The sequence below is a fragment of the Rhodosalinus halophilus genome (assembly GCF_003298775.1).
Taxonomy (GTDB): Bacteria; Pseudomonadota; Alphaproteobacteria; order Rhodobacterales; family Rhodobacteraceae; genus Rhodosalinus; species Rhodosalinus halophilus.
The window spans coordinates 108,213-216,264 of the sequence record NZ_QNTQ01000005.1 but is presented as its reverse complement, the minus strand read 5'-3'; the positions used below and the strand labels follow the sequence as shown (position 1 = coordinate 216,264).

Below are 108,052 nucleotides of genomic sequence, written 5' to 3'. Positions count from 1 at the left end.
CCTGTCCCTGCAATGCGGCGTGTCTCCCTTTTCGCCAGTCATGGCACAATCCCGGTCAGTCTGTCGCGGTTCCTGTTTGAAACCGGGCGCCGCCAGTGGTGTTGGGGGGTCATGTTCGCTGCGCTCGATACGATCATCCTTCTTGCGCTCTTCGCCGGCGCCACGGTCGTCATCCTGACCGGCGGCACCCGGCTGACCGGCATGGCCGACCGGATCGCGGACCGCACCGGCCTGGGCGAGGCGCTGGTGGGCGGCGTGCTGCTCGGCGCGGCGACGTCGCTCTCGGGGTCGATCGTCTCGCTCACCTCGGCGCTGGACGGGCGCGCCTCGCTCGCCTTCTCCAACGGCATCGGCGGGATCGCGGCGCAGACGGCCTTCCTCGCCATGGCCGATCTGCTGCATCGCCGCGCCAATCTCGAACACGCCGCGGCCGAACTCGCGAACGTTTTCCAAGGCACGCTGCTGATGCTGCTGCTGTCGCTGCCGCTCGCGGCCTGGGCGCTGCCGGAGGTCGCGCTCTTTGCGGTCCATCCGGCCTCCGTCGTGCTCTTCGGCGTCTATCTGCTCGGCGTCTATGCCTCGCATCAGGTGCGCGAGAAGCCGATGTGGCGTCCCGTCCGCACGCATGAGACCGAACCTGACGAACCGGATGAACCGGAGGCGCGCGACCGGTCCACCGCGATGCTCCTGCTGCGCTTCGCGCTGCTGATGCTGATCATGGGCGCCGCCGGCTGGCTCATCGCCAAGGTGGCCGGCGTCCTGGTGGACCGGCTGGGGCTGTCGGCCTCGGTCATGGGCGCGCTCGCGACGGCGGTCGTCACCTCGCTGCCCGAACTCGTGACCACGCTCGCGGCGGTGCGCCGCGGCGCGCTGCAACTCGCCGTCGGCGGCATCATCGGCGGCAACACCTTCGACACGCTCTTCCTGACGATCTCCGATGTCGGATATCGCGAGGGCTCGCTCTACCACGCCATCGGGCGCGACGACCTGTTCTGGCTGGTGGTGGGCCTGATGCTGACGGCGGTCCTGACGCTGGGCCAGCTCTACAGGCAGCGGCACGGCCCCGCCGGCATCGGGATCGAGAGTTTCGCGATCCTCGGCATCTACGCGCTGGCGATCCTCGCGCAGACCCTGCTGTAGGCGGGCGATCAGGCCTTGGCCATCTCGCGCGGGTCGTGCATCCCCTCCTTCACGCCGAAATACACGAGCGCCACGTTCACCGGCCATGCCGCGACGAGACCAAGTGTGAGCGAGGTCATCATGGCCGTCCAGAACAGCACGTCGCCCAGCCCCGCGTCGCCCGAAAGCCAGAGATCGACGCCGATGGCCACCACCTCCATCACCACGATGGAGGCGGTCTCGCTCACCAGCGAGTCGCGCATCGCCCGGCCGAAGGGCACGCCATCGTGCATCAGCGGCCCGAGGGTCAGGACGATTCCGAAAGTGAAGGCGAAGGCGAAGGTGACGAGGGCCGTCGGCATGGTGCCCAGCGCGAGGATGCCCACCGCCAGGATCAGGCCCACGATCTCGCCGAGCCCGCAGCCGGAGTAGCAATGGGCGGTCGAACGCCACCCACGCCGCCAGATGGTGTCGCGCGGGATCTGCTTGCGCCCCGTGGTCCAGTAGATCAGCAGCCCGACCGGGCCCGAATAGAGCACCGTCAGCGCCCAGACGACCTTCATCAGGGGGCCGATCTCGGGATTGTTGCGGCGGAAGTCCCGGATCAGGATGGCGACGCTGACGAGCGAGAGGGCCAGCCACACGATCAGGACCGCGGGTTGCGAGAGAAATATAGCGAGGGTCTGGCGCATGCGGGTCTCCTGAGCCTTGATAGGGCGGAACCGGAGCCGAGGCGGTGCGGTTCCCGCGTCGCGGCACGATGGCGCCGAGGCACGAGCTTGCGCCTGCGAAGGAGACCACGCAATGGGGCGACCCGGCGCCGAAGCGGCGGATGACGGGAGAAACACGGCGGTCGGTGGCGCGGTGCAGGAGATCCTCCACAGGCTCTGCGCCGCGGCGCAGAGCGATCCCGTCACCCTCGGCGACGTGGTCGCGGCGTTCGGCCGCCGCTCGTTCCTGCCTGTGCTGATGGTGCCCGCGCTCCTTGTCGTCTCGCCGCTCTCCGGGGTGCCCTTCTTCTCGTCGGTCTGCGGGCTCTCCATCGCGCTTGTCTCGGCCCAGATGCTCTGGCCGGGGCAGGAGTGTCTCTGGCTTCCGGGGAAGCTCACACGCCGCCGGCTGAGCGGGCCGAGGGCGCGCGCCGGAATCGCGCGGCTGGCCGGGCTGGCGCGCTGGCTGGACAGGCACGCGCGTCCGCGCTGGCGCGTTCTGCTGCGGCGGCCGGGCCGGCACCTCGTCGAAGCCGCCTGCCTGGCCTGCGGCCTGGCGATGCCCTTTCTCGAGGTCGTTCCCTTCTCTTCCTCCATCCTCGGATTCGCGGTGCTGCTCATGGCGACCGGCCTGCTCGCCCGCGACGGGCTCTTCGCCCTTCTGGGGCTGGCGGTGACGCTCTCCGGGCCGCTGGCGGCGCTCGCGGCCTTCGACGCGGTGTTCCGGCCGGGCTGAGGCGGTGCGCCCGCGGCGGGCACGGGCGCGCGGCGTTTGACAGACGCGGGCCGCCCCGCGACAATGGATTACGTGGCGTCACCCGCGTCGCGGCAGTCTTGGAGGGACGAGATGAAAAAGATCCTGACCGCGGCGCTTGCAGCGCCTTTGGCGATGGCGGCGGCGCCGGCCGTCGCGGAATACCCCGAGAAGCCCGTCGAATTCGTCGTGCCCTGGCCGCCCGGCGACCTCGAGGACATCCTGACGCGGATGATCGCCGAGGACTTCCAGGAGACTTACGGCGTGCCTGCCGCGGTGCTGAACAAGCCGGGCGGTGGCGGCGGACCCTTCCCCGGCGCGGTCGAGGTGGCGATGGCGCCGCCCGACGGCTACACGATCGGCTCCTTCGTGATCGGCGTGCCGGTGATCGGCCCGCAGATCGGGATCCCCGCGCTCGATCCCGACCCCTTCGACCCGCTGGGCATCTTCCTGACCTATCCCTTCGTGATCGCCGCCTCCGGCGACGCCCCCTACGCGGACATGGCCGCGCTGGCGCGGCACGCGCAGGACAACGACGTGGTGCTCGGCCATTTCGGCGGCGCGGCGCTGCCGACACGGGTCACCAAGGCGCTCGCGCGCGAGATGGGCTTCGCCTATTCCTCGGACTCCGCCTTCGACGCGCTCGACTGCAACACGCTCGCCAGCGGCGACGCCGACGTCATAAACACGACCTTGCAGCTGATCCTGCCCTGCCTGGACGAGGTCACCATGCTCGCAGCGATGACCAGCGAGCGCATCGCGATCCTGCCCGAGACGCCGACCATCGGAGAGCTCGCGCCGGAACTGGACATCTCGACCTGGAACGGCCTCTTCGTGCATGAGGACACCCCGCAGGACGTCCGCGACAAGATCATCGCCGTCGCGCGGCAGACGATCGCCAGCGATCGTGCGCAGCAGGTGGCCGAGGAGACGGGCGCGCTCGTCTACTGGATGGACGCCGAGGCGAGCGAGGCGCAGATCGCGGCGGATATCGAGACGCTGGAGCGGATCGACGCCTTGCTCGCCGACTGAGCTGAGGACGCCTCAGCGAAGGGAGGCCGCATACCGCCGCGTGAAGCGGGCGTAGCCCTGTTCGGTCTCCTTCAGATGCGGCCGCGCGATCCGGTGGAGGTCGGGCAGCTTGTGGAAGGGGACGGAGGGCCAGGCGTGGTGTTCGGCGTGATAGGGCATGTTCCAGGCGAGAAACCGCACCAGCCCGGTGGTGAACGTGGTGCGCGTGTTGGCGAACATGTCGGCCACGGCCGGGCAGCGTCCGTGCTCGGCCAGAAGGTAGAGCCGCAGGGCCGGGAAGCCGAGCGCCAGCGGCAATAGCCAGGCCGTGAAGAGCCAGGGCGCGACTGTCGCCATCAGCGCGGCGGCCAAAGCGTAGGCCGCCAGCATGACCCGCGCCTCCCGGCGCAGCCGCGGGTGCACGCTGCGCGGCAGGTATTCCGCCTCGATCCGGCCGAAGGCGTTGGTCCACAGCACCGCCGCCTTGTCCCGCCAGTAGCCGATCGTCGAGAGATGCCAGAGGAAGGCCGGCCAGCTCCCGGGCTTCTCCGCTGCGCGTTCGGGGTCGCGGTCGGGATCGTTGGTGTGGCGGTGATGCGCGAGGTGGAAATAGCGGAACCAGGCGAAGGGCTGCACGATCAACACGCCGGCGATGCGGCCCACCCAGTCGTTGAGCCGATCGTCGGCGAAGGGCGTCTTGTGCGTCGTCTCGTGCTGCAGCGTGAAGAGAAACGCGAGCAGCACGCCCTGCACCGGCAGGATGAGCGGCCAGCCCGGCACGCGCGCCGCGATTGCCGCCCCGAGCAGCAGAATCGCGCCGCCGTGCACCCCCAGGCGGCGCAGGCCCGGCCCGCTCGAGCGGGCCGTCAGGCGCGCGCGATCGGCCTGCGGAATCGTCGCGAGCAAGCCTCGATGATTCATGCCGCGCCTCGTCCAGCCACCTGCGTCACCATAGCGCGCCGCGCCGGCCCGTCCAACGCGCGCGGTGCGGCAACGTCACGGGTCGACAACCGTGGACGACCAGCTAACTCGAGGTGGCAGCTTGACGAAGGAGGGACAGGATGGACGGCAGCACCCAGCTCGAGCAGGAGCTTCCGCCGGAACTGGCGGCGCGGCGCGAGGCGGCGCTCGCCTCGCTGCGGCAGAAGGCGGTGAAGCGCGAGGCCGGCGGCTACGCCGTGATGGCCGGCATCATGAGCCTCGGCCCGGCGACGCAGGGCGGCGGGCGGCTCGGCAAGACCGTGCACTATGCGCGGCTGTTTCTCATCGCCTTCGCGATGCTCGCGCCCAATTACCTGATCTGGCGCCTGCTTCTCTGAGCGGCGCCCCGTGCCCCGGTCCTTGCGGCCGGGGCCGCTCGGCCCGAGACGGGCAGCCGTGTCTCTGTCGGTGCCAAAACAAGGGGTATTGGTGGAGCCTACCGGGATCGAACCGGTGACCTCTTGCATGCCATGCAAGCGCTCTCCCAGCTGAGCTAAGGCCCCTTTGGTGCCGCGTGTCCTAGACGCAGCGCCGGAGAGGATCAAGCGGAAAATGCGGCGCCCGCGCGCCACGGAAAACCGCCCGGCATCACCCCTCGTCGTCGTCCGAGGATACGTCGGCGATGTCGTCCAGCGAGACGTTGCTGTCCTCGTCGTCTTCGAGAACATCGTCCTCCAGATCCACATCGACCGAGTCGTCCTCGATCACCGCGCTGTCCCCTTCGGAGGACTTGCTGCTCGCCTTCGTGCTCTCTTCGGCGGCGGAAGAGATCATGCGGCTGCGGCCGGTCTCGATATCGACGATCTCGCCCGTATAGGGGCTGACCACCGGATCGCGGTTCAGATCGTAGAAACGCTTGCCTGTGGTCGGGCAGAGCCGCTTCGTGCCCCATTCTTCCTTGGGCATGGTCATCCTCATCTCGTGTTCGCTCTTGCCGGCGACTCGGCGCTCCTGACATAAGGGCGCAACCCTTGTCAAAGCCTTTGCCGACGCGGCCGGAGATTGCGCATATGGGCCAACGCGTCCTGCCCGGCAACCCCCCTATCGCCGTCACGCTGCGCCGCTCGCCGCGCGCGCGGCGGATCAGCCTGCGGGTCTCGGCGCTGGACGGCAGAATCACCCTGACCCTGCCGCGCGGCGTGTCGGAGGCCGAGGGGCTCGCCTTCGCCCGCTCCAAGGCGGAATGGCTGCGGGCGCAACTCGACAGGCCAGGCGCCGTAGAAGTGGCGCATGGCGTGGCGCTGCCGGTGGAGGGGGAGCCGCATGACGTCTCCCCGGGGACGGGCCGGGCGGTGCGGCGCGAGGGCGGCCGCCTTCTGGTGCCGGGGCCTGCGGCGCAGGCGGGCGCGCGCGTGCAAGGCTGGCTAAAGGCCCTTGCACGCGAGCGCCTGGCGGCGGCTGCCGACCGGCACGCGGCGGCGCTCGGGCGGCCCTATTCGCGGCTCACCCTGCGCGACACGCGCTCGCGCTGGGGTTCCTGCTCGCAGGCGGGCGCGCTGAGTTTCTCATGGCGGCTGGCGATGGCGCCGCCCGAGGTGCTCGACTACGTGGCGGCGCACGAGGTGGCGCATTTGGCCGAGATGAATCATTCGCGCGCCTTCTGGGAGGTGGTTCGCCGGCTCTACGGCCCTTACGAAGCGGAACGGCGCTGGCTGCGCGAGCACGGGACGGCGCTGCACCGCTACCGTTTCGCGGCGATGCTCGCGTGATTGACGGCCGCGCGATTTGTGATCACACATAGGACATGCTGCTCAATCCCCGCCCCTCCGAGGCCGTGCCCGCCGCGCATGACCGGGTCTACCGGGGCCTGCGCGCACGCGTCATGCACGGGCAGATCGAACCGGGCGAGGCGCTCACGCTGCGCGGTATCGGCCGCGAGTTCGGCGTCTCGATGACGCCGGCGCGCGAGGCGCTGCGCCGGCTGGTGGCCGAGGGCGCGCTGTCGATGTCGAGTTCGGGTCGCGTCACCACGCCCGAGCTCTCCAACGAGCGGATCGAGGAGCTGGCCGCGCTGCGGGCGCTGCTCGAGGTGGAACTCGCCAGCCGCGCCATGCCGCGCGCGCACATGGCGCTGATCGACCGGCTGCAGACGATCAACGCGAGCGTCGGCGAGGCGGCGCAGCGGCAGGACGCCGTGGCCTACATTCGCGCCAACCTCGAGTTTCACCGCACGCTCTACCTGCGGGCGCAGGCCCCGGCGATGCTGGCGATGGCCGAGACGGTCTGGCTTCAGATGGGTCCGACCATGCGGCGCCTCTACACCCGGCTGAAGCGGCGCGAGCCGCCGCATTATCACCGGCTGATCATCGCCGCCCTCAAGGCCGGCGACGAGCCGGGCCTGCGGCTGGCCGTGCGCTCGGACGTGACGCAGGGCCTCAAGATGCTCGCAGGCTGATGGGCCACGTCGAGACGGCCTCGCTGGTGCCCGTGCTGCTCGCGCTGGGCGGGTTGTTCCTGGCGGGGCTTCTGGCGGATGCCGTCGGCCGGCGCACGGCGCTGCCGAGGGTCACGCTGCTGCTGGCCTGCGGGATCGCGGCAGGCGGCGGCGGCCTCGACCTCATCCCGCAGGCCGCGCAGGACTGGTACGGATTCCTCTCCGTCACGGCGCTGACGATGGTGGCCTTCCTTCTGGGCGGCGCGCTCGACGCGCGCACGCTGGCGGCGCACGGGCGCGCGATCCTGGCGGTCTCGCTCGCCATCGTGGGCATCACGCTCCTGCTCGTCGCGGCAGGTCTCTGGGCGCTTGGCCTCGATCCCGCGACGGCGCTGGTGCTGGGGGCCATCGCGACCGCGACCGCGCCCGCCGCGACGGAGGACGCCATCCGCCAGAGCGGCTGCCGCGGCGGCTTCGTCGACACCCTGCGCGGGATCGTCGCGATCGACGATGCCTGGGGCATGGTCGCCTTCGCCCTCGCCGTGGTCGTGGCGCAGGCGCTGCTCGGGGCGAACGGCGGGCACATGCTGGCCGAGGCGGCCTGGGAGATCGGCGGGGCGCTGGCGCTGGGTGGCGCGATCGGGCTGCCGGCCGCGGCGCTGACCGGGCGCCTCTCGCCCGGCGAGCCGCTGCAGACCGAGGCGCTGGGCCTCGTCTTCCTGACCGCGGGGCTCGCCATCTGGCTCGAGGTCTCCTTCCTGCTCGCCGGGATGACGGTAGGCGCGGTGATCGTGAACCGCGCGCGGCATCACGAGCGCGCCTTTCACGAGATCGAGCACATCCAGTGGCCCTTCATGCTGCTGTTCTTCATCCTCGCGGGGGCTTCTCTGGACCCCGAGAGCCTCGTCGCCCTGGGCGCGCTGGGGGCGGGCTATGCCGCGCTGCGCATCGCGGCGCGGCTTGGCGGCGGCTGGCTGGGCGCGCGCCTGGGCGGGGCGCCCGCGCGCGAACGCTGGCTCTACGGTCCGGCATTGCTGCCGCAGGCGGGGGTAGCGGTGGGCATGGCGCTGGTCGCGGCGCAGGAGTTTCCGGAGCGGGCGGAGATGATCCTGACGCTGACCATCGGGACGACGGTGTTCTTCGAGCTGATCGGTCCCGCCGCCACGATCCTCGCCGTGCGGCGGGCTACGCGTGCGGGCGACTAGGCTAGTCGCGGTCGGCGTCGGGCAGGATGCGTCGCAGAAGCTCTGCGAGCGCCTGGCGTTCGTCGGCCCCGAGCGGGGCAGTAAGCGCGGCGTTCGTCTCCGCGACGATGGTTTGCAGCTCCGGCGCGCGGGCGCGCGCGGCTTCGGTCGGATGCACGCCCTTCGCGCGACGCGAGCGCGGGTCGGGGCGGCGCTCGACGAGGCCCGCCGTCTCCAGGGAATCGAGCGCCCGGCTGATCGCATAGGCCGGCTGTCCGAAGCGCGCGCCGATCTCGGCCTGGCTGGCGCCCGGCCGCTCGAGCACGGCGACGAGCACCGCGAACTGCAGCACGCTCAACCCGAGCGGTTCGAGCCGCGCGGCCATCTCGCGTTCCGCGGCCGCGGCAACGCGCTGGACAAGCCAGCCGATGCTGGATCTTCGCGTCGCGCCGAACCCCGTGTCGCTCATTCGCAGAGCCTAGTCGCAAAATAGTGCATTTGCAAATATTGCAATTTCAATAGATTCAGCCACCCGCTATCATTTGGCCGACTCGACCAGGACACGCACGGAAGCTCCGGCAATGACCCGATACCATCCAGCCCTCGTCGCGCTGCATTGGCTGCTCGCGCTGATGATCCTGGGCGCCCTGATCGGCGGCGCCTTCAGCCTCGATCCCATCCCCGAAGAGTCACCGGACAAGATCGGCGTGCTGCGGCTGCACATGATCTTCGGCCTCGCGATCCTCGCGCTTATGGTGGTGCGCCTGATCGTCCGGCTGCGCACGCCGCACCCCGAGCCCGCCGACATCGGAAACGAGGCGCTGAACCAGGTCGCGCCCTGGCTGCACTGGCTGTTCTACGCGCTGGTCTTCGGGCTCGCCGCTTCGGGGATCGCGATGGCGCTCGAGGCGGATCTCGGCGCGATCGTCTTCGGCGGCGCGCCCGGACCCGTTCCGGAGCTCGACACGCTCACGCCGCGGGCCGGGCACGGACTTTTCGCGCTCGCTCTGGCGCTGCTGATCGCCGGCCACGTCGGTGCGGCGCTTTATCACCAGCTGGTGCGGCGCGACCGGCTCATGCGGCGGATGAGCTTCCGCCGGGACTGACCTGCGCTCAGGCGGCGAGGCCCTTCGTCCCCATGTCGAGGAACTTCTGCCGGCGATCCGCGCGCAGCTTGTCGCGCGACTGCCCGCCGAGCTCGCCGAGCATGGCGCCCAGGGCCTCTCCGACCGCGCCGATGGTCGCCTCCGCATCGCGGTGGGCGCCGCCCAGCGGTTCGGGCACGATCCGGTCGATGACGCCCAGCTTCTTGAGATCCTGCGCGGTGAGCCGCAGCGCCTCGGCGGCCTCGCGCATCTTCTCGGCGTCCTTCCACAGGATCGAGGCGCAGCCCTCGGGCGAGATCACCGAATAGATCGAATGCTCCAGCATCGCCACGCGGTTCGCCGTGGCGAAGGCGACCGCTCCGCCGGAGCCCCCCTCGCCGATGATGACCGAAACCAGCGGCACGCCGAGGCCGAGGCAGGTCTCGGTCGAGCGCGCGATCGCCTCTGACTGGCCGCGTTCTTCGGCGCCCTTGCCCGGATAGGCGCCCGGCGTATCCACCAGCGTGATCACCGGCAGGCCGAAGCGGTCGGCCATCTGCATCAGCCGGATCGCCTTGCGGTAGCCTTCGGGGCGCGCCATGCCGAAATTGCGCTCGAGCCGGGTCTGGGTGTCGTGTCCCTTCTCGTGGCCGATCACCATGACGGGGCGGTCGTCGAAGCGCGCCAGCCCGCCGATCACCGCCTGATCCTCGGCGAAGTTGCGGTCCCCGGCGAGCGGCGTGAACTCGGAAAAGAGCGCCTCGACGTAGTCGATGCAGTGCGGCCGCTGCGGGTGCCGCGCGACCTGCGTCTTCCGCCAGGGCGTGAGATCCTTGTAGAGCTGGGCGAGCATCGCGGCGGCCTTGCCGTCGAGCGCGGCGGCCTCCTCCTCGAGGTCCACGCCCTCGCCCGATCGCGCCATGGCGCGGAGTTCCTCGGCCTTGCCCTCGAGCTCGGCCAGCGGCTTTTCGAAGTCGAGATAGATCGTCATGGGCCGCCCGTCCTTGCCTCGCGGGTATATGACGGCGGCCCGTCGCGGATGCAACAGGGGCTCATCGGCCCTGACGGGCCTCTTCGCCCTTATCCCGCGAGCGCGGGCCAGAGCGAGGCGAGCAGAAGCGCCGCCATCGTCAGGTTGAAGGCCCGCAACCGGCCGGGCGCGTGCAGCCAGCGGCCGAGATGCACGCCCATCACCGCCCAGAGGCTCACCGAGGGCAGGTTCACCGCGCCGAAGATCGCCGCGACCGCCAGCACCGCGCCGAGGCCGCGGTCGGGCGCGTAGAGCGTCACCGCCGTGAGCGCCATGGTCCAGGCCTTTGGGTTCACCCACTGGAAGGCCGCGGCCTGCAGGAAGGTGAAAGGGCGCCCGCGCGGGCCCCCGGCCTCGGGCGGGGCCGCGCGGGCGATCCGCCAGGCGAGCCACCCCAGATAGAGCGCGCCCGCCGCGGTGAGCAGGCTCTGCGCGGCGGGCCAGGCATCGAAGAGCCGCATGACTCCCAGCCCGACGAGCGTCACCATCACCACGAAGCCCGCGCTGATGCCCAGCATGTGCGGAAGCGTGCGCCTGAGCCCGAAATTCGCCCCCGAGGCCATCAGCATCAGGTTGTTCGGCCCCGGCGTGATCGAGGCGACGAGCGCGAAGCCCGTGAGGGCGAGAAGCAGGTCGCTTGTCATGCCTGCAGCATCGCGCCTGGCGCAGGGCCGGAGATTGCGAATTGTTGTGCCATGGTCGCGCGTGCGCAATAAATCCGGATCATGGACGCCGTCGACGATCACATATTGCACGTCCTGTCCCGTGAGGGTCGGATCAGCAATCTGGCGCTGGCCGAGCGGGTGGGCCTCTCGCCCTCGGCCTGCCTGCGCCGCGTCGCGGCGCTGGAGAAGGCGGGCGTGATCCGCGGCTATCGCGCGGTGCTGGATCCGGCGAAGCTGGGCGTCGGCTTTCTCGCCTATGTCACGGTGGGTCTCGGACGGCACACCAAGGACGCGCAGGAGGCTTTCGAGCGCGCGGTGGCCGCCAGTCCCGAAGTCCGCGAGTGCCACAACATCACCGGCGATCGGGAATACCTGTTGCGGGTCGAGGCCGCCGATCTCGCGGCCTACAAGCGCTTTCACACCGAGGTGCTGGGCACGCTGCCGCAGGTGCAGTCGATCACCAGCTACGTGGTGATCGGCTCGCCCAAGGACATGCGCGGCTGAGCCCGTCCGCCGCCCCGATCGCGGCGCATTGCAGGGCGCGTCGCGCGGCAGTAGCCTCGGGACCGAAGGAGGCGCCGATGACCACGCTGGACTGGCACGCTGATCGCAGCGCGCTCTCCAATCTCGCGCGGCTCGACCGCGCCCCCGAGAGCGGGGGCATCGACCTCGCCTTCGTGCGCCGCGACCGGCAGGCGCGGGTCCGCGCGGAGATGGCGGCGCGCGGGATCGGGGCGCTGATCCTGTCGGATCCCGTCAACATCCGCTACGCTACCGGCACGCGGAACATGCAGATCTTCACCGCGCGCAACGCGCCCGCGCGCTATCTCGTGCTGACGGCGCATCGCGCGATCCTTTTCGAGTTCACCGGCTGCGAGCACCTCGCGGAGGGCTTCGAGACGGTGGACGAGGTCCGGCCCGCGCGCACGGCGAGCTACGTGGCCGCAGGCCCCGAGATCGCCGCGCGCGAGAAGAGCTGGGCGGCCGAGATCGCGGAACTGCTCCGTGAACTGGGCGCGCATGACGGCCCCGTGGGCGTCGAGCGCTTCAATGCCGGGGCTGCGCTCGCCCTGCGCGACGAGGGGCTCGAGATCGTGGACGCGCAGGAACCCGTCGAACGCGCCCGCGCCATCAAGTCGCCCGAAGAGCTGAAATGCGTGCGTGCCTCGTTGCGGGCCACCGAAGACGGCGTGGCAGCCCTGCGCGCCGCGATCCGCCCCGGACAGACCGAGGCGGAACTCTGGTCGGTGCTCCATCAGGCCGTGATCGCCAGAAACGGCGACTACATCGAGACGCGGCTGCTCAACGCGGGCCCGCGCACCAACCCCTGGTTTCAGGAAACATCCGACAGCGTGATCGGCCCCAACGAGCTCATCGCGCTGGATACCGACGTGGTGGGGTGCCACGGCTACTATTCCGATTTCTCGCGCACCTTCCATGCGGGACCGGACGCGCCCACGCCGGCGCAGCGCGAGCTCTACCGGACCGCCTACGAGCAGGTGCATCACAACATCGGCATCCTGCGCCCCGGAATGAGTTTCCGCGACTATGCCGAGGCCGCCTGGGACATCCCCGCGAAATACCACGCCAACCGCTACTACCTTTCCGCGCACGGCTGCGGGATGACGGGCGAATACCCCTATCTCTACCACCGCGGCGATTTTCCCGACGCGGGCTACGACGGCGAGATCCTGCCGGGCATGACGCTCTGTGTCGAAAGCTACATCGGCGAGGAGGGCGGCGCGGAAGGCGTGAAGCTCGAGCAGCAGGTGCTGATCACCGAAACGGGCGTGGAGGTGCTCTCGAAGTTTCCGTTCGAGGAGGATCTCCTGCGCTGAAACGAAGAAGGGCGGCCCCTGGGGCCGCCCGTTCCGAAGCCGGTGCGATGCGCCCTTACCGGGCCGCGATCATTTCGGCCTGCTTCACGATCACCTCGGCCTGCTTGATCGAGGCGATGTCGATCAGCTTGCCCTTGTAGGTCACCGCGCCCTTTCCTTCCGCCTTGGCCTGATCCATCGCGGCGATGATGGCGCGGGCGTCCTCGACGGCGGCGTCCGAGGGGGTGAAGACCTCGTTCGAGAGCGCCACCTGGCTGGGGTGGATCGCCCATTTGCCGACGCAGCCCAGTGTGGCGGAGCGCAGCGCCTGCGCCTTGAAGCCGTCGGGGTCGGAGAAATCGCCGAAGGGGCCGTCCACCGGCAGCAGGCCGTGGGTGCGGCAGGCGGCGACGATGGCGACGATGGGATAGTGCCAGGGGTCGGCGTAGTGGACCTGCCGCTCGCCCTCGGCCTCCTTCGGCGAGAGCATGTAGTAGTTGGACTGCGTGCCGCCGATATGCGTCGTCGCCATCCCCATGTAGGCGGCGTAGTCGGCGGGACCGAGGTGCAGCGACTCCATCCGCGGGCTCGCCGCGGCGATCTCCTCGACATGCGCGAGGCCCGCCGCCGTCTCGATGATCGCCTCGAAGCCGATGCGCTTGTCCTTGGCCGTGGCAGCCTCGACCGCCGAGACCAGCGCATCGACGGCATAGATGTCGCCGGCGCAGCCCGCCTTGGGGATCATGATCGCGTCGAGCCGGCCCTTCGTGCCTTCCAGCAGGTCCACGACATCGCGATACCAGTAGGGCGTGTCGAGCCCGTTGATCCGCACCGAAAGCGTCTTCTTGCCCCAGTCCACGTCGTTGATCGCGGCCACGACGTTCTTGCGCGCCGCGTCCTTGTCGTCTGGCGCGACCGAGTCCTCGAGGTCGAGGTTGATGACGTCCGCGTCGCTTGCGGCCATCTTCTCGAAGAGCTCCGGCCGTGAGCCGGGGCCGAAGAGCTGGCAGCGGTTGGGGCGCGCAGGGGGGCTGGGCGGGATGGTGAAGCTCATGCGGGTGTCCCTCGTCTGACCTCGATGCGAAAGGCTCGCCGAGCGGGCTAGTGGATCGGCCCCCTGCGCGCAAGAGAGTTTCGCGCGGCGGCACAGCAGGGCATCATTCTGGCGCGGGCGCGCCCTCCCCAACCGGGCGACGGTCTCTCCTATCTGCACGTCATGCGACGGATCGTGCTGGCGAACTGGGCGCTCTTTCTGGGGATCGGCCTGCTTCTGGTGGCGAACGGGCTTCTGCTCACGCTGCTGACCGTGCGCGCCAACGAACTGGGCTTCTCCGCCACCGCGATCGGCGTGATGCAGGCGGGCTACCCGGCGGGTGCGCTGGCGGGCACCCTCCTCGCGCCGCGGCTGATCGAACGCGCGGGGCATGTGCGCGCCTTCGCCGCGCTCGCCGCGATCTGCTCCATCACCGCCATTGTCCATCTGCTGACCGAGGACGTGGCGACCTGGACCGCCATGCGCGTTCTGGCCGGCGTGTGCTTTCCGGGCCTCTACGTCATCACCGAGAGCTGGCTCAACGCGCAGGCGGCGAACCGCGAGCGCGCGCAGGTGCTCTCGGTCTATTTCCTGCTCCAGTCGGGCGGCACGGCGGCCGGGGCGGCGCTGGTCGGCTGGCCCGGCGCTGGTCAGGCGGTCCTTTTCGGCCTCGTGTCGATCCTCGTGTCGCTCTCGGTCGTGCCGCTGCTGCTGTCGCGCGTCGTCGTGCCGCGGCACGACCGGGCCGAGCCGATGCCGCTGACGCGGCTCTACCGCATATCGCCCATGGCGATTTCCGGTGCGGTGCTCAATGGCGCGGCGATGGGGGTGCTCTTCATCACCGCGCCGCTCTACATGCTGGAGCTCGGCGTGGATCGGGCGGTGGCCGCGACGCTGGTCTCGGCGATGACCCTGGTGGGCGCGGCCGCGCAATACCCGGTGGGCTGGATCTCCGACCGGATCGACCGGCGCTGGGTGGTGCTGGCGCTGTCGGCGGCGGGCGCGGCTTTCGCCGCCGCCGCCGTGCCGACGGGACCCTCGGCGGCGCTGCTGCTTCTTTCGGCCGCGGCGGCGGTCTGCGTGCCGACCTATTCGGTCTGCCTCGCCCATGCCAACGACCAGCTCAAGCCGTCGCAGATCGTGCCGGCGGGTGGCGCGATGGCCTTTTCGCTGAACCTGGGACTGCTGGGCGGGGCCTTCGCCGGGCCTGCGGCAGTGGACCTCGCGGGGCCGGCGGGCTTCCCGGCGCTGCTCATGGCGCTCTTCGCCGGCACCGCGGCGGTGGCGGCGGCCCGGCGCGCGGTCACTGCGGCGCCGGCCGAGACCGGCCAGGCGCAGCGCGTCGGCGGCTTCGGCGGCCCGCAGACGAGCTATCTGCAGACCGAGGCGGCCATCGAAGCCGAAGAGCGCCGCGACGCCCGATGATGCCGCGTTCACGGGTCGAGGCGGGAGAATCTTGCGCATCCCGCCCCAGCCACCGAAGCTTTGCGATGCATTTCCCGCAGCGTCCGTTAGGATCGGCCGCAACGACGGAGGCCGCGATGATCGAGACACCCTATCTGCTCTTTCTGGGCGACGCGCCCGACCCGCTCGCCGCGAAGGTGGCGCAGGGGATCAGGGACTGGCGTCCCGACAACGCCGTGGGCCAGTACCGGATGGAGGGCTGCAAGGCCGACCTCGGCCTGCCGGACATGACGCTGGCCGAGGCGAAGGCCGCCGGCGCGAAGACCCTGGTCATCGGCGTGGCGAATCGCGGCGGCGTGATCTCGGCGGCCTGGAAGAAGGTGCTCGTGGCCGCGCTGGAGGAGGGCTTCGACCTCGCCTCGGGCCTGCACAACCTGCTGCGCGACGAGGAGGATCTCTCGGCGGTGGCGCGGGCGACCGGCCGGGTGCTGCACGACGTGCGCGTGCCTTCCGTGAAATACCCGATTGCCGACGGCAAGCCGCGCGCCGGCAAGCGCCTGCTGGCCGTCGGCACCGACTGTTCGGTGGGCAAGATGTACACCACGCTCGCCATGGATGCTGAGATGAAGAACCGGGGCATGAAGTCCAGCTTCCGCGCCACGGGTCAGACGGGCATCCTGATCACCGGCGACGGCGTGCCGCTCGATGCCGTTGTGGCGGACTTCATGGCCGGCTCCATCGAATGGCTGACGCCCGAGAACGACCCGGATCACTGGGACGTTATCGAGGGGCAGGGGAGCCTCTTTCACATTTCCTATTCGGGTGTGACGCTGGCGCTGATCCACGGCGGCGCGCCGGATGCGCTGGTGCTCTGCCACGAGCCCACGCGCCCGCATCTGCGCGGCCTGCCGGATCACCCGGTGCCGAGCCTCGAGGCGCTGCGCGACCTCTCGCTGACCATGGCGCGGGTGGCGAATGATCGCGCCGAAGTGGTGGGCGTCTCGGTCAACACGCAGCATCTGTCGGAGGACGAGGCCAGGAGCTACTGCGCCGAGGTCGAGGCGCGGATGGGTCTGCCGACGGTCGATCCCTTCCGCCACGGTGCCGGCCGGCTGGTGGACGCGCTCGCGGGTCTCTGAACCGCTCTTCAGTCGGGGGGGTGGCAGACCGCGGGCCTCGCGAGCAGCGCGGCGCGCAAGGGCTCGGGCAGGGGGGCGGAGCGCATCCGCCCCTCGGCATCGCGCGCGGTCCATACCCGCACCTCCTCGCCCTCGACCGCCACCTCGCCGTGCAGCCGCAGAACATGCCGCACGCCGAAGCTCGACCGCGTGAGCCAGGCCGCATGGCTGGTGATCGCGCAGCTGTCGCCGTAGGTCACCGGCCGCAGGAAGCGCGCCGTCGTCTCGACCAGCGGAATGCCGGCCGCCTGATACGCCGCGAGGAAATCGCGCTTGTTCATCCCGGCGGCGGCTTCCAGCAGACGCGCCGTGCAGTCGTCGAAGACCTCCATGAAGCGGGGGTTGAACACGATGCCCGCGGGGTCGCAGTGCCCCCAGGCCACGCGCCAGTCCACGGTGTTGAAGAACTGCCCCTCGACCCGGTCCTTGCCGTCGCTCATCGCTGCCTCCCTTCGTGCGCCCGCCGCACAAGAGGCGGTTCGCGGCCCGATGTCCAGCCGCGGCTCAGGCGGCGGGGCGGAACGCGCGGCCCGCGCGGGCCACGCGCATCCAGCCGGGATCGGGGAAATGCGCGGGGATCAGCCAGCGGCCGCTGTCGGCCAGCTCCTCCAGCAGCCGCAGGCGGCTCGCCCGCGCCGCTTCGGCGTCCGAGCAGAAGGCGCTCACCCAGTCGGGGCGTGCGAGCTGCACCGGCGAATGGATCGCGTCGCCGGCGAAGACCGCGCCCGCGCCGTGGTCGGCGTGAATGCACATGTGCCCCGGGGTGTGGCCCGGCGTTGTCTCGAGCGTCAGGCCACGCGCCAGCTCCCAGCCATCCTCGACAAGGTCCATCCGGCCCGCCGCCATCACCGGCAGCACGCTGTCGGCGAAGGCGCCGTGCGCGTCGGCGGCGCCGTCCCAGTGGCGGTATTCCGTGCGCCCGCAGACGTAACGCGCGCCGGGGAAGGTCGGCACCCAGCGCCCGTCCTCGCGCACCGTGTTCCAGCCCACGTGGTCGGCGTGCAGATGGGTGCACATCACCACGTCCACGTCGTCGGGGCGCAGCCCTTCCGCCGCCAGCGCCGCGATAAGCGCGCCGCTGCGGCGCCGGTGCCACTCGGGGCGCGCGGGGCGATCCTTGTCGTCGCCGACGCAGGTGTCGATCAGGATCACCCGCCCCTCGAGCCGCAGAAGCCACGCGCGCATGGCCATGTGCAGGATGCCGTCCGAGAGCACCTCCGGCCCGATCCAGTCGATCCCGTCGAGCGCGGCAGGGTCCGCGCCCGGCATGATCTCGGAAAGCGGAATGTCGAAGCGTGCGAGGTCCGTGAGCCCGGAAACCTCCAGCGCGCCGAGCGTGAGCCTCTGGGTCATCGCGTCCTCACATGATCTTCGGCTTGTCGACAGGCGCGTCGCGCGCGGCCTCCGGCCCGTCCCAGAGCCGGCCGATGAAGCGCGCGCCCGTCACCCCGTTCGAGGCGTCGGAAGCGAGCCAGAGGATCGCCTCGCGCATCACCGCAGGGGACAACAGGTTGCCGTCGGCGCCCTTCTTGTCCGCCGAGGGGGGGAGAAGGTCGGTGTCGGCGGCACCACCGGGCAGCAGCACGTTGACGTCCACGCCCGTGCCGTCGAGGTCCTGCGCCCAGACGCGCGAGGCGGCCTCGAGAAAGGCCTTCGACGGCCCGTAGGGCGAATAGCCCCGGCGCACCATGGTCTGGTCGGAGGTCGAGACGTTGACGATCTTGCCGAAACCCTGCGCGATCATGTGCGGCACGGCCGCCCGCGCCATCAGAAATGGGCCATTCACGTTGGTCTCCACGATCGCGCGCCAGGCGTCCGCCTCGGCCTCCCAGAACTTCGTGGGCGTCGTGTTGAAGGTCTCCGAGATCAGGCGCATGCCGCGGCCCGCGTTGTTCACCAGCACGTCGATGCGCCCGAAGCGACCGACGCAGGCGGCGACCGCGGCCTCCGCCGCCTGCGGGTTGGCCACGTCGAAGGCATGGGCCAGCACGTTGTCGGCGCCGGTCAGCGTGGCCAGCTCCTCCGCCGTGCGGTCGAGCTCCGGCGTGGCGGAGGCCCCGGTGATGCAGAGCCGCGCGCCCGCCTCGGCCAGCGCCAGCGCCATCTCTCGGCCCAGTCCGCGCGATCCCCCGGTGATCAGGACCACGCGGCCCTTCAGCGATGCGTCGCTCATGGCATGTATCCCCCGCCGTTCACCCAGAGCACCTGTCCCGTCATGAAGGCGCTGTCCGGCCCCAGCAGGAACAGGATGGGGCCCACCACGTCGGCGGGTTGCGCGAGCCGGCCCAAAGGCGTCATCCGCGCATAGGCGTCGACGTCGAGCGAGGTGGGCGCGTCCTCGTCCGAGCGCCCCGTGCCGCCGCGCAGAAAGGCCGTGTCCACCGCCGCGGGCCCCACCGCGTTGACGCGCACCTCCGGCGCGGCCTCCAGCGCCAGCGTCTTGGTCAGATGCACCATCGCGGCCTTGTTGGCGCCGTAAAGGCCGTAGCCCGGCCGAACGTGCGCCGCGAGGCCGGAGACCACGTTGACCATCGCGCCGCGCGCGGCGCGCAGGCCGGGCAGGGCGGCGCGCGCGGCGAGATAGGCGCCGCGGAAATTGCCGGCCATGACCTCGTCGAATTCCTCCGCCGTCGTTTCCTCCAGCGGCGTCACCCCGGTGTGAAAGCCGGCAAGGTTCACGAAGCCCTCCATCGGCCCGACCTGCGCCATTGCGGCGGCAAGCCCGTCGGCGTCCGTCACGTCCACGGGCAGCGCGCGCATGCCCTGGGCCACCGGGTGCCGGTCGAGCGAGTGGGGCAGGTCCAGCACCGTGACCACCCAGCCCTCGTCCAGCGCGCGTGCGGCGAGTGCCCGCCCGATGCCACCCGCGCCACCCAGCAGCGCGATCCGCTTCCCGTCAGAGGTCATGCGCCTTTCCTCTTGTCCGGACAAATCTCCTGTATAGGATATCAGGACAAGACGAATGACAAGCGGCGGGACACGCCGCGCGCAGCAACAGAGAGGATCGGACAATGACGGCATTCTTCCGGAACGGGGCCTTCGGCGTGATCGCGGCGCTGGCGTTCGCCGCGCCGGCCGCCGCGCAGACCGTGGCGCTGGGCACCACGCAGGGCGGTGCGACCGGCCAGATCGGCACCGCGATCTCCAACGTGGTCTCGGCGGCCGGCGAGGTGCAGGTGCGCCCGCAGGTCTCGGCCAATACCTCGCAGTACATCCCGCTGGTCAACGCCGGGCGGCTCGAGTTCGGCATCGCGAACTACCCGCAGACCTGGTACGCGATCGACGGCTCGGGCATGTCCGACCAGCCCAATCCCGACCTGCGCATCGTGGCCACGCTCTTTCCCTTTCAGGCCGGCATCGTGGCGGCCGAGGATCAGGGGATCGAGGGGATGGAGGACATCGCCGGCAAGAACGTGCCGCGCTTCCCCGACGGCTCGCTGGGCGACTACATCATCCGCATGGCCCTGGCCGCCGGCGGGCTGACCTACGACGACGTGACGGAGGTGCCGATCGCCAACTTCCCCCGCATGTACGACGCGATCAAGCAGGGGCAGACCGACATTTCGATCGCCACCATCGGCTCGCAGCCGACCTACGACCTCGAGGCGGCGCTGGGCGACATCCAGTTCATCCCCTTCTCCGAGGACGCGGCGGAGGTGATCCAGGAGGTGCTGCCCGGCACCTACCTGCGCGAGATCGAGGCCAGCGAGGAGCTGCCTGGCCTCGACGCGCCCACCCGCGTCTTCGCCTACGACTACCTGCTCTTCGCGCACAAGGACGTGCCCGACGACATCGTGACCGCCGTGGCGAAGGCCATGCATGAGAGCGAGGAGGCGCTGAAGGCCACCAGCCCGCTCTGGTCCGAATATGATCCGGGTGCGCTCGGCAAGGAGATCGGGCTGGAGTATCACCCGGCGGCGGCGGACTTCTACGCCTCGGTCGGGGCGAGCTGACCGCGCGGCGCGCGTGACCCCCGCCGTCGCCCGCAGCCACGCGGCGCTCTGCGCCGCGCTGGCGCTTCTGCCTGTCGTCTGGGCGCTCGACCTGCCGCAGATGGCGGGCATGCTGCTTTACCCCGAGCAGGTGGCGGGCGTGCTCTTCGGGCTGGGCGCGGCGGGAGTGTTCCTGAAGGGCCTGGGCGAGCGGACCGGCGCGGCGCGGGCGCTCGATGCGCTGCTGCTGCTCGCCTCGGTTTGGGTGGCCGCGCACATCTACCTGCGCTTTCCGGTGCTGTCGGAGGGCGCCTTCTTTCACCCCGAGGAGTCGCTCGCGCTGGGTATCGGCGTCGCCGTCGTGGGAATCGAGGCGCTGCGCCGCGTCGCGGGCTGGAGCCTGATCGCGATCCTGGCGCTCCTGGTGCTCTACGCGCTCTTCTCCGACATGGCGCCGGGGCGGCTGGAGGGGCGGCCGATCCCGCCCGCCGACATCCTGCGCTTCATCGGCACCGATTCGAATTCCACCCTTGGCGCACCCCTGCAGGTGGCGGCCTTCATCGTGGTGCTGTTCATCCTCTTCGGGCGGCTTCTGGTGGTCACGGGCGGGGCGGAGGTGCTGACCGACGCCGCGCGCAGGCTTGCGGGCGAGCGGCGCGGGGCCACGGCCAAGATGGCGGTGATCGCCTCGGGTTTCATGGGCTCGATCTCGGGCTCGGCGGTGTCGAACGTCATGTCCACCGGCGTCATCACCATCCCCGCCATGCGGCGCGCGGGCTTTCCCCCGCAGAAGGCCGGCGCGATCGAGGCGGTGGCCTCCACCGGCGGGCAGATCATGCCGCCGGTGATGGGGGCGGCGGCCTTCCTGATGGCGGAGTTCCTGCGCCTGCCCTACCAGGCGATCATCCTCGCGGCGCTCATCCCCGCCGCGCTCTACTTCTATTCCGTCTACCTGCAGATCTCGCTCGTCGCCGAGCGGGACGCGCTTGGGACGGGCGACGAGAGCGCGGCGAAGCTCTGGGGCGAGATCCTGCCGCATACCGTGATCGTGCTGGCGCCCATGGCGATGCTGCTGGTCGGGCTCTTCGCCTTCAACATGCCGGCGGGCAAGGCCGTGGTCTGGGCCAGCGGGGTGCTGATCGTCGTGGGGCTTCTGGATCTCGGTCGGCGCGGGCGCATCGGCTTCGGCGACATCGCCCGCGCGGTGGTCGAGACGGGCGCCGCCTCGACCCAGATCCTGCTGATCTGCGCGGTGGCCGGCATGATCATCGGGCTGCTGTCCTCCTCGGGGCTGTCCTTCGGTCTGACCTTCGTGCTGCTGGAGCTGGGCAAGGGCTCGCTCCTGCTGCTCCTGCTGCTGACGGCGGGGGTGTCGATCATCCTTGGCATGGGGCTGCCCACCACCGGCGTCTACCTGCTGCTCGCCACGCTCGCCGCGCCGCCGCTGGTGCAGCTTGGCATCGGCGGGATCGAGGCGCATTTCTTCGTCCTCTACTTCGGCCTTCTGTCGATGATCTCGCCGCCCGTGGCGCTTGCCTCCTTCGCCGCCGCCTCGGTCGCGGGCGGCCCGGCGATGCGCACGGCGGTGGAGTCGGTGCGCTTCGGCTGGATCGCCTTCATCCTGCCCTTCGTCTTCGTCTATCAACCGGGGCTGCTGATGCAGGGGACCTGGGCGGAGATTCTCGTCATCACCGCGAGCACGCTGGTCGCGATCCCGCTGGTGACCGCCGCGCTCGCCGGCTACGGGCGGCGGCGGCTCGCCCCGGTCGAGCGCGGGATCGCCGGCGCGCTCGGCGTCTTGGCGATCCTGCCGCATACGACCACGGTCCTGACGGTGGCGACCGCCGCCGCCTCGCTCGCCGGGGCCGCGCTGATCGCCGCGCATGTGATGGCGCACCGGGGCACGGCCTCGGCGGCAGCAGAGTAGGGGCCTGGGTCGAGCCGCTACGTCGGCAGATGCAGCGCGATCAGCGCCTGCCGCCCTCCGGCGAGCGCCGAAAGCGCGCCGTCCATCGCCGCCGGGATCTCGTCGAGACTGCGGACGTCCCAGGCCTCGGCCCCGTGCGCGCGGGCGATGGCGGCGTGGTCGAGCGAGGGGGAGAGATCGGCCAGGAACATGCCGTCCTCCGCCGCCGAGGCGCCCTGCGGATACATCGCGAGCGTCGAGTTGCGCACCGCCCCCCAGCGGCGGTTGTTGAAGATCACCGCCAGCACCGGCAGCCCATGCACCTCTGCCGCCCAGTGGCAGGCGGAGGGGTTGTTGAACATGTAGGCACCGTCGCCCAGCATCGCGACGACCGGGCCGGTAAGACCCCCCTTCTTCATCCCCAGCGCCGCGCCGAAGCCCCAGCCAAGCCCGCCCGCGGGGCTGAGACCGTGCACCGAACCGGGCCGGGTGAACCGCCCCTGCGGGATCTGGAAGGTGTATTCGTTGGTGACGGTTGCATCCGCCGGCAGGCATTCCGCGAGCGCGCGGCTGGCCGAGGCGGCGGTGAGTTCCGGCCCGGCGCCCGCCGCGTCCAGCGCCGCAATGCGCCTGGCGCGCAGGTCGGCAAGCCGCGAGCGCCGCGCCTCGACCCGCGGGGCGGCGTCGCCCACCGGCCCCGCGGCCTCCATGAGCGCGCGCAGCACCGCCGCGGGAGCCGCCTGAATCGCGCCCTCGGCCGGAAAGCTCCGCATCGGGTAGCCGAGGTAGAGCGGATCGAGCCCGATCTCCCAATGCGTCACCTCCGCCGCGGGCGCGGCGACCTTCGGGATCCAGGGCACGTCGCAGGCCACGGTCAGGATCAGGTCGGCGGCCCCCAGCAACTCCCCCGGTTCGTGGCCCAGATGCATGGGGTGGTCGGAAGGAAAGCACATGCTGCGGGCGTTGAAGGGGACCACGGGCAGCGCCCAGCGCGCCGCCAGGTCCTCCAGCGCCGCCACCGCCGCCGGGTCGCGGCCAAGGTTCTGCGTGACCAGCAGCGGCAGATCGGCCCGGCGCAGCGCGCCGGCCAGCCGGTCCACGGCGTCAGGATCCGGGGCAGGGGGCGCGACCGGGGTGGGCCGCCGGCGCGGGCGCGACGGCACCTCCTCCGCCAGCACCTCGCGCGGCAGCGAGAGATAGACGGGACCGGGCGGCGGGGCCTGCGCGGCCTCCAGCGCGCGGGCGAGCGCCGCCTCGGCCTGATCGCCGCGGCGCAACTCGTAGTCCCATTTCACCGCCTCGCGCAGCTGGCTCGCCTGATCGAACATCTCCTGCGCCCAGTGGATGAAGCGCGAGCGGCTGCCGGGCGGCTCGGGGTCCTCGCTGACCGGCGTGCGCCCGGCGGTCAGCAGCATCGGCACCTGGTCGCGCGCGGCGTTCATCGCGCCCGCGACCATGTTGGAGGTGCCGACCGAGACATGCACCATCACCGCCTGCGGCGTCCCGGTGACCAGCGCGTGACCATGCGCCATCGCCACGGCGAGGTTCTCGTGCGGGCAGACCAGCGCCTCGGGCAGGTCCCAGCCGCGCTGCGGGGCGCGCCCGTAGGCTTCGGCGATGGAGGGAAAATCGGTGCCGGAGGTGGCGTAGATCACCTCGACGCCGAAATCGGCCATGGCCGAGAGATAGGTCTCGGCGGCGATGAGGGGGGGACCGTCAGTCATGGAAAAAGACGGGACCGCGGCGCGCGCCGCGGTCCCCGATGCGTCAGCTTGCGGTGTCGTCGCAGGGATCGGCCGGGTGGCTGTCCATCAGCTTCCACTCGCCGTTCTCGATGGTGATGACATAGCCGGGCAGCTCCGCGTCACCACCGGCGAAGCACAGGTTCTCGCCCAGCACGCCCGAGAAGGTGACGTCTTTCAGCCCCTCGCGGATAGCCAGGCGCTCTTCCTCCAGCTTCGCGGGATCGCCGGTGATGCCCTGTTCCTCCATCACCTTGGCGAAGAGATGGACGGCATCGTAGCTCTGCGCGTCGGAGTGATGCGCGCCCAGCTTGCGGATGCCCATCTCGGCCGTGGCCTCGATGAACCTGGCGTCGAACTCGGCCGCCTCGGGCGAGCTGTCCTTGTGGAAGCCGGCCATGAAGGTCGTGCCCTCGGCCAGATCGCCGAAAAGCTCCAGGATGTTGGGGTCGGAGAAGACCTGGCTGCCGATCATCCGGCCGTCGAAGCCCTGCCGCTTGAGCTCGCGGATGGTCTTGGCCGCGTTCTCGGGCAGACCCGCGACCGCCACGAGGTCGGGGTCCGTCTGCACCACGGGCGCGATCTGCGGGGCGAGGTCGAAGCTCTTGTAGGTGATCGCCACCGGCTCGCCGTGCGGGATGCCGTAGGCCTCGAGCAGGGCAGGGTAGAGCTGCGTGCCCACCACGTTGGCGATCCGCTCGTCCGAGACATAGACGATCTCGGCCGAGGCGCGCGGGATGTCCATCTTCTCCAGCGTCTCGAGCAGACGGGTGAACTGCTTGCCCTCGTCCTCGGTGATCCGCCAGGCCCATTCCTTGCCGTCGGTCAGCCCCGGCGCGGAGGAGGCGTTGGACATCATCACCAGCTTCTCGCGCTCGGCCACGTTGAAGGCCACCGCCGCCTCGCCGGTCGAGAAGGGGCCGATGATCGCCAGCACGCCCTCGTCCTTGGCCAGCGTGCGCGCCCCCAAGGCCGCCTGCTTGGGGTCCGAGGCGCTGTCGAAGCGCACGATCTCGAGCGGCTTGCCGTTCACGCCGCCCGCGGCGTTGATCTCTTCCACCGCGATGTCGATGGCGGCGATCGAGGGCTCGCCCGGCCCCTTCAGCGGGCCGGAGCGCGGCACGATATGGCCGAGCTTGAGCGTCTCCTGCGCCGCGGCCACGCCGGCCCAGGAGATCGCCGCCGCGCAGGCGGCAAGGAGCGTCGTCTTCATCCTCATGTCACAGCCTCCACTGTTGGGTTCTTGTCATTGTCCCTCATGCCGCGTCTTCGGCATTGCCGAGGTAGGCCTCGACGAGGCTCGCGTCGGCGGCCAGCTCTTCCGCGGTGCCTTCGGCGCGCAGCGCGCCCAGTTCCAGAACGTAGCCGCGCGAGGCGACCTCGAGTGCCATCTGAGTGTTCTGCTCGACCAGCAGGATCGACAGGCCCTGCGCGTTGAGCTCCGCGATCAGGTCGAACAGCTGGTCCACCACGATGGGCGACAGGCCCAGCGAGGGCTCGTCCAGCATCATCAGCTTCGGCCGCGCCAGCAGCGCGCGGCCCACCGCCAGCATCTGCTGCTCGCCGCCCGACAGGACCGAGGCCGGGGCGTGCCGCCGCGCCTCGAGGTTGGGGAAGCGGTCGAAGATCTCCTCGGCGTCGCGCGCGACCTCCGCGCCCGACCGGGTGTAGGCGCCCATCAGCAGGTTTTCCTCGACCGAGAGCGAGACGAAGATCTGCCGCCCCTCGGGCACCAGCACCAGCCCGTCGCGCACCCGCTGCGAGGCGCCGCGCCCGGTGATGTCGCGGCCATTGAATTGGATCGTGCCGCCGGTGGGCTTCTCCGCCCCCGCGATGGCCTTCAGCAGCGAGGACTTGCCGGCGCCGTTGGCCCCCAGCACGGTCACGATCTCGCCCTCACCGACGGTCAGGCTCACGCCCTTGACCGCGTGCGTCGCGCCATAGCGCAGGTCGAGGCCCGCCACCTCAAGCAGCATTGGTGGCCCCCTTCCTGCGGTGGCCGAGATAGGCCTCGAGCACCGCCTCGTCCTCGCGCACGCCGGCGGCCGTGCCGTCATAGATCAGGCGGCCGAAGTTCATCACGGTGACATGTTCGCAGAGGCTGTTGACGAAGGGCATGTCGTGCTCGACCACCAGAAGGGTGACACCCCGCGCGCTCACCTCCATCAGGAAGTCGCGCAGCGCCGCCGTCTCGGTCGGATTGAGGCCCGCCGCCGGCTCGTCGAGCAGCAGAAGCTCGGGCTCGGCCATCAGGGCGCGCACCACCTCGATCTTCTTGCGGATGCCGTAGGGCAGGTTGGCCACCACCTGCCCCGGATAGGCATCGAGCCCGAAGGCGTCGAGCAGGTCGAGTGCCGCGCGCCGCTCGCGCGCCTGGGGCAGAAGGCCCACCGGCTTGAGCTGGCCCAGCAGCCCCTGCCGCGCGTGCTGGCCCAGCATCACGTTCTCGACCACAGACAGGTGAGGCATCAGGCGGATGTTCTGAAAGCTGCGCGCCATGCCCATCGCGATCCGCCTGCGCGAGGGCACGCCGGCCAGGTCGCGGCCGTTCAGCTTCACGGTGCCTTCGTCGGGCGGAAAGACGCCCGAGATCACGTTGAAGAGCGTCGTCTTGCCCGCACCGTTCGGCCCGATCAGTGCGTGCCGCGCACCGCGCGCGACGTGAAAGCTCACGTCCTGCAGCACCACGACCCCGCCGAAGTGCTTGCCCACGCCGTCGAGCTCGAGGATCGGATCAGGCATCGCGCGCCCGCGGGCTGAGCCGCGCCCGGATCCGATCCACCGCGTCGCGGGTCACGATCCCCTCGGGGCGCAGGATCATCATCGCGACGATCAGCACGCCGAAGATCAGGAAGCGCCAGTCCTCGCCCATCCGGAGCGCCTCGGGGATCAGGGTGAAGAAGCCCGCGCCCACCAGCGGCCCCCAGGCCGTCTGCGTGCCCCCGATCAGCACGTAGAGCAGCACGAAGATCGACAGCAGCGCGTTGAAATACTGCACCTCGACGAAGCCGAAGTAATAGGCGTAGAGCGCGCCCGAGAGCCCCGTGATCGCGCCGCCCAGGGCGAAGGCCGCGACCTGCACCGCGCGGTTGTTCACCCCCATAAGGTCGGCCACCGGCTCGTCGTCGTGCACCGCACGCATGGCAAGGCCCATCGGCGTGGACATCAGGTAGAAGACGAAGAGGATGACGCCCAGCGTGGCCCAGATGATCGCCCCCGTCTCGATGTAGTCCGACATGATCAGGCCCATCGACCCGCCCAGGTAGTTGGAGTTCAGCACGATCCCGACCACCACCTGCGCGAAGGCGAAGGTGGCGAGCACCATGTAGACGCCCCGGGTTCTCAGGATCGGAAAGGCGATCAGGAAGCCGATCAGCCCGCCGATCACGGTGGCCGCCGCGATGGCCGCCCAGATGCCCAGCCCGAATTCCAGCGACAGGATCGCTGCGCCGTAGGCCCCGATGGCCTGGAAGCCCGCGCCGCCCAGGTTCAGCTGCCCCGCCGCGGCGGTCACGAAGATGCCGTAGGCAAAGATCACGTTGATCCCCAGGATCGCGATGACACCCGACAGGTATCCCGACATCAGAACTTGCCCTTGCCGATGGCGTTGTGCCCGAAAAGCCCCTTGGGGCGGATCAGCAGGATCACCAGCAGCAGGCCCCAGATCGTCACCTGCGCCGAGGTCGCGCCGAAGAAGTAGATCGAGAAGGTCTCGGTCAGCCCCACAATCAGCCCGCCCGCGACCGCGCCCCAGACCGAGCCCAGCCCGCCCAGCACCATGCCGGCGATGGCCTTGGTGCCCACCTGCTCGCCCATGAAGGGCGAGACCTCGCCGTAGTTGACCGCGAAAAGCGCGCCGGCCAGCCCGCAGAGAAGGCCCGTCATGATGAAGACGATGGGCACGATGCGGTTGACCTCGACCCCCATGAGCACGGCGGTGTCGGGCTTTTCGGCCGTGGCGCGCAGGGCGCGGCCCAGCTTGCTCCGCGCAAGCAGCACCGACAGCCCGGCCACGATAGCCAGCGACACGATCAGCCCCACGACCTGCGGGATCGAGATGACGAGGCCCGCGACGCGCCAGTTCAGATCGCCGAAGGGGGTGTGAAAGCCGCGCGGGTCCGAGCCGTGCGCGATCAGGATCATGTATTCGAAGATCAGCAGGAACCCCAGCGACGAGACCAGCGGGATCGCATGCTCGGTGGCGTCGCCGTGTTTCGCCTTGAAGTAGCGATAGGTGAAGCGCTCGACGATCAGCGAGGCGACGATGGCGCAGAGGATGCCGATGGCCAGCGAGGGGATCCAGCCCAGCGGTTCGGACATGCCGAAGGGCAGCCCGTAGAAGGACACCGACCAGCCGATCATGCCGGCGAGCATGAAGAGCGTCGGAATCGTGAAGTTGAGGAAATTCAGGATGCCGATGGTCAGCGTGAAGGCCACCGCCACCGCCACGTAGATGCCGCCCAGCATCAGCCCGTTCAGCACCTGCTGCACGATCAGCATGTCGCCTGCACCTTGCGCATTCTGACCTCCCCGCGGCGCTCTGCCGCTTGTCGTTGCCTGCATCGTTCACATCGCCCGCCAACTTGTCCAGACAATTTTTCCTTTGACACCGCCGGGCCGGAAAATACGATCGCCCGCGATGCAGGCATGATCAGGGCGGAGGCAGGGGGCGATGGCGCAAGGCGACGAACAGGTGATCGTGGTGGGGGCGGGGCCCGTGGGCCTCGTGGCGACGGTGTCGCTGCTGAGCCGGGGGATTCCGGTGACGCTGCTCGAGGCGACCTCTGACCTCGCCGAGGATCTGCGCGCCTCGACCTTCCATCCGCCGACGCTCGACATGCTCGACCGTTTCGGCGTGACCGAGCAGCTGATCGCGCAGGGGCTGATCTGCCCGCACTGGCAGTTCCGCGACCGCAAGGAAGGGGTGATCGCCACCTTCGACCTCGGCCTGCTGGAGGGAGAGACCAACCACCCCTACCGCCTGCAGTGCGAGCAGTGGAAGCTGACCCGCGCGCTCCGCGCGCTGGTGGACGACCACCCCGACGCCGACCTCGTCACCGACATCCGCGCCGACGAGATCGCGCAGGACGAGGATGGCGTGACCGTGGGCGCGGTGCGCGAGGACGGCAGCCGCGAGAGCTTCCGCGGGCGCTTCCTGATCGGGGCGGACGGCGCGCGGTCGGTCGTGCGCAAGGCGCTGGGCGTCAACTTCGAGGGGATGACGATCCCCGAGATCTTCCTCTCGCTCTCGACCCATTTCCGCTACGACCAGGCGATCCCGGATCTCGCCAATATCGCCTATGTCTCGGACCCCGAGGAATGGCTGGTGCTCCTGCGGACGCCCAGCCTGTGGCGCGTGCTGCTGCCCACCGACCCGTCGCAGACCGACGCGGAAATCCTCGACCCCGAGCACGTCGAGGCGCGGCTGCAGGCGGTGCTGCCCAAGCCCGGTCGCTACGACGTGGTGCACAAGACCGCCTACCGCGTGCACGAGCGGGTGGCCGAGGCCTACGTGCAGGGCCGCATCTTCCTCGCCGGGGACGCCGCGCATCTCAACAACCCGCTGGGCGGCATGGGGATGAACGGCGGCATCCACGACGCGATGAACCTGACCGAGAAGCTGGAGGCCGTCTGGCACGGCGCGGAGCTTGCCGCGATGGGCCGCTACGAGCGCCAGCGCCGCAAGGTCGCGCTGGAGACCGTGCAGGCGCAGGCGCTCAGGAACCGGCAGATCCTCAACACCACCGATCCCGAGGAGCGCCGCCGCTTCCACGACGAGCTGCGCGCGACGGTGGCGGACCCCGCCCGGCACAAGGCCTATGTCATGCGCTCCTCGATGATCCAGTCGCTGCGCGATCTCGAAGAGGTGGCCTGAGCGCCTGCGCGGGTATCGGGGTTTGCCATCGGCGGATCGTGCGGTTATCGCACGGTAGCCACCAGGAGGCGGCGCCTTTCGGGACGGGGGTGATGGGGCAGGAACGCAGGACCGCGCGGTATCAGGAGATCCTGGACACGCTGCGCGGGCGCATCGGTCGCGGCGAGTATCCCGTGGGTGGCAGCCTGCCGTCGGAGGCGGAGCTCTGCCGCGAGTTCGGAGCCAGCCGCTTCACCGTGCGCGAGGCGCTGCGACGGCTGCAGAACGAGGGGCTGGTCGCGCGACGGCAGGGCGCAGGCAGCACCGTGATCCGGCAGAGCGCGCGCGGCGCCTTCGTGCAGAGCTACGGCACCATCGACCAGATCCTGCAGTTCGCGCGCGACACCGACTATCGGCTGATCTCCTGCACCGAGGAGCGGATCGACGCGGAGCTGGCGGCGCGCATCGGCGGGACGGAGGGCGAGGTCTGGACCTGCCTGCGGGGCCTTCGCCTGCAGCGCGACACCGGCGAGGCGCTGGCGCTCATCGAAAGCTACGTGCCGCCCGCGCTGCGCGCCCATGCGGCGGAGATGGAGGCGCTGAAGCCGCCCTTCTACCCCTTCCTCGAGGAGGCCACCGGCGAGCGCGTGACCGAGATGGTGCAGGAGGTCGCGGCGGGCGAGATGCCGGCCCCCGTGGCGCGCGCGCTTGGCTTCGAGGAGGGGGCGATCACGCTCTGCATCCTGCGCCGCTACGAGACCGCGCAGCGGGTGCTCATCGCCTCGTTCAACTGGCATCCCGGCCGGGATCGTTTCGTCTATCGCTCGCGTCTGACCCATGCGGGGCCGCCCGAAGGCTGAGGGGAAAGGGGGGCTGTCTGCCCCCCTCTGCCGCTGACGCGGCATTCACCCCCCGAGGATATTTCTTCCCAAGAAGAAGGACCGGGCCCTTGTCGCGCGGGCCGCGGGACGCAGGGTGCCCGCCGGGGCAGGCGGTCTCTCAGATGTGCGCGGCGTGGTGCTGAAGGTACCACTCTGCGATTTCCGCGCGGGTGGTCCACCAGACATCGTCGAACTGGCGCGCGTAGTCGAGGAACTGGGTGAGCGCGCGCATCCGGAAGGGTTGCCCGATGACATGCGGGTGCAGCCCGATGCACAAGTGCCGTGCGCTGGTCGCCGCCTCCCTGTAGAGCCAGTCGAACTGTTCGCGGAAGACCGCGAAGCCGCCGTCGGCGTCCTTGCCCTGTCGCATGAAGACGGTGAAGTCGTTGACCTCGGAGGTATAGGGGATCGAGACGATCGGGGTGCCCGAGCGGGTCTGCACCAGGTAGGGCTGGTCGTCGTTCAGCAGGTCGCAGGTGAAGATCAGCCCTTCTTCCGCGATGAGGTCGACCGTGGCGGGCGTGCAGCGCAGGCTGGAGGAGAGCCAGCCCTTCGGGTCCCGGCCCGTCGTCTCGCGGTAGACGCGGAGGGTCTCGCGGATCACCGCGCGCTCGGCCTCCTCGTCGTCCTGGTAGTCGGTGAGCAGCTCGTTCTGCTCGTAGTTGTGGGGGACGATCTCCCACCCCTTCTCGACGGCGTAGTCCACGACCTGTCTGCGTTCGAGCGCCATCTTGGCGTTCATCGTGCAGGAGGGCGGCACGCCGGCGGCCTCGAAGGCGTCGAACATGCGCCAGACGCCCACGCGCTGGCCGTATTCGCGCCAGGTCCAGTTGGGGTTGTCGTAGGTGCGGCCCGTCAGCGTGCCGCCGACGATGCCGGGGCCGCCGGGATAGATCACGCGGTCGGTGTCCTTCACCGGGTCCCAGTATTCGAAGTTGATCGTCAGGATCACGGCAAGGCGCTTGCCGCCCGGCCATTCCAGGCGCTTGCGGTGGGGCAGGGGGACGAAATCGTAGTGCATGGGCGGCGCTCCTATTCCGCGGCGCGGTCGGCCGGGTCGGCCCAGCGGCGGTCGAAGTCCCAGACGTCCTCGAAGCCCAGGGTGCGGCAGAAGGCGTCGAAGTCGTGGAGCGGCTGCTCGGTGACGATGCCGCGGGATTTCAGTTCCGCGTAGCCGCGTCGCAGCGCCTCGCCCGCGGCGAGAAAGCCCAGCCCCGGATGGATGGCCAGCGCGAAGCCGATCTCGCGCAGCTCTTCGGCGGGCAGCACGGGCGTGCGGCCGCCGGCGACCATGTTGGCCACCAGCGGCCGGTCGATCTCGGCCGCGATGCGCCTGAGTTCCCCCTCGTTCTCGGGGCTTTCGACGAAGATCAGGTCGGCGCCCGCCTCGGCGTAGGCCGCGGCGCGGCGCAGCGCCTCGTCGAGGCCCAGCGCGGTGCGGCTGTCGGTGCGGGCGATGACGAGGAAATCCTCCGAGTCGCGGGCTTCGAGCGCGACCCTGATCTTGTCCACCATCTCGTCGGCCGCGATCACGCGCCGGCCGTCGGTGTGGCCGCATTTCTTGGGGAATTCCTGATCCTCGATCTGGATGCCCGTGACGCCCGCGCGCTCGTAGCCGCGCACGGTGTGGCGCACGTTCAGAAGACCGCCGTAGCCGGTGTCTGCATCCGCGATCACCGGGGTGGTCGTGCCCTCGACGATCGCGGAGACGCGCGAGAGCATGTCGGTGTAGGTGGCAAGCCCGGCGTCCGGGAGGCCCAGGTGCGAGGCCGCGACGCCGTAGCCCGTGACGTAGAGCGCGTCGAAGCCCGCCCGGTCGGCGATCAGCGCCGAGATCATGTCGTAGACGCCCGGCGCGAGGACGAAGCCCCCCGAGCCGAAAATCCTGCGCAGCCTCGGGTCGGCCATCACTGTCCTCGCATCGCCTGAAAACTTGTCCAGACAAGTAGCCGGAGGCAGGCGGGAGGTCAAGCGCCGGCGATTTGTCCGGACAAGTATTGACAAACCGGCTCGTGCGTTTCCTACTCGCCGCGAAGGCAGCAGGAGGACCGGGGCGATGTCGAAGGATGCGCTGGGATGGCGGTGCAAGTTCGCGGTGGTGGCGCCCTCGACCAACACCATCGTGCAGCCGGACATGGACGATCTGCGCGTGGAGGGCGTGACCAATCACTACGGGCGCATCTACGTCCCCAACATGAAGGTGACCGACGACGAGAGCTTTGTCGAACTGGTCGAGGCGATCGGGCGCACGCTCTACGAGGCCGTTGACCGCTGCATGACCTGCGAGCCGGACTACCTGATCATGGGCATGTCGGCGCTGATGTTCTGGGACGGGCGCGAGGCCAGCGAGAAGCGGATGCAGGCGCTGTCGGAACATTGCGGCGTCGGCGTCTCGGCCGGCAGCTTCGCCTGCGAGGCGGCGCTCAACCTCTACGGCGTGAAGCGGATCGCAGTGATCTCGCCCTATTTCCCGGTGTCCGACAGGAACGTTACCCGCTTCTTCCAGGACTGCGGCTTCGAGGTGGCGAAGTTCCGCGGGCTGAAGTGCCCATCGCCGGTGGCCATCGCCCATGTCCAGCCGGAGGAGTTGCGGCGGGTGGTGCAGGAGATGGACGACGACAGCATAGAGGCCTTCGTGCAGGTGGGCACCAACCTCTCGATGGTGAAGCTCTGCAACGACATGGCGGAAGAGCTGGGCAAGCCGATGATCCCGATCAACGCGGCGACCTATTGGCATGCGCTGCGCGCCAACGGAATCATGGACCAGTTTCCGGGCCACGGGCCTCTTTTCGAGCATCACTGAAGGGGGCTGGGCCATGTTCGACCTTCCGATCACGCCCGCGCCGCGCGTGCAGGGGCTTGTCGCCGGCAAGGCGTCGCCGGGCGGCGGGCCGGAGCTGCCGGTCTACTACCCCGGCACGGGCGCGCAGGTCTCGGTCCTGGTGGAGGACGGACCCGAGGCGGTGGCCGCGGCGGTGGAGGCCGCGCGGCGGGCCTTCGACAACGGGCCCTGGCCGAAACTCTCGACCGACGCGCGGATCGCGGTGCTGGAGCGCTGCCGCGAGGCGATCCTTGCCAATGTGGACGAGCTCGCGCGGCTGGAATGCGTGGCGACGGGCCTGTTGATGCGCGAGCTGCGCGCGATGCACATGAAGCGCGCGGCCTACAACTTCCGCTTCTTCGCCGACTACATCAGCCAGACGGCGGGGCAGCGATACGACCAGACCGCGGGGTTCCTGACCACGGTGGCGCGCGACCCGGTGGGGGTGGCGGCGCTGATCGCGCCCTGGAATGCGCCCGTGGCGCTGGCGACGATGAAGATCGCGGCGGCGCTGGCCTTCGGCAACACCGCCGTTCTGAAACCCTCGGAGCAGACGCCGCTGGCGCTCGCCCGTGTGGTGGAGCTCTTGCAGGAGGTGCTGCCGGAGGGGGTGCTGAACCTCGTCAACGGACGCGGGCCGGTCACAGGCGCGGCGCTGGTCGAGCATCCGGGCGTGGACCTCATCAGCTTCACCGGCGGCACCCAGACGGGGCGGCAGATCATGTCGGTCGCGGGCCGCAACCTGGTGCCCTGCACCATGGAGCTGGGCGGGAAATCCGCCAACGTGGTCTTCGCCAGCGCCGATCTGGACCGCGCGCTCGACGGTGCGCTCATCGGCATCTTCGCCAACAACGGGCAGCAGTGCCTCGCCGGCTCCCGCATCCTCGTGGAGCGGCCCGTCTTCGAGGAGTTCACCGGCCGCTTCGCCGAGCGCGCGGCGGCGATGCGGGTGGGTGATCCGATGGACGAGGCGACGGAGCTTGGCCCGTTGGCCTCGATGCCGCACATGAACCGGGTGCTGGGCTTCGCCGAGACGGCGCGGGCCGAGGGCTGCCGGTTCCTGACCGGCGGCGCGCGGCGCGAGGACCTGGGGGAGGGCTATTACGTCGCGCCCACGGCCGTCGTCGCGCCGTCCAACGCCGCGAAGGTCGCACAGGAGGAGATCTTCGGCCCCTTCGCGACCTTCCTGCCCTTCGACACGCCGGAAGAGGCCATCGCGATCGCCAATGACTCCGCCTACGGGCTGGTGGCCTACGTGTGGTCAGATCACCTGCCCACCGTGATGACCATGACCGAGGCGCTGCGCGCCGGCGTCGTCTGGGTCAACACGCCGATGATGCGCGAGCTGCGCGCGCCCTTCGGCGGCTACAAGGCCTCCGGCGTGGGGCGCGAGGGCGGGGCAGCCTGCGAGGCGTTCTACACCGAGGAACGCACGGTCACGATCCCCAAGACGCCCGCGCCGCTGCCGTCTCTGGGCGCCTGAGCGGGCCCGCGGAACACGGACCGTCGCGGGCACGTTGCGCCGGAAGACCGGGGCGGCGCCGGCCGCCCTGCCGACGGCGCAAGCGAAACGGAGGCCCGCCATGGAGATCACCGACCTCAAATCCCTTTATGTTTCCGAACTGCAGGAGGCCCGCTCCTGCGAGGCGCAGATCGCCGACGCCTTCGAGGCGCTGGGCGCCAAGGCGAGCGATCCCGCGCTCAAGGAGCTCCTGCACGCCGAGGTGCCCGAGGCCGCGGGCCACCGTGACCGCGTGGGCGAACTGGTCGCCGCGCACGGCGAGGAGCCGGTCGCGCATGACGATCAAACCATGCGCACCCTGCTCGCCGAGGCGGACCGCTGGGCGCGCATGATCGGCGACGACGGCGCGCGCGACGCGGCTCTGATCGCCTCGGCGCAGCGCGTGCAGCACTACGAGATCGCGCTCTACGGATCGCTCGCCGCCTGGGCCAAGCAGCTCGGGATGAGCGACCTCGACACGCTTCTGAAGATTCTCGACGAGGAGAGGGCGGCGGACGAGCGCCTCACCGAGATCGCCAAGAGCGCGGTGAACACGCAAGCTGTCGCCTGACAGCGGCAGGACACCGTCGCCTCCGCTTCGGCCCCAACCGGCCTGCGCCGCTGCGGCCCGATCGCAGCGGCGCGCATTGACCCGCGTCAAGGCCCGCGCCGCGCATTGATGTTGGTGTTCACCTGGCGGCGAACAGGCCCCGCCGCAGCGGACGGAGGACAGCATGACAGAACAGGAGAGGCCTGCGGCCGCCGGGCTCCCGCACGATCGGCTCCGGCGGCGCTACGATCCCGGCGCGCTTTCGTTCCGCACGACGGCCGAGCTCGACGGGCTCGCGGAGTTGGTGGGTCAGGACCGGGCGCTCGACGCGATCCGCCTCGCGGCATCCATCCCGCATTCCGATTTCAACCTGTTCGTTCTTGGGCCGCAGGGCAGCGGGCGGCATTCGGCAGTGCGGCGGCTGCTCTCGCAGCGGGCGGAGGAACGCGCCGCCCCGGACGACTGGGCCTATGTCAACAACTTCGACACCCCCCACAAGCCGGTCGCCCTGCGCCTGCCTGCTGGCCAGGCGCATCCGCTCCGGCGGGCCATGCAGGGGCTGGTGGACGATCTCGCCAGCGACATCCCGGCGCTCTTCGAATCGGACGAGTATCAGACGCAGCGGCGCGCGATCGACGAATCCTATGCCGAGCGGCACGAGTCCGCGATGCAGGCGTTCGCCGAGAAGGCGCGCGCGCAGAACATCGCGCTGCTGCGCACGCCGATGGGCTTCATGCTCTCGGCGGTGAAGGACGGCGAACTGGTCAAGCCCGACGACTACCAGAAGCTTCCCGAGGACGAGCGCGAGGAGATCGACCGCAAGATCGCCGCGCTTCAGGAAGAGCTCTCGGAAGTCCTGCGCGAGGCCCCGCGGATCGAGAAGCGCCACCGCGAGGAGGTCGAGGCGCTCAACGCCTCGATGGCCGAACGCGCCGTCGATGCGCGCGTGGCCGAGGTGACGGCGGAGTTCGGCCATCTCGAGGCCATCCGGCGGTTTCTCGACGCGGTGCGCGCCGACATCGTCGAGAACGCGGAACTCTTCCTCAAGGCTGCGGCGCAGGCCAACGAGGGGCCGTTTCCCGGCGCGGTACGCCGCGCGCACCGCGAATCGGTCTTCGACCGCTACGCCGTCAACGTGATGGTCGGGCAGGAGGCCGACGCCACGGCGCCCTTCGTGGAAGAGGCGCTGCCGACCTACGACCGGCTCGTGGGCCGGATCGAGCACGTCTCGCAGATGGGCTCGCTGGTGACGAACTTCACCATGATCCGGCCCGGCGCGCTGCACCGGGCCAACGGCGGATACCTGCTGCTGGACGCGCGGCGGGTGCTCTCGGAGCCCTACGCCTGGGACGGACTCAAGCGCTGCCTGAAGAGCGGAGAAATCACCATCACCTCGCTCGCGGAGCGGCTGAGCCTGATGTCCACCACCTCGCTCGAACCCGATCCGATTCCGCTGGACATCCGGGTGGCGCTCGTGGGCGAGCGGCTGATGCACGCGCTGCTCGTGGCCTTCGACCCGGATTTCTCGCAGCTCTTCAAGCTGCAGGCCGATTTCGAGGATGCCGTCGACACCGGCGACGAGGCGGTGGACGCCTTCGCCCGGCTGGTCGCGGGCCATGTGCGCGAGGCCGGGCTGCGGCCGCTCACGGCCGAGGCGGTCGCGCGGCTCATGGAAGAGGCCGCGCGCCTCGCCGGCGACACCGAGAAGCTCTCGCTTCGGCTCGAGGCGCTGTCCGATCTCGTGCGCGAGGCGGACCACTACGCCGGCGACCGCGGCGCCGAGGAGACCGGGGCCGAAGACATCGCCCGCGCGGTGGATGAGGCGGAACGCCGCGCAGGCCGGTTGCGCGACCGGATGCAGGAGGCGATCCGCCGCGGGACGGTGCTGATCGACACCGAAGGCGGCGAAGTGGGCCAGGTGAATGGGCTCTCGGTCATCTCGCTCGGCGGCTTCGCCTTCGGCAGACCCTCGCGGATCACGGCACGGGCGCGCATGGGCACCGGCAAGCTGGTGGATATCGAGCGCGAGGTGGAGCTTGGCGGGCCGCTGCACTCCAAGGGTGTGATGATCCTCTCGGGCTACCTGACCTCGAACTACGCGCTCGACGCGCCCTTCTCGCTGCATGCGAGCCTCGTCTTCGAGCAGAGCTACGGCGGCGTCGAGGGCGACAGCGCCTCCTCGGCGGAGCTCTACGCCCTGCTGTCCGCGCTGTCCGACCTGCCGATCGACCAGGGCTTCGCCGTCACCGGCTCGGTCAATCAGCGCGGCGAGGTGCAGGCGATCGGCGGGGTGAACGAAAAGATCGAGGGCTTTTTCGAGACATGCCGCGCGCGCGGGCTGACGGGAACGCAGGGCGTGCTGATCCCGGAGTCGAACGTCCCCCACCTGATGCTGCGCGACGAGGTGGTGGAGGCGGTGCGCGCGGAGCGGTTCCGCGTCATCCCGGTGCGCACCATCGACGAGGGGATCGAGATCCTGACGGGCGTGCCGGCAGGCGCGCGGGATGCCGACGGGCATTACCCCGAGGACAGCGTCAACGGACGCGTCGAGGCGCGGTTGCGGGCCTTCGCCGAGGCGCGGCGCGCCTATGCCGCGCGGCCCGGAACGCAGGGGGCGGAGCGATGACGACCGCGTTCAGGCTGACCGTCTGCGCCGGCAGCTTCGAGGACGCCCGCCGCGCGCTGGCGCTGCTCGAACGCATGACCGACCTGCCACTTGCCGAGATCGCGGGCGTGCTGCTGGAGGATCCGCGCCATGCCGAGGCGGCGGCGCTCCCGCATCAGCGCCTCGTGACCTTCGGCGGCGGGCTGACGACGGCGCCCAGCCCGGCCGCGCTCGCGCAGCGGGCAGCCCGGGACGCGGCGGCTTTCCGCACCGATCTCGAGCGGCTGGCGGCCGCGCGGCGGGCGGCCTGGCGCTTCGAGCGTCGCTCCGGCGCGCTGGCCGCGGCGCTTGCGGATGCCGAAGAGATGATCCTGCTGGCGCATGCCGGCGCGCTGCGGCCCTCGCGGCGGGTGGTCCTGATCGCGCCGCCCGGCGGGGCCGGGGCGGGCTGGCCATTGGCCGAGGCCCTTGCCCGCGCCATGGGCGGGCATGTCGAGGAACTTCCCGCGCCCGAAGACGCGGAGGGGCGCGAGGCGCTCGTCGCACGAGTCGGCCGCATGAGCGCGGCCGCGCTCGTCGTGGCGCGCAGTCCCGACGCGCCCTGGCCGGCCGAGGCGCTCGAGCCGCTGGTCGAGGCGGCGCGCTGCCCCGTGCTTCTGACCGGCACCGGCTGAGGCGCTGGCGTCGGGACGCGCCGCGCTCTACAGCGTGCCGGACGGTCACGGCAGGACGGGCGTTCGGCATGGAGGACGGTTTGCTGCTCGCGTTCCTCGCCTTCGCGGCTGGGGGCGTGCTCAAGGGCGCCATCGGCGCGGGCGTTCCCGTGATCGTGGTGCCGATCATGGCGCTCTATCACGGCGTGCCCTTCGCCGTGGCGGTCTTCGCGCTGCCGTCCCTTCTCTCGAACGGCTGGCAGGCGTGGCGCTATCGCGCGCATCTCCTGCCGGCGCGCTTTCTTCTTCTGCTCACTGCGGGCGCCGGTCTCGGGGCCGCAGTGGGATCGGTGATCCTGGCGGCGCTGCCCCCGGAGGTCTTGATGGGGGTCGTGGCGGCGACGACGCTGCTCTATGTCGCCTTCCGGCTCGCGCGGCCGGACTGGGTGCTGGACCGCAGGCTCGCGGACCGGCTGGTGCTGCCCGCCGGGTTCACGGCCGGTATCATGCAGGGTGCGGCGGGCATCTCGGCGCCGGTTTCCATCACCTTCATCAACGCCATGCGCCTGCCCCGCGAGGCCTTCATCGCCACGATCTCGGTCTTCTTCCTGTCGATGTCGGCGGTGCAGATTCCGGCGCTGTGGAGTCTCGGCATCCTCACGCCCGACCGGCTGGGGCTGAGCCTCGCCGCCTGCGTTCCGCTCTTCGCCGGCATGCCGCTCGGCAACCGGCTCGCCCGCTTCATGGCGCGCGAGACCTTCGACCGGATCGTGATGGCGCTGCTGGTCGTCATCGCGGCGCGGCTCGCCTGGGCGGCCTTCGCCTGACCCCGAAAAACGAAGGCCCCGGCACGGGTGAGGTGCCAGGGCCGGAAAACCGCTACTGCCCGTCAGGGCGCAGGGGTTCAGCTTCGCTGCCGTTCAGAGCAGCCCTTCGCGCTGCGCCTTCTTGCGCGCCAGCTTGCGAGCGCGGCGGATGGCCTCGGCCTTCTCGCGCGCGCGCTTCTCGGACGGCTTCTCGAAATGTTGCCGAAGCTTCATCTCGCGAAACACGCCCTCGCGCTGGAGCTTCTTCTTCAGCGCGCGGAGCGCCTGATCGACATTGTTGTCGCGAACGCTGACCTGCATGTAGGGGTCACCACCTTTCCGTCTGAAGTTTGGCTTCCTGTCGAAGGCCGCTGGTTAACAGGGTTTTGGGCCTATGTCCAGCCAGGGGGGCACGATGACGCCGATGATATACGGGGCCTACGGGTTCACCGGACGGCTGATCGCCGAAGAGGCGGTCCGCCGCGGCCTGCGCCCGGTCCTCGCGGGGCGCGACGCCGACAAGCTCGCCGCGCTGGCCGACCGGCTGGGCCTGCCGCACCGGGCCGTGGCGCTCGACGATCCGGCCGGCCTGCGCGCGGCGCTCGAGGGGTGCGGCGCGGTAATCCACGCCGCCGGCCCCTTCGCCGACACCTCCGCGCCGATGGCCGACGCCTGCATCGCGACCCGGACCCATTACCTCGACATCACGGGCGAGCCCGGCGTCTTCGCCGCCTTGCGCGCGCTCGGCCCGCGGGCCGAGGCCGCGGGTGTCGCGCTCCTGCCCGGCTGCGGCTTCGACGTGGTGCCGACCGATGGCCTTGCGGCGATGGTCGCACGGCGCTGCCGCGGGGCGCAGCGGCTCACGCTGGCCTTCGCGGGGATCGACACGCCCTCTCGGGGCACGCTGCGCACGGCGGCGCGCAACCTCGATGCGTCCGCGCTGGTGCGCAGGGCCGGTCGGATCGAACGGCGCAGAGGCGGTCTTTCGGCGACGCTGGATTTCGGCGACGGCCCGACGCGTGTGGTCGCCACGACCTGGGGCGACCTGGAAACCGCCTGGGACAGCACGGGCATCCCGGACATCGAGGTGTTCATGGCGCCTGCACCGGGCACCGCGGCGCTCTTTCGTCTTCCCGGCCCGCTGCGGCGTCTCGTCGCGCGCGCGGCGCTCTCGGAGCGCGGGCTCGCCCGCAGGCCCGAGGGGCCGGACGCCCGGACGCGGCGGACGGCGCGCGCCCGGGTCTATGCACGCGCCGAGGGGCCGGGCGGCGTCGCCGAACAACGGCTGGAGGTCTGCGAGCCCTATGCCTTCACGGCGCGCTCGGCGGTGGAGATCGCGTGCCGCGTCGTCGCGGGCGCCGCTCGGCCTGGCTACCGAACGCCCTCTCAGGCGTTCGGTGAGGGGCTGGTGCTGGACATTGCCGGCACGCGCCTGCTTGAATGATCCGGGTTGGCCCGGGCCGCTCGGATGCCTGGCTACACGACGGAACAGCGCGAGGAGAGAGCCGATGCCCGCCGAGACTTCGCCACCCACCGACCGCGAGGCGCTGCTCGACGCGGCGCTGATGCATGTCCCCTTCGACGGCTGGTCCGAGGCCGCCTTTCGCGCGGCGGTGCGGGACACCGGCATTGACCCGACGCTGGCCCGCGCGCTCTTTCCACGGGGCGCCGTCGATCTGGCCGTCGCCTTCCACAAGCGGGGCGACGCGCGCATGGCCGAACGGCTGGGGCGCGCCGACCTGCTGGGGATGCGCACGCGCGAGCGGATCGCCTTCGCGGTGCGCGTGCGCCTCGAGGTCGCCGGCGACAAGGAGGCCGTGCGCCGGGGCGTCACGCTCTTTTCGCTGCCGCCCTACGCGCCCGAGGGCGCCCGGCTGATCTGGGAGACGGCCGACGCGATCTGGACGGCGCTCGGCGACACCGACCGCGACTTCAACTTCTACACCAAGCGCGCGACGCTGGCGGGAGTCTATTCCTCGACGGTGCTCTACTGGCTGGGCGACGACACGCCGGATTCCTCGGCCACCTGGGCCTTCCTCGACCGGCGGATCGAGGACGTGATGCGCTTCGAGAAGGTGAAGGCCAACCCCGTGATCAAGAGGGTTTTCGCGGGGCCGGAATGGGTGCTAAGCCGCATGCGCGCGCCCCGCGCGCGCGACGCCACCGACATGCCGGGCCGCTGGTCCCGCCCGTCACCGCAGGAGTGAGCCCATGAGCGAGAGCACCATGCGCGCCGTCGAGATCTCCGAGCCCGGCGGCCCCGAGGTGCTGCGCGCCACCGAGCGCGCGATCCCCGAACCGGCTCACGGTCAGGTGCTGATCCGCGTCGCCTACGCGGGCGTGAACCGCCCCGACGCGCTGCAGCGCGCGGGCGCCTACGCGCCGCCGCCGGGGGCGTCCGACCTGCCGGGGCTGGAGGCCGCGGGCGAGATCGCGGCCGTGGGTCCGGGCGTGGACGGTTGGGCCGTGGGCGACCGGGTTTGCGCGCTGCTGCCCGGCGGCGGCTATGCCGACTACGCGGTGACGCCGGCCGCGCACTGTCTGCCCGTGCCGCAGGGGCTGGGGCTGAAGGAGGCCGCCTGCCTGCCGGAGACCTTCTTCACCGTCTGGTCCAACGTCTTCATGCGCGGGGGGCTCGAGGCGGGCGAGCGGTTCCTCGTGCACGGCGGCAGCTCGGGGATCGGCACCACCGCGATCCAGCTGGCCCACGCCTTCGGGGCGCGGGTCTTCACGACGGCGGGCTCCGACGAGAAATGCGTCGCCTGCCTGCAGCTTGGCGCGGAGCGGGCCATCAACTACCGCGCCGAGGATTTCGTCGAGGTGCTGAAGGCCGAGGGCGGGGCGAACCTGATCCTCGACATGGTGGGCGGCGACTACATCGCGCGCAACCTCAAGGCGCTGGCCGAGGAGGGGCGGCTGGTTCAGATCGCCTTCCTGCAGGGGGCGAAGGCCGAGATCAACTTCGCCCCCCTGATGCTGAAGCGGCAGACGATCACCGGCTCCACGCTGCGCCCGCAGTCCGATCTTGCCAAGGCGCGCATCGCCGAGGGGCTGCGCGCGCAGGTCTGGCCGCTGCTCGACGCGGGTCGGGTCGCGCCGGTCATGGACTCCGAGTTCGCGCTCGAGGATGCGGCCGAGGCGCATGCTCGGATGGAGAGCTCGGCGCATATCGGCAAGATCGTGCTGCGCGCCGCGGGCGGATGAGCGGCGCGGAGGAGGGGGCGCCGCCGGCGCGGCGCACGCCGCTCGACCTGCTGCACGACTGGGCGGTGCGCGACAGCTTCGAGACGTTCCGCGACCGCATGGCGCGCGCCATGCTCTTTCCCAAGAAGGCCGATCTGCGCCGCTGGGCCTGCGCGCGGGCGCGCGAACGGCACGGGGCGGGCGGACTCTACGCCGAATTCGGCGTCTGGCGCGGGCATGGCGTGAACCTTTTCGCCCGGGTGCTGAAAGGGACCGGCGTCACGGTCTGGGGCTTCGACAGCTTCGAGGGGCTGGAAGAGGACTGGACCGGCCACCCGCGCGGTGGCCAGGCGGGGCGGTTCTCGACCGGCGGCGCGCTGCCGGAGGTTCGCCCCAACGTCCGGCTCGTCAAGGGCCGGGTGCAGGACACCGTGCCGGGGTGGCTGGCCGAGCGCGAGGGCCCGGTCGCCTTCGCCCATCTCGACCTCGACACCTACACCCCCACCCGCTTCGTTCTCGAGGCGCTGCGCCCGAGGCTCGTGACGGGCAGCGTTCTGGTCTTCGACGAACTCTACGGCTACCCGGGCTGGCGCGAACACGAATACCGGGCGCTGGTCGAGGTGCTGGGCGAAGAGGGCTGCGACTTCCTCGCCTTCTCGGAGCAGGCGGTCGCGCTCGAGATCGCGGAGCCGCGCTGACGGCCGCGCGCGCGCCTCAGCGCACGGGGTCGAGGAGCGCGTCGTCGAGCCGGCAATCCTCGATCACGTCGCGGCCGCAGGGAACGGGCGCGAGCCCGTCGCGGGAGAGGCACAGGCGCGCCTCCTGGATCCGGCCGGCCTTGCAGGTGATCGTCAGCATGTCTGGCGCGAGTCCCGGGTTGGCCTTCAGAAAGGCCTCTTCGACCACCCGCGCCGGCAGGCGGACGGGGTCGGTCAGCCGGCGAAAGACCGCCGGCTTGTCGAGGGCGGAGAAGGCGCGGCGCGACAGGGCGAAATAGGCCTCGGACGAAAGGCCCGAGCAGCTGCCGTGCTTCTTCCACTGGTGCCAGGCAAGGCCCGCGCTGCCCATGACGTCGGCCATCGCGCGCGTCTCGGCGCGCGTCGGGGAGCTCGCCGAGGTGGGGCAGTAGCTCGGCCAGCCGCGGTGATACTGCGGCCAGAGGCCGTGCAGGATCCAGCCCGTATCCGCGGCCGGGTCGCATTGCGCTGCGTCGCGCGCGTCGCCCTCGAGCGCGCACCACGTGGGCGACCAGGACAGCGCGAGCACCCAGTAGTCGAAGGCGCCCGCGCGCTCGCCCTCCGCCGAGGCGGGGGAGACGGAGAGCAGCAGGATCGCGAGCCAGCGCATTCGGGCCTTTCCTTCGCGGCGCGGCTTCACTATATCGGCTGCGAGTTCCCCGACAACTCGAAGCGCCCCGGCCCGGGGCAGCCCGACCCCCGGGCGGCGGGGAAGACGTATCGAGGAGAGACTTTTCATGGCGAGATTGCTGCATCCCAAGGCGACCGCGGTCTGGCTGGTGGACAACACGACGCTGACCTTCAAGCAGATCGCCGATTTCACCGGCATGCACGAACTCGAGATCCAGGGCATCGCCGACGGCGACGTGGCCGCCGGGGTGAAGGGCTTCGACCCGGTCGCCAACAACCAGCTCGATCCCGAGGAGATCCGCAAGGGCGAGGAAAACCGCCTCTACAGGATGAAGATCAAGGCGAACCCGGCCGCGCGGGACGAGGAAAAGCGCCGCGGCCCGCGTTACACGCCGCTCTCCAAGCGCCAGGATCGGCCGGCGGCGATCCTGTGGCTGGTCAAGTTCCATCCCGAGCTCACCGACAGCCAGATCGCCAAGCTCGTGGGCACCACCAAGCCCACCATCCAGTCGATCCGGGACCGCACCCACTGGAACATTTCCAACATCCAGCCGATCGACCCGGTGGCGCTGGGCCTCTGCCGCCAGTCCGAGCTCGACGCGGCGGTGCAGAAGGCCGCGGAGCGCAAGGCGCGCGAAGGGGCGGTGATGTCCGACGACGAGCGGCGCAGGCTGGTCTCGACCGAGCAGAGCCTCGGGATGGAAGCGGAGCCGCGCATGCCGACCGCGATCGAGGGTCTCGAAAGCTTCACGCTGTCCGGCGGCGCCGAGGAGGAAGCGGAACCCGAGGGCGAGACCGAGGAGGAGTATCGCGACGCCGAGAGCTTCTTCAACCTGCCGGCCGACGGTGAAGACGACGAGGACGAGGACGACGGGCGCAGCTGATCGCTGCTGAGCCCGGATCTCGGGCGGAAAGGTGCGGATGCGGGTCGCGGTGATCGGGGCAGGGCTGATCGGAGGCGCGGCGGCGCGGCACCTCGCCACGGCCGGACATGCGGTCACGCTGATCGGCCCCAACGAGCCCGCCGACAAGCGGGCGCACCGTGGCGTCTTCGCCAGCCATTACGACGAGGGGCGGATCACGCGCCGGCTCGACCCCGCCGAGTTCTGGAGCCGGGTGAGCCGCGCCAGCATCGACCGCTATGCAGAGATCGAGGCCGCGAGCGGCGTGTCGTTCCACAGCCCTGTGGGCGCGATGCTGGCCGGCCCGGAGAGGGGCGCCGCCATCCGCAGCACGGCGGCGGTGCAGGCGGCGGCCGGTTTCGAGGCAGAGACGCTGCGCGCGCCGGACCTGGCGCGCAGCTTCCCGTATTTCGCCTTTCCCGACACCACGCTGGCGCTTCACGAAATGGGCGGCGCGGGGCACATCAGCCCCCGTCGGCTGGCCGTTGCCCAGCGCACTGCGGCGCTCCGTGCCGGGGCGCGCCATGTCTCGGCGGAGGCGACGGGCATCGAGAAAACTGCGGGCGGCATCCGCATCGCCACAGGGGCGGGCGAGGTCGAGGCGGACCGTGTTCTGGTGGCCACGGGTGGCTTCACCGATGGCCTGCTGCCCGGGCTGCTGCCGCTGTCGGTCTACGCCCGCACCGTCGCGCGGTTCGAGGTTGACAAGGAAGAGGCCGCGCGGCTTGACGGCATGCCCGCGCTGATCTGGCTCGAGAACGGGGGCGAGGCGCCCTATCTCCTGCCGCCGATCCGCTATCCGGACGGGCGCATCTACCTGAAGCTAGGGGGCGACCCGGAGGACGTGGCGCTGCATGGCGCGACGGAGATCGGCGACTGGTTCCGCTCCGGCGGCTCGGCCGAGGTGGGGGCCCGGCTCGAGGCGATGGTGCGCGACCGGATGCCCGGGCTGGCGATCCGGCGCGTGGTGACCGACGCCTGCGTGACCACCTACACGCCTGCCGACCGCCCGGCGATCGGGCGGGTCTCGGCGCGCGTCGCCGTCGCGGTCGCGGGCTGCGGCCGGGGCGCGAAGTGCTCGGACGAACTGGGGCGCCTGGGGGCGCTTGCCGTTCTGGGAGAGGCGCTGCCGGACTGGGCCGAGGTGCAGGATGTCGCGCCGCGTGGCGGCGAGGTGTCGGATTGACGCCGGGGCAATTTCGTACCTAAGCTCGCCAGCAAGCGCCTGCAGAGGAGGCAGCCGGATGGGCTATGGCATCGGTCCGATATTCAACCATCACAAGTTCCGCTGTGGATATACGCTGGTCGGCAGCGACGGCGAACAGTTCCGTCCGCCGGTGATGTTCAAGGAGCTCGGGGTCTCCTGGCAGCGCGACTTCGTGATGTCCGGCAATCAGAAGCAGATCGTCAAGTTTCTTCGGAATCTTGGCGACATTCCGGTCACGGTGCCGAAGGGACAGAAGTTCATCTACGTCATCATCCGCCAGAAGGCGGCCAAGATTCGCGATGAATTCAGCAAGGCTTTCGGCGGAGCCTTTGCCTTCGGCGGTGTGTCCGGTGCCGGATCGATGATCGTATCCAATATCGGCGAGATCGCGCGTTACGGCGTGAATCCCGAGCAATTGGCGGATGGCGCGTCCAAGATGCTCAACACGCTCGTGAAGGAGAGCACGTCGCTGGTCAACAACATGCAGATCGGCGACACGGCGTTCGACGAATGGACGTCACGCGCGCGCGGTCCGCATGCGATCATCAGGCTCTCGGCGGCGAAAGGCGGCTGGTCTTCCCACGACGATTCTGTTCTGGTCTTGCCGGTCAAGGGGATGTTCGAGGACAAGATACAATTGACCGCCGCCAATCTCGGCCGGATCATTTCGACGCTTTCGTACTGAGCCCCTTCGCCGCGCTCAGAGCGGCTTTCGCGCGTTGAGCGCGGCGGTGATGGTGCCGTCGTCGAGAAAGTCGAGCTCGCCGCCGATCGGCACGCCCTGGGCCAGCGAGGTGAGCGCCACGCGCTCTTCCAGCCGGTCGGCGATGTAATGCGCGGTCGTCTGGCCATCGACCGTCGCCGGCAGGGCGAGGATCACCTCGCGCACCGCTTCTTCGTCTATCCGTGCGACCAGCTGCGGAATGCGCAGCTCTTCGGGGCCGATCGCGTCGAGAGCCGAGAGCGTGCCGCCAAGGACATGATACCGCCCGCTGAACACGCTCGCGCGCTCCATCGCCCAGAGATCGGCCACCGTCTCGACCACGCAGATCTGTCCGTTGGCGCGGCGTGGATCGGTGCAGATCGGGCAGAGATCGGCGGTGCCGATGTTGCCGCAGTTGGTGCATTCGCGCGCGGTGTCGGCCACGAGTTGCATCTGCCGCGCCAGCGGCGCGAGCTGGGCGTCGCGGCGCGCCACGAGATGCAGAACGGCCCGGCGGGCCGAGCGCGGCCCGAGCCCCGGCAGCTTCGCCATCATCTCGATCAGGCGTTCGATTTCACTGGGCTGGGTCATGGCCCGTGGCCGGGCGCGCCGCTCAGAACGGCAGCTTCATGTCGGCGGGCAGGCCCATCTCTTCGGTGAGCTTCTGCATCTCCTTCTGCGCCGCGTCCTGCGCCTTGGCCTGGGCCTCCTTGATCCCGGCGAGGATCAGATCCTCGACCACCTCCTTGTCGTCGCCGGAGAAGATCGAGGGGTCGATGTCGAGCGAGGTGAGCTCGCCCTTGAGCGTGCAGACCGCCGTGACCAGGCCGCCGCCGGCCTCGCCGGTCACGGTCATGGCCTTCATCTCTTCCTGAAGGTTCGCCATGCGCTCCTGCATTTCCTTGGCGGCCTTCATCATCTTGGCCATGTCGCCCATCTGGCCCAGTCCCTTGAACATCTGCGGCTCTCCCGGTGGTGGGTTGCGTTCAATCCTTGATATGTGCGCGCCCGCGGCCGGACAAGGTCAGACGACGCGCACGGTCGCCGGTCCGTCCGCCTCGGTCGCGGAGCAGCAGATGCTCTTGAGCACCCGGGGCTCGGCGTAATCCCAGGGGCGACCGCGGTGCAGCACCGCCCGTTCGTCCCAGATCAGCACGTCGCCGGGCCGCCAGTGATGGGAATAGACGTGCTCCGGCTGCGCGCAGACGGCCATCGCCTCGTCTATGAGCGTCTGGCCCTCCTCGAGGCCCATGCCTTCGACCGCGAAGGCGTGACTGGCGATATAGAGCGCTTCTTCTCCGGTCACGGGGTTGGGCCAGATCGCGCGCCAGGGCCGGTCGGGCCAGCGCGTCATCTCGGGCAGCGCGGCGAGTTCGGCCGCGATGCGCCCGCGCGAGTGCGACAGGCGGTGCCAGAGAATGGCGTCGCGCAGGCGGTCCTTCATCGCGTCCGGCATCCCGGCCCAGCCCGCGCGGGTCGAGGCGAGCTCTGTCTCGCCGCCCTCGGTCGGGACCACGCGCGCGGTCAGGATGTTCACCAGAGCGGGCACCGGCAGGAAGGTCGAATCGGTGTGCCAGAGCATGTTGGCCTGAAGGTTCAGGACATGCAGGCTCTCCGCGTCGGCGACGCCGTCGCCCTCGGCGTTGGAGACCTCGGGAATCTCGAAGGGCAGGTCGCGGCCCGCCGCCATCGCCCCGCGGTTCTCCAGCGGGCCGAAGAGGCGTGCCAAGCGCAGATGCGCCGCATCGTCGAGCGACTGGGCCGGGAAGAGCAGCGCCGAATGCGTCTCGAAGGCCTCGCGGATCTCGGGGTATAGCCGCTCGGCGGTCGCCTCGCGCAGGTCCACGTCGTGGACGATCAGGCCGAAATCGGGGTGAATGGGCTCGGTGCGCATCGGCTCTCCACCCGCGCGGGGCGTCACTCCTCCTCGAAGGGATCCCATTCGTCCTCGACCTCCGGCAGCGCCTCGGTCGAGGCGGCGTCCTCCGCGCTGGTCAGGGGGCGGATCGCGGCGACCTTCGCCTGGGGAAAGGCGGTCAGGACGGCCTGCATCAGCGGGTGGCTGTTGAGCAGCTGATCGCGGGCCTCGGCCAGTGTGGGGCCGCCGCCCTCGTTCACGACGGTCACCGACCAGCGCGCGCCCGTCCAGTCCTTGAGCTTCCTGGCGAGCTCCGGAATCAGGCCCTCCGGTGCATCCGGCGTGAGTTCGACCTCGATCCGTCCCGGGCGATAGGCGGCCGGACGCAGGCAGCGTTCGACATCGTAGAGCAGCTTGAGCTCGCCCTGCGCGCGGACGAGCTCGGCCACGTCCTCGAAGCGCGGGTAGGCCCAGAGCGTGTCGGGGGCCGCGTCCTGCGCCGGCCGGAGCGCGGCACGGGGCCCGCCCTGCGGCGCGCCCGGCGCGCGGGCCTGACTGTAGGCCGGTGCCCCTGCGCCCTGCGGCGCGGGGCCGGCAGAGGGCCCTGGTGGCCCGGCGGGCGGGGGGTGGTCCTGCAACTTGCGCAGCAGCTCCTCGGGCGAAGGGAGTTCGGCGACATGCGTGAGCCGGATCACGGCCATCTCGGCCGCCATCATGGGGTTGGGGGCGATCGCCACCTCCTCGAGCGCCTTGAGCAGCATCTGCCACATGCGCGTGAGCGCCCGCATCGGCAGACGCCCGGCCAGATCCTGACCGCGGCGGCGTTCTTCGGGCGCCACGGTGGGATCCTCGGCGGCGCCCGGCGTGACCTTCACCACGCTGATCCAGTGAGTGATCTCGGCCAGGTCGCGCAGCACCGCGACCGGGTCCGCGCCTTCGGCATACTGCGCCGAGAGCTCCTCGAGCGCCTCGGCCGCCGCGCCCTGCATGATCCGCTCGAAGAGGTCGAGCACGCGGCCCCGGTCCGCGAGGCCCAGCATCGCGCGCACCTGCTCGGCGCTGGTCGCGCCCTCGCCGTGCCCGATCGCCTGGTCGAGCAGCGAGGTCGCGTCGCGCGCCGATCCCTCCGCCGCGCGCGCGATGAGCGCGAGCGCCCCGTCCTCGATCTCGGCGCCCTCGGCTTCGGCGATGCGGCGCAGCATGCCGATCATCGTCTCGGGCTCGATGCGGCGGAGGTCGAACCGCTGACAGCGCGAGAGCACCGTGACCGGCACCTTGCGGATCTCGGTGGTGGCGAAGATGAACTTGACGTGCTCGGGCGGCTCCTCGAGCGTCTTGAGCAGCGCGTTGAAGGCCGAGGTGCTGAGCATGTGCACCTCGTCGATGATGTAGACCTTGTAGCGCGCGCTGGCCGCCCGGTAGCGCACGCTGTCGATGATCTCGCGGACGTCGCCCACCCCGGTGTTCGAGGCCGCGTCCATCTCGAGCACGTCGACGTGCCGGCCCTCCGAGATGGCGGTGCAATGCTCGCAGACGCCGCAGGGCTCGGTGGTGGGCCCGCCCGTGCCGTCCGCCCCGATGCAGTTGAGCCCCTTGGCGATGATCCGGGCGGTGGTCGTCTTTCCGGTGCCGCGGATGCCCGTCATGATGAAGGCCTGCGCGATCCGGTCGGCCCTGAAGGCGTTCTTCAGGGTGCGCACCATCGCGTCCTGGCCGACGAGATCGGCGAAGGTCTCGGGGCGGTATTTCCGTGCGAGAACCTGATAGCCGCCGGTCTGCGTGTCGCTCATGCCGTGCCGCCCCTGCGGGATTCGAATGCCGGCCAAGTCTAGGCCGCTGCAGCGCGAAGTTCCACCGTGGCCCGCCCCTCAGATCATCCAGAGAATCGGAACCGTGCCGAGCGCAGCCAGGGTCACGGCGCCGGCCAGCGCCAGGATGCGCCGGACGGGTTGCACCGTCGCGCGCTCGTTGTCGAGTCGCCGCCGGGTGCGCCGGGCCTCCTGCGCGGCGCTTACCGTCATGCCCGCCGCCGCGAGCGCGAAGACGGTCGCGATGGCCCGCGGTGCCCAGGAGGGCTCCACGTCGCGGAACACCGCATGCAGACCGATGGCGACGGCGACCGAGGTCAGCGCGGTCCGCAGCCAGCCGGCGAACGTCCGTTCATTGGCCAGAAGCGTGCGGTCCCGCGCCACATCGGTGCGGAATTCGGCGGCCTCGGTGCGCTCTTCGGCCAGTTCGACACGATCGCTCATGGGGCAGATGTGGCCCCACGATCGCGCGTCACAAGAAGCAGGGAAGGTGAGAGGTTGGAAAGCGACCCAAGCGGGGCTCGTTACGGCTGCTTCCTTCCGGACCTGACCGGGTTGGCGAGGCGCTTGCCCGCACCAACCTCTCGCATTGCAATGTAAAGATGGTGCCCGCCCGCTGCAAGGGGCGCCCGGTGGCGGACTGCGCTTCGCCGTCTCGGCGTCCTCTCCTGTCGCTCAAAGGTGCAGGCGCAGGCGGAGGAAGCCTTCGGGGCTGGTCCCGGCCGCTTCGGGCGAAAAGGCGGCGATCTCCTCGAGAATGTCGCGCGCCTCGGGCGCGGTGTCGAGGATTGCGGTGGTGCCGGGCATCGGCGCGAAGGTGAAGGCAGGCGCCGGGTCCGGGTCGAGGGGGGCCTGCGCCACCAGCGTGTCGAGCGTGTCGCGGCTGGCGATCGGGGGCAGCGGGATGAGCTCGCCCGGATCCTCCGCCGCGGCGAGGCGGTGGGTGTTCGTCGCGAGCACGAAGCGCGCATCTGGTGCGATCTCGCTCCCCGCGAACGTCAGCCGGCGCACGCGGGCGGGATCCTCCGCCGGTCGGGAGAGATCGAATTCCGCCTGCACGCCCGCGATCATGTCGAGCAGATAGCTACGCGCGCCATCGGCAAGCAGCGGCGCGTCCTGCGCTCCCGGCTCGATGCGCGAGAACACGGACGCGGTTCGCGCCATCCAGCGGCGCAACGCCGCGCCGGTGATCGAGACCGCGCGGAGTTCGTTGGCGAAGGGGTAAAGCTCGTTCAGATGACGCGCCAGAAGCCTGCCCGCCGGAATGTCGGTGTAGCTCGTCGGCCCTGCGCGCCCGCCCGCGCGGAAGGGCGCCGCTGCGGAGAGGACGGGAACGCCTTCAAGCCGAGTTCCCTGCAACGCGGCCAGGACGCAAAGTCGCTGCGCCTCCGCCACGGCGCGGACGGCGGGTGCGTGGCCCAACGCCGCGAAATGGGTATGTAGCCTGGTGCGGCTTCGCCCCGCAACTCGCCGGATACGGGCGAGTGCGGCCTCCTGTGCCGGGGCCAGCCGCGCGGCGAGGCGGCATCGCGATTCGCGCGGCCCTGCCGCGTCCTGACCGGCCGCCGGCACGAGGCGGCTGTGCCCATCCGCGACGCGCCAGCCTTTCGGGCCGCGCACGAGCTTCAGGTCGATCACGCCGAGCGCATCGCCCAGGGGCGGCGGCATGACAGTAGGGCGGCCGTGCAACCGCCCGGCGACCGGGTCGATGCCTGCCCCGTATCCGTGATCGGGGCCGGGAAAGGCCAGATGCGTGTGCCCGGCGACCAGCGCATCGACGCCGTCGAGCGCGGCGATCTGAAGCGCTGCATTCTCTGCCATGGGACCGGTCGCCGCCGGATCTATGCCGGCGTGCACGAGTGCGACGACCACCTCGGCGCCGCACGCGCGCAATTCGGGGAGCAGTCGGCGGGCGGCGCTCGCCATGTCCTCGACGCGCAGCCTTCCGTCCAGCTGATGGGCGTTCCAGCGCGCCAGGCCCGGCGTCGTCAGTCCCAGCACGCCCACCTGGAGGGGCCAGTCCGTCCCGGCGCCGTCGCGCAGGCGGCGGTCGAGCACGGCGAAGGGCGGCAGGAAGTCCTCGCCGCCGGCCCGGGCGACGTTGCCCAGCACGATTGGGCAGCGTGCCAGCCCGGCGAAGCGGCGCGCGGCCTCCGGTCCGAAGTCGAAGTCGTGGTTGCCCAGCGTCGCCGCATCGTAGCCGAGCGCTGCGAAGGCCTCCGCGACCGGCATGGCACCGACTCCGTCGGTTCCCGCCTCGCCCAGCGGCGTGCCCTGCAGCACGTCGCCGTTGTCGAAGAGCAGCGTCGCCCCCGGACCGCGACGCAGCGTCTCGATGCGGGGGGCGAGCGCGACCAGACCGCGCTGCGGCGTCGGCCGGTCGGCGCGGTAGTCATGGCCCAGAAGCTGCCCATGCAGATCGCTCGTGGCGAGGAGGCGCAGGTGCGCTTCGCGCGCACGCAGCCGGGGAAATGGGGACTCGTCGATCGGCAAGTGTGACCGGGTCGGCGCGTGGTGCTGGTTGGCGTTGCGGCGGGCCGGGGCGGCCGCCACCGGAAACGCTATCGGCGGGCGCCGAGGCTCACAATCGGGAGTTGTCCCTCTTGTCGCCGGGGCCCCTCCGGCTGAGTCCTTTTTGCCACTGGTGCCCGTCCGCCGCCCGTGCCAAGCCTCTCCGGAAAGGGGGCAGAGGATGCGGCTGGCGGAGACGGTGACATTCGGCGGCTCGGCGCTGGACCGGGCGGATGCGCTGCGCGGCGACCCGGCCGCGCTCGCGCAGGTGCAGGCCGACGCCCGGGCGCGCGCCTTGGCGCTGTGGCGCGGCAAGCCGCTTTTCGCCGGTGACATGCGCGATCGGCTGGCACGGCTCCCGCTCACCCATCCGGCGCTCGCCGAGGCGGAGCCGCCGCTGCTGCTGGGCTGCGAGGACGGGGCGCCGGTCTTCGCATCCGACCTTTCCGCGTGGGAACCTGCGGAGGGGGCTCCAGAGACCCTCGGCGCCTTTCTCGACCCCAGCGAGCAACGCCATCCGGCGATGCCCGCGGATCACGTCTTCGGCGAATTGCGCGCGCGGATGGTGGCGCTTTCGCCCCGCGACGCGGAACTCGCGGCGACGGCCCGCGCGCTCCTGGGGTGGCATCGGACGCATCGCTTCTGCGCGCGTTGCGGCGCGCAAAGCACGCCCGAGCGCGCGGGCTGGGTGCGCCGCTGTCCGGCCTGCGGCGCCTGTCATTTCCCGCGAACGGATCCGGTGGTCATCATGCTCGTCACCCGCGGCGAGCGCGTTCTCCTCGGGCGCTCGCCGGGCTGGCCCGAGCGCATGTTTTCCCTGCTCGCGGGATTCGTCGAGCCGGGCGAGACCGTGGAGGCGGCGGTGCGCCGCGAGGTCGCCGAGGAGGCGGGAATCGCTGTGGGGCGCGTGGGGTACCTGGCGAGCCAGCCCTGGCCCTTCCCGGCCTCGCTGATGCTGGGTTGCCACGGCGAGGCGCTCAGCGACGCGATCACGCTGGACCCGGCCGAGCTCGAGGACGCGGTCTGGGTCGGTCGCAGCGAGATGCTGGAGGTCTTCGCCGGCGCGCATCCCCGCATCCGCGCGCCGCGTCCCGGTGCCATCGCGAGCTTTCTGCTGCGCCACTGGGTGGCCGACCGGCTGGCCTGAGCCCGCCTCAGCCCTCCAGCCGATGGGGATGGGCCGGATAGACACCCAGGATCGTCAGCGAATCCGTGAAGTAGTCGAGCTCTTCCAGCGCGAGCTTCACCGGAGGATCCTCGGGGTGGCCCTCGATATCGGCGTAGAACTGTACCACCTGGAAGTTGCCGCCGACCATGTAGCTTTCCAGCTTGGTCATGTTGACGCCGTTCGTGGCGAAGCCGCCGAGGGCCTTGTAGAGCCCGGCCGGAATCGAGCGCAGGCGGAACACCAGCGTGGTCATCATGCCGTGATCGCCGCGCCGCGACAGGTCGGGCTCGCGCGACATGACGAGGAAGCGCGTCGTGTTGGTGCTCTGGTCCTCGATGTGCCGCGCGAGGATCTCGAGGCCGTAGATCTCGGCCGCGAGGTCGCCGGCGAGCGCGGCGAGCGACGGATCGCCGGCTTCGGCGACATGGCGCGCCGATCCGGCGGTGTCCGCACCGGTGACTCGCTGGATTCCGTGCGCGCGCAGGAAGTTGCGGCACTGTCCCAGCAGCATGGTGTGGCTCATCGCGCGGTCGATCCGCTCGAGCGGCGTGCCCGGCAGCGCGAGCAGGTTGATGTGCACGCGGACGAAGGCCTCGTCGACGATGTGCAGCCCCGAGGCGGGCAGCAGGGCATGGATGTCCGCGACGCGTCCGAAGGTGGAGTTCTCGACCGGCAGCATGGCGAGTTCCGCGCTGCCGTCGCGCACGGCCTCGATCGCGTCCTCGAAGGTCCGGCAGGCCAGCGCCTCCATCTCGGGGCGCGCGTCGTGGCAGGCCTGATGCGAGTAGGCGCCGGGTTCGCCCTGGAACGCGATGCGTGCGGTCATGATTGCTTCCGTCTGTTGCGCTTGGGGCGCGGCGATTTGGTCGCGCCCTCTACACCTTGCGCCCCATGGGGGGAACCCTATAGATACCCGCGCGACGGAACGCGGGAGATGGACAGCGACCCATGCTAGACACGATGACGTTCACCAAGGTTCTCGGCGGCTTCTGCGGGGCGCTGCTTGTCTTTCTCCTCGGCAAATGGGCCGCCGAGTCGATCTATCACGTCGGCGGGCCGCATGGCGAGCATGCGGCGGCCTATGTGATAGAGACCGGTGATGAGGAAGGGGGCGCCACCGACGAAGCTCCGGCCGAGCCCGAGGTGCCCTTCGTCCAACTCGTCGCGCAGGCCGACGCATCGGAAGGCGAGAGCCTGTTCCGCCAGTGCAGCGCCTGCCACGCGATCGAGGAAGAGCGCAACGGTGTCGGCCCGCATCTGAACGGTCTGATCGGGCGGCAGATCGCGTCGGTCGAGGGGTTCCGCTATTCCGGTGCGCTGCCGGACGGCGAGTGGACCTGGGAGAACCTCGATCCCTGGCTCGAGGCCCCGAGCGACTGGGCCCCCGGCACCTCGATGGCCTACGGCGGCCTCGAGGATGACGAGGATCGCGCCAATCTGATCGCCTATCTCTACAGCTACACCGACGGGGCCGAGCTTCCCTCTGCCGAGCAGGCCGCAGCCGCCGCGCCGGCGGAAGAGCCCGCTGCAGAAGAGGCCGCGACCGAGGAAGCGGCCACGCAAGAGGCCGCAGCCGAGGAGGCCGTCGCCGAAGCGGAAGAGCCGGCCGCGGAAGCGCCGGCAACCGAAGAAGCGGCCGCCGAAGACGCCGCGCCCGCGGAGGACACGGCGGCTGCCGGCATGTCCGAATTCGCGCAGGCCGTGGCGAACGGCGACCTCGAGAACGGTGCGAGCGTGTGGCGTCAGTGCCAGGCCTGTCACGTCGCCGATCAGGAGCAGAATCGCGTGGGTCCGCACCTCGTGGGTATCATCGGCCGCGAGATCGGGTCTGTCGAAAGCTTCCGCTATTCCGGCGCGCTGCCGGAAGTGGGCCGCTGGACCGTGGATGAACTCGATCCCTGGCTCGAGAACCCGCGCGACTATGCGCCGGGCACGTCGATGGCCTACGCCGGCGTGAAGGACATGCAGGACCGGGCCGACCTCGTGGCATGGCTGCGCGAGAACGCGGGCGTCACTCAGGCCGCGGCGACCGAGGAAGCCGCCGCCCCGGCCGAAGACGCGGCCACCGAAGAAGCCACCGAGCAGGCCGCTGCGGAAGACGCGGCAGCTTCGGAAGAGACCGCGGCGGCAGATGCGGCCACCGGGGACGGGCAGGCCACCGAAGAGACCGCTGCGGCGGACGCGGCCGCCGAGGACGGGCAGGCCACCGAAGAGACCGCTGCGGCCGAAAGCGAAACGCAGGGCGGTGAGCAGGCCGGCATGTCCGAGTTCGCCCAGGCCGTGGCCGCCGCCGACCCGGCCGACGGACAGCGCGTCTGGCGCCAGTGTCAGGCCTGCCACGTCGCCGATCAGGAGCAGAACCGGGTGGGTCCGCACCTCGTGGGCATCGTAGGCCGCGAGATCGGCTCGGTCGAAGGCTTCCGCTACTCCGGCGCGTTGCCCGAAGGCACCTGGACCGTGGACGAGCTGAACCCCTGGCTCGAGAACCCGCGCGACTACGCTTCGGGCACGTCGATGGCCTACGCCGGCGTGAAGGACATGGAAGATCGTGCCGCGCTGGTCGCCTGGCTTCAGGAAAACGCCAACTGATCCCCACCTCGGGGGACTGCTGCCGCCGCGCTTTCGCAGGCGCGGCGGCGTTCCTTTTCGGGAAGGCGCGCGCTGAACGCCGGAACGCGCCCGCCGGTTCACGCATTCGCAACTTGAACCCTTGCGATCTGGCAATCTAGCTTGGCTGCACCATGTTCTGACGAACAGGACACGCATCCGGCAGCCGGAGGATCCGCAACATGCCCGCATCCGAGCCCCTCGCGCGCGCCCTTCGCCCTTTCCGCGCCGGCGCCCTCGCCGCGGCCCTGATCGGCCCCGCGGCCGCCGCCGCGCAGGAGACGCCGCAGTTCACGCCGGAGCCCAGCGAGGCCGCGCTCGCCCAGGGCAGCGACGAGATCGTGGTCAGCCACGGCTACAACTTCTTCGGCGAACTCAGCTATCCGCCGGACTTCGAGCATTTCGATTACGTGAACCCCGACGCGCCCAAGGGCGGCGAAATCTCCCTCTGGGCGCCGGGCACCTTCGATTCGATGAACCCCTATTCGCGGCAGGGCCGGGCCGGGCGCTACTCCTGGATGATGTACGAGTCGCTTCTGGGCGAGATGCCGGCCTCGGGCGCCGGCCTGCCCGCCGACCAGATCGGCGAATCCTACGGCCTGCTCGCCTGGAAGGTGGAATGGGATCCCGGCAAGACCTGGGTGATCTTCCACATGCGTCCCGAGGCGCGGTTTTCCGACGGAACGCCGGTGACGGCGCATGACGTGGTGTTTTCGCACAACCTGCTGCTGGAGCAGGGGCTGCCGAGCTATGCGCAGGCGGTCAGCCGCCGCGTCCTGACCGCCGAGGCGCTCGACGACCACACCGTGAAGTTCACCTTCGCCGAGGGCATCTCGCGCCGGTCGCTGATCGACCAGGTGGGCGGCGTGCCGGTCTGGTCGAAGGCGTGGTACGAGGAGACGGGCGCGCGGCTCGACGAGCCGAGACTCGACCCGGCAGTTGGCTCTGGTCCTTACGTCCTCGAAAGCCTCGACGTGAACCGCAACATCGTTTACCGCCGCAACCCCGACTACTGGGGCTGGCATCTGCCGATCAATCAGGGGCGGCACAACTTCGACCGTATCCGGATCGAGTATTTCGCCGACGACAACGCCGCCTTCGAGGCCTTCAAGGCCGGCGTCTACACCTTCCGGGCAGAGGGCAACTCGCGCACCTGGGCCACGGGCTACGACTTTCCCGCGGTGGACAACGGGTGGGTGCAACTCGACGAACTGCCGGACGGGACACCGCCGACGCCCACGGGCATCGTCTTCAACCTCGGCAAGGAGCTCCTGCAGGACAAGCGCGTGCGCGAGGCGATCGCGCTGGCCTACAACTTCGAGTGGACCAACGCCTCGCTGCAGTACGGGCTGTTCGAGCAGCGCCATTCCTTCGTGCAGGACACGCCGCTTCAGGCGGAGGGGCCGCCCGAGGGCGCCGAGCTCGAGTTTTTCCAATCGCTGGAAGGCGTCGAGATTCCCGAGGCCGTGCTAGAGGAGCCCGCGCGCCGCGCGCATTCCTCCAGCGAGGAGCGGCTGAACGACCGGCGCAACCTGCGCCGCGCCATGCGCCTTCTGGACGAGGCCGGCTGGCAGGTGGGCGACGACGGGGTGCGCCGCAACGGCGAGGGCGAAGTGCTGAGCCTCGACTTTCCGATTTCCTCGTCCTCCTCTGCGACGCTCGAGTCGGTGGTCGAGACCTTTGCCCAGAACCTCGAGCTCATGGGCATCGACATCAACGTGCAGCGCATCGACCCCTCGCAGTACACGCTGCGCTCGCGCGAGCGGGACTACGACCTGATCTTCGACAACTACCGGGCCTTCCTTCAGGCGGGCACGGGTCTGATGCAGATGTACGGCTCGCGCGAGGCGGAGTTCAGCCTGTTCAATCCCGCAGGGCTCGCGAGCCCGCTGGTCGACGCGGTGATCGAGGCGGCCTTGCAGACCGAAAGCCGCGAGGAGGAGGCCGCGGCGCTGATGGCGCTCGACCGGGTGCTGCGGCACGAGTTCTTCATGGTGCCGGTGTGGTACAACGACAGCCACTGGGTCGCCTACTGGGATCAATACGCGTATCCCGAAGAGCTGCCGCCCTATGCGCTGGGCACCCTCGATTTCTGGTGGTACGACGCCGAGGGTGCGGCGGAACTGCGCGCTGCCGGCGCACTGAGGTAGGGGCGGCATGGGCGCCTATATCGTCCGCAGGCTGCTGCTGATCATCCCGACCCTGCTCGGGATCATGATCATCAACTTCACGCTGGTACAGTTCGTCCCCGGCGGACCCGTGGAGCAGATGATCGCCCAGATGCAGGGGCAGGGCGACGTCTTCGAAGGCTTCGCCGGCGCGGGCGAGGACGCGGGCACCGCCTCGACCGAAGAGCTCGAGGGCTACGCGGGCGCGCGCGGCCTGCCGCCCGAGTTCATCGAGGAGCTCGAGGCGCAGTTCGGCCTCGACAAGCCGCCGCTCGAGCGCTTCTTCGGCATGCTCTGGGACTACATGCGCCTCGACTTCGGAGAGAGCTACTTTCGCAAGATCGGCGTGACGGAGCTCATCCTCGAGAAGATGCCGGTCTCGATCAGCCTGGGCCTCTGGTCCACGCTGATCGCCTATCTGGTCTCGATTCCGCTCGGCATCCGCAAGGCGGTGAAGGACGGCACGCCCTTCGACACCTACACATCGGGCGCGATCATCGTGGCCTATGCGATCCCCGGCTTTCTCTTCGCCATCCTGCTGCTGGTGCTGCTCGCCGGGGGGAGCTACCTGCAGATCTTCCCGCTGCGCGGGCTGACCTCGGAGAACTGGGAGGAGCTGAGCCTGCTGGGCAAGGTGGCCGACTACTTCTGGCACATCACGCTGCCGGTGGCGGCCTCGACGATCTCGGCCTTCGCGACGCTGACGCTCCTGACGAAGAACTCCTTCCTCGACGAGATCAAGAAGCAATACGTCATCACCGCCCGCGCCAAGGGCGCGAGCGAGCGGCGCGTGCTCTACGGCCACGTCTTCCGCAACGCGATGCTGATCGTGATCGCGGGCTTCCCGGCGGTCTTCATCGGCGTCTTCTTCACCGGGAGCCTCATCATCGAGACGATCTTCTCGCTCGACGGTCTCGGGCGGCTGGGCTTCGAGGCGGCCGTGGCGCGCGACTATCCGGTGATCTTCGGCACGCTTTTCATCTTCGGGCTGATCGGTCTGATCGTCGGCATCCTGTCCGACCTGATGTATGTCGTCGTCGATCCGCGGATCGACTTCGAGCGGCGGGTGGGCTGAGCCATGCAGCAGCGCGCCCGCGAGGACCGCACGCCGACCCCGACCGAAGAGCAGGTGCCGCACAAGGAGCGGATGCCGGGCCACATGGCCCCCGCGCCGGTCGCGCCCCCGCAGAAGCGCAGCTGGCTCTCGCCGCTCAATCAGCGCCGCTGGCGCAACTTCAAGGCCAACAGGCGCGCCTACTGGTCGCTGATCATCTTCTCGATCCTCTTCGGGCTGTCGCTCTTCGCCGAGTTCATCGCCAACGACAAGCCAATCCTCGTGAACTATCGCGGCGAGATCCGGATGCCCGTCTTCCAGTTCTACCCCGAGACGGCCTTCGGCGGCGACTTCCAGACCGAGGCCATCTACCGCGACCCGGAGGTGCAGTGCCTGATCGTCACCGGGGGGCTCGAGGACTGCTTCTACGAGCCCGAGGCGCTGATGGAGGACGCGCAGGACGGAGAGGTCAACGGCAGCCAGATCGAGCAGGGCTGGCTGCTCTGGCCGCCGATCCCCTATTCCTATGACACTGTCGTGGACCGCCCCGGTGCCGCGCCGCTTCCGCCCAACGGGCAGAACTGGCTCGGCACCGACGACACCAAGCGCGACGTGCTCGCGCGGATCATCTACGGCTTCCGTCTGTCGATCCTGTTCACCCTGATCGTCACGGTGCTCGCCTCCACCATCGGGATCATCGCGGGCGCGGTGCAGGGCTTCTTCGGCGGGCTGCTGGACCTCATCTTCCAGCGGATCATCGAGATCTGGCAGGCGACGCCGGCGCTCTACATCATCATCATTCTCTTCGCGATCCTCGGGCGAAGTTTCTGGCTGCTGGTCCTGCTCACCGTGCTCTTCGGCTGGACGGCGCTGGTAGGCGTGGTGCGGGCCGAGTTCCTGCGCGCGCGTAACCTCGAATACGTGCGCGCGGCGAAGGCGCTGGGTGTCAGCAACTGGACGATCATGTTCCGCCACATGCTGCCCAACGCCATGGTGGCGACGCTGACCATGCTGCCCTTCATCGTCACCGGCACCATCGCCACGCTCGCCGGGCTCGACTTCCTCGGCTTCGGGCTGCCGTCGTCCGCGCCCTCGCTGGGCGAGCTCACGCTTCAGGCCAAGCAGAACCTGCAGGCGCCCTGGCTCGCCTTCACCGCCTTCTTCACCTTCGCGATCATGCTGTCGCTGCTCGTCTTCATCTTCGAAGGGGTGCGCGACGCCTTCGACCCGAGAAAGACCTTCCAGTGAGCGCGATACTCGACGTCCGGAACCTTTCCGTCACCTTCCGGCAGGAGGGGCAGCCGGTGCGCGCCGTGCGTGGCGTGTCCTTTTCGGTGGACAAGGGAGAGACCGTGGCTCTGGTGGGCGAGAGCGGGTCGGGCAAGTCGGTCTCGGCGCTCTCGACCGTCGCGCTGCTCGGCCCCGGTGCCGAGGTGGAGGGCAGCGTCCGCTACGACGGGCAGGAGATGATCGGCGCCGACGACGCGCTGCTGCGCAAGGTGCGGGGCAACGACATCAGCTTCATCTTCCAGGAGCCGATGACCTCGCTCAACCCGCTGCACACGATCGAGAAGCAGCTGCGCGAGAGCCTCGCGCTGCATCAGGGTCTGATGGGCGATGCGGCGCGTGCGCGCATCCTCGAGCTTCTCGATCGCGTCGGCATCCGCGAGGCGGAGAGCCGCCTCAACGCCTATCCGCATCAGCTTTCCGGCGGGCAGCGCCAGCGCATCATGATCGCCATGGCGCTCGCCAACAAGCCCGACATCCTGATCGCCGACGAGCCGACCACCGCGCTCGACGTGACGATCCAGGCGCAGATCCTCGAGCTTCTGGCGCAGCTCAAGGCCGAGGAGGGCATGGGGCTGCTGTTCATCACCCATGATCTGGGCATCGTGCGTCGGATCGCCGACCGGGTCTGCGTGATGAAGGACGGCGAGATCGTCGAGAGCGGCGAAACCGCCGCGCTCTTCGCCGATCCGCAGCACGACTATACCCGGATGCTGCTGGCCGCCGAGCCCCGGGGTGGCCCCGAGCCGCTGCCGCAGGGGGCCGAAGAGATTGCCCGCACAGACCATCTGAAGGTCTGGTTCCCGATCCAGAAGGGCTTTCTCAAGCGCACCGTGGGCCATGTGAAGGCGGTCAACGACGCCACCATAAGCGTGCGCGCGGGCGAGACGCTGGGCATCGTGGGCGAAAGCGGCTCGGGCAAGACGACGCTGGCCATGGCGCTGATGCGGCTCATCACGTCCGAGGGCGGCATCACCTACATGGGCGAGGACGTGAACGCCTGGTCGGTGCGCAAGCTGCGTCGCCTGCGCCGCGACATGCAGATCGTGTTTCAGGATCCTTACGGCTCGCTCAGCCCCCGGATGACCTGCCATCAGATCATCGCCGAGGGGCTGGGCGTGCACGGCATGCGCGAAAAGGACCGCGAAGAGCGGGACCTCGTGGCCGAGGTCATGGCCGAGGTGGGCCTCGACCCCGCCACGATGGACCGCTACCCGCACGAGTTCTCCGGCGGGCAGCGCCAGCGCATCGCCATCGCGCGCGCCATGATCCTGCGGCCGAAGCTTCTGGTGCTGGACGAGCCGACCTCGGCGCTCGACATGACCGTGCAGGTGCAGATCGTGGACCTCCTGCGCAAGCTGCAGGCGCGGCACGGGATGGCCTATCTCTTCATCAGCCACGATCTGCGCGTGGTGCGCGCGATGTCGCATCAGGTGATGGTGATGCAGAACGGCGACGTGGTCGAATACGGGCCGGCGGAAGAGATCTTCGAACGTCCGCGCGACGACTACACCCGCAAGTTGCTCGCCGCGGCCTTCGAGCCCACGGGGCGCGTGGCCTGAGCCGCGGCTGTCGGCTCTTCCGACGTCCCGCGGGTGTGCCGGGACCATCGAAGAGGGCCCGTCACAGGCCCGGGAAGTCCACGGCAAGCAGCGCGTGATCGCTCGCATGCGGGCGGTGCCAGCCGGTGGCGGCGAAGCGGTGGCCGGCGTGGCGTCGCGCCTCGTGACCCAGCGCGGCGCGGTGGAGCCGCGGCCGCGCGCCGGGGAAGCGGCCCGCGAGCGCGGGCGAGGCGAGGAGCGCGTCCGGCCGCCCGTACTGGCCGCTTTCGGCGTCGTGCCAGGACCACCGCTCGCCCGGCGGCAGGCGCGCGAGCAGATCGACGGAGAAGGGTGGCAAGAGCGGCGCGATGGCGGGGTCGGCGCTGTCCAACGGGTCGTTGAGATCGCCGAGGACCAGCCAGAGCGCGGCGGCCGGATCCGGAAAGCGCGCCTCGACCAGTCTGCGCACCGCTTGTGCCTCGACCCGGCGCACCTTCCAGGCCTTCCGCGCGCGCGGATAGGGCGCCTTGAAATGGCAGACGAAAAGGGTGAGCGGCCCGGCCCGCGCGGTCAGGCAGTCGCGGCGGAAGACCGGGCGCGTCGGGTCCATCCAGCGTGGCGTTTCGAGGCCGAGGTCGCGCGGCGTGACGTCGGCGTGGCCGTGCACCTGCGCGAGCGGACGCCGGCTCATCAGGGCAACGTCCTGGCCGCGGCCGTCGTTGCCGGGCAGGCAGACGCGGTGGGGGTAGCGCACCGAGCCGACCCGCGCGAGCATGCGGTCGTGGAAGAAGTCGAGCGCGGCGCGGTCGAAGACCTCCTGCAGCGCGATGACGTCCGGCGCCGCGTCGGCGATCAGCCGCGCGCCGAGCAGGCGGTCGGCGGTATCGTGGCGCGTGGCCTCGGGGCCGGCCTCGACGTCGGCGTCGCGCGCCCCGTCGAGCTGCCCGCCGCGCAGCCGCAGGTTCTGCATGTTGAAGGTGGCAACGCGCATCGGCCCTCCCTGCGCGCGCTCATCGGCCCTCGCGGGCCTCTTCGCGAGAAGCGCCCGCACGGGCGCGCCGAGCACCCCCTTCAGATGGCCGGAGAATGCCCCGCCTTGTCCAGTTCGTAGGCGTCGAAGACGCGCGCGACCATGCGCGTGAGCGGTCGGGCCGCCTCGGGGATCGACAGTCCATGCGCGTCGATCTCGAGGAGTCCGTCGAAGGCGGCGTTCGCCTCTGCGAACATCTCCTGCAGGCGCGCCCGCGGCACGTCGAAATCGCGCGCGATCTCGTCCGCGTCGATGCGGAAGTCGCACATCAGCGCTTCGACCATCCGGCCGCGCCAGCGGTCTTCGTGCGAGAAGACATGCCCGCGCGCCGTAGAGAATCGGCCCTCGCGGATCGCGGCCGTATGCGCCGAGGTGGCCGGCGCGTTCTGCGCATAGCCCTGCGGAAAGCGCGAGATCGACGAGGCGCCCACGCCGATCAGCACCTCGGCGGCATCGTCGGTGTAGCCCTGGAAGTTACGCCGCAGCCGCCCCTCGCGGGCGGCCACCCCCAGCCCGTCCTCTGGGCGGGCGAAATGGTCGATGCCGATCTCGTCGTAGCCGTCCCAGACGAAGAGACGCCGCGCCACGTCGAAGAGCGCGAGCCGCTCCTCGGGCGTCGGCAGCGCGTCCGAGGGAATCATCTGCTGGCGCTTGGCCATCCAGGGAACATGGGCGTAGCCGTAAAGCGCCACCCGGTCGGGCGAGAGCGACAGGAGCTTCTGCACGGTCTCGGTGATTCGCGCGCGGGTCTGATGCGGCAGGCCGAAGAGGATGTCGGCGTTCAGGCTCTCGACCCCCCGCGCGCGGATCATCTCCACCGCCTCGCGCGTGACGTCGAACTCCTGAATGCGGCCGATGGTGTTCTGGATCTCCGAATCGAAGTCCTGCACCCCGATCGAGGCGCGGTTCATGCCCGCCGTGGCCAGCGCGTCGAGGCGCGGCCCGTCGATCTCGTTCGGGTCGATCTCCACCGAGAATTCGTAGTCCTCGGCGAAGGGGGCCACCTCGGCGATCGCGCCGGCCAGGTCGGTCATCATCTCCGGCGTGAGCAGCGTCGGCGTGCCGCCGCCCCAGTGCAGCCGCCTGAGCGTCACGCCGGGCGCGAGACGGTCGCGCAGCATGGCGAGCTCGGCCTTCAGCACCTCGAGATAGGCCGCGACCGGCTTGTCGCTCTGGGTGCCCTGCGTGCGGCAGGCGCAGAACCAGCAGAGCCTGCGGCAGAACGGCACATGGATGTAGAGCGATATCTGTGCGCCCTCGGGCACGGCGGCGATCCAGTCGCCGTAAAGCCCTGAATCGACACCGCCCCCGAAGTGAGGGGCGGTCGGATAGCTGGTGTAGCGCGGCACCTTCGCGTCGAACAGACCCAGCTTTGCAAGTTGTGTTCGGCTGATCATGTCACTACGATTAGACAGGCGAGGGCGCAGGGGCTTTGACGCAAATCAACTAGCGCGAACATAGGCACTTCATGCTGAACGAAACGATGGCCTCCCTCTCCCAGAACTGCTCGGACTGCCCGATCCGGCACCGGGCCGTCTGCGCCCGTTGCGACGCGGACGAGCTGTCCCGCCTGGAGGAGATGAAGTACTACCGCACCTTCGAGGCAGGGCAGACAGTGATCTGGTCCGGAGACCGGATGGATTTCGTGGGCTCCGTCGTCTCGGGTATCGCCACGCTCACGCAGGCGATGGAGGACGGGCGCACCCAGATGGTGGGCCTGTTGCTTCCGTCGGACTTCGTGGGCCGGCCGGGGCGGACCGGCTCGCCCTACAACGTGGTGGCGACCACGGATCTCATCATGTGCTGCTTCCGCAAGAAGCCCTTCGAGTCGATGATCGAGCGCACCCCGCACATCGCCCACCGGCTGCTCGAGATGACGCTCGACGAACTCGACGCGGCGCGGGAATGGATGCTGGTGCTCGGCCGCAAGACCGCGCGCGAGAAGATCGCCTCGCTACTCGCGATCATCGCGCGGCGCGACGCCGCGCTGCAGCTGCGCGGCACCACAGGGCCTTTGGTCTTCGATCTGCCGCTCACGCGCGAGGCGATGGCGGATTATCTCGGCCTCACGCTCGAGACGGTGAGCCGCCAGATGTCCGCGCTCAAGCGCGACGGCGTGATCGAACTGCAGGGCAAGCGGCACGTGACCGTGCCGGACTTCGACCTGCTGCTCGAAGAGGCCGGCGACGACAGCGACGGCGGGTTGCTGGTCTGACGATCTTCGCGACGCGCATGGTGCGTGACGAGTAGGGTGCGTGACGAGCACGCACCCTACGGGTGGCGGCTCGGTCTGTCGGATGTCCCGAGTGTCACGGCTGATGGGCGGCGTCCCGCCAGCAGGGAAGCAGATCACCCGGTGCGGGCGACGCGAGGTAGACCGCGCGCGCGATGGCGCGCGTGAGGCAGAGGGCGGCGGCGTGGCCGATCAGCAGCCGTTCGGCGTCAGGCGCCTCGAGCGGGCGCGTGCCGGTGGCCGCCCCGAAGACCAGATCGCCGTCGTTGGGCGTATGCGCCGGCACCACGGCGCGGGCGATGCCGTCCTGCGCGGCGGTCGCCATGCGTTGCACCTCGGCCTTGCTGAGTGCGGCGTCGGTGGCCACGACGGCGATGGTGGTGTTCCCCTGCGCGGCGAAGGCCGTCATCTTGCGGCTTTCCAGGCGGCGGCCCAGGCCGGCGGCAGGGTCTGGCCCGAGGCCGCCGAACTCCGCCCCGATCTCGTAGGGCGCGGCCCAGAAGTGCCGCTCACCGGGCGTGTTGGCGCTGCCCACCGGATTTGCGGCGACGAGGGCACCGACCGTCACGCCGGTGTCGAGCACCAGCGAGGCGGAGCCGAGGCCCCCCTTGAGCATCGCCGTGAGCGCCCCCGTGCCCGCGCCTGCCGTGCCTAGCGCGAAGTCCGCGCCGGCCGCCTCGAACGCGCGGCGCCCGAGAGCGGCGTAGGGGTTGTCCGCCCAGTCCTTCGCGCCGCCGTTCAGGAGATCGAAGAGGATCGCCGCCGGCACGAGAGGCACCCGTGCCGCGCCCACGGCGAAGCCGCGCCCCTTGGCGCGCAGCCCGTCGACCACGCCGTCCGCCGCCGCGAGGCCGAAGGAGGAGCCGCCCGAGAGTGCGAGCGCGTCCACCTGCGGCACGGTCTTGTCGGGCGCGAGCAGGTCGGTCTCGCGCGTGCCGGGCGCGCCGCCCATGACGGAGACGGAGGCGGTAAAGGGCCGATCGGCGGTCAGCACGGTGACGCCCGACTTGAGCGCCGCATCCTCGGCATTGCCGACCAGCAGGCCGGGCACGTCGGTGATCAGGTTCTTGGGTCCGGGCTGCATCGCGGTTTCCAGTGGAGCGGGCTTTCGCCCGCACTCCTTTTCGTGGCGCGCCTTCGGCGCGCGGCCTCCGGCGGGGATATTTTCGTCCAAGAAGAAGGTCTAGATGCAGCGGCCGCCGTCCACCTCCATCGCGACGCCGGTGATCATCGAGGCCGCGTCGGAGCAGAGGAAGGCGGCGGCTTCGCCCATGTCCTGCGGGGTGGAGAAGCGGCCCAGGGGGATGGTGGACAGGAACTTCGCCCGCGTCTCGGGCGTGTCCTCGCCCATGAAGCTCCTGAGCAGCGGGGTCTCGCCCGCCACCGGGTTCAGCGCGTTGACGCGGATGCCGTGGGGGGCGAGCTCGACCGCCATGGCCTTCGTCGCGGTGATCATCCAGCCCTTGGAGGCGTTGTACCAGTTGAGCCGCGGGCGGGGCGAGACGCCGGCCGTCGAGGCCATGTTGAGGATCGCGCCCGCGCCGCGCGCCTTCATCCCCGGGACGAGTGCGCGGGCGGTCAGGTAGACCGACTTGCAGTTGACGGCGAAGACGCGGTCGAAGTCGTCCTCGCTGACCTCCTCCAGGGGCGCGGGCAGATGGGTGATCCCTGCGTTGTTGACGAGAATGTCGGGGGCGCCGCCGAAGGCCTCCGCGGCCTTCTCCGCCATCGCGGCGACGGAGGCCGCCTCGGCGACGTTCACACGGCAGGGCAGGGCGCCCTGGCCGAGTTCGCCGGCCAGCGCCTCTGCCCCCTCGCCGTTCAGGTCGGCGATCATCACGCGCGCGCCCTCGGCGAGGAAGGTGCGCACGATGCCTGCGCCGAAGCCCGAGGCGCCCCCGGTGACGATGGCGGTCTTGCCCTCCAGTCGCATGGTCTCTCCTGTCGTGGTCAGCCGTGCCGCGCGGCGACGGTCTTGAGCGTGGTGAAGCCGTAGAGCGCCTCGAAGCCCTTCTCGCGGCCGTGGCCCGAGAGGCCGGTGCCGCCGAAGGGCAGCTCCACCCCGCCGCCGGCACCGTAATTGTTGAGGAACACCTGGCCCGAGCGGAGCCGCTGCGCCAGCCGCATCTGCCGCGCGCCGTCGCGGGTCCAGACCCCGGCGACGAGGCCGTAGGGCGTGCCGTTGGCGATGCGCACCGCCTCTTCCTCGTCGTCGAAGGGGATGAGCGCCTGCGCGGGGCCGAAGATCTCTTCCTGCGCGAGGGGATGAGCGGGCGGCACGGCGTCGAAGAGCACGGGCGCGACGTAGTGGCCGCCGGCGGGCGCGTTGGAAGCGATGCGCCCCTCGGCGGCGCGGGAGAGGTCCGCGCCCTTGTCGAGAAAGCCCTCAATGATCCCCTTCTGGCGCGCCGAGATCACCGGGCCGAGGGCGCGGTCCTCCATCGCCGGGCCCGCCTCGAGCGCGCGGTAGCGCTCCGCCATGAGGCCTGCCACACGGTCGTAGATCGGGCGTTCGACGAGGATACGGGAGGAGGCGGAGCAGGTCTGCCCGGCGTTCTGGATGCCCGCGTTCACGAGGAAGGGCAGCGCCGCCTCGAGGTCGGCGTCGGCGAAGACGATCTGCGGCGACTTGCCGCCCAGTTCCAGCGTCACGGGCACCACGTTCTCGGCTGCGGCGGCCTGAATCAGACGGCCGGTGGCGACGGAGCCGGTGAAGCTGACGTGGTTCACGCCCGGGTGGCGGGAGAGCGCGGCGCCGGCCTCGGCCCCCGTGCCGGGGACGACGTTGAGCGCGCCCGCGGGCAGCCCCGCCTCGCGCGCGAGATCGGCGAAGGCGAGCGCGGTGAGGCAGGCCTCCTCGGCCGGTTTCAGCACGCAGGCGTTGCCGGCGGCGAGCGCCGCGCCCACGGAGCGGCCGATGATCTGCATCGGGTAGTTCCAGGGCACGATGTGCGCCGTCACGCCATGCGGCTCGCGCATGGTGTAGACGGTGTAGCCGGCGAGATAGGGGATGGTCTCCCCGTGCAGCTTGTCGGCGGCGCCGGCGTAGAATTCCATGTAACGGGCGAGGGCCCGCGCGTCGGCCCTGGCCTGCGTCAGCGGCTTGCCCACGTCGAGGGACTCGAGTTGTGCGAGATCCTCCACGCGCTCTTCGATCAGCCGGCCCAGACGGGCGAGCACGCGGCCCCGTTCGGCGGCACTGGCGCGCCCCCAGTCGCCCGTCATGGCGGCGCGTGCGGCGCTCACGGCGGCGTCGATGTCCTCTGGCCCGCCCTTGGCGATGCGGGCAAGCTCGCTGCCGTCGGAGGGGTTTTCCAGCGCCAGCGTCTCGCCCGAGGCCGGCGGCACCCAGTCGCCGCCGATCAGGCAGCGCGACGGGTCGAACCAGAGAGGGGCGGGCCGGGCGTCAAGGGCGGGCATGAGCGGTCTCCTGGGGCTGGCCGACCTGTGGAAGGCGCGGCGCGGCGTCGATCAGGCTCTGCGTATAGGGATGTGACGGCGCGGAAAAGACCCGCTCGGTCTCCCCCTCCTCGACGATCTCGCCGGCCTGCATGACGAGCACGCGGTCGGTGACGCGGCGCACCACCGTCAGGTCGTGGCTGATGAAAAGATAGGAAAGCTGGAACTCGGCCGAGAGCCGCGCGATCAGGTCGAGGATCTGCGCGCGCACCGAGACGTCGAGCGCCGAGACAGCCTCGTCGAAGACGATGAGCGCCGGGCGGATGATGAGCGCGCGGGCTATGGCGATGCGCTGGCGCTGGCCGCCGGAGAACTCGTGCGGGTATTTATGCGCGTCATCGGGCGAGAGGCCCACGGCGGTCAGCGCCTCGGCGACGGCCTGCGCGCGGTCCGCGCCGGTGGGGGCGTCGTCGAGCAGGTGGAAGGGCTCGGTGATCAGCCGCTCGACCCGGTGGCGGGGGTTGAAGCTGCCGTAGGGGTCCTGAAAGACCACCTGCACCTTGCGCCGGACCTCCAGGTTGGGACGGTGGTGCGTGAAGACCGGGGCGCCGTCGATCAGGATCTCGCCCGCCTGCACCTCCTCCAGCCCGAGGATGGCGCGGGTCAGGGTGGACTTGCCGCAGCCCGACTCGCCCACGAGTCCCAGCCGCTCGCCGCGGTGCATGGCGAAGCTGACGCCACGCACCGCGCGGAAGTGCGCGCGCGGGGCGAAGAGGCGCGTGCGGGGCAGGGCGTAGTCGCGCACCACCCCCCGCACCTCCAGAAGCGGCGCATCCTGCGCGGGCGCCTCCGGCAGGGCCACGCGGTGATCCGAGGCCTCGAACAGCATCCGCGTGTAGGGGTGTCGCATGTCGGCGAAGAGCGCGCGGGTCTCGCCGGTCTCGACAACTTCGCCGTGACGCATGACCACGATGCGGTCGGCCATGTCGCTGACCACGGCGAGGTCGTGGGTGATCATCATCAGGCCCATGCCGAACTCGTCCACCAGTTCGCGCAAGAGGCGGAGGATCTGCGCCTGCGTGGTGACGTCGAGCGCGGTGGTGGGTTCGTCCGCGATCAGCAGCTTCGGGCGCAGCGCGATGGCCATGGCGATCACCACCCGCTGCCGCTGCCCGCCCGAAAGCTCGTGCGGATAGCGCGAGAGCGGGAAGCGGTCGGCCGGCAGGCCCACGCGGTCCAGCATGGCGCGGGCGCGCGCCAGGGCCTCGGTGCGAGGGATCTGCTGATGGATCAGGATGGTCTCGGCCACCTGATCGCCGATGGTCTGCACCGGGTTGAGCGCGGTCATCGGTTCCTGAAAGACCATGCCGGCTTCGGCGCCACGGACGCGGCACATCTCGGACTCCGGGGCGTTCAGGATATCCCGGCCGGCGAGGACGATGCGGCCCGTGGCCTCGGCCGCGCCGGGCGTGAGGCCCATGACGGCGAAGGCCGTCATCGACTTGCCCGAGCCGCTTTCGCCGGTGACGGCGACGATCTCTCCCGGCGCGATCGACAGCGACACGTCGCGCAGGATCGGTGTCCCGCCGATGGAAAGGCTCAGCCGGTCGATCTCGAGCAGGCTCATGTGCGCGCCTTCCGCACCTTCGGGTCGAGCAGGTCGCGCAGCCCGTCGCCCATCAGGTTCAGCCCCAGCACCGTCAGTACGATGGCGAGACCGGGAATGAGCGCGACATGCGGCGCGAGGCTGACCATGGTCTGCGCGTCGGCCAGCATCCGGCCCCAGCTGGGCGTGGGCGGCTGCGCGCCGAGCCCGACGTAGGACAGGCCCGCCTCGGCCAGGATGCCGAGCGAGAACTGGATGGTGCCCTGCACGATCAGCAGGTTGGCGACGTTGGGCAGGATGTGCTCGGCGCTGATGCGGGTGGCGGACTTGCCCGCGACGCGCGCGGCGAGGATGAATTCCCGCTGCCAGAGGCTGAGCGCGCCGCCGCGGGTGAGACGGGCAAATACGGGGATGTTGAAGATGCCGATGGCGATGATCGCGTTGACGGCTGAGGCGCCGAAGACGGCGGTGATGAGGATGGCGATGACGATCGCGGGGAAGGCGAAGATCAGGTCGTTCGCCCGCATGATGATCTCGTCGAGAAAGCCACCCTTGCGCGCCGCGGCGGCAAGGCCCAGCGGCACGCCCACCACCATGCCGATGCCCACGGCCAAGAGCGCCACCGCGATCGAGGTGCGCGCGCCCACCATGATCATCGACAGGATGTCGCGCCCGAAGTGGTCGGTGCCCAGGGGGTGCGCCCATGACGGCGGCTGGAGGCGTGCGGGGATGTCCATCCCGTCCACCGGGTAGGGCGTCCATATGAAGGAGAGCGCCGCGGCGGCGACAAAGACCACCGAGAGCGCGGCGCCGATCCAGAGGCTGCGGGGCAGCGCCTGCCTGCGGGCCGCGGCGGGCGTCGGCGCCGGTTCGCGCTCCGCAAGGCTCATGTCCGGCTCCTCAGGCGTGGATCGACGGCCGCATAGGCCAGATCGACGAGGAAATTCACCACGATCACCGCGAAGACCAGCAGCATCACCACCGACTCCACCACGATCAGGTCGCGCGCCGAGATCGACTGGAAGATCAGCCGCCCCAGCCCCGGCAGGTAGAAGACCTGCTCGATGATGATCGCGCCGGCGAGCAGGAAGGCGAACTGCAACCCGATGATGGTGAGCACCGGGATCAGCGCGTTGCGCACCCCGTGCCGCCAGAGCGCCTGCCGGCGCGTCAGCCCCTTGGCGCGCGCGGTGCGCATGAAATCCTCGCCCAGTATGTCGATCAGCGAGGATCGCATCACGCGGGCGAGGATCGCCGCCTGCGGCAGGGCGAGGGCTATGGCGGGCAGCGTCAGCGCCTTCATCCCTGCCCAGAGCCCTTCCTCCCAGCCTGGGAAGCCGCCCGCGCTGAACCAGCCCAGGTTGATCGAGAAGAGCAGCACCAGCATCATGGCGAACCAGAAGTTCGGCACCGCGACGCCCAATTGCGTGGCGCCCATCACGGCGAGATCGCCGGCCTTGCCCCGCCGGGCCGCGGCATAGATGCCTGCGGGGAAGGCGAGCAGCGTGGAGAGCGCGAGCGCATAGAGGGCGAGCGGCAGCGAGACCTGCAAGCGGTCCGCGATCATGTCGGCCACGGGCGTGCGGTAGGTGTAGGAGGTGCCGAAGTCGCCGGTCAGCATCCCGCCCACCCAGTCGAGATACCGCTGCCACTTCGGCACGTCGAGGCCCAGCTCGGCGCGGAGCGCCGCCACCGTCTCGGGCTGCGCGTTGATGCCCAGCATGAAGGCCGCCGGGTCGCCCGGCGCCACCTCGACCACGAGGAAGATCACCAGCGACGCCACGGCGAGGCTCACCGCGAGCGAGGCCATGCGCTTGAGCGTGTAGCGGAGCATCGGGTCTCCATCGCCCGGCCGGGGGGCTCATCGGCCCCTCGCGGGGCCTCTTCGCGAGGCGCGCCCGTCAGGGCCGACGAGCGCGCGGACGCGTCAGTCTTCCCAGTAGACCCCGGTGAGGTCCACCGCCTGCGTCGGCGCATTGGCCCAAAGGCCGCGAAGACCGGACTTGGCGACCGAGGTCATGGCGAGCTGGAAGAGATAGCCGTTCACGTAGTCCTCGGCGATGATGCGCTGGGCCTGCTGCAGCATCTCGGTCCGGGTGTCGGGATCGGTTGTCCGGTTCAGCTCCTCCATCAGCGCCTGGAACTCGGGGTTGTCGTACTGGAAGTAGTAGTCCGGCCGGGCGTAGATGCCGATGTCCATCGGCTCGGTGTGGCTGACGATGGTGAGGCCGTAGTTCTTGTTGGTGAAGACCTCTTCGAGCCACTGCGCCCATTCGAGGTTGGTGATCTCGGTCTCGATGCCGACGGCGCGCAGTTGCGCCGCCACGATCTCGCCGCCGCGCCGCGCGTAGGAGGGCGGCGGCAGCTTGAGCGTCGTGGTGAAGCCGTCGGCATAGCCCGCGTCGGCCAGCAGCTGGCGCGCGCGCTCGGGGTCATGCGCGGACATCTCCGTCAGGTCGACGTAAGCCGGGTTGTGCGGCGCGAAGTGGGTGCCGATGGGTGTGCCGTAGCCGAACATCGCGCCGTCGATGATCGCCTGCCGGTCGATGGCATGGGCGATCGCCTTGCGCACGCGGCGGTCGTCCAGCGGCGGCTGCGCGTTGTTGGTGGAAAGGATCGTCTCGCCCTCGGTCGAGCCGATCAGCACCTGAAAGCGCGGGTCTGCCTCGAACTGCGGCAGGTTCTCGGGCGCGGGGAAAGCCATGAAGGCGTCGATGTCCTCGGCCATCATCGCCGAGAAGGCGGCCGTCGGGTCGGAGATGAACTTGAAGGTCGCCTCCGCCAGCGCGGGCGCCTCGCCCCAGTAGTCCTCGTAGCGCGCGATCTCGATACGGTCGCCCTGCACCCATTCGACGAAGCGGAATGGCCCGGTGCCGATGGGCTGCGACTTGATCTCGCCGATGCTCTCGGGCGCGACGATCACCGCGTCGCCCCAGGCCATGTTGAACAGGAACATCCCGTCCTGCTGGGCGAGCTTCACCTGCACGGTCCGGGGATCGACCACCTCGACGCTCTCGATGGAGGCGAAGAGCTGTTTCTGCGCGTTGGTGGAGTCCTCGGCGCGGGCGCGGTCGAGGGTGAATTTCACGTCCGAGGCGTCCATCGCGGTTCCGTCGTGAAAGGTCACGTCCTCGCGCAGGCGGAAGGTGTACGTGAGCCCGTCCTCCGAGATCTCCCAGCTTTCGGCGAGTCCGGGCACGATCTCGCCGCTTTCGGTGAAGCGGGTCAGGCCCTCGAACACGTTGGAATAGAGCACGCTGTCGATCGCGCCGGCCGCCCCGCCAGTGGGGTCGAGATGTGGCGGCTCGAGCTGCATCGCGACGGTGACGTCGGTGCGCTGCGCCCAGGCGGGGGCGAGGCCGGCGGCCAGCACGAGCGCGCTCGCGGCGAGCAGGCGGAGGGGCTTGGTCATGGTTCGGTCTCCCTGTCGAAGGCGCCTTCGGGCATCTCCCTTGAAGAAGCTTGGCGGATGTGCCGACGGCTGTCCAGTCCGCCCGCCAGGGCGGCGCGTCCGTCAGGGGATGACGATGCGCGGCGCCGGGCCAAGCGGGATCGGCCCGAGCTGCACGCGCCCATTCGTGAAGTCGAGCGGCACGTCCAGCGTCTCGGGATTGCCGGACAGACGGGCCAGAAGCGCCAGCCCGCTCTCGAGGTTGTCGGCGAGGCCGTCGGGCAGTGCGCCGCTCTCGCGGGCGAGATCGAGGATCGCGCGCCAGTTCTCCGCCCGGATCTCGATCCGGCCTTCCGGCAGCCCGCTCGCGCCCACGTCGAGCCGGCCCGCGGCGCGCAGCACCAGCCGGCCCCAGACGGCCTCGGCGGCGTCGAGCTCGATCCGGACCGGCTGCGGACGCGCCTCGGCGATCGCGGCGGCGTCCCAGGGGGCGGTGAAGGCGACCGTCGCGTCCAGCCGCAGCGCATCGAGGGTCTGCGGCAGGCGCTGAGGCGGTTCCGGCGGCGCGAGCCCGTCGAGCGACAGTCCGACGCGATAGGTGGCCTCGGCCGCCGGCGTGCGTTCTGCCGCGAGATTGAGCCGGGCCAGCGCCCATGCGCCGCCGCGCTCGGGAACGATCTGCATCGTCTCGGCGACCAGCGTCGCGCGCTCCAGCGCCCGCGCTGCGCCCGGCCGCGGGATCAGGCTCGCGCGCATGTCGTCGCTGCGAACGACGAAGCGCCGCTCGGGCGTGGCGAGCACCTGTTCCCCGGGCCAAAGGGCGATGAGATGGTTCGGCCGGTAGCTCAGGCGCAGCAGCTGAAAGCGCGGCGCCTGCCACGCGAGCCCGGTGGCCGGGTCGGCGAGCGCCACGTCGGTCAGCGTGGTGTCGAAGCGGTAGGGAAAGCCGCGCACCGCGAGATCGGCATATTCGGCCTGCCAGCCCTCGCCGCGCCGTTCCTCGAACCATTGCGCCTCGGACTGCCGCAGCTGCCATGCTCCGAAGGCCCAGTACCCGGACCAGGCGAGCGCCGCCAGGACGATCAGGATCAACAGCCGCTTCATCCGTCCTTTCCTTTGCAGACCGGCGCCGATCGTGTTTAACCGCGGCTCGCGCAAAGGGCCAGACGACATGACGATGTGGGTTTTCGGATACGGATCGCTGCTTTGGAACCCGGGCTTCCGCGTGGGCGAGCGGGTTCTCGCGCGGCTGCCCGGCTGGCACCGCAGCTTCTGCATGCGCTCCGTCCACCACCGCGGCACGGCGGAGGAACCCGGCCTCGTGCTGGCGCTCGACGCCGCCGAGGGCGCGGTCTGCAACGGCGTCGCTCTGTCGGCCGAGCCGGGCGCGGAGGAGGAGACGCTCGCCTATCTCCGCGAGCGCGAACTGATCTCCTCGGCCTACGTCGAGCGCATCCTGCCGGTGGATCTGGCGGACGGCCGCCGCGTGGAGGCGGTGACCTACGTCATCGACCCGGACCATGTGCAGTATTGCGGAAACATGCCGCTCGAAGACCAGGCGCGCATCATCGCGCGCGCGACCGGCGGGCGGGGGCCGAACGACGAGTATCTGCACAATACCTCGGCACATCTGGCCGAACTCGGGCTCTCCGACCCGGATCTCGAATGGCTCTCGGCACGGGTGCGCGCGCTCAAGTCATAGCGCCTTGGCTTGACCTGCCCCAGCATATAGGGTCCGGAAACAGACGATATTCGCGGGACACCGTTCCAAATGGCCAAGCCGGATCTCGAGACGGCGCCGCACTTCTCCCAGCCCGTCCGCCAGATCGTTTTCATGCTGATCGTGCTGGGCCTCACCGGCTTCGGCGCGGTTGTGGCCGCGCCGCGCGTGATGCCCGTCTTCCTGGCCAATCCGTGGCTCAACGGTTTCATCGGCGTGGTCTTCGTGATCGGCGTGCTCGCCTGCTTCATCCAGGTGTTCCAGCTCATCGCCTCGGTGCGCTGGATCGAGGCCTTCGCCGAGGGGCGGGCGGACAGCGAGCGGGCGCCGGCGCCGCGGCTGCTCGCGCCGCTTGCCACGCTGCTGCGCTCGCGCGGGCGGGGGCGGCAGATCTCGGCCACCTCGACGCGGTCGATCCTCGACAGCGTGGCGACCCGCCTGGACGAGGCGCGCGAGATCACGCGCTACATCATCAACATGCTGATCTTCCTCGGGCTTCTGGGCACCTTCTACGGTCTCGCCACCACCGTGCCTGCCGTGGTGGACACGATCCGCGGCCTCGCCCCACAGCCCGGAGAGGAAAGCATCGCGGTCTTCAACCGCCTGATGACCGGCCTCGAAAGCCAGCTTGGCGGCATGGGGGTGGCCTTCGCCTCGTCGCTTCTGGGCCTCGCGGGCTCGCTCGTCGTGGGGCTGCTGGAGCTTTTCGCGGGCCACGGGCAGAACCGCTTCTACCGCGAGCTCGAGGAATGGCTGAGCTCGATCACGCGGCTGGGGTTCTCCTCGGACAGCGAGGGCGCGGTGGACGAAGAGGCGGTCGTCGCCGTCATCGACCACATGGCCGAGCAGATGGAGCTCTTGCAGACCATGTTCGCCCAGTCCGACGAGAGCCGGGCGACGGTGGACGACAAGCTCGGCCAGCTCGCGGATTCGATCGAGCGCATGACCGAGCGGATCGAGGCCTCGACGCCCTCCACCACGGCGCTGTTGCGTGTGGCCGAAGGGCAGGAGCGGCTTGCCGACACCCTGCAGCAGCAGGAGCGCGCGGGCGAGGACGGCTTCGATGCCGAAAGCCGGATGCGCCTGCGCTCGATCGACGTGCAGTTGCTGCGCCTGCTCGAGGAGATGTCGGCCGGCCGTCAGGAGAGCATGGCCGAGCTGCGCACGGAGATCGCCGCGCTCACCCGCGCGGTGGGCCAGCTCGGCGCCCGGATCCAGCCCGCTGACCGGCTGCGCGCCCGCCCGCGTGCGGGCCAGGTGACGCCCCAGCGCGAGGCCAAGGGCGGGGAGGGCTAGGCCATGGCGCTCGCGCGGCGCAGCGGGCAGCGGTTCCAGGCCTCGATCTGGCCCGGATTCGTCGATGCCATGACGGGGCTGCTTCTCGTCCTGATCTTCGTGCTCACGATCTTCATGGTGGTGCAGTTCGTGCTCACCGAGGAGATCAGCGGGCAGGAGACCGAGCTCGACACGCTGTCGCAGGAGGTGGGGGCGCTTGCGCGCGCGCTGGGGCTTGCGCAGCAGCGCAACGCGCGGCTCGAGGACCGCGTGGGCGAACTCTCCGCCACGCTGGAAGCCGCCGAGGACGAAGCCGACCGTCAGGAGGCGCTGATCGCCTCGCTGCAGAGCCGCACGGCGGATCAGGAGGCGGCGCTCGAAAGCGCCCGCGCCCGCATCGCCAGCTTCGAGGAGCAGGTCGCGAGCCTGCTGGCCGAGCGCGAGCAGGACGCGCAGCGCATCGCGGGGCTTCAGGCGCAGACGGCGGAGCTTGCCTCGGAGCGCGACGCGCTCGAGACGGCGCTGGCCACGGCGCGCGAGGAGATCGACGCGCAGGAAGAGGCGGCGCGCCTCGCCGCCGCCCGCCGGGAGGCGCTCGAGGCGCTGGTCGCCGATCTGCGCAGCCAGAACGCCGAGACCGAAGACGCGCGCCTCGCCCTCGCGGGGCGCGTCGAAGAGCTCGAAGAGGCCCTGACCGCCGAGGAGGAGGCCCGCCTCGCCGAAGCGGCGGCCGCGCAGGCGCTGCGCGAAAGGCTCGAGGAGTCCGAGGCCGAACTCACCGCGATGACGCTCGCGCTCGAGGAAGAGCGCCGCCGTGCCGAGGAGACGCTGACCCTGCTCGCCGCCGCCGAGGCCGCGCAGGAGGATCTCAACGCCAGGCTCGCCGCGGCGCTGCTGGCGCAGGAGGGGCTCGAGGCAGACCTCGCCGCCGCGACCCGCGCCCGCGAGGCGGCCCGCACCGAGGCCGCTGCCGCCGCGCAGGAGACAGCCGCCCTGCGCGACGAGCTCGCCGCGACCCGGTCCGAGGCCGAGAGTCGCGCGAACCGCATCGCCTCGCTCGAGGAACGCTTGGCGGCCGCGCTGGCGGCGAGGGACGACGCGCGGCAGCGCGCCGAGGCGGCCGAGGCCGAGGCCCGGGAGCGCGCGACGCGGCTTTCCTCGATGGAGGCCGAGCTTGCCGCCGCGATCACTGCCCAGGCCCGCGCTCGTGCCCGCGCCGAGCAGGCCGAGGCCGCGGCCGCGCAGACCCGCGCGGCGGGAGAGGAACGGCTTACCGAACTCGAGGCTGCCCTTTCCGCGGCGTTGCTCGAGGCCGAGACCTCGCGCAGCGAGGCCGCGGACACGCAGGCTGCGCTCCAAGAGGCGCGGCAGGCGGCCGAGACCGCCGCCTCGGAGGCCGCCGATCTGCGCGCGCGGCTGGCCGACGCGCTCGAGCGCATCGCCGAGCGCGGCCGGGCGGAAGAGGCGCTGCGCGCCGATCTGGCCGCCGCCGAACGCCGTGCACAGGAGGCCGAGGCCGAGCTGGAGGCACGCCGTTCGGAGCTTGCGGCCTCCGGCGACGCCGAGCAGACCCTGCGCGCCGAACTGGCCGCCGCCCGGTCGCGGGCCGATGCCGCCGCCGCCGAACTCGCCGAGACGCGCGCCGAGCTGGATCAGGCGCGCGCGCAGCTCGCCGAGAGCCGCGAGACCGCGGCCGCGACCGAAACGGAGCTCACCGACCTCGAGCGACAGCTGACCGAGGCGCTGGCCGCGGTGGTCGCAGCCGAAAGCGCCGAAGAGCAGCTGGGCCGCCGGCTGGCCGCCGCGCTGGCCGAGCAGCGGCAGGTGGAGGCGGACGCTGCGAAAACCCGCGAGCGCCTCGCCGCCGCGCTGGCCGCGCAGCAGGAGGCGGAGGCCGAGGCCGGGGATCTGCGCGCGCAGCTCGAGCGCGCCGCCGCTGCGCGCCTCGAGGCCGAGGACGCCGCGGCCGATCGCGCGCGCCTGCTCGCCGTGGCCGAACGCGAGCTCGAGCAGGAGCGCGCGGCCGCCGACGCGGCACAGAAGCAGACCGCCCTGCTCAACCGGCAGGTGCGCGAACTCAATCGTCAGCTCACGCGGCTTCAGTCGCTGCTCGACGCGTCACGCGCCGAGGACGAGGCGCAGCAGGTGCGGATCGAGACGCTGGGCCAGGAGCTCAACGCCGCGCTGGCCCGCGCCGCGGCCGAGGAGCGCCGCCGCCGCCAGCTCGAGGAAGAGCGCGCGGCCCGTCTCGAGGCCGAGAAGGAGGACCTGGAGCGTTACCGATCGGAGTTCTTCGGCCGGCTGCGCGAAATCCTGGGCGCGCGCGAGGGCGTGCAGATCGAGGGCGACCGCTTCGTCTTCCCCTCCGAGGTGCTCTTCGCGCCGGGCGAGGCCGAGCTCTCGCCCGAGGGGCGCGCGGAGATCGGCGAGGTGGCCGAGATCCTGACCGGCGTGATGGCGGACATACCGCCCGAGATCGACTGGGTGCTGCGGGTGGACGGCCACACCGACGACGTGCCTGTCGTCGAGGGGGCGGCGTTCGAAGACAACTGGGAGCTCAGCCAGGCGCGGGCGCTTTCGGTCGTGCGCTATCTGATCGACGCCTACGACATGCCGCCCGAGCGGCTCTCGGCGAACGGCTTCGGCCAGTATCAGCCCATCGACCCGGGCGACACGGCGGAGGCGCGCGCCCGCAACCGGCGCATCGAGCTCAAGCTCACCGAGCGCTGAAGCCACGTGGGGGGCGCTGCCCCCGTCGCGCGCCGCGGCGCGCGACTCCCCTGGGGTATTTCGGGCAGGAGGAAGGACCTGGGGCGCAGCTCAGAGGATGCGGATCGCCTCGCGGTCGATGGCTAGGATGTAGCCGCGCCGCGCGATGTTGCGCACCAGGAGTTCGGCGACGAGCTGGTTGCCGAGCCCGTCGCGGAGGCGCTTGATGCGGGTGGCGCCGGCCGCCTCGTCGCAGTCGGGCAGGGGGCGGCCGGTGACGAGCGCCTCGAGTTCGGCGCCGCTCAGCATCTCGTCGTCAAGCCGCGCCTCGGCGAGCGCGGTCAGGGTCTCCATCGCGCTGTCGGTGAGCTTGAGCGCGATGTTGTTGAGATAGGCGGTGTTTTCCTCGCGGCTGAGGATCAGGGAATTGACCTGGATCCCGGCGCGCTCGATCTGCGCCATGCGGCGGTTGAGCGCGAGCAGCAGGATCAGGAAGACCACCGCGGCGAGCAGCATCGCCGCCGAAAAGACCAGGAGCACCAGGATCACCACGCGATAGCCGGCCAGCGTCTCGGAGAAGGCCGTGCCGCTCTGGGCGAGGATCTCGAGAAGCTTCACCTCGGCCTGTCCGGTGAGATCGTCGTTCTCGACGAAGATCCGCTCGACCCGGGCGTTGAAGGCGTCGCCGTCGGGCAGCGTGGCCACCAGCAGGACGGCCGCACCGGCGAGCAGCAGCGCGATCGCAGCGAGCCCGGCCCAGACGAGCCGCGCGCCCGCGCGCCGGCTTTCAGTAGCGAAGGAAGAAGGCGCCGGCATTCTCGCGTCGCTCCCCGAGACCGTCCTCGCCGAAGACGGACATGACGTCGAGCAGCCGCCAGCCGTCGGCGGCGAGACGCGGGGCGAGTTCCGCCGCCGCCTGTTCGCGCGTGCACCGTCCCTCGATGCGGGCCACGCCATAGTGCAGCGCGAAGGGATCGTCCTGCCGGGCCTTGTAGTCGGCGTAGCAGGCGGCCTGCGCGGTGCCCGCGGCGAGGGCGACGGCGAGCGTGGCAAGAAGAGTGCGGCGCGACTTCATGGCGCAGAGCCTGCGCCGAAGCGGGCTGACTTTCAATAACCCCGGGCCGACGGTCCCTTGTCATCGGATGGCAGGGGGCCGTCATTGCCTGTCATGCCGCGCTTTCCGCAGCCTCGGGCAGTGGCGCCCGGCCCGTTCCCGCCGGGCGAAACGCGCAAAGGGAAAGGAGACGACCCATGATCAGGAATGCACTCGGGGCAGCGGCAGGGCTCGCCATGGCGCTCGCGGCGCTCGGCCCGACGCCCGTGCGCGCGGCGAGCGACGAGGACATCGCGCGTCTGCTCGCCGGGCTCGCCGCCCTCGCCATCGTCGGCAAGGCCCTGTCGGAGGCGCGGGAGGATGATCGCGCCGATGGCGCCCGGCACCTGCCCTACGCCTATCATCCGCGCCGTGGTGGCGACGGTGTGCCCCGCCTGGGCCGCCACCGGACCGTGCCGGTCGAATGCATGCGGGTCACGCGCACGCGCGACGGGGTGCAGCGCGTCTTTCTGCGCCCCTGCGTGGACAGCCGGGTCCACAAGCCGGCGGCGATGCCGCGGCAATGCCTGATCCGGGTGCGCACGCAAAGCGGGCCGCGGCAGGCTTACGCAGGGCATTGCCTGCGGCGGAACGGCTTTCGCCTGGCGCGGGACTGACCTGACGTCGGGGCGCTCGGTGCCGCCATCGGCCGTCCGTGCCGTTTCGCCCATTGCGTCGGCCGGTGGTCGCGGGTTTGATGCGCGGCGATGGACTCGCCGGATTGCAGTTTCGAACGCGCGGCCGTCGCGCGCGGCGCGCGCTTCGTGGCCGGGGTGGACGAGGCCGGGCGCGGCCCGCTCGCCGGTCCGGTGACGGCGGCGGCGGTGGTGCTCGATCTCGACTGCGTGCCGGACGGCATCCACGACTCCAAGCTGCTCCCGGCCGAGCGCCGGGCGGCACTCGCGGCAGAGCTGGCTGCCTGTGCGACGGTGGCCGTCGCCCATGCCAGCGTCGAGGAGATCGACGCGCTCAACATCCTGGCCGCGACGGAGCTCGCGATGTGCCGCGCCGTGGCGGCGCTGCCCGTTCCGCCCTGCCACCTGCTGATCGACGGCAATCGCGTGCCGCAGGCGCTGCCCTGTGCGGCGGAGGCCGTGGTGGGCGGCGACGGGCGCGTGCTGTCGATCGCCGCGGCCTCGATCGCCGCCAAGGTGGCCCGCGATGCGATCATGGTTGAACTCGCGCAACAGTATCCCGGCTACGGATGGGAGACCAACAAGGGGTATGGTTCAAAAAGCCACATCGCCGCTCTGCAAGATCTGGGCGTGACCCCTCACCATAGGAGGTCCTTTGCGCCGGTGCACAATATCTTGTATCAAGGGAAAAGCGTAAGCCTCTGATTTGAAAAAGAAATTGACCTGATTCGCCGGCTCGCGCATCTTTGGCGGCGCGAACGAAGAGCGCGGAAAACCGCGCCGGGACAGAGGCAGACGAGACGATGAGAGACACGGCGCGCGGGGCGACGGCCCCGCGGAACGCAATCCTGCGCGGCGACTGCATCGAGGTGATGGCCGGCCTGCCCGATGCCAGCATCGACCTGATCTTCGCCGACCCGCCCTACAACCTCCAGTTGCGCGGTGACCTGCACCGGCCGGACAACAGCCGGGTCGACGCCGTGGACGACGCCTGGGACCGTTTCGACAGCTTCGCCGCCTACGACGCCTTCACGCGGGCCTGGCTCGCAGAGGCGCGGCGGGTGCTCAAGCCCGACGGCGCGATCTGGGTGATCGGTTCCTATCACAACATCTTCCGTGTGGGTGCGGCGCTGCAGGATACCGGCTTCTGGATCCTCAACGACGTGGTCTGGCGCAAGTCGAACCCGATGCCGAACTTCCGCGGCAAGCGCTTCACCAACGCGCATGAGACGATGATCTGGGCGAGCCGCGCGGAGGGCGCGCGCTACACCTTCAACTACGAGGCGCTCAAGGCGCTCAACGAGGGCATCCAGATGCGCTCGGACTGGGTGATCCCGCTCTGCACGGGGCATGAGCGGCTGAAGGACGCGGCGGGCGAGAAGGCGCACCCGACGCAGAAGCCCGAGGCGCTGCTGCATCGCGTCCTCGTGGGCTGCACCGATCCGGGCGACCTGGTGCTCGACCCGTTCTTCGGCACCGGCACGACCGGGGCGGTCGCGCGGATGCTGGGGCGCGACTATCTGGGCATCGAGCGGGACGACGGATACATCCGATTGGCCGAGAAGCGGCTCGCGGGCGTGCGGCCCTACGACCGCTCGGCGCTCGAGGTGAGCACGTCGAAGCGTGCGGCACCGCGCGTGCCCTTCGGCCAGCTCGTCGAGCGCGGCATGCTGCGGCCCGGCGAGGTGCTGACCTCGGTAAGCGGCAAGGCCGCGAAGGTACGGGCCGACGGCACGCTTGTGGCCGACGGGGTGAACGGCTCCATCCACCAGGTGGGCGCGGCGCTCGAGGGGGCGCCGTCGTGCAACGGCTGGACCTATTGGTGCTTCCGCCGCGACGGCAAGACGGTGCCGATCGACGTGTTGCGCCAGCAGTTGCGCGCCGAGATGGACGAGCGACCGAACTGAGTCACGGGAGCGGTCCCGCAAGACACCGCTCCTGCGCCCGCCGCCTGAGGGCACCACCTGGCCCCGGCCGTGTGCCGGGGCCTTTTCCTTTGCGCGCGCGCGCTATCTGTCGCCGAGGGCAAAGGAGGGCGCGATGGAGCGCATTCTGGTGATCGGGGCGAGCCGCGGGATCGGACTGCAGGTCGTGCGGCAGGGGCTGGACCGCGGCCTGCGCATCCGCGCGATGGCGCGCAGCGCCGAGCAGATGGCGGACGAGGGCGAGCGGCTCGACCGCTTTGCCGGCGACGCTACCGATCCGGCCGACCTCGCCCGCGCGCTCGACGGGCAGGAGGCGGTGATCCTGGCGCTGGGCGTGCCGCCGGGGCTGGGCTTCGTCTATCGCCCCGTCACGCTGTTTTCCCGCGCGACCGAGGCGCTCGTTCCGCTCATGGAGGCGCAGGGGCCGCGGCGCCTGCTGGCCGTGACGGGCTTCGGCGCGGGTGACAGCGAGGCCGCGATCTCGACGCTGGAGCGGCTGCCGTTCCGCGCGATCATGGGACGTGCCTATGACGACAAGACGCGGCAGGAGGCGGCGATACGGGCGAGCGCGCTGGATTGGACCATCGCCCGCCCCGGCATCCTGACCAACGGGCCGCGCACCAGCCGCTACAAGGTGCTGGTGGAGCCCTCCGAATGGCGCAACGGCATGATCTCGCGCGCCGACGTGGCCGAATTCCTGCTGGATGCGGCGCAGACGGGCGGCTACCTGCGCGAGGCGCCGGTGCTGGTGCGGTGAGCCATCAGTTCAGCAGCACCCGCGTGTCCCGGCCGCCGCTGACCTCGATCCGCCGCGCGAGAAAGCCGCCCTCGGGGATGAAGCTGTCGCCGACGGTCCAGACCACCCGGGTCATCACGTAGTAGGGGCCGTCCGCCACGCCGGCGAAGGCGAAGTCGCCCTCGGCGTCGCACTGCGCGCGCCGTTGCAACTCGCGGAAGCGGGCAGGCGTCTCGCCCGGGTCCACCAGCGAAAGGGCGCTCATGCGCCCGCCCTGCGGACTGCCGAACATCTTGGTGAAAAGCTCCGTCGCGTAGGTGCCGGCCGGGATCAGCGATACCTCCTCCCCCGCGCAGGTCACCACGCCGCCGCCCATCTGGCGCAGAAAGGCCTGACCCTCGACGGTGGCCGCCCCGCGGGTCGAGACATAGGCGACCTCCTCCGGCGAGAAGGGGGCTTCGATCGTGACGGGCGTCGCGCAGGCGGCGACGAGCGCGAGCGCGGCGGCTGAGAGGGCGAGGCGCATGACGGTCTCCTTTCCGGTCGGAAGGGAGAGGTCGCATCGTCAGGTTAACAGGGCGTTACCGCGCACCGCGGCGCGGATCACCGCGGCATCGGGTTGAGGGCCTTGTTGTAGGGCCGCCAGTCCTCGATCTCGGGATAGTAGGCGCGGCGCCAGGCCTTCACCCGCGGATTCATGATCCGCTTCCACAGCGGCGGGATCATCGCGGCGATGGTCATCACCGGATAGCCGTAGGGCAACTGCGGCGCCTCGTCCTCGTCATAGGTCTGCAGCAGGGGAAAACGGCGGTCGGGTTTGTAGTGGTGGTCCGAATGGCGCTGCAGGTTGATGAGCAGCCAGTTCGAGGCCCTGTGTGCTGCGTTCCAGCTGTGCCGCGGCTTGACTCGCTCGTATTTGCCCTCGCCCAGGTGCTTCCGCGTCAGCCCGTAATGCTCGACATAGTTGACGAGTTCGAGTTGCCAGACCGCGATGAAGGCCTGCCAGACGAAGAGCGCGAGGCCGGCCCAGCCGGCGAGCGCGACCGCGAGCGCCAGCATCGCGCCCTGCAATGTCCAGTAGCGCCAGAACGGGTTCTCTGCCGCCCGCCACGGCTTGCCCTTGCGCGCGAGCATCTGCTTCTCCGCCCGGAAGGCCGAGACGAGGCTCTGCCGCAGCACGCGGGGGAAGAAGCGGTGGAATCCCTCGTTGTAGCGCGCCGTGACCGGGTCGCGGGGGGTGCCCACGTAGCGGTGATGCACCAGCAGATGTTCGGAGCGGAAGTGCGCGTAGAGCACCATGGCCAGCAGGATGTCAGCCAGCCACCGCTCCCACTTGTTCCGCTGGTGCATCAGCTCGTGCGAGTAGTTGATGCCGATCGTGCCCGTAATCACGCCGACGCCGAAGAAGAGCACCACGGTCTCGAGCGCGCCGAGATGATCGGCGCGCGGGACATACCAGATCAGTCCGAAGAGCGTCGCGAACTGCAGCGCGGGCCAGATCCGGGTGACGGCGGTGTACCAGAAAAGATGGCTCTCGGGCGTCTCGGGGTCGGCGTTGCCGGTGTCGAGCCCCAGGGCCATGTCGATGGCGGCGAAGAGATACCAGGTCACGAGCGGCAACAACAGAACGGTCCAGCCGCCCCAGACCGCGCCGACCCACGCCAGGGGGATCAGCCCCAGCGACATCCAGAAGGGCGCCGCGCGCCACCAGCGCGCCACCTCGCGTGCGGGAATGATGTAGAGCTCCTGCATCGCCCGGCCTCTCGTTTTGCGCGGAGAATACACCGGGCGCCGGCGCGATGCCATGCGACGCGTCAGCGCTCGCGGACGAGGTCGAAGGCCTTGCGCATTACCGTGGGCAGGTCCGAAGGGCGGAACTCGGCCGGTTCCACGAAGACGCCGCGCGCGGGCGTTCGGTCCATCGGAACCAGCGCCGTGACCAGCGCCAGACGCAGGTGGAAATGGGTGAAGGTGTGGCGCACCTCGGCCTCGACGGGATGCCATTCGGCGCGGATGGGCGGCGCGGGCTCCGGCGCACCCTCGACCCAGTCGGAGCCGGGCCAGCCCAGCATCCCGCCCAGCAGCCCGCTTCCGGGCCGACGCTCGAGCAGCCACGCGCCATCCACCCGCCGTGCGAGATAGGCGATCCCGTGGCGCACCGGCTTGGGCTTCTTCGGCGTCTTGGCGGGTAGCTCCGGCGCGGTGCCCGCAAGCCGGCCCCGGCAGCCCTCGCGCCATGGGCACAGGCCGCAGGCGGGCCGCTTCGGCGTGCAGATCGTGGCGCCCAGGTCCATCACGGCCTGCGCGTAGCATCCGGGCCGCGCGCGCGGCGTCATCTCGGCGGCGCGCGCGGTCAGCTCGGGCTTCGCCGCGGGAAGCGGGGTGCGAATGTCGTGGAGCCGCGCCATCACCCGCTCCACGTTGCCGTCCACCACCGTCTCGGGGCGGTCGAAGGCGATGGCCGCGATCGCGGCGGCGGTGTAGGGGCCGATGCCGGGCAGGCGGCGCAACTCTTCGGCGGTCTCGGGGAAGCGCCCGCCATGCTCCTCGGCGATCACGCGCGCGCATTTCAGAAGGTTTCGGGCGCGGGCGTAGTAGCCCAGCCCGGCCCACTCGCCCATCACGCGGCCGTCCTCGGCCGCGGCGAGCGCTTCCACCGTGGGCCAGAGCGTGGTGAAGCGGTGGAAATAGCCGCGCACCGCGGCGGCGGTCGTCTGTTGCAGCATCACTTCGCTCAGCCAGACGTGATAGGGGTCAGGACGCGCGCCGCGCGCCCGCGCCGCAGGCCCCACCCGCCAGGGCAGCTCGCGCCCGTGCCGGTCATACCAGGCCAGCAGCTCCGCCGCCGGTTCACGCAGGGTTGACATGCGCCGCGCGCTCCTTTCTGCGATACGGGCTGGTGCCCGCGATGCCGTCCACTAGAATAGACCCGACCCGGAGGAGGCCAAGCTTGACCCAGAAGCCCGCGAGAGGGCGCGGCTTCGCCCGCGCCGCGAGCATCCTGCAGCCCCAGATCCGCAAGGCTGCGGAGGGCCGCGGCTTCGCGGTCACGCGGGTGCTCACCCATTGGGACGAGATCGCAGGCGCCGAGATCGCGCGCCTCGCGCGCCCCGTCAAGGTCAGCCATTCCGGCCCGGGCTTCGGCGCGACCCTGACGCTTCTGACCACGGGCGCGAACGCGCCGCTCGTCGAAATGCAGAAGGAGCGGCTGCGCGACCGGATCAACGCCGCATACGGCTACAATGCCGTGGCCCGGTTGAAGATCACGCAGACCTCGGCCACCGGCTTCGCCGAGGCCCAGGCGGCCTTCGCGCCGCCCGAGGCGGCGCCGGAGCCCCGGCCCGACCCGGCGCGCTGCGCGCGTGCTGCCGAACTCGCCGCGCCCGTGCAGGACGATCACCTGCGCGCCGCGCTCGAGGATCTGGGCCGCGCCGTGCTGTCGCGCGCCTCCGGCCCCTCCACCCGCTGAACAGAGAGGACAAGAATGACCCGCAAGCTCCTGACCGCCGCGCTCGCCGCCGCCCTGCTCGCCGGAACGGGATGGGCGCCGCTGGCGCCCGCGCCCGTCGCCGCGCAGGCGGCCGAAGCGGCCGAGGTCACCGAGATGACGATGGGCGACCCGGAGGCGCCGGTCGAGGTGATCGAATACGCTTCCTACACCTGTCCGCATTGCGCGACCTTCCACGAGAACGTCCTGCCCCGCCTCAAGGAGGACTACGTCGATACCGGCAAGGTGCATTTCATCTACCGCGAGGTCTATTTCGACAAATACGGGATGTGGGCCTCGATGCTCGCCCGCTGCGGCGGCGAAGAGCGCTTCTTCGGCATCACGGAACTGATCTATGACGCTCAGAGCTCCTGGTCGCGCGCGGGCAGCGACGTGGCCGTCGCCGACGAGCTGCGCCGGATCGGCCGGCTCGCGGGGCTGGGCGAGGAGCAGGTCGAGGCCTGCCTGTCGGACGCCGACAAGCTGCGCGCGCTCGTCGCGTGGTATCAGGAGAACGCCACCGAGCACGGTATTCAGGCTACGCCGAGCTTCGTGATCGACGGCGAGACCTATTCGAACATGAGCTACGCCGACTTCTCGGAGATTCTCGACGAGAAGCTGGGCGAGGAATGAGCGCGCCCCTCGCGGGCGTCCGGGTCGTCGAACTCGCGCGGATCCTGGCCGGTCCCTGGGCCGGGCAGGTGCTGGCGGATCTGGGCGCCGAGGTCGTCAAGGTCGAAAGCCCCGAGGGCGACGACACCCGCCGCTGGGGGCCGCCCTTCATCGAGCGCGAGGGCGCGCGCGAGGCCGCCTATTTCCACGCCACGAACCGGGGAAAGGCGAGCGTCGTCGCCGATTTCCGCACCGAGGCGGGCCGCGAGACCGTGCGCGGGCTGATCGCGGAGGCCGACGTGGTCATCGAGAACTTCAAGGTCGGCGGGCTCGCGAAATACGGGCTGGACTACGCGAGCCTCGCGCCCGAGCACCCGCGGCTGATCTGGTGCGCCATCACCGGCTTCGGGCAGGACGGTCCCTACGCCCACCGGGCGGGCTACGACTACATCATTCAGGGCATGTCGGGGCTGATGTCGATCACCGGCGCGCCGGACGGCCCGCCGCTGCGCGCGGGCGTGGCGGTGACCGATCTCTTCACCGGGGTCTATTCCGCCGTCGCCATCCTCGCCGCGCTGCATCAGCGCCAGACGACGGGGCGCGGGCAGATGATCGACATGGCGCTTCTCGACACCGCCGTGTCGGTCACCGCGAACCAGGCGATGAACTACCTTGCCACCGGCACGCCGCCCGGACGCACCGGCAACGTGCATCCGAATCTCTCGCCCTACGAGGTCTTTCCCTGCGCCGACGGGCACATCATCATCGCCACCGGCAACGACGCGCAGTATCGCCGGCTCTGCGGGCTGCTGCGGCTCGAGGCGCTCGCCGAGGCGCCCGACTACGCGACCAACGCGGACCGCGTGACGCGGCGCGCATCGCTCTTCGAGGCGCTCTCGGCGGCCACCAGGAGCTGGGCCAAGGCCGATCTTCTGGCGGCCTGCGAGGCCGAGGGCGTGCCGGCCGGGCCGATCAACGACATGGCCGAGGTCTTCGCCGATCCGCAGGTGCAGGCGCGCGGGATGCAGGTCACGCTGGACGGGGTGCCGGGCGTGCGCTCGCCCTTCCGCTTCTCCGACGCCGAACTCAGGCTGGAGCGGCCCTCGCCACGGCTGGGCGAGGACGGCTGAAGGCGCAGCGCCCTGCCGTCAGCGTTCGGCGCCCGAGGGCAGGAGCCGGTCGAGTTCCGCGTCCAGCGGCCCCCAGTCGTCCAGGGTCAGCCGCACCGGCAGGGTGAGCACCTCCATCCGGAACTCCGCCGGCAGGCGGACGGCGTCCTTCTCGGTCGTCACCAGACGGGCGCCCTGGGCCCGTGCCTCGCGCGACAGCCGCGCCATGAGCGCCGCGGTGAGCGGCTGGTGATCCTCCAGCGCGTGCGTCGCGACGAGCGTGGCGCCCATGTCGCGCAGCGTGGCGAAGAACTTGGCCGGGTGGCCGATACCGGCGAAGGCGATCGCCCGCAGTCCCGGCCATTCCATGCCCGTGGGCAGCGGCGCCAGCCGGCCTGTCAGATGCGGAACGGTGATTCCCGGCCCCCATAGCCGGGCGAACTCGGACTGCGCCGCCTCGGGTCCGATGGACAGCAGAAGATCCGCGCGGGCGAGGCCGGCGGCCACAGGCTCGCGCAGGGGGCCTGCGGGCAGGCAGCGCCCGTTGCCGAAGCCCTGCGCGGCATCCACGACGACGAGCGACAGATCCTTCGCCAGCGCGGGGTTCTGGAAGCCGTCGTCGAGCAGGATCGCCTGCGCCCCGGCCTCGGCGGCCGCGCGCGCGCCCGCGGCGCGATCGCGCGCGACCCAGACAGGGCCGAAGGCCGCCGCGAGCAACGGCTCGTCGCCCGTGTCGGCGGCGCCGTGCCGTCGCGGGTCCACCCGAACCGGCCCCTCGAGGCGCCCCCCGTAGCCGCGCGAGACGACGTGCGCCTCGATGCCGCGGTCCGACAGCCGCTGCATGAGCGCCATGACCGTGGGGGTCTTGCCGGTGCCGCCGGCGTTGATGTTGCCGATGCAGATCACCGGCACGGGCAGGCGCGCCTCAGGCGGCCGCGCCACCCGGCGGGCCGTGGCCTGCGCGGCGAGCCAGCCCAGCGGCGCCAGCGCCCGGGCCCGCCAGTCGGGCCGCGCCGGATCGGTGAACCAGAACTCCGGCGCGCGCATCAGAAGCGGTCCCGCCGGCTCATGCCGCCTGCCCGAGGTCAAGCGTGTCGAGCACGAGATCGGTAATGCGGTCGGTGACCTCCGCCCCTGCCGAGACGATCGACCAGGCCGCCTCGGCCATCGCCGCGGCCCTGTCCGGTGCGGTCAGATTCGTGACGGCTGACGAGAGGCTCGCAGCGTCCGTCACCATCCGCGCCGCGCCGGCCGTGACCAGGCGCGAATAGGCGTCGAGATGGTGACTCACGTTCGGTCCATAAATCACGGCCGAGCCCAGCGCGGCCGCCTCGTAGGGGTCGCGGCCGCCGTGCCCCGGTTCGATCGAACTCGCCACGAAGGTCACGGGCGCCAGCCGATACCAGAGTCCCATCTCTCCGCGCGTGTCCGCCAGCAGCACCTGGGTCGCGTCGTCGGGGATCTGGCGCTCGGACCACCGCGCGAAGCGCAATTCCGCAGCCTCCAGCGCCGCCGCTGCGGTATCGCCTTCGACGGGGTGGTTCGGAACGAGGATCAGGAGCAGACGGTGCGCCATTCTGAGCGCCGCGCGGTGCGCCTGCAGCACGAGGGGAACCTCTCCAGGCTGCGTCATCGCGGCGAGCCAGACGGGACGTCCGGCCAGGATGGTCGAGAAACGCTCGAGGTCGTCCTCGTCGCAAGGCAGCGGCCCGCTGCCCTCCTGCAGGACGCCGGTCACGGAGATGCTCTCGGCCGGCATGCCCAACCGCCGCAAGCGCTGCGCGGCGGCGGCGTCGCGCGCGAGCGCGGCGTCGAAGCGGGCGAGCGTCTCTCGCCGCAATACCGGCAGCCACGACATCCCGCGCCGCTCGAGATCCTCCTCGGCCGCATCGACCAGAAAGAGCGGCACGTCCTTCTCGGCCGCGGCATGGAGCAGATCATCGCGTGGTGCCCCGCCGCTCCAGAGGCAGCAGTCGGGCGCCCAGTGGTCCAGGAATCCTTGCGCGCCGGCCGCGGTGTCGGCCGGCAGTGGCTGCCAGATCGCATCGCCGCGCAGGCGCGGCGGCGGGGCGACGTCCGGGCCCGAGGTGTAGAGAAGCGCGAGGCCCGAGCGCAGCTCGGCCAGTCGCTGTCCGAGCCGCAGAAGCGGCGAGCGGCGCGCCGTGCCGGTGACGTGGATCCAGACGAGCTCGCCCTGCGGGCGCTGCGGGGTCCGCGTCGCGGCGACCGTATCGTCGCCCGAGCGCGCCGGACGCCCGAGGAGGGCGGAGAGTCGACTTCGCGCGCTCAGCCTTCGAGCTCCTCTGTCGCCGAGGCCGGCGCCTCTTCGTCCCGCAGGCGGTGCAGATGCGCGATGAAGTAGCGCATGTGGGCGTTGTCCACCGTGCGCTGCGCCTCGGCCTTCCAGGCGTCATAGGCGCTCTTGTAGTCGGGGAAGATGCCGACGATGTGGATGTCGTCCACGTCGCGGAACTTCGTGCCGCTCGGGCTTTCCAGCTCGCCGCCGAAGACGAGGTGAAGCCGCTGTGCCATCTGGGCGCTCCGTTGTCTGTGTTTTCGGCGTCGAGCCTAGTGACGCGCCCCGCCGATGCAAGGGCGCGCGTCGTGGCGCGGAACGCCAGGGGAGGCTGCTGCGTTTAGCGCGGCGAAAGCGGACTCGGTCCGCCCCCAAGCCATCGGAGGTTTCCCATGCGTCGCATCCTGGGTCCAACCCTCGGAATCGCCCTGGCCGCGACCGCCGCGTTTCCCGCCGCGTCGCAGCAGGCCGCCGGCACGGTGGAAGGCACCTTGCAGCTCGAAGATGCCCGCTGGTTCGTCCGGCCGGGCGGCGGGGATCTGCCACGCAGCTACTGGCGCGAGGGTCCGGACGGCTACGAGGTGCAGCTGGCGGCTTTCCCCACGCGCGAGGCGGAACAGGCCGAAGGCGCGATCGTCATCCGCTTGCGCGCCGAGGGCGAGCCCGATGCGCTGGAGGCGCGCGCCCCGATGGTCAGGATGCCCCGGCGGGACGCGACGTGGCGCTCCGTCGCGAAAAACACCTTCCTCTCGCTCGTGGAAGCGCAACGGACCGGGGACGCGCTCGCCGTCGCGGGCAGTGTCGTCGGCCGCCTGACCATCGAGGCAGCGGAGGGCACCGCAGCCGAGGATTTCCGCACGGTCGATGCGGAGTTCCAGGCGACGGTCTACCGCGACAGGCAGGGCGAATGAAAAAAGGCCGGGCTGACAAGCCCGGCCAGGTCCAACAGGGAGGTGCATGTCGTGACCCGGACATGCGCGGGATCCGTTAGTCTTCGTGAATAATGATTCGCGCGATTTTCGGCTTTGATCTGGCGCAAGTTGCGCGCGTCTTTTCGCGCGCGCTTTCCCCCATCAACTCACCAGGCGGTAGCCGCCCGATTCCGTGACGAGCAGCCGGGCGTTCGACGGGTCCGGCTCGATCTTCTGGCGGAGGCGGTAGATATGCGTCTCCAGCGTGTGAGTCGTGACGCCGGCATTGTAGCCCCAGACCTCGTGCAGCAGCACGTCGCGCGGGACGATGCCCTCGGGCGAGCGGTAGAGGAACTTGAGGATGTTGGTTTCCTTCTCGGTCAGCCGGATCTTGCGGTCGTCCTCGGTCACCAGCATCTTCATCGCCGGCTTGAAGGTATAGGGCCCGAGCGCGAAGACCGCGTCCTCCGACTGTTCGTGCTGACGCAGCTGGGCGCGGATCCGCGCCAGCAGCACCGGGAACTTGAAGGGTTTGGTGACGTAATCGTTGGCGCCGGCGTCGAGGCCGAGGATCGTGTCCGCGTCGCTGTCGTGGCCGGTGAGCATGAGGATGGGGCACTTCACGCCCTGTTTCCGCATCAGCCGGCAGATCTCGCGCCCGTCGGTATCGGGCAGGCCGACGTCGAGGATGACGAGGTCGAAGATCTGGTTCCTGACGCGGTCCATCGCCTCGCCGCCGGTGGCGGCTTCGAAGACTTCGAAATCCTCGGTCATGACGAGTTGTTCCGACAGCGCCTCGCGCAGGTCGTCGTCGTCGTCCACCAGCAGGATGTTTCTCAGCTGCGGCATCTGCGTCTCCCTCCTGTTTCGGGCTCAGATGCGGGGCGGCGCGCCCTGCGGCAAGGTTTGCTGCAAGTCTTTCACGGCCATGTGTTACGAAACGCGGAATTGTTTCACGCGCGCGGGGCCTTACATCCGTCGGATCACGGCTCTAAAGGAGCGTCATGAGCTTCGCCCCCGATCTGCCCGAACTTCTCGCCCGCGCGCGAGCCGACCTGCGCATGGGCGTGGGCGTGGTGCTCACCGGTGCCGGGGCGAGCGTTCTGGTGATGGCGGCCGAGACGCTGGCCGCCGCCCGGCTCGAGGCGGCGCGCGCGATGCCGGGGGAGACCGTGCTGGCGATCACGGCGCGGCGGGCGGCGACCCTGAAGGCGCGCGTCTACGACGGCGATCTCGCACGGGTGCATCTGCCAGGGGACGCGGACCTGCGCTGGGTGCGCGCGGTGGCCGATCCGGCGGATGATCTCACCCACCCGATGAAAGGCCCCCTGCAGACCGCGCGCGGCGGTGGCGCCGAGCTGCACCGCGCCGCGCTCGATCTGGTCAAGACGGCGCATCTGCTGCCCGCGGCGGTCGTGACCGAACTCGACGACGGCCCCGCCTTCGCGCGCGCGCATCGCCTCACACTGCTGCCCGCCGCGCTCGCCGCCCCGCTGCTCGCCGCGGCGAGCCCGCTCGCGCCCGTGGCTCAGGCGCGCGTGCCGGTCGAGGCGGCGGGCGCGGGGCGGCTGCACGTCTTCCGGCCCGCCGACGGCGGTGAAGAGCACTACGCCTTCGAGGTCGGCCAGCCGCGCCGCGACGCGCCCGTACTCGCGCGGCTGCATTCGGCCTGTTTCACGGGCGACGTGCTGGGCAGCCTCAAGTGCGACTGCGGCCCGCAACTGCGCGGCGCGCTCGCGCAGATGGGCGCCGAGGGGACGGGGGTGCTGCTCTATCTCAATCAGGAGGGGCGTGGCATCGGGCTGGCCAACAAGTTGCGGGCCTATTCGCTGCAGGATCAGGGCTTCGACACGGTCGAGGCGAATCACCGACTGGGATTCGAGGATGACGAGCGCGACTTCCGCATCGGGTCGGACATCCTGCGGCGGATGGGCTTTTCCGAGGTGCGGCTGATGACCAACAATCCCGCGAAGATCCGTATGATGGAGGAACAGGGGCTGCGCGTCGTCGAACGGGTGCCGCTGAAGATCGGGCGCACGGCGGAGAACGCGGGCTATCTCGCCACCAAGGCGGCGAAGTCGGGGCATCTGTTGTGACGCCGAAGGACATGGTGCTGACGCCGCGCGGGCTGCGCTTTCTGGGGCAGGTCTGGCCCTGCGCCATCGGGCGGGGCGGACTCGCCGGCGACAAGCGCGAGGGCGACGGCGCGACGCCGCGGGGTGTGCATCGCATCGTCGGCATGCTCTACCGCCCCGACAGGATGGCGCGACCCGCGCCCTGGGCGGTGCCGATCCGGCCGGGCGACCTGTGGTCCGACGATCCGCGGGACGAGGACTACAACATGATGGTCCGCGCGCCGCACGCCTTCAGCCATGAGGCATTGCGGCGGCCGGAACCGCTTTACGATCTGGTGCTGCTCACCGACTGGAACTGGCCGCGGGCGGAGAAGGGCCGGGGCTCGGCGATCTTCGTTCATGCCTGGCGGCGGCCCGGGTTTCCCACGGCGGGCTGCGTGGCGCTGCACCCCCTGCACCTGCGCCGGATCGCACCGCGCATCGGTTACGCGACGCGGCTGATCGTGGCCTGACGGGCCGCTCGGTGCGCGCTGGCGCGCGCGTCTCGCGATGAGCGCCCGCAAGGGCGCGAAGAGCGCTCAGCCCGGCCGTTCGCCGAAGATCGCACTGCCCACTCGGACATGCGTCGCGCCCAGCGCGATCGCCTGCTCGAAATCGCCCGACATGCCCATCGACAGCCCCTCGAGCCCGTTACGCGCCGCGATCTTCGCGAGCAGCGCGAAGTGCAGGCTGGGTTCCTCGTCGAGCGGCGGAATGCACATCAGCCCGACGACGGGCAGGCCAAGGTCGCGGCACTCCGCCACGAAGCCGTCCGCCTCGCCCGGCAGCACGCCCGCCTTCTGCGGCTCTTCGCCGGTGTTCACCTGCACGAAAAGCTCCGGGCAGTGGCCGAGCTCGTCCGCAAGCCGGGCGAGGGTCCGGGCGAGCTTCGGCCGGTCCACCGAATGAATCGCCTGCACGAGTTCCATCGCCTGCCGTGCCTTGTTGGTCTGCAGCGGGCCGATCAGATGCAGCTCGATCCCCTCGTAGCGGTCGCGCAGGGCGGGCCAGCGGCCGGCGGCCTCCTGCACCCGGTTCTCGCCGAAGACGCGGTGGCCTTCGCGCAGCACCGCCTCGATCCGGTCCTCGGGCTGTTGCTTCGACACGGCGATCAGCGTGACCGAGCCGGGCGCGCGCCCGGCCTTCGCCTCTGCCTGTCCGATGCGGTCGCGGATCTCTGCGAGCGACATGGGATGCCTCCTGCCGTTTCCCGGCAGATGCCACCATGCCGCGGAAAAGGAAAGGGGCGGGCCCGCGGGCCCGCCCCCTGTCTCCTCCGATCCGGCAGGGATCAGAAGTTGAACTGCAGACCGAGGTCGGCGGTGATGACATCGTTCCACTGATCCACGACACCGCCGCGGATCGAGGTGCCGCCGCCGAGGTCGTGCACGAAGCCGACGCCGTAGGAGTCGCCGCCCACGCCGCCGACTTCCTCGTCGTTGGCATAGTAGGCCGAGATGGTGGTCGCCGCGCCGGCCTCGAAGTCGCCGCCGATGACGAACTTCTGCTCGCCGTCGTTGTCGGCCGCCTTGAAGGTCACGGACGCCGGGCCGAGATCACCCTGCACGATGAGGCTGATCTTGTCCTCGGTGTCGATGCTGGAGTCCTGCCAGCCGAGGTGCACGGCCCAGTCGTTGAACGAGTAGCTGCCGCCCAGCGAGGTGCGCTCGAGGCCGCCGAGATCCGAGTAGGAGGCGATCATCGAGAAGTCGCCCATCGCGTAGGCGAGGCGCACGCCGTTGCGGCCGGCACCCGTCGACGCGTAGGTGTCGAACGCGAAGTAGCCGTTCACCGCCGAGTTGGCGACGTGGTTGTGCCAGCCCAGGCCCGAGAGGCCGAGCGACTGGTCGTACTGACCGGCCTGGCTGTCGTAGACGCCGGCGATGTTGCCGACCTGCACCGAGAGGCCCTCGTAGGCGACGCCGAAGCGGGCGCCGTTCAGGCCAGCGGTGGTCGCGCCGCCGCCGCCGGTGTCGTCGGCCTGCATGCGGACCCGCGCGCTGAACTCGAGGCCGTTGTCCGCGGTCGCGGTGGCGTCGATGTTGAGGCGGAAGCGGCTCTCGATGCGGGTCTCCTGAGCGGCGTTCTCGACGTACAGGATACCGAAGCGGCCGTAGCCGCCGAAGCTGACGTCTGCGGCGGCCATCCCGGCGGAGGCAACCAGCGCAGTCGTCGCGAAGAGAACTTTTTTCATCGTTTTTCCCTCGACTTTGTCGTCATGCGCCCCAGGCCGGGGAATCCGACTTGGGTATGACGGGTCTTTCGCTCTTTTCCGGGCCTCTTTGCAAGCGAAGGGGCCGGGATCGCGGCAAAGCGGCCGCGGATGGTGCACCATTGCCACACATGCCCGGAGGCCCTGCAACCCCGGCCTGCGCGCACCGGCCGTCGGCCGCGGCGCCGGGTGAAAGTCCTTGCCGAGCATCGGTGCCTTGGGTAGGTGTTTGGCGATGTCATGGACGGGGCAGGGATGACGCTTTCGCGCGCAGTGACGATGCTTCTCGCCGGTGCGGCCGTGGCCGCGCTCGCCTCTTGCGGGCCGCGCGAGGCGCCTGCGGACAGGACGGGCGGCACGGCCTCGCCGCCGCCCGACCTCCCCGAGGGGCATCCCGATTACACCGGCCCCAACCGATCGACGATTTGGGACATCTTCCGCCCGCAGCGCAACGAGAACGTCGTCGCGGTCAACAAGTACATCTGGAACGGCGCGCTTGAGGTGCTGAGCTTTCTGCCGGTGCAGACGGTGGATCCCTTCACCGGCGTGATCACGACCGGCTACGGCCCGCCGCCGGGCGGCGGACCGGCCTACCGCGCGACGGTCTACATTTCCGACCCGGCGCTCGACGCCCGCTCGCTCAAGGTCGCCCTGCAGACGCGGTCGGGACCGGTCAGCGCCGCGACCCAACGCGCGGTGGAGGACGCGATCCTCGCGCGGGCGCGGCAGCTGCGCGAGCGCGACAGCCGCTTCTGAGGCGCCGCAGGCCGCGGCAAGATCAAAGACGTCAGACCCGTGGCGCGCGCGGCGCGAGCTTCGCGACGCCGTCCACCCACTCCAGCTGCGCGGGCAGGCAGATGCGCTGCAGGTCGTAGTGCTGCACGACATGGTCGCGCGCCGCCGCGCCGAGGCGCGCGCGCAGCTCCGCATCCTCCAGCAGGTGGTCGAGCCGCTCGACCAGCGCGGCCCGGTCGAAGAAATCGGTCAGCAGGCCGGTCTCGCCGTCCGTGATCACCTCGCGGACCGGGGCCGTGTCGCTCGCGAGAATCGCCGCGCCGGCGCTCATCGCTTCGAGAAGCGACCAGCTCAGCACGAAGGGATAGGTGAGATAGACATGGGCGCGGCTCACCCGGATCAGCGAGAGAAACCGCTCGTAGGGCACCCGGCCGAGGAAATGCACGCGCGCCCAGTCCGCGTCCGGGATCTGACTGCGCACCTCGTCGATGAAGATCTGCTTCCAGCTCTGTCCCTTCGGCGGACGCGCGCCGTAGCTCACGTCGTCCCCGCCCAGCATGACGACCTGTGCCTCGGGCCGGCGGCGCAGGATCTCCGGCAGCGCGCGCATGAACACGTGATAGCCGCGATAGGGTTCGAGGTTGCGGTTGATGAAGGTGACGACCTCGTCGTCGCGGGTGAGCGTGCCTCCGCCCTCGAGCTCGAGCCTTGCGTCGGCGTCGGGCGTCACTGCCGCGGTGTCGATGCCGTCGTGGATCACGGTGATGCGGTCACGGAAAACCTCGGGGAAGGTGTCCGCCTGGAACCGGGTCGGGCTGATGCCCGCGTCGCCTGTCTCGAAATGCAGGCGGTTGTTGAGGTTCTTCAGCCGCAGGCGCAGCGGCTCGCGCGGCCCTTCGTTGCCGGGGAACTCGGGGTCGAAGCCGACATGCGGCCAGTCGGCCTCGTGATAGAGCTCGCAGTAGAGGCCCAGCCGCGCCTCGGGCCAGACATCCTTGAGAAAGAGGCTCTCGCCCCAGCCCGGATGCGCGAGGATCACGTCGGGCATGAAGCCGGACTCGCGCAGTTCCGTCGCCGCGGCATGGCAGGCGTCGGCGCGGATCAGCTTGGTCTCGAAATCCACGAGCCAGGGGTGCAGGTTCTGGCCGTTGCTGCGGTGCAGCTTGTAGGGCAGCACGCGCACCCCGTGCCAGGTCGTCGGCTCCTTGACCTTGAGCGTCAGCGCCACCACCCGGTCGCCGCGCGCGGCGAGGGCCGGGGCCAGATGCTTGTACTGCCCGGGAAAGTTCTGATGAATAACTAGGATGTCCATGCGCCTGCACCGTGCCCGCTTGCCCTGACCACGGCATAGCGCCGCCCGGCGCGGTCGCCAACCGTTTCCTCGATGCGCCTTTTTTCGGGGCGAGACTGGACCCGGGGCCGGGGCTCGCCTATCACCCGGAACGCAATCGGGACGGCAAGCCTGGGGACCGCAGATGTCGCGTTACGCGCCCGCCGAGATCGAACCGAAATGGCAGGCCGCCTGGAACGAGGCCGGCGCCTTTTCCGCGCGCCACGATCCGGCGCGCGAGAAATATTACGTCCTCGAGATGTTCCCCTACCCCTCGGGGCGTATCCACATCGGGCACGTCCGCAACTACACGATGGGCGACGTGGTGGCGCGCTACAAGCGCGCGCAGGGCTTCAACGTGCTGCACCCGATGGGATGGGACGCCTTCGGCATGCCGGCCGAGAACGCCGCGATGGCGTCGGGCGGGCATCCGAAGGACTGGACCTACGCCAACATCGCGCAGATGCGCGACCAGATGAAGCCGATGGGCCTGTCGATCGACTGGAGCCGGGAGTTCGCCACCTGCGACCCGGAGTATTACGGCCAGCAGCAGGCGCTCTTCCTGGACTTCCTCGAGAAGGGCCTCGTCTACCGCAAGGCGGCGGTGGTCAACTGGGATCCCGTGGACATGACCGTGCTCGCCAACGAGCAGGTGATCGACGGCAAGGGCTGGCGCTCGGGCGCCCCGGTCGAGCGGCGCGAGCTGGTGCAGTGGTTCTTCCGCATCTCGGACTTCTCCGAGGAGCTGCTGGAGGCGCTGGAGACTCTCGACGACTGGCCCGCCAAGGTGAAGACGATGCAGGCCAACTGGATCGGCAAGAGCCGCGGCCTGCAGTTCTCCTTCTCGCTGGTCGAGGAGGCCGAGGGCCACGACCGGATCGAGGTCTACACGACCCGGCCCGACACGCTGCTGGGCGCGAGCTTCGTGGCCGTCTCGCCGGACCACCCGCTGGCCCGCGCGCTCGAGCGGCACGATGACGAGATCGCCGCCTTCAACGCCGAATGCCGGCGCATGGGCACCTCCGAGGAGGAGCTCGAGACCGCCGAGAAGAAGGGCTACGACACCGGCCTGCGCGTGCGCCATCCCTTCGACACGAGCTGGGAGCTGCCGGTCTGGATCGCCAACTTCATCGTGATGGACTACGGCACCGGCGCGATCTTCGGCTGCCCGGCGCATGACCAGCGCGACCTCGATTTCGCCCGGAAATACGACCTGCCGGTGATCTCGACCTTCGCGCCGGTGGAGGACGACGGCAACCCTCTCGCCGAGGACGGCGGGCCGGCCTTCGTGCCGCCCAAGACCGAGCGCGTGATCTACATCCGCGGCTTCGCCGGCGAGACCGAGCAGACCGGCGAGGAGGCCGTCGAGGCCGCCATCCGCTTCTGCGAGGAGAACGGCGTGGGGCAGGGGGTGACCAAGTATCGCCTGCGCGACTGGGGCCTGTCGCGCCAGCGCTACTGGGGCTGCCCGATTCCGGTGGTCCACTGCGACGATTGCGGCGTCGTGCCGGAGAAGAAGGAGAACCTGCCCGTCCTTCTCCCCTACGACGAGGACGGCAAGCCGATCGACTTCTCGGTGCCCGGCAACCCGCTCGACCGTCACCCGAGCTGGGCGCAAACCGCGTGCCCCGCCTGCGGCAAGCCCGCCCGGCGCGAGACCGACACGATGGATACCTTCGTGGACAGCTCGTGGTACTACGCGCGCTTCACCGCGCCGCGCGCCGACACGCCGACGGACCCCGAGGAAGCCGCCTACTGGATGAACGTCGACCAGTATATCGGCGGCATCGAGCACGCGATCCTGCACCTGCTCTACTCGCGCTTCTTCGCCCGGGCGATGCACATCTGCGGCCACCTGCCGGAGAAGTCGAAGGAACCCTTCGACGCGCTCTTCACCCAAGGGATGGTGACGCACGCGATCTACCAGACGACGGACGCCCAGGGCCGGCCCGTCTATCACTTCCCCGAGGAGGTGGAGAGCCGGGAGGGACGACACGTCCTGAAGGAAACCGGCCAGCCGGTGGAGGTCGTCCCCTCCGCCAAGATGTCGAAATCCAAGAAGAACGTCGTCGATCCGATGACGATCATCGCGCAGTACGGAGCCGACACGGTGCGCTGGTTCGTGCTCTCCGACAGCCCGCCCGAGCGCGACGTGGAATGGACCGCCGCCGGCGCGGAGGCCGCGCACCGACATCTCTCCCGCGTCCATCGAATCGTCTCCGAGATCGCGGCGATGCCCGCCGAGGAGGGCTCGAAAGAGGCCGACGAGGCGCTTCTGCGCGAGATGCACAAGACGATCCACGAGGTCACCGGCGGTGTGGAAAGCTTCGGCTTCAACGCGGCCATCGCGCGGCTCTACGCCTTCACCAACACGCTGGCCAAGTCGAAGGCCGGCGGCGCGGCCAAACGCCAGGCCGCCGGCGCCCTCGCGCAGCTCATGTCGCCGATGACCCCGCATCTCGCCGAGGAACTCTGGGCGATGCTCGGCCACGAGGGCCTGATCCTCGACGCGCCCTGGCCCGTCGCGGACGAGGCGATGCTGATCGAGGACGAGATCACCCTTCCCATCCAGATCAACGGCAAACGCCGGGGCGAGATCACCGTGCCGCGCGACCTGCCCAGGGAAGAGGTTGAAAAGGCCGCGCTGGAAAGCGACCCTGTCGTGCGCGCGCTCGACGGCGGCGCGCCGAAGAAGGTGATCGTCGTGCCCGGCCGGATCGTGAATGTGGTGCTCTGACCGCCGCCGCCTGCTGATCCTCGGCGCCGCGGCGCTGACGGCCGGCTGCGGCTTCGCCCCGGTCCACGCCCCCGGCGGCGGGGGCGGCGCGATTGCCGGGCAGGTCGCGATGCCGGTGCCCGACAGCCGTGCCGAATACCTCTTTGTCCGGCGGCTGGAGGAACGCCTGGGCCCCGCGCCCGCGCCGCGCTACCGGCTCGAGGCGCCGCTGCGCGTGACGCGCGATTCGCTCGGCACCACGCCCGACGGCCGCACCACGCGCTATCACTATGCAGGCACGGCCGACTGGCGGCTGCGCGCGGCCGACGCCGCACCGGAGGCGCCGCCCGTTGCACAGGGGCGCGTGGAGGCCTTCACCGGCTATTCCGCGACCGGCTCGACCCTGGCCACACGCGCGGCGGAACGCGACGCGGAGGCGCGGCTCGCCACGCTGCTGGCCGATCAGCTCGTGGAGCGGCTGCTGCTCGCGGCGCGGGAGCTGCCCGCGGCATGAAGCTCTCGGCGCGCGAAGTCGCTGGTTATTGCGCGCGTCCCGATCCCGAGGCTGCGGGCCTGCTGCTCTACGGCGGCGATCCGATGCGGGTGGCGCATCGCCGACAGCAGGCGGTGGCCGCGCTGATCGGGCCGCAGGGCGAGGCGGAAATGCGGCTCGCCCGGATCGCCGGCGCCGACCTGCGCCGCGACCCGGCCGCGCTGATGGACGCGGTCAAGGCGCAGAGCTTCTTTCCCGGCCCGCGTGTCGCGCTCGTGGAAGAGGCCGGCGATTCCCAGGCCGAGACGATCGCAGCTGCCCTTGGCGACTGGCGCCCGGGCGATGCGCAGATCGTCGTGACCGCGGGGCAGCTCAAGCCCGCGTCGAAGCTGCGCAAGCTCTTCGAGGGGCACCGAAGCGCGCGCGCCGCCGCGATCTACGACGACCCGCCCGGCCGCGAGGAGATTCAGGCAGAGCTTGCACGGGCCGGGCTCGCCGGTGCCTCCGGCCCGGCGCTCGACGCGCTCTTCGCGCTGGGCCGCACCCTCGAGCCCGGCGACTTCCGCCAGACGCTCGAGAAGCTCGCGCTCTACAAGCTCGACGACGAGACGCCGCTTTCGGCGGAAGAGGTTGGCCTGCTCGCACCCGCCTCGACCGAGGCCGAGGCCGACGACGTCGTCCACGCCGCGGCCGAGGCGCGCGAGGGCGAGATCGGCCCGCTGATGCAGCGGCTTTCCGCGCAGGGGGTCACACCCGTGCGTCTTTCCATCGCGGCGGGCCGGCATTTCCGTCAGCTCTACCGTGCGGCCTCCGACCCCGAGGGGCCCGGGAAGGGCATCGCGCGCCTGCGCCCGCCGGTCTGGGGGCCGCGCCGCGACAGGATGGAAAAGCAGGCCCGCGACTGGGGAGCCGCCCGGCTGCAGACGGCCTTGCAGCTTCTCGCCGACACCGACCGCGCGCTGCGGTCGGCGAACCAGACCGCGCCGCAGATGGCGGTGATGGAACGCACGCTGCTGCGACTTTCGCGGCTTCGCGGGCGGCGTTGAAGGAAGCGCGGAGCCACGGGCCTCGGCTCCGCAAACAGGGAGAGACGGCATGTACACCGTGATCGGCGATCTGAAGAGTCGCGCCTTCCGCGTGATCTGGATGCTCGAGGAGCTCGGGCAGCCCTATGAGCACCGACCCGAGCCGCCGCGTTCGGAGGCGGTGCGCGCCCTGAACGCGTCCGGCAAGATTCCCGTGCTGCTGGAGGGCGAGGCTGTGCTGACCGATTCGACCGCGATCCTCACCTATCTCGCCGACAAGCACGGTCAGATGACCCATCCCGCCGGCACGATCTCGCGCGCGCGGCAGGACGCGATGACCTTTCGTATCCTGGACGAGATCGAGAGTGCGCTCTGGACGGCCGCGCGCCACAGCTTCGTGCTGCCCGAAGACAAGCGGGTTCCGCAGGTCAAGGACAGCCTGAAATGGGAGTATGCCAACAGCATCGAGCGACTGATGGACGACCTGCCCGCAGACTACCTCGCCGGGGCGGAGCCGACGGTGCCCGACATCCTGCTGGCCCATTGCGGCGGCTGGGCGAAGGCGGCGGGCTTTCCCGCCGAGGAGCCGCGCTTCGCCGAGTATCTCCGGCGGATGCGCGCGCGTCCGGCCTTCCGCAGGGTCGCCGAAATGGCGAAGGCTGCGTGACGGGGCGGAGAGAATTCTTCGTCCGAAGAATCTTCGGAGTCGGCGCGATCATTGCGGCGATTTTTCGCACGAAGAATCGCCGCTCCGCTCAGAGCCGTTCGATCGCGATGGCCGTGCCCTCGCCGCCGCCGATGCAGATCGCAGCGACGCCTCGCTTCAGACCGCGTGTTTCCAGCGCGTTGAGCAGCGTTACCATGATCCGCGCGCCCGAGGCGCCAATCGGGTGACCCAGCGCGCAGGCGCCGCCATTCACGTTCACGATGTCCCGGGGCAGACCCATCTCGCGCATGAAGGCCATGGGAACCACGGCGAAGGCCTCGTTGACCTCCCAGAGGTCGACGTCGCCCAGGCTCCAGCCGATCCGCTCGAGCAGCTTCTGCGCGGCGGGCACCGGCGCTGTCGTGAACCAGCCGGGCGCCTGCGCGTGGCTCGCATGTCCGAGAATCCGGGCGCGAGGGGACATGCCGGAAGCCTCCGCGCGGCCGCGCTCGGCCAGCACGAGCGCGGCGGCACCGTCGGAAATCGAGGATGAGTTGGCCGCCGTCACCGTGCCCCCCTCGCGGAAGGCGGGTTTCAGCTGCGGAATCTTGTCGGGCCGCGCCTGCCCGGGTTGTTCGTCGCTCTCCACGACCGTGTCGCCCTTGCGTCCCTTCACGGTCACGGCCGCGATCTCGCGCGCGAAGGCGCCGCTCTTCTGCGCCTCGAGCGCGCCTTCCAGCGAGCCCAGCGCATAGTCGTCCTGCGCCTGGCGGGTGAACTGGTAGTGCTCGGCGCAGTCCTCGGCGAAGGTGCCCATCAGCCGGCCCTTGTCGTAGGCGTCCTCCAGCCCGTCGAGGAACATGTGATCGACGGCTTGCTGGTGGCCGATCCGCGCCCCGCCGCGCATCGCGGGCAGCAGATAGGGCGCGCGCGACATGCTCTCCATGCCGCCCGCGACGATCACGTCCGCCTGGCCCAGCGCGATCTGGTCGTGCGCGACCATCGCCGCCTTCATGCCGGAGCCGCACATCTTGTTGAGCGTGGTGGCGGGCACCTCCTCTCCGAGGCCGGCGGCGAAGCCTGCCTGCCGCGCCGGCGCCTGGCCCTGGCCTGCGGGCAACACGCAGCCCATCACGACCTCGTCCACCACCGGGCGGCCGGCCTGATCCAGCGCCGCGCCGATCGCGACGCCGCCCATCTCGGCCGCTGTCGCGCCGGACAGCGCCCCCTGCAATCCGCCCATCGGGGTGCGCGCCGCCCCCGCGATCACAACTTCGGCCATGTCTCCGCCCTCCTGTCGTCGGCTCTGCATACCGGATGGTAAGGATTGCGGTCCAGAGTGCCTCGGACGCAGAGCGAGTTGGGAGTCCCGCGATGAAGCTCGAGAGCCGCGATGCCGATGGAAGCCGCATCGTGACGGTGCTGGAGGACCGCATCGACGCCGCCGTGGCCATCCGCTTCAAGGACCGGATGCGCGAGCAGAACGCCGACGCGCCGCAACGGATCGTGCTCGATCTCAGCCACGTCTGCTTCATCGATTCGAGCGGGCTCGGCGCCATCGTCGCGACGATGAAGCAGATGGAAGGGCGCAGTCTGGAGCTGGCGGGCCTCACCCCTGCCGTGGACAAGGTGTTCCGCCTGACCCGGATCGACAGCATCTTCACGATTCACCCCTGCGCGGAGGCCGCGATCTCCGCGGATGCCGAATGACACGCGCGCTCAGCATGTTCCGTCTCCGCCTGCCGCCCCGCCGGCCTCCAGCACGATGCCACTTCCGCGCGGCGAGCCGCTGATCGAGTTCACATGCCGCGGGCGTCAGTCCGAGATCCGGCCTGCGCTCGCGCGGCTGCGCGGCTGCCTTGAGCGTCACTCGGCCGGCAACCTCGAGGACGTGATCGATTCCGTGGAGATCGCGCTCGCCGAGGTACTGAACAATATCGTCGAGCATGCCGGTCCTTCCGGCCGGCGCACCGCGATCCGTATCTCGGTCTGCGGCACGAATGCAGGCCTCGCCATCCGCGTAAGCGACGATGGGCGCCCGATGCCCGGTCTGCTCTTGCCGGACGGAACCGGGCCCGATCTGGCTGTTCCCCTGGCCGACCTGCCGGAGGGCGGGTTCGGCTGGGGCATCGTGCATGCGCTCACCTGCGCGTTGCACTACCGGCGCGCGCACGGGCGCAACGAACTGGCTCTCTGCTTCGCCTGCCAGGGCGCCGACGGCGCCTGAGATGCGGAAGCCGGGCGGGAAGGGATGCCGCGAAAACGCCCAATTGACTCCGCATGCCAGCCAGATTGCCTCGCGACAAACGGAGCTGTAGCTGCATAGGCTTCCCTCGGTGCCGCGTCGATAATAGCCCCCACCCAGTGCGCGGCACCGAGGTCTTCTCCCCTGCCACATCCGATTGCACCCGCCGGGCGCCGCGCCTAGGACATGCCTGGCTTGCAGGAGCTCCCGATGCGCGACTTCCAGATTCCCGGACGATCCCCCGTTTTCGCGACGCGGGGCATGTGTGCCACCTCGCACCCCCTCGCCGCGCTCACGGCCATCGATATCCTGCGCCGCGGCGGCAACGCGATGGATGCCGCGATCGCGGGCGCGGTGATCCTCGGCATCTGCGAGCCGCACATGACCGGCATCGGTGGCGACGCCTTCGTGCTCTGGACGCCGCCGGGGAGCGATAAGGTGCAGGCGCTGAACGGGTCGGGTCGCGCGCCCGGGGCGGCCGACGCGCAGGCATTGCGCGACCGCGGGCTCGACGCCGTGCCCGAAGACGGGGCTGAGGCGGTCACCATTCCCGGGGCGGTCGAGGCCTTCTGCCACCTCGCCGAGAGCGAGGGGCGGCTTGGGCTCGACGCGCTGCTCGCGCCGGCGATCGACGCCGCGGAGCGCGGCGTTCCGGTGGCGCCGCGCGTGGCGATGGACTGGGCAGGCGACGCGGACCGCCTGAGCGGCGCGGCGCGCGAGCACTACCTTCCAGGCGGCCGGGCGCCGTCGCCCGGCACGCTGTTTCGCGCTCCGGCGCAGGCGGAGGTGCTGCGCCGTCTCGCCAGCCAGGGGCGCCGCGCGTTCTATGAGGGCGAGATCGCCGAGGACATGCTGGCCGCGCTGGCCGCCCGGGGCGGCGTGCACACGGCGGAGGATTTCGCAGGCGCGGAGGCGACGCCCGCCGCCCCCATCGCCGGGTCGTATCGTGGCCGGGAACTCGTCGAGCATCCGCCCAACGGCCAGGGCGCGGCGGCCATCCTGCTTGCGCAGATTCTCGCCCAGTTCGATCTCGCCGCGCTCGACCCGCTCGGGCCCGAGCGCGCGCATCTCGAGGCCGAGGCCTGGAAGCTCGCCGAGGATGCGCGCAATCGCTTCCTCGCCGATCCGGCGCATGCGGACGCGGCGAAGCTGACCGATCCCGCCACCGCGCGCCGGCTCGCCGCATTGATCCGGCCCGACGCCGTGCTTCCCGATCCCGCGGCGCTGACCGAGGCCATCCACCGCGACACGGTCTACATCACCGTCGTGGACCGGGACCGCATGGCCGTCTCGCTCATCTACTCGATCTACCACGGCTTTGGCTCGGGCATCGCGTCGGAGAAATTCGGCATTCTCCTGCATAACCGCGGCGCCGGCTTCACGCTCGAGCAGGGGCATCCGAACGAATA

The 108,052-nt window shown here is 70.5% G+C and carries 109 protein-coding genes, 1 tRNA gene and 1 other RNA gene (2 of these 111 only partly in view); 57 read left to right on the top strand and 54 right to left on the bottom strand.

Features of this window, described 5'->3' with window-relative positions:
* Positions 1 to 13 carry the 5' portion of a potassium transporter TrkG gene (locus DRV85_RS06290; RefSeq protein ID WP_147238814.1) on the bottom strand. The gene continues 1,442 nt to the left of window position 1, outside the view, so the window shows 13 of its 1,455 coding nt (coding positions 1–13); it begins with the start codon at positions 11 to 13; the stop codon falls past the left edge of the window.
* Positions 14 to 111: 98 nt separating this feature from the next.
* Between DRV85_RS06290 and DRV85_RS06285 the strand changes: the two genes are divergently transcribed.
* On the top strand, positions 112 to 1,140 hold the full coding sequence (locus DRV85_RS06285) for a sodium:calcium antiporter (RefSeq protein WP_113288589.1): 1,029 nt from the start codon (positions 112 to 114) through the stop codon (positions 1,138 to 1,140).
* Positions 1,141 to 1,148: 8 nt separating this feature from the next.
* Here the strand turns inward: DRV85_RS06285 and DRV85_RS06280 are convergent, their stop codons facing one another.
* Complete coding sequence (locus DRV85_RS06280) at positions 1,149 to 1,811, bottom strand: DUF4396 domain-containing protein (RefSeq protein ID WP_113288588.1); 663 nt, start codon at positions 1,809 to 1,811, stop codon at positions 1,149 to 1,151.
* 112 nt (positions 1,812 to 1,923) lie between these two features.
* Between DRV85_RS06280 and DRV85_RS06275 the strand changes: the two genes are divergently transcribed.
* Positions 1,924 to 2,565: an exopolysaccharide biosynthesis protein gene (locus tag DRV85_RS06275; RefSeq protein ID WP_113288587.1), complete on the top strand. Its 642-nt coding sequence runs from the start codon at positions 1,924 to 1,926 to the stop codon at positions 2,563 to 2,565.
* Positions 2,566 to 2,676: 111 nt separating this feature from the next.
* Entirely contained in the window at positions 2,677 to 3,615 is a 939-nt protein-coding gene (locus DRV85_RS06270) for a tripartite tricarboxylate transporter substrate binding protein (protein WP_113288586.1), read from the top strand.
* Between the two features lie 12 nt (positions 3,616 to 3,627).
* Here the strand turns inward: DRV85_RS06270 and DRV85_RS06265 are convergent, their stop codons facing one another.
* Positions 3,628 to 4,515 (bottom strand): fatty acid desaturase, encoded by an 888-nt coding sequence (locus tag DRV85_RS06265; RefSeq protein ID WP_113288585.1) that lies wholly within the window; start codon positions 4,513 to 4,515, stop codon positions 3,628 to 3,630.
* 140 nt (positions 4,516 to 4,655) lie between these two features.
* Between DRV85_RS06265 and DRV85_RS06260 the strand changes: the two genes are divergently transcribed.
* On the top strand, positions 4,656 to 4,913 hold the full coding sequence (locus DRV85_RS06260; protein WP_113288584.1) for a hypothetical protein: 258 nt from the start codon (positions 4,656 to 4,658) through the stop codon (positions 4,911 to 4,913).
* A gap of 89 nt (positions 4,914 to 5,002) precedes the next feature.
* Here the strand turns inward: DRV85_RS06260 and DRV85_RS06255 are convergent.
* A tRNA-Ala gene (locus tag DRV85_RS06255) sits at positions 5,003 to 5,078 on the bottom strand.
* Between the two features lie 85 nt (positions 5,079 to 5,163).
* Positions 5,164 to 5,481, bottom strand: coding sequence for a TIGR02300 family protein (locus tag DRV85_RS06250; RefSeq protein WP_158540112.1), 318 nt, complete (start codon positions 5,479 to 5,481; stop codon positions 5,164 to 5,166).
* A gap of 104 nt (positions 5,482 to 5,585) precedes the next feature.
* Here DRV85_RS06250 and DRV85_RS06245 point away from each other — a divergent pair, with 104 nt between their 5' ends.
* From DRV85_RS06245 to DRV85_RS06235, 3 genes are read left to right on the top strand one after another with little or no spacing between them, the layout of a single operon-like run.
* On the top strand, positions 5,586 to 6,284 hold the full coding sequence (locus DRV85_RS06245) for a M48 family metallopeptidase (protein ID WP_113288582.1): 699 nt from the start codon (positions 5,586 to 5,588) through the stop codon (positions 6,282 to 6,284).
* A gap of 35 nt (positions 6,285 to 6,319) precedes the next feature.
* Positions 6,320 to 6,970 carry a GntR family transcriptional regulator gene (locus DRV85_RS06240; protein ID WP_113288581.1) on the top strand — a complete coding sequence of 217 codons (651 nt, stop codon included), beginning with the start codon at positions 6,320 to 6,322 and terminating at the stop codon, positions 6,968 to 6,970.
* A complete protein-coding gene (locus DRV85_RS06235; RefSeq protein ID WP_113288580.1) occupies positions 6,970 to 8,154 on the top strand; it encodes a cation:proton antiporter in 1,185 nt (394 codons plus the stop codon). Before DRV85_RS06240 ends, DRV85_RS06235 begins: the two co-directional genes overlap by 1 nt.
* Before the next feature lies 1 nt (position 8,155).
* On the opposite strand, the gene DRV85_RS06230 is transcribed toward DRV85_RS06235, so the two are convergent.
* The gene (locus DRV85_RS06230; protein WP_113288579.1) at positions 8,156 to 8,602 is read right to left on the bottom strand and encodes a MarR family winged helix-turn-helix transcriptional regulator; all 447 of its coding nucleotides are present in this window, start codon (positions 8,600 to 8,602) and stop codon (positions 8,156 to 8,158) included.
* 112 nt (positions 8,603 to 8,714) lie between these two features.
* Between DRV85_RS06230 and DRV85_RS06225 the strand changes: the two genes are divergently transcribed.
* Positions 8,715 to 9,239, top strand: coding sequence for a cytochrome b (locus DRV85_RS06225; protein WP_113288578.1), 525 nt, complete (start codon positions 8,715 to 8,717; stop codon positions 9,237 to 9,239).
* A gap of 7 nt (positions 9,240 to 9,246) precedes the next feature.
* Here DRV85_RS06225 and DRV85_RS06220 read toward each other — a convergent pair whose 3' ends face one another.
* Both DRV85_RS06220 and DRV85_RS06215 read right to left on the bottom strand, forming a co-directional pair.
* Positions 9,247 to 10,209 (bottom strand): acetyl-CoA carboxylase carboxyltransferase subunit alpha, encoded by a 963-nt coding sequence (locus DRV85_RS06220; RefSeq protein ID WP_113288577.1) that lies wholly within the window; start codon positions 10,207 to 10,209, stop codon positions 9,247 to 9,249.
* 89 nt (positions 10,210 to 10,298) lie between these two features.
* Entirely contained in the window at positions 10,299 to 10,892 is a 594-nt protein-coding gene (locus tag DRV85_RS06215) for a LysE family translocator (RefSeq protein WP_113288576.1), read from the bottom strand.
* An 81-nt stretch (positions 10,893 to 10,973) separates the two neighbouring features.
* Here DRV85_RS06215 and DRV85_RS06210 point away from each other — a divergent pair, with 81 nt between their 5' ends.
* Positions 10,974 to 11,417 carry an Lrp/AsnC family transcriptional regulator gene (locus DRV85_RS06210; RefSeq protein ID WP_113288575.1) on the top strand — a complete coding sequence of 148 codons (444 nt, stop codon included), beginning with the start codon at positions 10,974 to 10,976 and terminating at the stop codon, positions 11,415 to 11,417.
* A gap of 77 nt (positions 11,418 to 11,494) precedes the next feature.
* A complete protein-coding gene (locus DRV85_RS06205) occupies positions 11,495 to 12,751 on the top strand; it encodes a M24 family metallopeptidase (RefSeq protein ID WP_113288574.1) in 1,257 nt (418 codons plus the stop codon).
* 55 nt (positions 12,752 to 12,806) lie between these two features.
* Here DRV85_RS06205 and DRV85_RS06200 read toward each other — a convergent pair whose 3' ends face one another.
* Positions 12,807 to 13,784 carry an HpcH/HpaI aldolase/citrate lyase family protein gene (locus DRV85_RS06200; protein ID WP_113288573.1) on the bottom strand — a complete coding sequence of 326 codons (978 nt, stop codon included), beginning with the start codon at positions 13,782 to 13,784 and terminating at the stop codon, positions 12,807 to 12,809.
* Between the two features lie 162 nt (positions 13,785 to 13,946).
* Between DRV85_RS06200 and DRV85_RS06195 the strand changes: the two genes are divergently transcribed.
* Together DRV85_RS06195 and dgcN are read left to right on the top strand one after the other, a co-directional pair.
* Positions 13,947 to 15,188, top strand: coding sequence for an MFS transporter (locus tag DRV85_RS06195; protein ID WP_113288572.1), 1,242 nt, complete (start codon positions 13,947 to 13,949; stop codon positions 15,186 to 15,188).
* Positions 15,189 to 15,304: 116 nt separating this feature from the next.
* Entirely contained in the window at positions 15,305 to 16,306 is a 1,002-nt protein-coding gene (gene dgcN / locus DRV85_RS06190) for an N-acetyltransferase DgcN (protein ID WP_113288571.1), read from the top strand.
* 8 nt (positions 16,307 to 16,314) lie between these two features.
* Here dgcN and DRV85_RS06185 read toward each other — a convergent pair whose 3' ends face one another.
* From DRV85_RS06185 to DRV85_RS06170, 4 genes are all read right to left on the bottom strand, one after another.
* On the bottom strand, positions 16,315 to 16,785 hold the full coding sequence (locus tag DRV85_RS06185) for an acyl-CoA thioesterase (RefSeq protein WP_113288570.1): 471 nt from the start codon (positions 16,783 to 16,785) through the stop codon (positions 16,315 to 16,317).
* A 64-nt stretch (positions 16,786 to 16,849) separates the two neighbouring features.
* Positions 16,850 to 17,698, bottom strand: a complete 849-nt coding sequence (locus DRV85_RS06180; protein WP_113288569.1) for an MBL fold metallo-hydrolase — start codon at positions 17,696 to 17,698, stop codon at positions 16,850 to 16,852.
* Between the two features lie 7 nt (positions 17,699 to 17,705).
* Positions 17,706 to 18,518: an SDR family NAD(P)-dependent oxidoreductase gene (locus DRV85_RS06175; protein WP_113288568.1), complete on the bottom strand. Its 813-nt coding sequence runs from the start codon at positions 18,516 to 18,518 to the stop codon at positions 17,706 to 17,708.
* Entirely contained in the window at positions 18,515 to 19,252 is a 738-nt protein-coding gene (locus DRV85_RS06170) for an SDR family NAD(P)-dependent oxidoreductase (RefSeq protein WP_158540111.1), read from the bottom strand. The genes DRV85_RS06175 and DRV85_RS06170 overlap by 4 nt, the downstream gene beginning before the upstream one ends.
* Positions 19,253 to 19,356: 104 nt before the next feature.
* On the opposite strand from DRV85_RS06170, the gene DRV85_RS06165 reads away from it, so the two are divergent.
* Entirely contained in the window at positions 19,357 to 20,298 is a 942-nt protein-coding gene (locus DRV85_RS06165) for a TAXI family TRAP transporter solute-binding subunit (protein WP_113288567.1), read from the top strand.
* A 13-nt stretch (positions 20,299 to 20,311) separates the two neighbouring features.
* Positions 20,312 to 22,204, top strand: a complete 1,893-nt coding sequence (locus DRV85_RS06160; protein ID WP_158540110.1) for a TRAP transporter permease — start codon at positions 20,312 to 20,314, stop codon at positions 22,202 to 22,204.
* 17 nt (positions 22,205 to 22,221) lie between these two features.
* Here DRV85_RS06160 and DRV85_RS06155 read toward each other — a convergent pair whose 3' ends face one another.
* The 6 genes from DRV85_RS06155 to DRV85_RS06130 are packed head-to-tail and all read right to left on the bottom strand — an operon-like array spanning position 22,222 to position 28,425.
* Positions 22,222 to 23,907: a thiamine pyrophosphate-requiring protein gene (locus DRV85_RS06155; protein ID WP_113288565.1), complete on the bottom strand. Its 1,686-nt coding sequence runs from the start codon at positions 23,905 to 23,907 to the stop codon at positions 22,222 to 22,224.
* Between the two features lie 43 nt (positions 23,908 to 23,950).
* Positions 23,951 to 25,138 carry an ABC transporter substrate-binding protein gene (locus DRV85_RS06150; RefSeq protein WP_233495413.1) on the bottom strand — a complete coding sequence of 396 codons (1,188 nt, stop codon included), beginning with the start codon at positions 25,136 to 25,138 and terminating at the stop codon, positions 23,951 to 23,953.
* Positions 25,139 to 25,181: 43 nt separating this feature from the next.
* On the bottom strand, positions 25,182 to 25,898 hold the full coding sequence (locus DRV85_RS06145) for an ABC transporter ATP-binding protein (RefSeq protein ID WP_476705475.1): 717 nt from the start codon (positions 25,896 to 25,898) through the stop codon (positions 25,182 to 25,184).
* Positions 25,891 to 26,667, bottom strand: a complete 777-nt coding sequence (locus tag DRV85_RS06140; RefSeq protein ID WP_113288562.1) for an ABC transporter ATP-binding protein — start codon at positions 26,665 to 26,667, stop codon at positions 25,891 to 25,893. The genes DRV85_RS06145 and DRV85_RS06140 overlap by 8 nt, the downstream gene beginning before the upstream one ends.
* Complete coding sequence (locus DRV85_RS06135) at positions 26,660 to 27,508, bottom strand: branched-chain amino acid ABC transporter permease (protein ID WP_113288561.1); 849 nt, start codon at positions 27,506 to 27,508, stop codon at positions 26,660 to 26,662. The genes DRV85_RS06140 and DRV85_RS06135 overlap by 8 nt, the downstream gene beginning before the upstream one ends.
* Positions 27,508 to 28,425 (bottom strand): branched-chain amino acid ABC transporter permease, encoded by a 918-nt coding sequence (locus DRV85_RS06130; RefSeq protein WP_113288560.1) that lies wholly within the window; start codon positions 28,423 to 28,425, stop codon positions 27,508 to 27,510. The genes DRV85_RS06135 and DRV85_RS06130 overlap by 1 nt, the downstream gene beginning before the upstream one ends.
* A gap of 172 nt (positions 28,426 to 28,597) precedes the next feature.
* On the opposite strand from DRV85_RS06130, the gene DRV85_RS06125 reads away from it, so the two are divergent.
* Both DRV85_RS06125 and DRV85_RS06120 read left to right on the top strand, forming a co-directional pair.
* Positions 28,598 to 29,800: an FAD-dependent oxidoreductase gene (locus DRV85_RS06125; protein WP_113288559.1), complete on the top strand. Its 1,203-nt coding sequence runs from the start codon at positions 28,598 to 28,600 to the stop codon at positions 29,798 to 29,800.
* Between the two features lie 92 nt (positions 29,801 to 29,892).
* The gene (locus DRV85_RS06120; protein ID WP_113288558.1) at positions 29,893 to 30,639 is read left to right on the top strand and encodes a GntR family transcriptional regulator; all 747 of its coding nucleotides are present in this window, start codon (positions 29,893 to 29,895) and stop codon (positions 30,637 to 30,639) included.
* 139 nt (positions 30,640 to 30,778) lie between these two features.
* Here the strand turns inward: DRV85_RS06120 and DRV85_RS06115 are convergent, their stop codons facing one another.
* Positions 30,779 to 31,681: a polysaccharide deacetylase family protein gene (locus DRV85_RS06115; RefSeq protein WP_113288557.1), complete on the bottom strand. Its 903-nt coding sequence runs from the start codon at positions 31,679 to 31,681 to the stop codon at positions 30,779 to 30,781.
* 11 nt (positions 31,682 to 31,692) lie between these two features.
* Entirely contained in the window at positions 31,693 to 32,568 is an 876-nt protein-coding gene (locus DRV85_RS06110) for an isocitrate lyase/PEP mutase family protein (protein ID WP_113288556.1), read from the bottom strand.
* A gap of 148 nt (positions 32,569 to 32,716) precedes the next feature.
* On the opposite strand from DRV85_RS06110, the gene DRV85_RS06105 reads away from it, so the two are divergent.
* The 6 genes from DRV85_RS06105 to DRV85_RS06080 all read left to right on the top strand — a co-directional run bounded on the left by DRV85_RS06105 (position 32,717) and on the right by DRV85_RS06080 (position 39,617).
* Positions 32,717 to 33,463: a maleate cis-trans isomerase family protein gene (locus DRV85_RS06105; RefSeq protein ID WP_113288555.1), complete on the top strand. Its 747-nt coding sequence runs from the start codon at positions 32,717 to 32,719 to the stop codon at positions 33,461 to 33,463.
* Between the two features lie 13 nt (positions 33,464 to 33,476).
* Positions 33,477 to 34,964: an aldehyde dehydrogenase gene (locus DRV85_RS06100; protein WP_113288554.1), complete on the top strand. Its 1,488-nt coding sequence runs from the start codon at positions 33,477 to 33,479 to the stop codon at positions 34,962 to 34,964.
* Between the two features lie 100 nt (positions 34,965 to 35,064).
* Positions 35,065 to 35,553: a YciE/YciF ferroxidase family protein gene (locus DRV85_RS06095; protein ID WP_113288553.1), complete on the top strand. Its 489-nt coding sequence runs from the start codon at positions 35,065 to 35,067 to the stop codon at positions 35,551 to 35,553.
* 163 nt (positions 35,554 to 35,716) lie between these two features.
* Positions 35,717 to 38,158 carry a Lon protease family protein gene (locus tag DRV85_RS06090; protein ID WP_113288552.1) on the top strand — a complete coding sequence of 814 codons (2,442 nt, stop codon included), beginning with the start codon at positions 35,717 to 35,719 and terminating at the stop codon, positions 38,156 to 38,158.
* Entirely contained in the window at positions 38,155 to 38,811 is a 657-nt protein-coding gene (locus DRV85_RS06085) for a hypothetical protein (RefSeq protein ID WP_113288551.1), read from the top strand. Before DRV85_RS06090 ends, DRV85_RS06085 begins: the two co-directional genes overlap by 4 nt.
* A 68-nt stretch (positions 38,812 to 38,879) precedes the next feature.
* Positions 38,880 to 39,617, top strand: coding sequence for a sulfite exporter TauE/SafE family protein (locus tag DRV85_RS06080; RefSeq protein WP_113288550.1), 738 nt, complete (start codon positions 38,880 to 38,882; stop codon positions 39,615 to 39,617).
* A gap of 93 nt (positions 39,618 to 39,710) precedes the next feature.
* On the opposite strand, the gene rpsU is transcribed toward DRV85_RS06080, so the two are convergent.
* Positions 39,711 to 39,917: a 30S ribosomal protein S21 gene (rpsU, locus tag DRV85_RS06075; RefSeq protein WP_057812606.1), complete on the bottom strand. Its 207-nt coding sequence runs from the start codon at positions 39,915 to 39,917 to the stop codon at positions 39,711 to 39,713.
* A 94-nt stretch (positions 39,918 to 40,011) separates the two neighbouring features.
* Between rpsU and DRV85_RS06070 the strand changes: the two genes are divergently transcribed.
* The 4 genes from DRV85_RS06070 to DRV85_RS06055 all read left to right on the top strand — a co-directional run bounded on the left by DRV85_RS06070 (position 40,012) and on the right by DRV85_RS06055 (position 43,477).
* The gene (locus DRV85_RS06070) at positions 40,012 to 41,040 is read left to right on the top strand and encodes a saccharopine dehydrogenase family protein (protein WP_113288664.1); all 1,029 of its coding nucleotides are present in this window, start codon (positions 40,012 to 40,014) and stop codon (positions 41,038 to 41,040) included.
* 64 nt (positions 41,041 to 41,104) lie between these two features.
* A complete protein-coding gene (locus DRV85_RS06065; protein WP_113288549.1) occupies positions 41,105 to 41,803 on the top strand; it encodes a COQ9 family protein in 699 nt (232 codons plus the stop codon).
* Positions 41,804 to 41,807: 4 nt separating this feature from the next.
* Positions 41,808 to 42,800: an NAD(P)H-quinone oxidoreductase gene (locus tag DRV85_RS06060; protein WP_113288548.1), complete on the top strand. Its 993-nt coding sequence runs from the start codon at positions 41,808 to 41,810 to the stop codon at positions 42,798 to 42,800.
* Positions 42,797 to 43,477: a class I SAM-dependent methyltransferase gene (locus DRV85_RS06055; protein WP_113288547.1), complete on the top strand. Its 681-nt coding sequence runs from the start codon at positions 42,797 to 42,799 to the stop codon at positions 43,475 to 43,477. The genes DRV85_RS06060 and DRV85_RS06055 overlap by 4 nt, the downstream gene beginning before the upstream one ends.
* Before the next feature lie 16 nt (positions 43,478 to 43,493).
* Here the strand turns inward: DRV85_RS06055 and DRV85_RS06050 are convergent, their stop codons facing one another.
* Entirely contained in the window at positions 43,494 to 44,126 is a 633-nt protein-coding gene (locus DRV85_RS06050) for a ribonuclease T2 family protein (protein WP_113288546.1), read from the bottom strand.
* 127 nt (positions 44,127 to 44,253) lie between these two features.
* On the opposite strand from DRV85_RS06050, the gene DRV85_RS06045 reads away from it, so the two are divergent.
* The 3 genes from DRV85_RS06045 to DRV85_RS06035 are packed head-to-tail and all read left to right on the top strand — an operon-like array spanning position 44,254 to position 46,940.
* Positions 44,254 to 45,030 carry a DUF1013 domain-containing protein gene (locus tag DRV85_RS06045; protein WP_113288545.1) on the top strand — a complete coding sequence of 259 codons (777 nt, stop codon included), beginning with the start codon at positions 44,254 to 44,256 and terminating at the stop codon, positions 45,028 to 45,030.
* Positions 45,031 to 45,067: 37 nt separating this feature from the next.
* Positions 45,068 to 46,234, top strand: coding sequence for an NAD(P)/FAD-dependent oxidoreductase (locus tag DRV85_RS06040; protein ID WP_113288544.1), 1,167 nt, complete (start codon positions 45,068 to 45,070; stop codon positions 46,232 to 46,234).
* A 58-nt stretch (positions 46,235 to 46,292) separates the two neighbouring features.
* Complete coding sequence (locus tag DRV85_RS06035) at positions 46,293 to 46,940, top strand: hypothetical protein (RefSeq protein WP_113288543.1); 648 nt, start codon at positions 46,293 to 46,295, stop codon at positions 46,938 to 46,940.
* A 15-nt stretch (positions 46,941 to 46,955) separates the two neighbouring features.
* Here DRV85_RS06035 and recR read toward each other — a convergent pair whose 3' ends face one another.
* From recR to DRV85_RS18970, 7 genes are all read right to left on the bottom strand, one after another.
* Positions 46,956 to 47,549, bottom strand: a complete 594-nt coding sequence (gene recR / locus DRV85_RS06030; protein ID WP_113288542.1) for a recombination mediator RecR — start codon at positions 47,547 to 47,549, stop codon at positions 46,956 to 46,958.
* A gap of 22 nt (positions 47,550 to 47,571) precedes the next feature.
* A complete protein-coding gene (locus DRV85_RS06025; protein WP_113288541.1) occupies positions 47,572 to 47,916 on the bottom strand; it encodes a YbaB/EbfC family nucleoid-associated protein in 345 nt (114 codons plus the stop codon).
* A 66-nt stretch (positions 47,917 to 47,982) separates the two neighbouring features.
* Positions 47,983 to 48,852, bottom strand: coding sequence for a TauD/TfdA dioxygenase family protein (locus tag DRV85_RS06020; protein ID WP_113288540.1), 870 nt, complete (start codon positions 48,850 to 48,852; stop codon positions 47,983 to 47,985).
* A 23-nt stretch (positions 48,853 to 48,875) separates the two neighbouring features.
* Entirely contained in the window at positions 48,876 to 50,606 is a 1,731-nt protein-coding gene (locus tag DRV85_RS06015; RefSeq protein WP_113288539.1) for a DNA polymerase III subunit gamma/tau, read from the bottom strand.
* Positions 50,607 to 50,684: 78 nt separating this feature from the next.
* Positions 50,685 to 51,068, bottom strand: a complete 384-nt coding sequence (locus tag DRV85_RS06010) for a YidH family protein (protein WP_113288538.1) — start codon at positions 51,066 to 51,068, stop codon at positions 50,685 to 50,687.
* 45 nt (positions 51,069 to 51,113) lie between these two features.
* An RNA gene (ffs, locus tag DRV85_RS06005) (signal recognition particle sRNA small type) lies at positions 51,114 to 51,210 on the bottom strand.
* An 89-nt stretch (positions 51,211 to 51,299) separates the two neighbouring features.
* Positions 51,300 to 53,177 (bottom strand): 5'-nucleotidase C-terminal domain-containing protein, encoded by a 1,878-nt coding sequence (locus DRV85_RS18970; RefSeq protein ID WP_158540109.1) that lies wholly within the window; start codon positions 53,175 to 53,177, stop codon positions 51,300 to 51,302.
* Between the two features lie 139 nt (positions 53,178 to 53,316).
* Here DRV85_RS18970 and nudC point away from each other — a divergent pair, with 139 nt between their 5' ends.
* On the top strand, positions 53,317 to 54,282 hold the full coding sequence (gene nudC / locus DRV85_RS05990; protein ID WP_113288537.1) for an NAD(+) diphosphatase: 966 nt from the start codon (positions 53,317 to 53,319) through the stop codon (positions 54,280 to 54,282).
* Between the two features lie 7 nt (positions 54,283 to 54,289).
* On the opposite strand, the gene DRV85_RS05985 is transcribed toward nudC, so the two are convergent.
* Complete coding sequence (locus tag DRV85_RS05985) at positions 54,290 to 55,129, bottom strand: prephenate dehydratase (RefSeq protein WP_113288536.1); 840 nt, start codon at positions 55,127 to 55,129, stop codon at positions 54,290 to 54,292.
* A 134-nt stretch (positions 55,130 to 55,263) separates the two neighbouring features.
* Here DRV85_RS05985 and DRV85_RS19730 point away from each other — a divergent pair, with 134 nt between their 5' ends.
* From DRV85_RS19730 to DRV85_RS05960, 5 genes are all read left to right on the top strand, one after another.
* Positions 55,264 to 56,892 (top strand): c-type cytochrome, encoded by a 1,629-nt coding sequence (locus DRV85_RS19730; protein ID WP_338066959.1) that lies wholly within the window; start codon positions 55,264 to 55,266, stop codon positions 56,890 to 56,892.
* 200 nt (positions 56,893 to 57,092) lie between these two features.
* Positions 57,093 to 59,060: an extracellular solute-binding protein gene (locus DRV85_RS05975; RefSeq protein ID WP_113288534.1), complete on the top strand. Its 1,968-nt coding sequence runs from the start codon at positions 57,093 to 57,095 to the stop codon at positions 59,058 to 59,060.
* Positions 59,061 to 59,067: 7 nt separating this feature from the next.
* Positions 59,068 to 60,153: a microcin C ABC transporter permease YejB gene (locus DRV85_RS05970; RefSeq protein ID WP_113288533.1), complete on the top strand. Its 1,086-nt coding sequence runs from the start codon at positions 59,068 to 59,070 to the stop codon at positions 60,151 to 60,153.
* Positions 60,154 to 60,225: 72 nt separating this feature from the next.
* Positions 60,226 to 61,380, top strand: coding sequence for an ABC transporter permease (locus tag DRV85_RS05965; RefSeq protein ID WP_199525841.1), 1,155 nt, complete (start codon positions 60,226 to 60,228; stop codon positions 61,378 to 61,380).
* Positions 61,377 to 62,981 (top strand): ABC transporter ATP-binding protein, encoded by a 1,605-nt coding sequence (locus DRV85_RS05960; RefSeq protein ID WP_113288532.1) that lies wholly within the window; start codon positions 61,377 to 61,379, stop codon positions 62,979 to 62,981. The genes DRV85_RS05965 and DRV85_RS05960 overlap by 4 nt, the downstream gene beginning before the upstream one ends.
* A 61-nt stretch (positions 62,982 to 63,042) precedes the next feature.
* On the opposite strand, the gene DRV85_RS05955 is transcribed toward DRV85_RS05960, so the two are convergent.
* On the bottom strand, positions 63,043 to 63,951 hold the full coding sequence (locus DRV85_RS05955; RefSeq protein ID WP_113288531.1) for an endonuclease/exonuclease/phosphatase family protein: 909 nt from the start codon (positions 63,949 to 63,951) through the stop codon (positions 63,043 to 63,045).
* Between the two features lie 80 nt (positions 63,952 to 64,031).
* Entirely contained in the window at positions 64,032 to 65,387 is a 1,356-nt protein-coding gene (gene hemN / locus DRV85_RS05950; RefSeq protein ID WP_113288530.1) for an oxygen-independent coproporphyrinogen III oxidase, read from the bottom strand.
* A 71-nt stretch (positions 65,388 to 65,458) separates the two neighbouring features.
* On the opposite strand from hemN, the gene fnrL reads away from it, so the two are divergent.
* Positions 65,459 to 66,205 carry a transcriptional regulator FnrL gene (gene fnrL, locus DRV85_RS05945; protein ID WP_113288529.1) on the top strand — a complete coding sequence of 249 codons (747 nt, stop codon included), beginning with the start codon at positions 65,459 to 65,461 and terminating at the stop codon, positions 66,203 to 66,205.
* A 94-nt stretch (positions 66,206 to 66,299) separates the two neighbouring features.
* Here fnrL and DRV85_RS05940 read toward each other — a convergent pair whose 3' ends face one another.
* The 8 genes from DRV85_RS05940 to DRV85_RS05905 form a co-directional block, all read right to left on the bottom strand.
* Positions 66,300 to 67,307, bottom strand: a complete 1,008-nt coding sequence (locus DRV85_RS05940; RefSeq protein WP_113288528.1) for a P1 family peptidase — start codon at positions 67,305 to 67,307, stop codon at positions 66,300 to 66,302.
* 99 nt (positions 67,308 to 67,406) lie between these two features.
* Positions 67,407 to 68,156, bottom strand: coding sequence for an SDR family oxidoreductase (locus DRV85_RS05935; RefSeq protein WP_113288527.1), 750 nt, complete (start codon positions 68,154 to 68,156; stop codon positions 67,407 to 67,409).
* Positions 68,157 to 68,173: 17 nt separating this feature from the next.
* Positions 68,174 to 69,643 carry an aldehyde dehydrogenase family protein gene (locus DRV85_RS05930; RefSeq protein WP_113288526.1) on the bottom strand — a complete coding sequence of 490 codons (1,470 nt, stop codon included), beginning with the start codon at positions 69,641 to 69,643 and terminating at the stop codon, positions 68,174 to 68,176.
* Positions 69,630 to 71,249 carry an ABC transporter ATP-binding protein gene (locus DRV85_RS05925; RefSeq protein WP_113288525.1) on the bottom strand — a complete coding sequence of 540 codons (1,620 nt, stop codon included), beginning with the start codon at positions 71,247 to 71,249 and terminating at the stop codon, positions 69,630 to 69,632. The genes DRV85_RS05930 and DRV85_RS05925 overlap by 14 nt, the downstream gene beginning before the upstream one ends.
* On the bottom strand, positions 71,246 to 72,061 hold the full coding sequence (locus DRV85_RS05920) for an ABC transporter permease (protein WP_113288661.1): 816 nt from the start codon (positions 72,059 to 72,061) through the stop codon (positions 71,246 to 71,248). The genes DRV85_RS05925 and DRV85_RS05920 overlap by 4 nt, the downstream gene beginning before the upstream one ends.
* Before the next feature lie 53 nt (positions 72,062 to 72,114).
* Entirely contained in the window at positions 72,115 to 73,062 is a 948-nt protein-coding gene (locus tag DRV85_RS05915; protein ID WP_113288524.1) for an ABC transporter permease, read from the bottom strand.
* A 93-nt stretch (positions 73,063 to 73,155) separates the two neighbouring features.
* Positions 73,156 to 74,640, bottom strand: a complete 1,485-nt coding sequence (locus DRV85_RS05910; RefSeq protein ID WP_113288523.1) for an ABC transporter substrate-binding protein — start codon at positions 74,638 to 74,640, stop codon at positions 73,156 to 73,158.
* Between the two features lie 102 nt (positions 74,641 to 74,742).
* A complete protein-coding gene (locus DRV85_RS05905; RefSeq protein WP_113288522.1) occupies positions 74,743 to 75,723 on the bottom strand; it encodes a DUF2125 domain-containing protein in 981 nt (326 codons plus the stop codon).
* A gap of 67 nt (positions 75,724 to 75,790) precedes the next feature.
* Here DRV85_RS05905 and DRV85_RS05900 point away from each other — a divergent pair, with 67 nt between their 5' ends.
* The 3 genes from DRV85_RS05900 (at position 75,791) to DRV85_RS05890 (ending at position 80,344) form a co-directional block, all read left to right on the top strand.
* Positions 75,791 to 76,321, top strand: coding sequence for a gamma-glutamylcyclotransferase (locus DRV85_RS05900; protein WP_113288521.1), 531 nt, complete (start codon positions 75,791 to 75,793; stop codon positions 76,319 to 76,321).
* Between the two features lie 69 nt (positions 76,322 to 76,390).
* Positions 76,391 to 77,635, top strand: coding sequence for a biopolymer transporter ExbB (locus DRV85_RS05895; RefSeq protein ID WP_113288520.1), 1,245 nt, complete (start codon positions 76,391 to 76,393; stop codon positions 77,633 to 77,635).
* A 3-nt stretch (positions 77,636 to 77,638) separates the two neighbouring features.
* Positions 77,639 to 80,344, top strand: coding sequence for a peptidoglycan -binding protein (locus DRV85_RS05890; RefSeq protein WP_113288519.1), 2,706 nt, complete (start codon positions 77,639 to 77,641; stop codon positions 80,342 to 80,344).
* A 90-nt stretch (positions 80,345 to 80,434) separates the two neighbouring features.
* Here DRV85_RS05890 and DRV85_RS05885 read toward each other — a convergent pair whose 3' ends face one another.
* Both DRV85_RS05885 and DRV85_RS05880 read right to left on the bottom strand, forming a co-directional pair.
* Positions 80,435 to 81,139 carry a winged helix-turn-helix domain-containing protein gene (locus DRV85_RS05885; protein WP_113288518.1) on the bottom strand — a complete coding sequence of 235 codons (705 nt, stop codon included), beginning with the start codon at positions 81,137 to 81,139 and terminating at the stop codon, positions 80,435 to 80,437.
* Entirely contained in the window at positions 81,111 to 81,398 is a 288-nt protein-coding gene (locus DRV85_RS05880) for a hypothetical protein (protein WP_113288517.1), read from the bottom strand. Before DRV85_RS05880 ends, DRV85_RS05885 begins: the two co-directional genes overlap by 29 nt.
* A gap of 176 nt (positions 81,399 to 81,574) precedes the next feature.
* Between DRV85_RS05880 and DRV85_RS05875 the strand changes: the two genes are divergently transcribed.
* From DRV85_RS05875 to DRV85_RS05860, 4 genes are all read left to right on the top strand, one after another.
* A complete protein-coding gene (locus DRV85_RS05875; RefSeq protein ID WP_113288516.1) occupies positions 81,575 to 82,033 on the top strand; it encodes a hypothetical protein in 459 nt (152 codons plus the stop codon).
* A gap of 90 nt (positions 82,034 to 82,123) precedes the next feature.
* Complete coding sequence (locus tag DRV85_RS05870; RefSeq protein ID WP_113288515.1) at positions 82,124 to 82,756, top strand: ribonuclease HII; 633 nt, start codon at positions 82,124 to 82,126, stop codon at positions 82,754 to 82,756.
* A 98-nt stretch (positions 82,757 to 82,854) separates the two neighbouring features.
* Positions 82,855 to 83,958, top strand: coding sequence for a site-specific DNA-methyltransferase (locus DRV85_RS05865; RefSeq protein WP_113288660.1), 1,104 nt, complete (start codon positions 82,855 to 82,857; stop codon positions 83,956 to 83,958).
* Positions 83,959 to 84,091: 133 nt separating this feature from the next.
* On the top strand, positions 84,092 to 84,733 hold the full coding sequence (locus DRV85_RS05860) for an NAD(P)-dependent oxidoreductase (RefSeq protein ID WP_113288514.1): 642 nt from the start codon (positions 84,092 to 84,094) through the stop codon (positions 84,731 to 84,733).
* Positions 84,734 to 84,737: 4 nt separating this feature from the next.
* Here DRV85_RS05860 and DRV85_RS05855 read toward each other — a convergent pair whose 3' ends face one another.
* The 3 genes from DRV85_RS05855 to DRV85_RS05845 form a co-directional block, all read right to left on the bottom strand.
* Positions 84,738 to 85,238, bottom strand: coding sequence for a hypothetical protein (locus DRV85_RS05855; protein ID WP_113288513.1), 501 nt, complete (start codon positions 85,236 to 85,238; stop codon positions 84,738 to 84,740).
* A gap of 77 nt (positions 85,239 to 85,315) precedes the next feature.
* Positions 85,316 to 86,464, bottom strand: coding sequence for an alkane 1-monooxygenase (locus DRV85_RS05850; protein ID WP_233495412.1), 1,149 nt, complete (start codon positions 86,462 to 86,464; stop codon positions 85,316 to 85,318).
* Positions 86,465 to 86,526: 62 nt separating this feature from the next.
* On the bottom strand, positions 86,527 to 87,579 hold the full coding sequence (locus DRV85_RS05845; RefSeq protein ID WP_233495411.1) for an A/G-specific adenine glycosylase: 1,053 nt from the start codon (positions 87,577 to 87,579) through the stop codon (positions 86,527 to 86,529).
* Between the two features lie 83 nt (positions 87,580 to 87,662).
* On the opposite strand from DRV85_RS05845, the gene DRV85_RS05840 reads away from it, so the two are divergent.
* Genes DRV85_RS05840 through DRV85_RS05830 form a run of 3 tightly spaced genes read left to right on the top strand, consistent with a single transcriptional unit; the run spans position 87,663 to position 89,941 of the window.
* On the top strand, positions 87,663 to 88,181 hold the full coding sequence (locus DRV85_RS05840) for a DUF721 domain-containing protein (RefSeq protein ID WP_233495410.1): 519 nt from the start codon (positions 87,663 to 87,665) through the stop codon (positions 88,179 to 88,181).
* A 15-nt stretch (positions 88,182 to 88,196) separates the two neighbouring features.
* Positions 88,197 to 88,832, top strand: coding sequence for a DsbA family protein (locus DRV85_RS05835; RefSeq protein ID WP_113288511.1), 636 nt, complete (start codon positions 88,197 to 88,199; stop codon positions 88,830 to 88,832).
* Positions 88,829 to 89,941: a CaiB/BaiF CoA transferase family protein gene (locus tag DRV85_RS05830; RefSeq protein WP_113288510.1), complete on the top strand. Its 1,113-nt coding sequence runs from the start codon at positions 88,829 to 88,831 to the stop codon at positions 89,939 to 89,941. Before DRV85_RS05835 ends, DRV85_RS05830 begins: the two co-directional genes overlap by 4 nt.
* Before the next feature lie 18 nt (positions 89,942 to 89,959).
* On the opposite strand, the gene lpxK is transcribed toward DRV85_RS05830, so the two are convergent.
* Genes lpxK through DRV85_RS05815 form a run of 3 tightly spaced genes read right to left on the bottom strand, consistent with a single transcriptional unit; the run spans position 89,960 to position 92,452 of the window.
* Entirely contained in the window at positions 89,960 to 90,967 is a 1,008-nt protein-coding gene (gene lpxK / locus DRV85_RS05825; RefSeq protein ID WP_113288509.1) for a tetraacyldisaccharide 4'-kinase, read from the bottom strand.
* A gap of 19 nt (positions 90,968 to 90,986) precedes the next feature.
* On the bottom strand, positions 90,987 to 92,210 hold the full coding sequence (locus tag DRV85_RS19365) for a 3-deoxy-D-manno-octulosonic acid transferase (protein WP_113288508.1): 1,224 nt from the start codon (positions 92,208 to 92,210) through the stop codon (positions 90,987 to 90,989).
* Positions 92,207 to 92,452 carry a DUF4170 domain-containing protein gene (locus DRV85_RS05815; protein WP_113288507.1) on the bottom strand — a complete coding sequence of 82 codons (246 nt, stop codon included), beginning with the start codon at positions 92,450 to 92,452 and terminating at the stop codon, positions 92,207 to 92,209. The genes DRV85_RS19365 and DRV85_RS05815 overlap by 4 nt, the downstream gene beginning before the upstream one ends.
* 156 nt (positions 92,453 to 92,608) lie before the next feature.
* On the opposite strand from DRV85_RS05815, the gene DRV85_RS05810 reads away from it, so the two are divergent.
* Positions 92,609 to 93,127 carry a hypothetical protein gene (locus DRV85_RS05810; protein ID WP_113288506.1) on the top strand — a complete coding sequence of 173 codons (519 nt, stop codon included), beginning with the start codon at positions 92,609 to 92,611 and terminating at the stop codon, positions 93,125 to 93,127.
* 162 nt (positions 93,128 to 93,289) lie between these two features.
* Here DRV85_RS05810 and DRV85_RS05805 read toward each other — a convergent pair whose 3' ends face one another.
* A complete protein-coding gene (locus DRV85_RS05805; RefSeq protein WP_113288505.1) occupies positions 93,290 to 93,976 on the bottom strand; it encodes a response regulator transcription factor in 687 nt (228 codons plus the stop codon).
* A gap of 155 nt (positions 93,977 to 94,131) precedes the next feature.
* Here DRV85_RS05805 and ribA point away from each other — a divergent pair, with 155 nt between their 5' ends.
* Together ribA and DRV85_RS05795 are read left to right on the top strand one after the other, a co-directional pair.
* On the top strand, positions 94,132 to 95,223 hold the full coding sequence (gene ribA / locus DRV85_RS05800; RefSeq protein WP_113288504.1) for a GTP cyclohydrolase II: 1,092 nt from the start codon (positions 94,132 to 94,134) through the stop codon (positions 95,221 to 95,223).
* Positions 95,220 to 95,714, top strand: coding sequence for a L,D-transpeptidase family protein (locus DRV85_RS05795; protein WP_113288503.1), 495 nt, complete (start codon positions 95,220 to 95,222; stop codon positions 95,712 to 95,714). Before ribA ends, DRV85_RS05795 begins: the two co-directional genes overlap by 4 nt.
* A gap of 66 nt (positions 95,715 to 95,780) precedes the next feature.
* Here the strand turns inward: DRV85_RS05795 and DRV85_RS05790 are convergent, their stop codons facing one another.
* Entirely contained in the window at positions 95,781 to 96,431 is a 651-nt protein-coding gene (locus tag DRV85_RS05790) for a YggS family pyridoxal phosphate-dependent enzyme (RefSeq protein WP_113288502.1), read from the bottom strand.
* A 101-nt stretch (positions 96,432 to 96,532) separates the two neighbouring features.
* Positions 96,533 to 97,435 (bottom strand): porin, encoded by a 903-nt coding sequence (locus DRV85_RS05785; protein WP_158540108.1) that lies wholly within the window; start codon positions 97,433 to 97,435, stop codon positions 96,533 to 96,535.
* 273 nt (positions 97,436 to 97,708) lie between these two features.
* Between DRV85_RS05785 and DRV85_RS05780 the strand changes: the two genes are divergently transcribed.
* Entirely contained in the window at positions 97,709 to 98,209 is a 501-nt protein-coding gene (locus DRV85_RS05780) for a DUF3576 domain-containing protein (protein ID WP_113288500.1), read from the top strand.
* 31 nt (positions 98,210 to 98,240) lie between these two features.
* Here the strand turns inward: DRV85_RS05780 and DRV85_RS05775 are convergent, their stop codons facing one another.
* Positions 98,241 to 99,500 carry a glycosyltransferase family 4 protein gene (locus tag DRV85_RS05775; RefSeq protein WP_113288499.1) on the bottom strand — a complete coding sequence of 420 codons (1,260 nt, stop codon included), beginning with the start codon at positions 99,498 to 99,500 and terminating at the stop codon, positions 98,241 to 98,243.
* Between the two features lie 163 nt (positions 99,501 to 99,663).
* On the opposite strand from DRV85_RS05775, the gene leuS reads away from it, so the two are divergent.
* The 4 genes from leuS to DRV85_RS05755 are packed head-to-tail and all read left to right on the top strand — an operon-like array spanning position 99,664 to position 104,419.
* Positions 99,664 to 102,255, top strand: a complete 2,592-nt coding sequence (gene leuS / locus DRV85_RS05770) for a leucine--tRNA ligase (RefSeq protein ID WP_113288498.1) — start codon at positions 99,664 to 99,666, stop codon at positions 102,253 to 102,255.
* Complete coding sequence (lptE, locus tag DRV85_RS05765) at positions 102,242 to 102,748, top strand: LPS assembly lipoprotein LptE (protein WP_113288497.1); 507 nt, start codon at positions 102,242 to 102,244, stop codon at positions 102,746 to 102,748. Before leuS ends, lptE begins: the two co-directional genes overlap by 14 nt.
* Positions 102,745 to 103,773, top strand: a complete 1,029-nt coding sequence (holA, locus tag DRV85_RS05760) for a DNA polymerase III subunit delta (RefSeq protein WP_113288496.1) — start codon at positions 102,745 to 102,747, stop codon at positions 103,771 to 103,773. The genes lptE and holA overlap by 4 nt, the downstream gene beginning before the upstream one ends.
* A gap of 49 nt (positions 103,774 to 103,822) precedes the next feature.
* Positions 103,823 to 104,419, top strand: coding sequence for a glutathione S-transferase family protein (locus DRV85_RS05755; protein WP_113288495.1), 597 nt, complete (start codon positions 103,823 to 103,825; stop codon positions 104,417 to 104,419).
* An 88-nt stretch (positions 104,420 to 104,507) separates the two neighbouring features.
* On the opposite strand, the gene DRV85_RS05750 is transcribed toward DRV85_RS05755, so the two are convergent.
* Positions 104,508 to 105,680 (bottom strand): thiolase family protein, encoded by a 1,173-nt coding sequence (locus DRV85_RS05750; RefSeq protein WP_113288494.1) that lies wholly within the window; start codon positions 105,678 to 105,680, stop codon positions 104,508 to 104,510.
* A 92-nt stretch (positions 105,681 to 105,772) separates the two neighbouring features.
* Between DRV85_RS05750 and DRV85_RS05745 the strand changes: the two genes are divergently transcribed.
* The 3 genes from DRV85_RS05745 to DRV85_RS05735 all read left to right on the top strand — a co-directional run.
* Positions 105,773 to 106,108 (top strand): STAS domain-containing protein, encoded by a 336-nt coding sequence (locus DRV85_RS05745; RefSeq protein ID WP_113288493.1) that lies wholly within the window; start codon positions 105,773 to 105,775, stop codon positions 106,106 to 106,108.
* 55 nt (positions 106,109 to 106,163) lie between these two features.
* A complete protein-coding gene (locus DRV85_RS05740; RefSeq protein WP_158540107.1) occupies positions 106,164 to 106,625 on the top strand; it encodes an ATP-binding protein in 462 nt (153 codons plus the stop codon).
* A 228-nt stretch (positions 106,626 to 106,853) separates the two neighbouring features.
* A protein-coding gene (locus DRV85_RS05735) for a gamma-glutamyltransferase family protein (RefSeq protein WP_113288491.1) crosses the window boundary here: on the top strand, positions 106,854 to 108,052 show its 5' portion. The gene runs 376 nt beyond the window's last position; the window shows 1,199 of its 1,575 coding nt (coding positions 1–1,199); its start codon is at positions 106,854 to 106,856; the stop codon falls past the right edge of the window.

What these genes read in the sequence shown, in the direction of transcription:
- DRV85_RS06040 (WP_113288544.1), top strand. Translation starts at nt 45,068, where the DNA reads ATGCGGGTCGCGGTGATCGGGGCAGGGCTGATCGGAGGCGCGGCGGCG.
- DRV85_RS05940 (WP_113288528.1), bottom strand. Translation starts at nt 67,307, where the DNA reads ATGCAGCCCGGACCCAAGAACCTGATCACCGACGTGCCCGGCCTGCTG.
- DRV85_RS06090 (WP_113288552.1), top strand. Translation starts at nt 35,717, where the DNA reads ATGACAGAACAGGAGAGGCCTGCGGCCGCCGGGCTCCCGCACGATCGG.
- DRV85_RS05790 (WP_113288502.1), bottom strand. Translation starts at nt 96,431, where the DNA reads ATGTCGCTCGCAGAGATCCGCGACCGCATCGGACAGGCAGAGGCGAAG.
- DRV85_RS05895 (WP_113288520.1), top strand. Translation starts at nt 76,391, where the DNA reads ATGGCCAAGCCGGATCTCGAGACGGCGCCGCACTTCTCCCAGCCCGTC.
- DRV85_RS06155 (WP_113288565.1), bottom strand. Translation starts at nt 23,907, where the DNA reads ATGACTGACGGTCCCCCCCTCATCGCCGCCGAGACCTATCTCTCGGCC.
- DRV85_RS06015 (WP_113288539.1), bottom strand. Translation starts at nt 50,606, where the DNA reads ATGAGCGACACGCAGACCGGCGGCTATCAGGTTCTCGCACGGAAATAC.
- DRV85_RS06035 (WP_113288543.1), top strand. Translation starts at nt 46,293, where the DNA reads ATGGGCTATGGCATCGGTCCGATATTCAACCATCACAAGTTCCGCTGT.
- DRV85_RS06055 (WP_113288547.1), top strand. Translation starts at nt 42,797, where the DNA reads ATGAGCGGCGCGGAGGAGGGGGCGCCGCCGGCGCGGCGCACGCCGCTC.
- DRV85_RS05845 (WP_233495411.1), bottom strand. Translation starts at nt 87,579, where the DNA reads ATGTCAACCCTGCGTGAACCGGCGGCGGAGCTGCTGGCCTGGTATGAC.
- DRV85_RS05925 (WP_113288525.1), bottom strand. Translation starts at nt 71,249, where the DNA reads ATGAGCCTGCTCGAGATCGACCGGCTGAGCCTTTCCATCGGCGGGACA.
- DRV85_RS06225 (WP_113288578.1), top strand. Translation starts at nt 8,715, where the DNA reads ATGACCCGATACCATCCAGCCCTCGTCGCGCTGCATTGGCTGCTCGCG.
- DRV85_RS05785 (WP_158540108.1), bottom strand. Translation starts at nt 97,435, where the DNA reads ATGAAAAAAGTTCTCTTCGCGACGACTGCGCTGGTTGCCTCCGCCGGG.
- DRV85_RS06080 (WP_113288550.1), top strand. Translation starts at nt 38,880, where the DNA reads ATGGAGGACGGTTTGCTGCTCGCGTTCCTCGCCTTCGCGGCTGGGGGC.
- lpxK (WP_113288509.1), bottom strand. Translation starts at nt 90,967, where the DNA reads ATGCGCGCGCCGGAGTTCTGGTTCACCGATCCGGCGCGGCCCGACTGG.
- DRV85_RS06220 (WP_113288577.1), bottom strand. Translation starts at nt 10,209, where the DNA reads ATGACGATCTATCTCGACTTCGAAAAGCCGCTGGCCGAGCTCGAGGGC.
- DRV85_RS06065 (WP_113288549.1), top strand. Translation starts at nt 41,105, where the DNA reads ATGCCCGCCGAGACTTCGCCACCCACCGACCGCGAGGCGCTGCTCGAC.
- DRV85_RS06070 (WP_113288664.1), top strand. Translation starts at nt 40,012, where the DNA reads ATGACGCCGATGATATACGGGGCCTACGGGTTCACCGGACGGCTGATC.
- DRV85_RS05930 (WP_113288526.1), bottom strand. Translation starts at nt 69,643, where the DNA reads ATGCCCGCCCTTGACGCCCGGCCCGCCCCTCTCTGGTTCGACCCGTCG.
- DRV85_RS06170 (WP_158540111.1), bottom strand. Translation starts at nt 19,252, where the DNA reads ATGACCTCTGACGGGAAGCGGATCGCGCTGCTGGGTGGCGCGGGTGGC.
- DRV85_RS05905 (WP_113288522.1), bottom strand. Translation starts at nt 75,723, where the DNA reads ATGAAGCGGCTGTTGATCCTGATCGTCCTGGCGGCGCTCGCCTGGTCC.
- DRV85_RS06240 (WP_113288581.1), top strand. Translation starts at nt 6,320, where the DNA reads ATGCTGCTCAATCCCCGCCCCTCCGAGGCCGTGCCCGCCGCGCATGAC.
- DRV85_RS05955 (WP_113288531.1), bottom strand. Translation starts at nt 63,951, where the DNA reads ATGCGCGTTGCCACCTTCAACATGCAGAACCTGCGGCTGCGCGGCGGG.
- DRV85_RS06060 (WP_113288548.1), top strand. Translation starts at nt 41,808, where the DNA reads ATGAGCGAGAGCACCATGCGCGCCGTCGAGATCTCCGAGCCCGGCGGC.
- DRV85_RS05750 (WP_113288494.1), bottom strand. Translation starts at nt 105,680, where the DNA reads ATGGCCGAAGTTGTGATCGCGGGGGCGGCGCGCACCCCGATGGGCGGA.
- DRV85_RS06270 (WP_113288586.1), top strand. Translation starts at nt 2,677, where the DNA reads ATGAAAAAGATCCTGACCGCGGCGCTTGCAGCGCCTTTGGCGATGGCG.
- holA (WP_113288496.1), top strand. Translation starts at nt 102,745, where the DNA reads ATGAAGCTCTCGGCGCGCGAAGTCGCTGGTTATTGCGCGCGTCCCGAT.
- DRV85_RS06285 (WP_113288589.1), top strand. Translation starts at nt 112, where the DNA reads ATGTTCGCTGCGCTCGATACGATCATCCTTCTTGCGCTCTTCGCCGGC.
- DRV85_RS05970 (WP_113288533.1), top strand. Translation starts at nt 59,068, where the DNA reads ATGGGCGCCTATATCGTCCGCAGGCTGCTGCTGATCATCCCGACCCTG.
- DRV85_RS06100 (WP_113288554.1), top strand. Translation starts at nt 33,477, where the DNA reads ATGTTCGACCTTCCGATCACGCCCGCGCCGCGCGTGCAGGGGCTTGTC.
- DRV85_RS05900 (WP_113288521.1), top strand. Translation starts at nt 75,791, where the DNA reads ATGACGATGTGGGTTTTCGGATACGGATCGCTGCTTTGGAACCCGGGC.
- DRV85_RS05985 (WP_113288536.1), bottom strand. Translation starts at nt 55,129, where the DNA reads ATGACCGCACGCATCGCGTTCCAGGGCGAACCCGGCGCCTACTCGCAT.
- DRV85_RS06235 (WP_113288580.1), top strand. Translation starts at nt 6,970, where the DNA reads ATGGGCCACGTCGAGACGGCCTCGCTGGTGCCCGTGCTGCTCGCGCTG.
- DRV85_RS05875 (WP_113288516.1), top strand. Translation starts at nt 81,575, where the DNA reads ATGATCAGGAATGCACTCGGGGCAGCGGCAGGGCTCGCCATGGCGCTC.
- DRV85_RS06110 (WP_113288556.1), bottom strand. Translation starts at nt 32,568, where the DNA reads ATGGCCGACCCGAGGCTGCGCAGGATTTTCGGCTCGGGGGGCTTCGTC.
- recR (WP_113288542.1), bottom strand. Translation starts at nt 47,549, where the DNA reads ATGACCCAGCCCAGTGAAATCGAACGCCTGATCGAGATGATGGCGAAG.
- DRV85_RS05740 (WP_158540107.1), top strand. Translation starts at nt 106,164, where the DNA reads ATGCCACTTCCGCGCGGCGAGCCGCTGATCGAGTTCACATGCCGCGGG.
- DRV85_RS05805 (WP_113288505.1), bottom strand. Translation starts at nt 93,976, where the DNA reads ATGCCGCAGCTGAGAAACATCCTGCTGGTGGACGACGACGACGACCTG.
- DRV85_RS06280 (WP_113288588.1), bottom strand. Translation starts at nt 1,811, where the DNA reads ATGCGCCAGACCCTCGCTATATTTCTCTCGCAACCCGCGGTCCTGATC.
- DRV85_RS06245 (WP_113288582.1), top strand. Translation starts at nt 5,586, where the DNA reads ATGGGCCAACGCGTCCTGCCCGGCAACCCCCCTATCGCCGTCACGCTG.
- DRV85_RS06175 (WP_113288568.1), bottom strand. Translation starts at nt 18,518, where the DNA reads ATGAGCGACGCATCGCTGAAGGGCCGCGTGGTCCTGATCACCGGGGGA.
- DRV85_RS06115 (WP_113288557.1), bottom strand. Translation starts at nt 31,681, where the DNA reads ATGCACTACGATTTCGTCCCCCTGCCCCACCGCAAGCGCCTGGAATGG.
- DRV85_RS06140 (WP_113288562.1), bottom strand. Translation starts at nt 26,667, where the DNA reads ATGCCTGATCCGATCCTCGAGCTCGACGGCGTGGGCAAGCACTTCGGC.
- DRV85_RS05835 (WP_113288511.1), top strand. Translation starts at nt 88,197, where the DNA reads ATGACCCGCAAGCTCCTGACCGCCGCGCTCGCCGCCGCCCTGCTCGCC.
- DRV85_RS05935 (WP_113288527.1), bottom strand. Translation starts at nt 68,156, where the DNA reads ATGCGACTGGAGGGCAAGACCGCCATCGTCACCGGGGGCGCCTCGGGC.
- DRV85_RS06120 (WP_113288558.1), top strand. Translation starts at nt 29,893, where the DNA reads ATGGGGCAGGAACGCAGGACCGCGCGGTATCAGGAGATCCTGGACACG.
- DRV85_RS05880 (WP_113288517.1), bottom strand. Translation starts at nt 81,398, where the DNA reads ATGAAGTCGCGCCGCACTCTTCTTGCCACGCTCGCCGTCGCCCTCGCC.
- DRV85_RS06125 (WP_113288559.1), top strand. Translation starts at nt 28,598, where the DNA reads ATGGCGCAAGGCGACGAACAGGTGATCGTGGTGGGGGCGGGGCCCGTG.
- DRV85_RS05890 (WP_113288519.1), top strand. Translation starts at nt 77,639, where the DNA reads ATGGCGCTCGCGCGGCGCAGCGGGCAGCGGTTCCAGGCCTCGATCTGG.
- DRV85_RS06135 (WP_113288561.1), bottom strand. Translation starts at nt 27,508, where the DNA reads ATGTCGGGATACCTGTCGGGTGTCATCGCGATCCTGGGGATCAACGTG.
- DRV85_RS05815 (WP_113288507.1), bottom strand. Translation starts at nt 92,452, where the DNA reads ATGGCACAGCGGCTTCACCTCGTCTTCGGCGGCGAGCTGGAAAGCCCG.
- hemN (WP_113288530.1), bottom strand. Translation starts at nt 65,387, where the DNA reads ATGATCAGCCGAACACAACTTGCAAAGCTGGGTCTGTTCGACGCGAAG.
- DRV85_RS05865 (WP_113288660.1), top strand. Translation starts at nt 82,855, where the DNA reads ATGAGAGACACGGCGCGCGGGGCGACGGCCCCGCGGAACGCAATCCTG.
- DRV85_RS06095 (WP_113288553.1), top strand. Translation starts at nt 35,065, where the DNA reads ATGGAGATCACCGACCTCAAATCCCTTTATGTTTCCGAACTGCAGGAG.
- DRV85_RS05775 (WP_113288499.1), bottom strand. Translation starts at nt 99,500, where the DNA reads ATGGACATCCTAGTTATTCATCAGAACTTTCCCGGGCAGTACAAGCAT.
- DRV85_RS06165 (WP_113288567.1), top strand. Translation starts at nt 19,357, where the DNA reads ATGACGGCATTCTTCCGGAACGGGGCCTTCGGCGTGATCGCGGCGCTG.
- DRV85_RS05830 (WP_113288510.1), top strand. Translation starts at nt 88,829, where the DNA reads ATGAGCGCGCCCCTCGCGGGCGTCCGGGTCGTCGAACTCGCGCGGATC.
- DRV85_RS05855 (WP_113288513.1), bottom strand. Translation starts at nt 85,238, where the DNA reads ATGCGCCTCGCCCTCTCAGCCGCCGCGCTCGCGCTCGTCGCCGCCTGC.
- DRV85_RS06020 (WP_113288540.1), bottom strand. Translation starts at nt 48,852, where the DNA reads ATGCGCACCGAGCCCATTCACCCCGATTTCGGCCTGATCGTCCACGAC.
- DRV85_RS06130 (WP_113288560.1), bottom strand. Translation starts at nt 28,425, where the DNA reads ATGCTGATCGTGCAGCAGGTGCTGAACGGGCTGATGCTGGGCGGCATC.
- DRV85_RS06265 (WP_113288585.1), bottom strand. Translation starts at nt 4,515, where the DNA reads ATGAATCATCGAGGCTTGCTCGCGACGATTCCGCAGGCCGATCGCGCG.
- DRV85_RS06025 (WP_113288541.1), bottom strand. Translation starts at nt 47,916, where the DNA reads ATGTTCAAGGGACTGGGCCAGATGGGCGACATGGCCAAGATGATGAAG.
- DRV85_RS06200 (WP_113288573.1), bottom strand. Translation starts at nt 13,784, where the DNA reads ATGAGCTTCACCATCCCGCCCAGCCCCCCTGCGCGCCCCAACCGCTGC.
- DRV85_RS06205 (WP_113288574.1), top strand. Translation starts at nt 11,495, where the DNA reads ATGACCACGCTGGACTGGCACGCTGATCGCAGCGCGCTCTCCAATCTC.
- DRV85_RS05915 (WP_113288524.1), bottom strand. Translation starts at nt 73,062, where the DNA reads ATGCTCCGCTACACGCTCAAGCGCATGGCCTCGCTCGCGGTGAGCCTC.
- DRV85_RS06105 (WP_113288555.1), top strand. Translation starts at nt 32,717, where the DNA reads ATGTCGAAGGATGCGCTGGGATGGCGGTGCAAGTTCGCGGTGGTGGCG.
- DRV85_RS05910 (WP_113288523.1), bottom strand. Translation starts at nt 74,640, where the DNA reads ATGACCAAGCCCCTCCGCCTGCTCGCCGCGAGCGCGCTCGTGCTGGCC.
- DRV85_RS06215 (WP_113288576.1), bottom strand. Translation starts at nt 10,892, where the DNA reads ATGACAAGCGACCTGCTTCTCGCCCTCACGGGCTTCGCGCTCGTCGCC.
- DRV85_RS06045 (WP_113288545.1), top strand. Translation starts at nt 44,254, where the DNA reads ATGGCGAGATTGCTGCATCCCAAGGCGACCGCGGTCTGGCTGGTGGAC.
- DRV85_RS05745 (WP_113288493.1), top strand. Translation starts at nt 105,773, where the DNA reads ATGAAGCTCGAGAGCCGCGATGCCGATGGAAGCCGCATCGTGACGGTG.
- DRV85_RS06195 (WP_113288572.1), top strand. Translation starts at nt 13,947, where the DNA reads ATGCGACGGATCGTGCTGGCGAACTGGGCGCTCTTTCTGGGGATCGGC.
- DRV85_RS06230 (WP_113288579.1), bottom strand. Translation starts at nt 8,602, where the DNA reads ATGAGCGACACGGGGTTCGGCGCGACGCGAAGATCCAGCATCGGCTGG.
- leuS (WP_113288498.1), top strand. Translation starts at nt 99,664, where the DNA reads ATGTCGCGTTACGCGCCCGCCGAGATCGAACCGAAATGGCAGGCCGCC.
- DRV85_RS06275 (WP_113288587.1), top strand. Translation starts at nt 1,924, where the DNA reads ATGGGGCGACCCGGCGCCGAAGCGGCGGATGACGGGAGAAACACGGCG.
- dgcN (WP_113288571.1), top strand. Translation starts at nt 15,305, where the DNA reads ATGATCGAGACACCCTATCTGCTCTTTCTGGGCGACGCGCCCGACCCG.
- DRV85_RS05755 (WP_113288495.1), top strand. Translation starts at nt 103,823, where the DNA reads ATGTACACCGTGATCGGCGATCTGAAGAGTCGCGCCTTCCGCGTGATC.
- DRV85_RS06185 (WP_113288570.1), bottom strand. Translation starts at nt 16,785, where the DNA reads ATGAGCGACGGCAAGGACCGGGTCGAGGGGCAGTTCTTCAACACCGTG.
- DRV85_RS05870 (WP_113288515.1), top strand. Translation starts at nt 82,124, where the DNA reads ATGGACTCGCCGGATTGCAGTTTCGAACGCGCGGCCGTCGCGCGCGGC.
- DRV85_RS05965 (WP_199525841.1), top strand. Translation starts at nt 60,226, where the DNA reads ATGCCGGGCCACATGGCCCCCGCGCCGGTCGCGCCCCCGCAGAAGCGC.
- DRV85_RS05810 (WP_113288506.1), top strand. Translation starts at nt 92,609, where the DNA reads ATGCGTCGCATCCTGGGTCCAACCCTCGGAATCGCCCTGGCCGCGACC.
- DRV85_RS06150 (WP_233495413.1), bottom strand. Translation starts at nt 25,138, where the DNA reads ATGAAGACGACGCTCCTTGCCGCCTGCGCGGCGGCGATCTCCTGGGCC.
- ribA (WP_113288504.1), top strand. Translation starts at nt 94,132, where the DNA reads ATGAGCTTCGCCCCCGATCTGCCCGAACTTCTCGCCCGCGCGCGAGCC.
- DRV85_RS05850 (WP_233495412.1), bottom strand. Translation starts at nt 86,464, where the DNA reads ATGCAGGAGCTCTACATCATTCCCGCACGCGAGGTGGCGCGCTGGTGG.
- DRV85_RS05975 (WP_113288534.1), top strand. Translation starts at nt 57,093, where the DNA reads ATGCCCGCATCCGAGCCCCTCGCGCGCGCCCTTCGCCCTTTCCGCGCC.
- DRV85_RS06180 (WP_113288569.1), bottom strand. Translation starts at nt 17,698, where the DNA reads ATGACCCAGAGGCTCACGCTCGGCGCGCTGGAGGTTTCCGGGCTCACG.
- fnrL (WP_113288529.1), top strand. Translation starts at nt 65,459, where the DNA reads ATGCTGAACGAAACGATGGCCTCCCTCTCCCAGAACTGCTCGGACTGC.
- DRV85_RS19730 (WP_338066959.1), top strand. Translation starts at nt 55,264, where the DNA reads ATGACGTTCACCAAGGTTCTCGGCGGCTTCTGCGGGGCGCTGCTTGTC.
- DRV85_RS06085 (WP_113288551.1), top strand. Translation starts at nt 38,155, where the DNA reads ATGACGACCGCGTTCAGGCTGACCGTCTGCGCCGGCAGCTTCGAGGAC.
- DRV85_RS05780 (WP_113288500.1), top strand. Translation starts at nt 97,709, where the DNA reads ATGACGCTTTCGCGCGCAGTGACGATGCTTCTCGCCGGTGCGGCCGTG.
- DRV85_RS05885 (WP_113288518.1), bottom strand. Translation starts at nt 81,139, where the DNA reads ATGCCGGCGCCTTCTTCCTTCGCTACTGAAAGCCGGCGCGCGGGCGCG.
- DRV85_RS06250 (WP_158540112.1), bottom strand. Translation starts at nt 5,481, where the DNA reads ATGCCCAAGGAAGAATGGGGCACGAAGCGGCTCTGCCCGACCACAGGC.
- DRV85_RS06210 (WP_113288575.1), top strand. Translation starts at nt 10,974, where the DNA reads ATGGACGCCGTCGACGATCACATATTGCACGTCCTGTCCCGTGAGGGT.
- DRV85_RS06010 (WP_113288538.1), bottom strand. Translation starts at nt 51,068, where the DNA reads ATGAGCGATCGTGTCGAACTGGCCGAAGAGCGCACCGAGGCCGCCGAA.
- DRV85_RS06050 (WP_113288546.1), bottom strand. Translation starts at nt 44,126, where the DNA reads ATGCGCTGGCTCGCGATCCTGCTGCTCTCCGTCTCCCCCGCCTCGGCG.
- nudC (WP_113288537.1), top strand. Translation starts at nt 53,317, where the DNA reads ATGCGGCTGGCGGAGACGGTGACATTCGGCGGCTCGGCGCTGGACCGG.
- rpsU (WP_057812606.1), bottom strand. Translation starts at nt 39,917, where the DNA reads ATGCAGGTCAGCGTTCGCGACAACAATGTCGATCAGGCGCTCCGCGCG.
- DRV85_RS05860 (WP_113288514.1), top strand. Translation starts at nt 84,092, where the DNA reads ATGGAGCGCATTCTGGTGATCGGGGCGAGCCGCGGGATCGGACTGCAG.
- lptE (WP_113288497.1), top strand. Translation starts at nt 102,242, where the DNA reads ATGTGGTGCTCTGACCGCCGCCGCCTGCTGATCCTCGGCGCCGCGGCG.
- DRV85_RS06260 (WP_113288584.1), top strand. Translation starts at nt 4,656, where the DNA reads ATGGACGGCAGCACCCAGCTCGAGCAGGAGCTTCCGCCGGAACTGGCG.